Source organism: Stenotrophomonas sp. YJH_SMC_82 (genome assembly GCF_059368875.1).
In genome coordinates, this window is sequence record NZ_JCAFSE010000001.1 from 1077111 (window position 1) to 1191210 (window position 114100).

Annotated in this window: 97 protein-coding genes and 2 riboswitches (2 of these 99 only partly in view); of the genes, 57 read left to right on the forward strand and 40 right to left on the reverse strand. The window is 67.5% G+C overall.

The window, feature by feature from the left end:
* The 3 genes from mtgA to AC5P53_RS04805 all read left to right on the forward strand — a co-directional run.
* Window positions 1-507, forward strand: the 3' portion of a protein-coding gene (gene mtgA / locus AC5P53_RS04795) for a monofunctional biosynthetic peptidoglycan transglycosylase (protein WP_032957384.1). 243 nt of this gene lie to the left of the window's left edge; the window shows 507 of its 750 coding nt (coding positions 244-750); the start codon falls outside the window, past its left edge; the stop codon is at window positions 505-507.
* 64 nt (window positions 508-571) lie between these two features.
* Window positions 572-1591 carry a glycosyltransferase family 2 protein gene (locus tag AC5P53_RS04800; protein ID WP_495227147.1) on the forward strand — a complete coding sequence of 340 codons (1020 nt, stop codon included), beginning with the start codon at window positions 572-574 and terminating at the stop codon, window positions 1589-1591.
* Entirely contained in the window at window positions 1551-1982 is a 432-nt protein-coding gene (locus AC5P53_RS04805) for a CBS domain-containing protein (protein ID WP_134809186.1), read from the forward strand. Before AC5P53_RS04800 ends, AC5P53_RS04805 begins: the two co-directional genes overlap by 41 nt.
* A 483-nt stretch (window positions 1983-2465) precedes the next feature.
* Here AC5P53_RS04805 and AC5P53_RS04810 read toward each other — a convergent pair whose 3' ends face one another.
* The 4 genes from AC5P53_RS04810 to AC5P53_RS04825 form a co-directional block, all read right to left on the reverse strand.
* Window positions 2466-4439, reverse strand: a complete 1974-nt coding sequence (locus AC5P53_RS04810; RefSeq protein WP_075077174.1) for an AsmA family protein — start codon at window positions 4437-4439, stop codon at window positions 2466-2468.
* An 82-nt stretch (window positions 4440-4521) separates the two neighbouring features.
* Complete coding sequence (gene trhA, locus AC5P53_RS04815) at window positions 4522-5160, reverse strand: PAQR family membrane homeostasis protein TrhA (protein WP_049404938.1); 639 nt, start codon at window positions 5158-5160, stop codon at window positions 4522-4524.
* Between the two features lie 160 nt (window positions 5161-5320).
* Complete coding sequence (locus tag AC5P53_RS04820) at window positions 5321-6925, reverse strand: peptide chain release factor 3 (RefSeq protein ID WP_014648065.1); 1605 nt, start codon at window positions 6923-6925, stop codon at window positions 5321-5323.
* A gap of 66 nt (window positions 6926-6991) precedes the next feature.
* On the reverse strand, window positions 6992-7876 hold the full coding sequence (locus tag AC5P53_RS04825) for a M23 family metallopeptidase (protein ID WP_046432023.1): 885 nt from the start codon (window positions 7874-7876) through the stop codon (window positions 6992-6994).
* A gap of 148 nt (window positions 7877-8024) precedes the next feature.
* Window positions 8025-8143: riboswitch (SAM riboswitch) on the forward strand.
* Window positions 8144-8220: 77 nt separating this feature from the next.
* Here AC5P53_RS04825 and metX point away from each other — a divergent pair.
* From metX to AC5P53_RS04840, 3 genes are read left to right on the forward strand one after another with little or no spacing between them, the layout of a single operon-like run.
* On the forward strand, window positions 8221-9252 hold the full coding sequence (gene metX, locus AC5P53_RS04830; RefSeq protein ID WP_014648063.1) for a homoserine O-succinyltransferase MetX: 1032 nt from the start codon (window positions 8221-8223) through the stop codon (window positions 9250-9252).
* The gene (locus AC5P53_RS04835) at window positions 9249-10484 is read left to right on the forward strand and encodes an O-succinylhomoserine (thiol)-lyase (RefSeq protein ID WP_046432019.1); all 1236 of its coding nucleotides are present in this window, start codon (window positions 9249-9251) and stop codon (window positions 10482-10484) included. The genes metX and AC5P53_RS04835 overlap by 4 nt, the downstream gene beginning before the upstream one ends.
* Window positions 10481-11548, forward strand: coding sequence for a homoserine dehydrogenase family protein (locus tag AC5P53_RS04840; RefSeq protein WP_241887035.1), 1068 nt, complete (start codon window positions 10481-10483; stop codon window positions 11546-11548). The genes AC5P53_RS04835 and AC5P53_RS04840 overlap by 4 nt, the downstream gene beginning before the upstream one ends.
* A gap of 110 nt (window positions 11549-11658) precedes the next feature.
* Here AC5P53_RS04840 and AC5P53_RS04845 read toward each other — a convergent pair whose 3' ends face one another.
* Both AC5P53_RS04845 and AC5P53_RS04850 read right to left on the reverse strand, forming a co-directional pair.
* Window positions 11659-12654, reverse strand: a complete 996-nt coding sequence (locus AC5P53_RS04845; RefSeq protein ID WP_241887034.1) for an alpha/beta fold hydrolase — start codon at window positions 12652-12654, stop codon at window positions 11659-11661.
* Window positions 12655-12857: 203 nt separating this feature from the next.
* On the reverse strand, window positions 12858-14240 hold the full coding sequence (locus AC5P53_RS04850) for an L-serine ammonia-lyase (protein ID WP_006464040.1): 1383 nt from the start codon (window positions 14238-14240) through the stop codon (window positions 12858-12860).
* A 99-nt stretch (window positions 14241-14339) separates the two neighbouring features.
* Here AC5P53_RS04850 and AC5P53_RS04855 point away from each other — a divergent pair, with 99 nt between their 5' ends.
* Window positions 14340-14570 (forward strand): glutaredoxin family protein, encoded by a 231-nt coding sequence (locus AC5P53_RS04855; RefSeq protein WP_049441297.1) that lies wholly within the window; start codon window positions 14340-14342, stop codon window positions 14568-14570.
* A gap of 118 nt (window positions 14571-14688) precedes the next feature.
* Here the strand turns inward: AC5P53_RS04855 and AC5P53_RS04860 are convergent, their stop codons facing one another.
* The 3 genes from AC5P53_RS04860 to AC5P53_RS04870 are packed head-to-tail and all read right to left on the reverse strand — an operon-like array spanning window position 14689 to window position 16478.
* Window positions 14689-15261 carry a YceI family protein gene (locus AC5P53_RS04860; protein ID WP_111206429.1) on the reverse strand — a complete coding sequence of 191 codons (573 nt, stop codon included), beginning with the start codon at window positions 15259-15261 and terminating at the stop codon, window positions 14689-14691.
* A 3-nt stretch (window positions 15262-15264) separates the two neighbouring features.
* Window positions 15265-15837, reverse strand: a complete 573-nt coding sequence (locus AC5P53_RS04865; protein ID WP_049441295.1) for a cytochrome b/b6 domain-containing protein — start codon at window positions 15835-15837, stop codon at window positions 15265-15267.
* Entirely contained in the window at window positions 15834-16478 is a 645-nt protein-coding gene (locus AC5P53_RS04870) for a YceI family protein (RefSeq protein ID WP_126411266.1), read from the reverse strand. The genes AC5P53_RS04865 and AC5P53_RS04870 overlap by 4 nt, the downstream gene beginning before the upstream one ends.
* Before the next feature lie 164 nt (window positions 16479-16642).
* Between AC5P53_RS04870 and AC5P53_RS04875 the strand changes: the two genes are divergently transcribed.
* Window positions 16643-20185: a sensor histidine kinase gene (locus AC5P53_RS04875; protein ID WP_142235288.1), complete on the forward strand. Its 3543-nt coding sequence runs from the start codon at window positions 16643-16645 to the stop codon at window positions 20183-20185.
* A gap of 96 nt (window positions 20186-20281) precedes the next feature.
* On the forward strand, window positions 20282-23809 hold the full coding sequence (locus AC5P53_RS04880) for a hybrid sensor histidine kinase/response regulator (protein WP_046432011.1): 3528 nt from the start codon (window positions 20282-20284) through the stop codon (window positions 23807-23809).
* A gap of 514 nt (window positions 23810-24323) precedes the next feature.
* On the opposite strand, the gene mdtD is transcribed toward AC5P53_RS04880, so the two are convergent.
* The 5 genes from mdtD to AC5P53_RS04905 all read right to left on the reverse strand — a co-directional run bounded on the left by mdtD (window position 24324) and on the right by AC5P53_RS04905 (window position 28876).
* Complete coding sequence (mdtD, locus tag AC5P53_RS04885; RefSeq protein ID WP_014648053.1) at window positions 24324-25733, reverse strand: multidrug transporter subunit MdtD; 1410 nt, start codon at window positions 25731-25733, stop codon at window positions 24324-24326.
* 92 nt (window positions 25734-25825) lie between these two features.
* On the reverse strand, window positions 25826-26908 hold the full coding sequence (hemE, locus tag AC5P53_RS04890; protein ID WP_142235289.1) for a uroporphyrinogen decarboxylase: 1083 nt from the start codon (window positions 26906-26908) through the stop codon (window positions 25826-25828).
* A 25-nt stretch (window positions 26909-26933) separates the two neighbouring features.
* Window positions 26934-27173, reverse strand: a complete 240-nt coding sequence (locus tag AC5P53_RS04895) for a WGR domain-containing protein (protein WP_014648051.1) — start codon at window positions 27171-27173, stop codon at window positions 26934-26936.
* Between the two features lie 51 nt (window positions 27174-27224).
* The gene (aroB, locus tag AC5P53_RS04900) at window positions 27225-28337 is read right to left on the reverse strand and encodes a 3-dehydroquinate synthase (protein ID WP_241887033.1); all 1113 of its coding nucleotides are present in this window, start codon (window positions 28335-28337) and stop codon (window positions 27225-27227) included.
* Window positions 28334-28876: a shikimate kinase gene (locus tag AC5P53_RS04905; RefSeq protein WP_049468779.1), complete on the reverse strand. Its 543-nt coding sequence runs from the start codon at window positions 28874-28876 to the stop codon at window positions 28334-28336. Before AC5P53_RS04905 ends, aroB begins: the two co-directional genes overlap by 4 nt.
* Window positions 28877-28974: 98 nt before the next feature.
* On the opposite strand from AC5P53_RS04905, the gene AC5P53_RS04910 reads away from it, so the two are divergent.
* On the forward strand, window positions 28975-29178 hold the full coding sequence (locus AC5P53_RS04910; RefSeq protein ID WP_005410663.1) for a dodecin family protein: 204 nt from the start codon (window positions 28975-28977) through the stop codon (window positions 29176-29178).
* Window positions 29179-29184: 6 nt separating this feature from the next.
* On the opposite strand, the gene AC5P53_RS04915 is transcribed toward AC5P53_RS04910, so the two are convergent.
* Window positions 29185-30012 carry a kinase gene (locus tag AC5P53_RS04915; protein ID WP_241887032.1) on the reverse strand — a complete coding sequence of 276 codons (828 nt, stop codon included), beginning with the start codon at window positions 30010-30012 and terminating at the stop codon, window positions 29185-29187.
* 40 nt (window positions 30013-30052) lie between these two features.
* Here AC5P53_RS04915 and pdxH point away from each other — a divergent pair, with 40 nt between their 5' ends.
* Both pdxH and AC5P53_RS04925 read left to right on the forward strand, forming a co-directional pair.
* A complete protein-coding gene (gene pdxH, locus AC5P53_RS04920; protein ID WP_241887031.1) occupies window positions 30053-30652 on the forward strand; it encodes a pyridoxamine 5'-phosphate oxidase in 600 nt (199 codons plus the stop codon).
* A 187-nt stretch (window positions 30653-30839) separates the two neighbouring features.
* The gene (locus tag AC5P53_RS04925; protein WP_241887030.1) at window positions 30840-31292 is read left to right on the forward strand and encodes a DoxX family protein; all 453 of its coding nucleotides are present in this window, start codon (window positions 30840-30842) and stop codon (window positions 31290-31292) included.
* Window positions 31293-31366: 74 nt separating this feature from the next.
* On the opposite strand, the gene prpR is transcribed toward AC5P53_RS04925, so the two are convergent.
* Window positions 31367-32950 carry a propionate catabolism operon regulatory protein PrpR gene (gene prpR, locus AC5P53_RS04930; protein ID WP_049441273.1) on the reverse strand — a complete coding sequence of 528 codons (1584 nt, stop codon included), beginning with the start codon at window positions 32948-32950 and terminating at the stop codon, window positions 31367-31369.
* A gap of 153 nt (window positions 32951-33103) precedes the next feature.
* On the opposite strand from prpR, the gene prpB reads away from it, so the two are divergent.
* From prpB to pbpC, 9 genes are all read left to right on the forward strand, one after another.
* Window positions 33104-33997, forward strand: coding sequence for a methylisocitrate lyase (gene prpB, locus AC5P53_RS04935; protein ID WP_005418360.1), 894 nt, complete (start codon window positions 33104-33106; stop codon window positions 33995-33997).
* Between the two features lie 35 nt (window positions 33998-34032).
* Complete coding sequence (gene prpC, locus AC5P53_RS04940) at window positions 34033-35190, forward strand: bifunctional 2-methylcitrate synthase/citrate synthase (RefSeq protein WP_005418357.1); 1158 nt, start codon at window positions 34033-34035, stop codon at window positions 35188-35190.
* Window positions 35191-35287: 97 nt separating this feature from the next.
* Window positions 35288-37906, forward strand: coding sequence for a Fe/S-dependent 2-methylisocitrate dehydratase AcnD (acnD, locus tag AC5P53_RS04945; protein ID WP_197606497.1), 2619 nt, complete (start codon window positions 35288-35290; stop codon window positions 37904-37906).
* Between the two features lie 100 nt (window positions 37907-38006).
* Window positions 38007-38264: a type II toxin-antitoxin system ParD family antitoxin gene (locus AC5P53_RS04950; RefSeq protein ID WP_032957090.1), complete on the forward strand. Its 258-nt coding sequence runs from the start codon at window positions 38007-38009 to the stop codon at window positions 38262-38264.
* The gene (locus AC5P53_RS04955) at window positions 38251-38577 is read left to right on the forward strand and encodes a type II toxin-antitoxin system RelE/ParE family toxin (RefSeq protein ID WP_241887029.1); all 327 of its coding nucleotides are present in this window, start codon (window positions 38251-38253) and stop codon (window positions 38575-38577) included. Before AC5P53_RS04950 ends, AC5P53_RS04955 begins: the two co-directional genes overlap by 14 nt.
* Window positions 38578-38600: 23 nt before the next feature.
* Window positions 38601-39779 carry a 2-methylaconitate cis-trans isomerase PrpF gene (prpF, locus tag AC5P53_RS04960; protein WP_046431995.1) on the forward strand — a complete coding sequence of 393 codons (1179 nt, stop codon included), beginning with the start codon at window positions 38601-38603 and terminating at the stop codon, window positions 39777-39779.
* Window positions 39780-39925: 146 nt separating this feature from the next.
* Window positions 39926-41386 carry a bifunctional 2-methylcitrate dehydratase/aconitate hydratase gene (locus AC5P53_RS04965; protein WP_227864497.1) on the forward strand — a complete coding sequence of 487 codons (1461 nt, stop codon included), beginning with the start codon at window positions 39926-39928 and terminating at the stop codon, window positions 41384-41386.
* Window positions 41387-41613: 227 nt separating this feature from the next.
* Window positions 41614-46521 (forward strand): alpha-2-macroglobulin family protein, encoded by a 4908-nt coding sequence (locus AC5P53_RS04970; protein WP_241887028.1) that lies wholly within the window; start codon window positions 41614-41616, stop codon window positions 46519-46521.
* Between the two features lie 49 nt (window positions 46522-46570).
* Entirely contained in the window at window positions 46571-48952 is a 2382-nt protein-coding gene (pbpC, locus tag AC5P53_RS04975; RefSeq protein ID WP_111206446.1) for a penicillin-binding protein 1C, read from the forward strand.
* A 116-nt stretch (window positions 48953-49068) separates the two neighbouring features.
* On the opposite strand, the gene AC5P53_RS04980 is transcribed toward pbpC, so the two are convergent.
* Both AC5P53_RS04980 and AC5P53_RS04985 read right to left on the reverse strand, forming a co-directional pair.
* Window positions 49069-49644, reverse strand: coding sequence for a ferritin-like domain-containing protein (locus AC5P53_RS04980; RefSeq protein ID WP_495227151.1), 576 nt, complete (start codon window positions 49642-49644; stop codon window positions 49069-49071).
* 29 nt (window positions 49645-49673) lie between these two features.
* Entirely contained in the window at window positions 49674-50156 is a 483-nt protein-coding gene (locus tag AC5P53_RS04985) for a peroxiredoxin (protein WP_014648035.1), read from the reverse strand.
* 261 nt (window positions 50157-50417) lie between these two features.
* Between AC5P53_RS04985 and AC5P53_RS04990 the strand changes: the two genes are divergently transcribed.
* A complete protein-coding gene (locus AC5P53_RS04990; protein WP_012511838.1) occupies window positions 50418-51305 on the forward strand; it encodes a DnaJ C-terminal domain-containing protein in 888 nt (295 codons plus the stop codon).
* A 98-nt stretch (window positions 51306-51403) separates the two neighbouring features.
* On the opposite strand, the gene pilH is transcribed toward AC5P53_RS04990, so the two are convergent.
* Together pilH and AC5P53_RS05000 are read right to left on the reverse strand one after the other, a co-directional pair.
* Window positions 51404-51775: a twitching motility response regulator PilH gene (gene pilH / locus AC5P53_RS04995; RefSeq protein ID WP_495227152.1), complete on the reverse strand. Its 372-nt coding sequence runs from the start codon at window positions 51773-51775 to the stop codon at window positions 51404-51406.
* 88 nt (window positions 51776-51863) lie between these two features.
* Window positions 51864-52859: a YhdH/YhfP family quinone oxidoreductase gene (locus AC5P53_RS05000; protein ID WP_053495211.1), complete on the reverse strand. Its 996-nt coding sequence runs from the start codon at window positions 52857-52859 to the stop codon at window positions 51864-51866.
* A gap of 153 nt (window positions 52860-53012) precedes the next feature.
* Between AC5P53_RS05000 and hflK the strand changes: the two genes are divergently transcribed.
* From hflK to AC5P53_RS05025, 5 genes are all read left to right on the forward strand, one after another.
* The gene (hflK, locus tag AC5P53_RS05005) at window positions 53013-54146 is read left to right on the forward strand and encodes an FtsH protease activity modulator HflK (RefSeq protein ID WP_005418335.1); all 1134 of its coding nucleotides are present in this window, start codon (window positions 53013-53015) and stop codon (window positions 54144-54146) included.
* The gene (hflC, locus tag AC5P53_RS05010; RefSeq protein WP_014648031.1) at window positions 54143-55006 is read left to right on the forward strand and encodes a protease modulator HflC; all 864 of its coding nucleotides are present in this window, start codon (window positions 54143-54145) and stop codon (window positions 55004-55006) included. The genes hflK and hflC overlap by 4 nt, the downstream gene beginning before the upstream one ends.
* 66 nt (window positions 55007-55072) lie before the next feature.
* A complete protein-coding gene (locus AC5P53_RS05015) occupies window positions 55073-55258 on the forward strand; it encodes a DUF2065 domain-containing protein (protein ID WP_005414170.1) in 186 nt (61 codons plus the stop codon).
* A 511-nt stretch (window positions 55259-55769) separates the two neighbouring features.
* Complete coding sequence (locus AC5P53_RS05020) at window positions 55770-57062, forward strand: adenylosuccinate synthase (protein WP_014648029.1); 1293 nt, start codon at window positions 55770-55772, stop codon at window positions 57060-57062.
* 116 nt (window positions 57063-57178) lie between these two features.
* Window positions 57179-57841: a hypothetical protein gene (locus tag AC5P53_RS05025; protein ID WP_241887771.1), complete on the forward strand. Its 663-nt coding sequence runs from the start codon at window positions 57179-57181 to the stop codon at window positions 57839-57841.
* On the opposite strand, the gene AC5P53_RS05030 is transcribed toward AC5P53_RS05025, so the two are convergent.
* The gene (locus AC5P53_RS05030; RefSeq protein WP_111206450.1) at window positions 57771-58448 is read right to left on the reverse strand and encodes a M23 family metallopeptidase; all 678 of its coding nucleotides are present in this window, start codon (window positions 58446-58448) and stop codon (window positions 57771-57773) included. The two genes, AC5P53_RS05025 and AC5P53_RS05030, sit on opposite strands and share 71 nt — an antisense overlap.
* 4 nt (window positions 58449-58452) lie before the next feature.
* Window positions 58453-59415, reverse strand: a complete 963-nt coding sequence (locus AC5P53_RS05035; protein WP_241887770.1) for a L,D-transpeptidase family protein — start codon at window positions 59413-59415, stop codon at window positions 58453-58455.
* A 233-nt stretch (window positions 59416-59648) separates the two neighbouring features.
* Between AC5P53_RS05035 and AC5P53_RS05040 the strand changes: the two genes are divergently transcribed.
* Window positions 59649-61772, forward strand: a complete 2124-nt coding sequence (locus tag AC5P53_RS05040; RefSeq protein WP_046431981.1) for a methyl-accepting chemotaxis protein — start codon at window positions 59649-59651, stop codon at window positions 61770-61772.
* Between the two features lie 86 nt (window positions 61773-61858).
* Here the strand turns inward: AC5P53_RS05040 and AC5P53_RS05045 are convergent, their stop codons facing one another.
* A complete protein-coding gene (locus tag AC5P53_RS05045) occupies window positions 61859-62146 on the reverse strand; it encodes a hypothetical protein (protein ID WP_032960023.1) in 288 nt (95 codons plus the stop codon).
* A 133-nt stretch (window positions 62147-62279) separates the two neighbouring features.
* On the opposite strand from AC5P53_RS05045, the gene AC5P53_RS05050 reads away from it, so the two are divergent.
* A complete protein-coding gene (locus AC5P53_RS05050) occupies window positions 62280-62981 on the forward strand; it encodes a serine aminopeptidase domain-containing protein (protein ID WP_241887769.1) in 702 nt (233 codons plus the stop codon).
* Between the two features lie 8 nt (window positions 62982-62989).
* Here the strand turns inward: AC5P53_RS05050 and AC5P53_RS05055 are convergent, their stop codons facing one another.
* Both AC5P53_RS05055 and AC5P53_RS05060 read right to left on the reverse strand, forming a co-directional pair.
* Complete coding sequence (locus AC5P53_RS05055) at window positions 62990-63478, reverse strand: hypothetical protein (protein WP_014648023.1); 489 nt, start codon at window positions 63476-63478, stop codon at window positions 62990-62992.
* A 22-nt stretch (window positions 63479-63500) separates the two neighbouring features.
* The gene (locus AC5P53_RS05060; RefSeq protein WP_241887768.1) at window positions 63501-65591 is read right to left on the reverse strand and encodes a catalase; all 2091 of its coding nucleotides are present in this window, start codon (window positions 65589-65591) and stop codon (window positions 63501-63503) included.
* Between the two features lie 114 nt (window positions 65592-65705).
* Between AC5P53_RS05060 and AC5P53_RS05065 the strand changes: the two genes are divergently transcribed.
* The 3 genes from AC5P53_RS05065 (at window position 65706) to AC5P53_RS05075 (ending at window position 68427) form a co-directional block, all read left to right on the forward strand.
* Window positions 65706-66428 carry an AraC family transcriptional regulator gene (locus AC5P53_RS05065; RefSeq protein ID WP_014038112.1) on the forward strand — a complete coding sequence of 241 codons (723 nt, stop codon included), beginning with the start codon at window positions 65706-65708 and terminating at the stop codon, window positions 66426-66428.
* Window positions 66429-66510: 82 nt separating this feature from the next.
* Window positions 66511-67878 (forward strand): amino acid permease, encoded by a 1368-nt coding sequence (locus tag AC5P53_RS05070; RefSeq protein ID WP_014648020.1) that lies wholly within the window; start codon window positions 66511-66513, stop codon window positions 67876-67878.
* Between the two features lie 138 nt (window positions 67879-68016).
* Window positions 68017-68427 carry a VOC family protein gene (locus AC5P53_RS05075; RefSeq protein ID WP_005418291.1) on the forward strand — a complete coding sequence of 137 codons (411 nt, stop codon included), beginning with the start codon at window positions 68017-68019 and terminating at the stop codon, window positions 68425-68427.
* Window positions 68428-68518: 91 nt separating this feature from the next.
* Here the strand turns inward: AC5P53_RS05075 and gcvP are convergent, their stop codons facing one another.
* Window positions 68519-71386: an aminomethyl-transferring glycine dehydrogenase gene (gene gcvP, locus AC5P53_RS05080; protein WP_241887767.1), complete on the reverse strand. Its 2868-nt coding sequence runs from the start codon at window positions 71384-71386 to the stop codon at window positions 68519-68521.
* A gap of 62 nt (window positions 71387-71448) precedes the next feature.
* Window positions 71449-71551, reverse strand: a riboswitch (glycine riboswitch).
* A 299-nt stretch (window positions 71552-71850) separates the two neighbouring features.
* Here gcvP and AC5P53_RS05085 point away from each other — a divergent pair.
* The 3 genes from AC5P53_RS05085 to AC5P53_RS05095 all read left to right on the forward strand — a co-directional run bounded on the left by AC5P53_RS05085 (window position 71851) and on the right by AC5P53_RS05095 (window position 74587).
* Window positions 71851-73077 (forward strand): multidrug effflux MFS transporter, encoded by a 1227-nt coding sequence (locus AC5P53_RS05085; protein ID WP_032960036.1) that lies wholly within the window; start codon window positions 71851-71853, stop codon window positions 73075-73077.
* A 140-nt stretch (window positions 73078-73217) separates the two neighbouring features.
* Window positions 73218-74111, forward strand: a complete 894-nt coding sequence (locus tag AC5P53_RS05090; RefSeq protein ID WP_241887766.1) for a siderophore-interacting protein — start codon at window positions 73218-73220, stop codon at window positions 74109-74111.
* Window positions 74112-74194: 83 nt separating this feature from the next.
* The gene (locus AC5P53_RS05095) at window positions 74195-74587 is read left to right on the forward strand and encodes a hypothetical protein (RefSeq protein WP_241887765.1); all 393 of its coding nucleotides are present in this window, start codon (window positions 74195-74197) and stop codon (window positions 74585-74587) included.
* 119 nt (window positions 74588-74706) lie between these two features.
* On the opposite strand, the gene AC5P53_RS05100 is transcribed toward AC5P53_RS05095, so the two are convergent.
* From AC5P53_RS05100 to AC5P53_RS05115, 4 genes are all read right to left on the reverse strand, one after another.
* Window positions 74707-76671 carry a M2 family metallopeptidase gene (locus AC5P53_RS05100; protein WP_241887764.1) on the reverse strand — a complete coding sequence of 655 codons (1965 nt, stop codon included), beginning with the start codon at window positions 76669-76671 and terminating at the stop codon, window positions 74707-74709.
* Between the two features lie 591 nt (window positions 76672-77262).
* Window positions 77263-78912, reverse strand: coding sequence for a phosphoethanolamine transferase (locus AC5P53_RS05105; protein WP_014648014.1), 1650 nt, complete (start codon window positions 78910-78912; stop codon window positions 77263-77265).
* On the reverse strand, window positions 78909-79676 hold the full coding sequence (locus tag AC5P53_RS05110; protein WP_041863683.1) for a phosphatase PAP2 family protein: 768 nt from the start codon (window positions 79674-79676) through the stop codon (window positions 78909-78911). The genes AC5P53_RS05105 and AC5P53_RS05110 overlap by 4 nt, the downstream gene beginning before the upstream one ends.
* A gap of 111 nt (window positions 79677-79787) precedes the next feature.
* The gene (locus AC5P53_RS05115; RefSeq protein WP_241887763.1) at window positions 79788-81491 is read right to left on the reverse strand and encodes an ArnT family glycosyltransferase; all 1704 of its coding nucleotides are present in this window, start codon (window positions 81489-81491) and stop codon (window positions 79788-79790) included.
* A gap of 131 nt (window positions 81492-81622) precedes the next feature.
* Here AC5P53_RS05115 and AC5P53_RS05120 point away from each other — a divergent pair, with 131 nt between their 5' ends.
* Together AC5P53_RS05120 and AC5P53_RS05125 are read left to right on the forward strand one after the other, a co-directional pair.
* Window positions 81623-82336: a response regulator transcription factor gene (locus AC5P53_RS05120; protein WP_014648011.1), complete on the forward strand. Its 714-nt coding sequence runs from the start codon at window positions 81623-81625 to the stop codon at window positions 82334-82336.
* Window positions 82323-83609 carry a sensor histidine kinase gene (locus AC5P53_RS05125; RefSeq protein WP_014648010.1) on the forward strand — a complete coding sequence of 429 codons (1287 nt, stop codon included), beginning with the start codon at window positions 82323-82325 and terminating at the stop codon, window positions 83607-83609. The genes AC5P53_RS05120 and AC5P53_RS05125 overlap by 14 nt, the downstream gene beginning before the upstream one ends.
* 86 nt (window positions 83610-83695) lie before the next feature.
* Here the strand turns inward: AC5P53_RS05125 and AC5P53_RS05130 are convergent, their stop codons facing one another.
* The gene (locus tag AC5P53_RS05130; protein ID WP_014648009.1) at window positions 83696-84085 is read right to left on the reverse strand and encodes a VOC family protein; all 390 of its coding nucleotides are present in this window, start codon (window positions 84083-84085) and stop codon (window positions 83696-83698) included.
* A 158-nt stretch (window positions 84086-84243) separates the two neighbouring features.
* Between AC5P53_RS05130 and AC5P53_RS05135 the strand changes: the two genes are divergently transcribed.
* Window positions 84244-85494: a DUF819 family protein gene (locus AC5P53_RS05135; protein WP_053496043.1), complete on the forward strand. Its 1251-nt coding sequence runs from the start codon at window positions 84244-84246 to the stop codon at window positions 85492-85494.
* Window positions 85495-85611: 117 nt separating this feature from the next.
* Here AC5P53_RS05135 and AC5P53_RS05140 read toward each other — a convergent pair whose 3' ends face one another.
* Both AC5P53_RS05140 and AC5P53_RS05145 read right to left on the reverse strand, forming a co-directional pair.
* The gene (locus AC5P53_RS05140) at window positions 85612-85836 is read right to left on the reverse strand and encodes a YbdD/YjiX family protein (RefSeq protein ID WP_032958992.1); all 225 of its coding nucleotides are present in this window, start codon (window positions 85834-85836) and stop codon (window positions 85612-85614) included.
* The gene (locus AC5P53_RS05145) at window positions 85836-87917 is read right to left on the reverse strand and encodes a carbon starvation CstA family protein (RefSeq protein WP_014648006.1); all 2082 of its coding nucleotides are present in this window, start codon (window positions 87915-87917) and stop codon (window positions 85836-85838) included. The genes AC5P53_RS05140 and AC5P53_RS05145 overlap by 1 nt, the downstream gene beginning before the upstream one ends.
* A 215-nt stretch (window positions 87918-88132) precedes the next feature.
* On the opposite strand from AC5P53_RS05145, the gene AC5P53_RS05150 reads away from it, so the two are divergent.
* The gene (locus AC5P53_RS05150) at window positions 88133-88984 is read left to right on the forward strand and encodes a pirin family protein (protein WP_241887762.1); all 852 of its coding nucleotides are present in this window, start codon (window positions 88133-88135) and stop codon (window positions 88982-88984) included.
* A 128-nt stretch (window positions 88985-89112) separates the two neighbouring features.
* On the opposite strand, the gene AC5P53_RS05155 is transcribed toward AC5P53_RS05150, so the two are convergent.
* The 4 genes from AC5P53_RS05155 to AC5P53_RS05170 form a co-directional block, all read right to left on the reverse strand.
* The gene (locus AC5P53_RS05155; protein ID WP_014648004.1) at window positions 89113-89571 is read right to left on the reverse strand and encodes a hypothetical protein; all 459 of its coding nucleotides are present in this window, start codon (window positions 89569-89571) and stop codon (window positions 89113-89115) included.
* 197 nt (window positions 89572-89768) lie between these two features.
* Window positions 89769-90488, reverse strand: coding sequence for an aquaporin Z (gene aqpZ, locus AC5P53_RS05160; RefSeq protein ID WP_053496518.1), 720 nt, complete (start codon window positions 90486-90488; stop codon window positions 89769-89771).
* A gap of 121 nt (window positions 90489-90609) precedes the next feature.
* Entirely contained in the window at window positions 90610-91473 is an 864-nt protein-coding gene (locus AC5P53_RS05165) for a pirin family protein (RefSeq protein WP_005410608.1), read from the reverse strand.
* Window positions 91474-92074: 601 nt separating this feature from the next.
* Window positions 92075-94138 carry a 3-hydroxyacyl-CoA dehydrogenase NAD-binding domain-containing protein gene (locus tag AC5P53_RS05170; protein ID WP_069116210.1) on the reverse strand — a complete coding sequence of 688 codons (2064 nt, stop codon included), beginning with the start codon at window positions 94136-94138 and terminating at the stop codon, window positions 92075-92077.
* Between the two features lie 235 nt (window positions 94139-94373).
* Between AC5P53_RS05170 and rpoE the strand changes: the two genes are divergently transcribed.
* The 9 genes from rpoE (at window position 94374) to recO (ending at window position 103034) form a co-directional block, all read left to right on the forward strand.
* The gene (rpoE, locus tag AC5P53_RS05175) at window positions 94374-94994 is read left to right on the forward strand and encodes an RNA polymerase sigma factor RpoE (protein ID WP_014038091.1); all 621 of its coding nucleotides are present in this window, start codon (window positions 94374-94376) and stop codon (window positions 94992-94994) included.
* Window positions 94991-95866, forward strand: a complete 876-nt coding sequence (locus AC5P53_RS05180; RefSeq protein ID WP_049441924.1) for a sigma-E factor negative regulatory protein — start codon at window positions 94991-94993, stop codon at window positions 95864-95866. Before rpoE ends, AC5P53_RS05180 begins: the two co-directional genes overlap by 4 nt.
* Before the next feature lie 74 nt (window positions 95867-95940).
* Entirely contained in the window at window positions 95941-97473 is a 1533-nt protein-coding gene (locus tag AC5P53_RS05185; protein ID WP_049420101.1) for a DegQ family serine endoprotease, read from the forward strand.
* A 180-nt stretch (window positions 97474-97653) separates the two neighbouring features.
* Entirely contained in the window at window positions 97654-99447 is a 1794-nt protein-coding gene (gene lepA, locus AC5P53_RS05190; RefSeq protein ID WP_032958997.1) for a translation elongation factor 4, read from the forward strand.
* A 55-nt stretch (window positions 99448-99502) separates the two neighbouring features.
* Window positions 99503-100297: a signal peptidase I gene (lepB, locus tag AC5P53_RS05195; protein ID WP_014038087.1), complete on the forward strand. Its 795-nt coding sequence runs from the start codon at window positions 99503-99505 to the stop codon at window positions 100295-100297.
* A 52-nt stretch (window positions 100298-100349) separates the two neighbouring features.
* Complete coding sequence (locus AC5P53_RS05200) at window positions 100350-100733, forward strand: DUF4845 domain-containing protein (protein ID WP_014647998.1); 384 nt, start codon at window positions 100350-100352, stop codon at window positions 100731-100733.
* Window positions 100723-101403, forward strand: coding sequence for a ribonuclease III (gene rnc / locus AC5P53_RS05205; RefSeq protein WP_032958999.1), 681 nt, complete (start codon window positions 100723-100725; stop codon window positions 101401-101403). Before AC5P53_RS05200 ends, rnc begins: the two co-directional genes overlap by 11 nt.
* A complete protein-coding gene (gene era, locus AC5P53_RS05210; RefSeq protein ID WP_005410599.1) occupies window positions 101400-102296 on the forward strand; it encodes a GTPase Era in 897 nt (298 codons plus the stop codon). Before rnc ends, era begins: the two co-directional genes overlap by 4 nt.
* Before the next feature lie 18 nt (window positions 102297-102314).
* A complete protein-coding gene (recO, locus tag AC5P53_RS05215; RefSeq protein WP_241887761.1) occupies window positions 102315-103034 on the forward strand; it encodes a DNA repair protein RecO in 720 nt (239 codons plus the stop codon).
* Between the two features lie 534 nt (window positions 103035-103568).
* On the opposite strand, the gene AC5P53_RS05220 is transcribed toward recO, so the two are convergent.
* Window positions 103569-104297: a response regulator gene (locus tag AC5P53_RS05220; RefSeq protein WP_014647994.1), complete on the reverse strand. Its 729-nt coding sequence runs from the start codon at window positions 104295-104297 to the stop codon at window positions 103569-103571.
* Between the two features lie 127 nt (window positions 104298-104424).
* Between AC5P53_RS05220 and rlmD the strand changes: the two genes are divergently transcribed.
* From rlmD to AC5P53_RS05265, 9 genes are all read left to right on the forward strand, one after another.
* The gene (rlmD, locus tag AC5P53_RS05225; protein ID WP_032959001.1) at window positions 104425-105759 is read left to right on the forward strand and encodes a 23S rRNA (uracil(1939)-C(5))-methyltransferase RlmD; all 1335 of its coding nucleotides are present in this window, start codon (window positions 104425-104427) and stop codon (window positions 105757-105759) included.
* Window positions 105760-105793: 34 nt separating this feature from the next.
* Complete coding sequence (locus AC5P53_RS05230; RefSeq protein ID WP_100450446.1) at window positions 105794-106279, forward strand: CYTH domain-containing protein; 486 nt, start codon at window positions 105794-105796, stop codon at window positions 106277-106279.
* A 115-nt stretch (window positions 106280-106394) separates the two neighbouring features.
* A complete protein-coding gene (locus AC5P53_RS05235; RefSeq protein ID WP_180834814.1) occupies window positions 106395-107090 on the forward strand; it encodes a DsbA family oxidoreductase in 696 nt (231 codons plus the stop codon).
* Between the two features lie 159 nt (window positions 107091-107249).
* Window positions 107250-108257, forward strand: a complete 1008-nt coding sequence (gene nagZ / locus AC5P53_RS05240; protein ID WP_014647990.1) for a beta-N-acetylhexosaminidase — start codon at window positions 107250-107252, stop codon at window positions 108255-108257.
* Entirely contained in the window at window positions 108257-108811 is a 555-nt protein-coding gene (locus tag AC5P53_RS05245) for a hypoxanthine-guanine phosphoribosyltransferase (protein ID WP_014038078.1), read from the forward strand. Before nagZ ends, AC5P53_RS05245 begins: the two co-directional genes overlap by 1 nt.
* Window positions 108812-108893: 82 nt before the next feature.
* Entirely contained in the window at window positions 108894-109640 is a 747-nt protein-coding gene (locus AC5P53_RS05250; RefSeq protein WP_006461208.1) for an S-methyl-5'-thioinosine phosphorylase, read from the forward strand.
* Between the two features lie 88 nt (window positions 109641-109728).
* A complete protein-coding gene (locus AC5P53_RS05255; RefSeq protein WP_005410590.1) occupies window positions 109729-109935 on the forward strand; it encodes a cold-shock protein in 207 nt (68 codons plus the stop codon).
* 125 nt (window positions 109936-110060) lie between these two features.
* The gene (locus tag AC5P53_RS05260; protein ID WP_014647989.1) at window positions 110061-111329 is read left to right on the forward strand and encodes an FAD-dependent oxidoreductase; all 1269 of its coding nucleotides are present in this window, start codon (window positions 110061-110063) and stop codon (window positions 111327-111329) included.
* Between the two features lie 180 nt (window positions 111330-111509).
* A complete protein-coding gene (locus AC5P53_RS05265) occupies window positions 111510-111779 on the forward strand; it encodes a hypothetical protein (RefSeq protein WP_014647988.1) in 270 nt (89 codons plus the stop codon).
* 1 nt (window position 111780) lies between these two features.
* On the opposite strand, the gene pdeM is transcribed toward AC5P53_RS05265, so the two are convergent.
* Both pdeM and AC5P53_RS05275 read right to left on the reverse strand, forming a co-directional pair.
* The gene (gene pdeM, locus AC5P53_RS05270; protein ID WP_014647987.1) at window positions 111781-112422 is read right to left on the reverse strand and encodes a ligase-associated DNA damage response endonuclease PdeM; all 642 of its coding nucleotides are present in this window, start codon (window positions 112420-112422) and stop codon (window positions 111781-111783) included.
* Window positions 112412-114100: the 3' portion of a ligase-associated DNA damage response DEXH box helicase gene (locus tag AC5P53_RS05275; RefSeq protein ID WP_075077045.1), read on the reverse strand. 771 nt of this gene lie beyond the right edge of the window; only the last 1689 of its 2460 coding nucleotides appear in the window; its start codon lies beyond the right edge, outside the window; its stop codon occupies window positions 112412-112414. The genes pdeM and AC5P53_RS05275 overlap by 11 nt, the downstream gene beginning before the upstream one ends.

Genomic DNA, 114100 nt, shown 5'->3' on the forward strand with positions numbered 1-114100 from the left:
CAGATGGCACCGAGCCTGCCGATCTCGCTGGTGGCGGCCGAGGACCAGCGCTTCCCCGACCACAATGGCTTCGATCTGCAGGCCATCGAAAAGGCCCGCGACCATAACGCCAGGGGAGGGCGCCTGCGTGGCGCCAGCACGATCAGCCAGCAGGTGGCCAAGAACCTGTTCCTGTGGCAGGGCCGCAGCTGGATCCGCAAGGGCCTGGAAGTCTGGTACACGGTGCTGATCGAGGCGCTGTGGCCGAAGGAGCGCATCCTGGAGATGTACGCCAACATCGCCGAGTTCGGTGATGGTGTGTACGGTGCGCAGGCGGCAGCCCAGAAATACTGGGGCAAGGACGCGGCCCGGTTGAGCCCGGCCGAGAGTGCGCGACTGGCGGCGGTACTGCCGGCACCGCGACGCTACAACGCGGCCGCACCGGGGCCGTATGTGCAGCGGCGCGCCGCATGGATCCAGCGCCAGGCGCGCCAGCTGGGAGGCGCGTCATACTTGTCGGAGGACTGAGGCAGGCGTGGCGTGAGCGGCGGGCGACGGGTCGTGCGCCTGGCCGGCAATGTACAATCCGGGCATGACCCGCGAACGGCTCACTTTTGTCATCGCCGCCTACAACGAGGCCCTGGCATTACCGCTGCTGCATCCACGGCTGTGCGCGGTGCTGGACGGCATGCCCGACATCGACGGCCACATCCTCTATGTGGATGACGGCAGTCATGACCGCACATGGGAGGTGATCGCGGGGTTGGCCCAGGCTGATGCGCGCGTCTCGGCGCTGAAGCTGTCGCGCAACTTCGGCAAGGAGGCGGCGCTGACCGCAGGCCTGGATCTGGTGCACGAGGGGGCAGCGATGATCCTCGATGCCGACGGCCAGGACCCGCCGGAGCTGGTGCCGCAATTCGTCGCGCGCTGGCGCGAGGGCCATGACAACATCTACGGCACGCGCATGGCCCGCGATGGCGAGTCCTGGATCAAGCGCGCCACGGCAGCGATGTTCTACCGGGTGATGGGTCGCCTGTCGCGTACGCCGATTCCGGCCGATACCGGAGATTTCCGCCTGCTGTCCCCGCGCGCGCTGAGCGCCCTGCGCGGGATGCGTGAGCGCCACCGTTTCATGAAGGGGCTTTTCAGCTGGGTAGGCTTCAAGCGGATTGCCGTGCCCTATCACCGCCACGCGCGCGTGGCCGGCACCAGCAAATTCAGCCTGTGGCGGCTGTGGAATTTCGCCCTCGAAGGCATCACCGGCTTCTCGACTGTGCCGCTGCGGGCTGCCACCTACCTGGGACTGGCAACCGCCGCAGTCGCGTTCGTGTTCGGCCTGTGGGTGATCGTGAAGGCGGCGCTGTATGGCGACCGGGTGGCGGGTTGGCCGACGATGATGGCGGTGATCCTGTTCCTGGGGGGAGTGCAGTTGATCGCGCTGGGGCTGGTGGGAGAGTACCTGGGGCGGCTGTACGAAGAGTCCAAGCAGCGGCCGTTGTACCTGGTTGACGCGTGGCTAGCATCCGCCGTGGCAGACTCGGCCCTGCAACCCACCCTCGGAGGGCAGGCAGATGACGACGGTACGGCAACTGTTGGATGGCAAGTCTCCTGAAGTACATGCGGTCGCGCCGGACGCGGCGGTGATCGATGCGATCCGGTTGATGGCGGAAAAGAGCATCGGTGCGGTACTGGTGATGGACGGGCCGCGGCTGGTCGGGATCCTGTCCGAGCGTGACTACGCGCGCAAGATCGTGCTGCGTGATCGTTCATCGCGCGATACCGCGGTGGCGGAGATCATGACGGCGCAGGTGGTGACGGTGTCGCCCGGTGAGCAGGTGGAGCATTGCCTGCAACTGGTGACCGACTACCGCATCCGCCATCTGCCGGTGGTGGAGGGCGCGCAGGTGCTGGGGGTGATCTCCATCGGTGACCTCGTGAAGTCGGTGATTGATGCGCAGCGGCGCGAGCTGGACCAGCTGCAGCAGTACATCGTGGCGGGGTGAGGTGTTCACCGGCGGGCCTGCGGCCCGCCGGCCCGCCAACAGCAAGTGCAGAAGCAGAAGCGGCGCCTTCCTGATACGTCGGAGAGGCGGAGGGCATGGGCGTGCAGGACACGCCGCAAGTACGTCCCTGTAGGCTCGATGGCGCCATCCATGGCGCCAACGGTCCTGCACGCCCATGCCCTCCGCCTCTGGAAACATTTCCGCGAGCGCGGTGCGTACATGCGCGGTGCCTCGCCTTTGGTAGCCGCCAACCTTGGTTGGCAACAGCTTTTGACTTTGCTTTTTTTTTTGACTTTGAATTTCCGCTCTCGTTCCGCGCGCGCAGGAAACTGTCAGGAGGGGGACGGGTGACGCAGGCAGGACCGTTGGCGCCATGGATGGCGCCATCGAGCCTACAGGGACGTACTTGCGGCGTGTCCTGCCTGCGTCACCCGTCCCCCTCAAGCCACCATCAATGCAGGCGCCGCGAACAACGCTGTAACCCTACTTCGCATACTGCCCCCCGCAGTCGGCATCCTTGCCCGGCCCCAGTTCGATGGTTGCCAGCAATGCCGCCGGCGGGGCGATGCTGCCCAGTGCCAAGGCCACCGCGCCGCGGATGCCCAGCGCCTTGAAGTCCGGGCGGAACGACGGGTCCTTGAAAGTGCCGGCGATGTGCAGTGGCGAGCGTAGCACCAGGATGCTCTTGTCCTTCGGGCGTGGCTTCAACAGCAGGTCCAGGCTCTCGTCGCGCAGGCTGACCGTGCCTTCGCCGATGAGGATCGTGTCGGTGGTATCCACCGCCAGCGCCTGGCTGGTCATCAGGCCGTCGCGCACGCCGAAGTCGGCGAAGGCGCAACGCAGGGGAATCTGCTTGTCGCCGGTCACCAGGAATTTCAGCGACTCGGTGATGTCCAGGCCGGCCAGTTCCATCACCAGGTTGCCGACATGGCCACGGCCCATTGCCAGGCCGACCTTGCCGCTGCTGCTGCCGAGCATCGCGGCGATCGAATTGCCGCGGCCACTCAGGTCCACCTCGCCGCCGATGCCACCCTTGGCCTGTTCGGCCAGCTTGGCGTCGGGGAACAACTGGCCAAGCTGCACGCCGCGCACACTGGCCTTCAGCGCGGTACTGATCTGCGGCTGGCGCGCGTCCATGCGGATCGTGCTGCGGATGTCGCCGCCGGCGACGCCGAAGTTCAGTGGGTCCAGCCGCAGCACACCGTCGTCCAGCAACAGGTGTGCATCCATGTCGTCCAATGGCAATGACGGCGCGTTGATGCGGTGGGCTTTCCAACGCACGTCGGCATCCATCGCACGCAGCTTGCCGAGGTTGTAGGGCGTGTCCGGCAACACACGCGCACGCGCGGCGACCCGTGCGGCCTCGGCCTTCTGCTCTGCATTGGCGGTTTCGCCGCCGCCGGTCTTCGGTGGCGCACCGACGAAGCCGGCCAGGTCATCGAAGTCCAGGCGTCTGGATTCCAGCGTGGCGGTCAGTCGCGGGCGCGCGCCTCCCACTTCGAACTGCAGGTTGCCTCCGAGGTCGCTGTCGCCGACCTTGCCGGTGAACTGCTCGTAACGCCAGAGGTCGTGGTCACGCTTGAGCCGACCATTCAACGCGTAGGGCGGGGACGGCGGAATGGCGATGCCGAGCAAGGGGTAGAGGTCGGCCAGGTCCTGGCCGCTGAGCGCGAACTGCAGGTCGAACACGCGCAGCTGGAAGGGATTGGTCAATGTGCCGCTGGCGACGGCGTGGGTGGCGCCAGCGCGACCGTCGAGGTGGATGCGGAACGGGTGGCCGCTGTCGGTCAGCTCCAGCGGTGATTCAGTACCACCGCGCAGGGTGAACGGATTGCCCTGCCAGCGTCCCTTGCCCTGCACCAGCAGCGGTGGCGCCGCGTCGGCCTGTTTCGGCTGGCCGCTGCGCACGTCCACGCGGATATCGGTGCGGCCGAGCGCATCGAGGAACTGCAGGCGACCGTCATCGACGCGCAGCCGTTTGAGCTGGGGGCTGGTCCCGCCGGCGCTGTCACCGAGGAAATCCCAGTTGCCCGGTTCGCCTTTGCGCGGGGCGGTTTCCAGCAGCACGTCCGGCCGGGTCAGGCGCACTTCGGGCAGCTGCACGCTGCCGCGCAGCAGGGGCCAGACCCGCACGTCGATCTCGACGCGGTCGGCACTGGCCATATCGGGTTGTTTCGCCCAGCTGGCATTGGCGAAGGTGACCGCATCGGCGCGGATCGTGCTGGTGCGGCCGAGGTCGACATCAAGGTTCCCGATGTGCAGCACGCGGCCGGTGCGTGCCTGCACCGCGCGCTCCACCGGCCCCTTGAACCAGTTCCAGTCCCACAACGCGATCAGTACCAGGATCGCCGCCAGCAGGAAGATCAGGATCGTGAGCCAGCGCCGGCCTCGTGGGCCGGGGCGGCGGAGGCGCCAGCGGGGCGTGCGCTTTGCGGCAGGGGAGGCGGCAGCATTCACGCTGCCATGGTTGCCCCCTCTTCGTGGACAGGGCGCGAAGCGACCATGTGCATGGTGTGCACGCGCTGCCGTCGAGCGGCCGTTACAGCACCTGCATGGTGACCGCGACGAAGTGGCAGACGCTGCCGCCGATCACGAACAGGTGCCAGATGGCATGCGAGTACGGGATCGATTCACGGTGGTAGAAATAGGTCCCCAGCGTGTACGACAGGCCGCCGGCGAACAGCCAGGTGAGGGTGCCGCCATCGATCGAGGCCCACATCGGCTTGATCGCCACGACCACCAGCCAGCCCATGGCAATGTAGATCACCGTTGAGAGCACCTTGAAGCGGCCGGTGTAGAACAGCTTGAACACCACGCCGCCCAGCGCCAGCGCCCAGATCGCGGTGAACAGGCCCCAGCCCCACGGACCGCGCAGGCCGATCAGGGTGAACGGGGTATAGGTGCCCGCGATCAGCACATAGATCGCGCAATGGTCGAACACCTTCAACCGGCCCTTGGCGGCCGGATGCTGGATGGCGTGGTACAGCGTGGAGGCGGTGTACAGCAGCAACAGCGCGATACCGAATACGATCGCGCTGGCCAGCTGCCAGCCGTCGCCGTAGATCGCCGCCAGGGTGATCAACACCGCGCTGGCGGCCAGGGCGAATACCGCGCCCAGGCCATGGGTCAGGGCGCTGGCGATTTCTTCACGGATCGAAGCAATGGACGTCGTGGACATGGCGTAGGCATTGTTCGCGGGGAGGGGGACCCGCACCCCCCTATCATCGCCGCGATGGGCGATGCGTGCACGCCTGTCACCGTATGGTGGGTGAATGCCTGCCTTGCGTTGGCTGGGGTCAGAGCCCTTTCCTGCCGGAAAGGGATCCGACCCCGTGGCATCAGCCTGCCGAAACGGTATGCGCCGCTTCGCGGGTGGCCGAGAAGCGCACGTCCGGCGAGCGTTCCTGGGCCAGCTGCAGGTTGACCCGGGTCGGCGCCAGATAGACCAGGTGCCCGGCGGCATCCAGCGCCAGGTTCAGCGCGTTCTTCTCGCGGAACTCTTCCAGCTTCTTCTCGTTGCTGCAGTGGACCCAGCGCGCAGTGGTCACGCTCACCGGCTCGAAGGTGGCTTCCACGCCGTACTCGTCCTTCAGGCGGTAGGCGGCCACGTCGAACTGCAGCACGCCGACGGCACCCAGGATCAGGTCGTTGCTGGTGAGCGGGCGGAAGAACTGGGTCGCGCCTTCCTCGGACAGCTGGGCCAGGCCCTTCTGCAGCTGCTTGAGCTTGAGCGGATCGCGCAGGCGGGCGCGGCGGAACAGTTCCGGGGCGAAGTTGGGGATCCCGGTGAAGGTGACCGCTTCGCCTTCGGTGAAGGTATCGCCGATGGAGATGGTGCCGTGGTTGTGGATGCCGATCACATCGCCCGGCCACGCCTCGGCGGCGATCTCACGGTCGCTGGCCATGAAGGTCAGCGCGTTGGCCAGCTTCATTTCCTTGCCGGTACGCACGTGGAAGGTCTTCATGCCGGCGCTGAAGCGGCCCGAGCAGACCCGCATGAAGGCCACGCGGTCGCGGTGCTGCGGGTCCATGTTGGCCTGGATCTTGAACACGAAGCCGGTCAGCTTGTTTTCTTCCGGGGCGATCTCGCGGCCGGTGGTGGAGCGCGCCTGCGGTGCGGGTGCGTGTTCGACGAAGAAGTCCAGCAGCGGCTGCACGCCGAAGTTGTTGACGCCCGAGCCGAAGAACACCGGCGTCTGCTTGCCCTCGCGGTAGGCCTGCAGGTCGAACGGGTGGCTGGCGCCCTGCACCAGTTCCAGCTCGTCGCGCAGGTCGGCCAGCATCTGTGCACCGATCTTCTCGGCCAGGCCGGGAGCATCGATGGACGGGAAAATGGTCGAGTCCTGGCGGGTGAAGTTGCGGCCCGGTTCGTACAGGTGCACTTCGCCGGTCAGCAGGTGGACCACGCCCTTCAGGCGCTGGCCCATGCCGATCGGCCAGGTGACCGGCGCGCACTGGATGCCGAGCACGGTTTCCACTTCATCCAGCAGCTCGATCGGGTCCTTGCCCTCGCGGTCGAGCTTGTTGATGAAGGTCATGATCGGGGTGTCGCGCAGGCGGCACACTTCCATCAGCTTGATGGTGCGCTCTTCCACGCCCTTGGCCACGTCGATCACCATCAGCGCCGAGTCCACCGCGGTCAGCACGCGGTAGGTGTCTTCGCCGAAGTCGGCGTGGCCGGGGGTGTCGAGCAGGTTGACGATCTTGCCTTCATACGGGAACTGCATCACCGAGGAGGTGACGGAGATGCCGCGCTCCTTTTCCAGCGCCATCCAGTCGGAGGTGGCGTGGCGGGCAGCCTTGCGGCCCTTGACCGAACCGGCCATCTGGATCGCGCCCCCGAACAGCAGCAGCTTTTCGGTCAGCGTGGTCTTGCCGGCGTCAGGGTGGGAAATGATGGCGAAGGTGCGGCGACGCGACGCTTCGTTGGCGACTTCGGACATGGCAGTGGCGCCCGCCCGGGGCGCTTTTCAAAGAGATAAGCGCCCGATTATACCGGCCGGGGGCGGTCAGCGCCCGGTACCGCCTTCGGCCTCGCCCTGGCGGGCGAACTGCAGCTGGCCCTGCTCGGCGAAGATGCGCACCGGCACCGAGCGCAGGCCCATGCCGCGATTGACCTGCACCACGAAGTGCAGGTGCGGGGCACTGCTATAGCCGCTGTTGCCAGACAGGCCGATCGGCTGTCCGGCCCCTATCGCCTGGCCACGACGCACGCGCATGCCGCCGGCCTGCAGGTGGCCGTACAGCGCCATGCTGCCGTCGCTGTGCAGCACGCGGATGAAGTTGGCGCGGGCACCATCGCGTTCGCGGTCCTGGCCGTTGCCACGGAAGCCATCCTGGATCTGCATCACCGTACCCTCGCGCGCGGCCAGCACCAGGGTGCCCTCCGGCAGTGCGAAGTCGACCGCGTCGCGGTTCTCCTCGTCGTCATGGCTGAATCGTCCCTGCGGCGCCTGGTCCACGCGCAGGCGCGCCGCATCGAATGGCAGGCGGTAGGCGACATCTTCGGCCTGTGCGGCCGGGTTGCCCGGCACCGACTGCAGGCGCAGATCCAGCATGCGGCCATCGATCGGGGCGGGCAGGTGGCCGACTACCAGGCTGCTGTCGCCCTGGATCAGCGACTCGACCGGGAGGCCTTCGACCGGGTGCCCGGGGGCGGCGCGCAGCTGGATCTGCAGCGGCCCTGCCAGCCCGTTGTCGATCCGGGCCTGCCATTGCGTACCGACCGGCTGCAGGCGCAATTGGGCCATGGGGGCGGCGCCCTCGGCACTGCCTGCGCGGGTGGCCGGGGCGGAAGGGGGAGCCAGTCCCCAGCCCTGGCGCCAGTCGCCGGCGTGTGCGGTCGCGCTCGCCAGCAGAGGCAGCAGCAGGCAGGACAGGGGCAGGCGCGACATCGGCGTTTCCAGCGGAATGGACCGCCCGGACTGTACCCGATCCTGAACAGGGCGACCGGGACGGCCTTCGCATAGCTGTCCCAAGAATATTCATCGCTTTATCCGCATGAAGGGATTGACAGTGCCGGAAAGGGCTGGCATGGTGGCCCCACCATCGAGACCGGCAGAGGGACAGGCCCTTTGAAGCCGGGGCAGCCCGCAGGCGCGCAAGCGCCTGCGTAGGTGCCAAATCCTGCGGGGACCGTGGCGTCCACCGAAAGATGGTTCGAACCATGCACCACACGTGCATCTCGAACGCGGGCCCCGCGAAGGCTCGATGGCCGATTCCCCAACCGGATCCCGCCATGAGCTTCGCCGCCAGTACCGCCATTCGCCCCGAACCCTTTGTCCCCGTCAGCGTGCCGGTCGAAGACCGCGTGCATGCCGAGCGCGGTGAGTTCGCCGCGGTGCTGTCGATGCGCCACGCCGGCCCCAGCCCGGTGCGCCTGCGCTATGAGTGGGTCGGTCCGGCCAATGCACCGGTGGTGGTGCTGGCCGGCGGCATTTCCGCCCATCGCCACGTGGCGTCCAACACGCAGTTCCGCGAGAAGGGCTGGGCCGAAGACCTGGTGGGCAGCGGCCGCGCGCTGGATCCGCAGCAGCTGCGCGTGCTGGCCTTCGACTTCATCGGCGCCGACGGTGCACTTGATGTGCCGATCGATACCGCCGACCAGGCCGATGCCTTGGCGCTGCTGCTGGACCATCTCGGCATCCGCACGCTGAAGGCCTTCGTTGGCTATTCGTATGGCGCGCTGGTCGGCCAGCAGTTCGCGATCCGTCATCGTGCCCGCGTGCGTCAGCTGGTGCTGGCCAGCGGTGCGCACCGACCGCATCCGTATGCCGCCGCCTGGCGCGCATTGCAGCGCCGCGCGGTCGCGCTGGGCCAGCTGCAGTGCGGCGAAGACCACGGCCTGGCCCTGGCCCGGCAGTTCGCCATGCTCAGCTACCGCACCCCGGAAGAGTTCGGCGAGCGCTTTGATGCTGCGCCGGAGGTCATCAATGGCCGCGTGCGCGTGGCTGCCGAAGACTATCTCGACGCGGCCGGTGCGCAGTACGTCGCGCGCACGCCAGTGACCGCTTACCTGCGCCTGTCCGAATCAATCGACCTGCACCGCGTCGATCCCACCGCGATCCTGCCGCCGACCGTGGTGGTGGCCGTGGAGGGCGACCGCCTGGTGCCGCTGGCCGACCTGGTCGGCCTGGTCGAAGGGCTGGGCCCGCGCGGCAGCCTGCGCGTGCTGCGCTCGCCCTACGGCCACGATGCCTTCCTCAAAGAAACCGATCGCATCGATGCGATCCTCGCCACCGCCTTCCGCACTTCTGGAGAGTCCGCATGAGCCTGCACGCCAACGAGCCGTCCTGTAGTCGTACCACTGCCGCCGTCCGTGCCGGCATCGATCGGGACACCGCGCATGGCGCGGTCACGCCGCCGATCGTGCTGTCGTCGAACTTCAGTTTTGAAGGCTTCGGCAACAAGCGCCAGTACGATTACACGCGCAGTGGCAACCCGACCCGCGACCTGCTGGGTGAAGCGCTGGCCGAACTGGAAGGCGGCGCCGGCGGCGTCATCACCGCGACCGGCATGGGCGCGATCAACCTGGTGCTGAACGCGCTGCTGCAGCCGGGCGACACCCTGGTGGTGCCGCACGATGCCTACGGCGGCAGCTGGCGGCTGTTCAACGCGTTGGCAAAGAAGGGGCACTTCGAACTGGTCACCGCCGACCTGACCGATCCGCGAGCGCTGGCGCAGGCGCTGGCCACGCAGCCAAAGCTGGTGCTGGTGGAAACCCCGTCCAACCCGCTGCTGCGCATCACCGACCTGCGCTTCGTCATTGATGCCGCGCACAAGGCCGGTGCCCTCGTGGTGGTCGACAACACCTTCCTGTCACCGGCGCTGCAGCAGCCGCTGTCGTTTGGTGCGGACCTGGTGCTGCATTCCACCACCAAGTACATCAATGGCCACAGCGATGTGGTGGGTGGGGCGGTGGTCGCGCGCGATCCGGCGCTGCACGAGCAGCTGGTGTGGTGGGGCAACGCGCTGGGCCTGACCGGTTCGCCGTTCGATGCCTTCCTGACCCTGCGCGGCCTGCGCACGCTGGATGCGCGCCTGCGCGTGCACCAGGAAAACACGGCGTCGATCGTTGCCCTGCTGGACCAGCATCCGGCGGTCGGCGCGGTGTACTACCCGGGCCTGGCCGATCACCCGGGCCACGCCATCGCCGCGCGCCAGCAGAATGGCTTCGGCGCGATGCTGTCATTCGAACTGGCGCACTGCGCCGGTGATGATCCGCATGCGGCGGTGCGTGCATTTGTGGACGGGCTACGCTGTTTCACCCTGGCCGAATCGCTGGGCGGCGTCGAAAGCCTGATCGCACATCCGGCCACGATGACTCATGCGGCGATGACCGCCGAAGCGCGTGCAGCCGCCGGCATCAGCGAAGGGCTGCTGCGCCTGTCGGTCGGCATCGAGGCCGAGCGTGACCTGCTGGCCGATCTCGGCGCCGCGCTGCAGCGCGCCGAAGCGGTGATCGATGCGGCCGCCCGCCGCAAACAGGTGGTGGACGCATGAGCGCACTCGCCGCTGACATTCCTGCGCTGGGGGCGGGACGCCTGGCGCTGCTCGGTACGGGCACGGTCGGTTCGGCCTTCGTACAGCGCTACCAGGCGCTGCAGGCACGCGGGTTGGAACTGCCCAGCGTGCAATGGCTGGCCAACTCGCGCACCGCGCTGGAGATCGATCGCGACCTGGCGCTGCCCTTGGAACTGGCACGTCGAGCCCCTCGCGATGGCCACAGTTCGCCACCATGGGCGAGCGCCGAAGGGCTGGAGCGTGGCGACGTGGTGGTCGATGCCACGGCCAGTGAAGACGTGGCCGCCCGTCACGTGCAATGGCTGGCGCGCGGCGTGCATGTGGTGACCGCCAACAAGCTGGGCCGGGGCGCGCAGCTCGCCCGCGCGCAGGCCATTGCCGAAAGCTGTGCCGACAGTGGCGCGCGTTATGGCGACAGTGCCACCGTTGGTGCCGGGCTGCCGCTGTTGAGCAGCCTGCGCGCGCTGGTGGCCGGTGGCGATCACATCCATGCCATCGAGGGCGTGCTGTCCGGCTCGCTGGCGTGGCTGTTCCATCGCTATGACGGCCAGTCGCCGTTCTCGGCGGCGGTGCGCGAGGCGCTGGCGGCCGGTTATACCGAGCCAGACCCGCGTCTGGACCTGTCCGGCGAGGACGTGCGCCGCAAGCTGCTGATCCTGGCGCGCAGCAGCGGGCTGGCGCTGGATACGTCGCAGGTACAGGTGGATTCACTGGTGCCTGAAGCGCTGGCAGCGTTGCCGCTGGAGGATGCCGTGGCTGCCTTGGAGCAGCTGGATGCGCCGCTGCAGGCGCGTTGGCAGCAGGCACGTGACAACGGCCGCGTGCTGCGTTTCGTTGGCCGTGTTGACAGCGAAGGTGCGCAGGTGGGCCTGCGCGAACTGCCGGCCGATCATCCGCTGGCGCAGGGTGCCGGCACCGACAACCGCGTGGCCATCCACAGCGATCGCTACCGCCACCAACCCTTGTTGATCCAGGGACCGGGTGCCGGCGCGGAAGTCACTGCGGCTGCGTTGCTGGATGACGTGCTGCGGATCGTGGGTTGATCGCATTGTTCCTGTAGCGCCGAGCCCACGCTCGGCTGCTCCTGACAGAACCCCGGTCCTGCCGCATGAGCCGAGCGTGGGCTCGGCTCTACAGAGGGCACGCCTGCCGGTCAGCGGGACTTCAGGGCCTTCAACAACGCGCTGTTGAACTGCTTGGGGTCCTGCACCTGCGGCGAATGGCCCAGTTCGGCGAACTCGACCAGCGTCGCGCCGGGAATCGCTGCGGCCGCTGCTTTGCCCAGCACCGGATAATTGCCCAGCGTCGCCTTCACCGCAGGCGGCGCCAGGTCGCGCCCGATCGCGGTGCGGTCCTTCTGGCCGATGAACAGCGTGGTCGGCACCTGCACGTGCTTCAGTTCGTAGACCACCGGCTGGTTGAACACCATGTCCGAGGCCAGCGCCTGGCTCCATGCAACGGCCTGCTTGCCCGGGCCTTCGTACATGCCCGACTGCATCCGCGCCCACGGTTCGTAGGCCGGTTTCCATTTGCCGTCGTAGTACACCTCCAGCTGGTAGCGGCGGATGCTGTCATAGCTGATGTTCATTTCGCCGGCGTACCACGCGTCGACGCTGCGCCAGGGGACGCCCAGCGCCTTCCAGTCCTCCAGCCCGATCGGATTGACCAGCGACAGGCTGCGCAGGTCCTGCGGGAACATCAGCGCGTAGCGCACCGCCAGCATGCCGCCCATCGAATGACCGACCAGGTGCACCGGGACGTCACCCAGTTGCAGCTGTAGCAGCAGGGCATGGGTGTTGGCGGCCAGCTGCGCGAACGAATACTGGTAACGCTCGGGCTTGCTGGATTTGCAGAAGCCCACCTGGTCCGGGGCGATCACCCGATAGCCGGCGGCGACCAGTGGCTTGATCGATTCCTTCCAGGTGGCGGCACAGAAGTTCTTGCCGTGCAGCAGCACCACCACGCCGATGGGTGCCTTCTTCGGCGCGATGTCCAGGTAGGCCATCTCCAGCGGCTGCCGCTGCGATTCCAGCGCGAAGGTCTTCACCGGATAGCCGTAGTCGAAACCCTCCAGCCGAGGCCCGTAGGTGGGGGCGGCCAGGGCGGCCAGCGGAAGGCAGGCAAGCAGGGCGGCAGCGATCACGCGCATGGGGCAATCCGGGGTGGGGAAGCCCCGAGCCTAACCGGAACGCGGTGACGGTGTCGCCCGTTCGGGCAAGGGTGACCGGGTAGAGTCGACTGTTGGTCGACTGCTCTTCCCTCAGGCCGCGGAAATCCCGCGCTGCGCGCGATGGTCGACTGACAGTCGACTCTACCTGTGGCCCGTCGCCATCGCGCCGGAGCCGGTCGCCCTCAGCACTCGATGACGTTCACCGCCAGGCCACCGCGGCTGGTTTCCTTGTACTTGTCCTGCATGTCGCGGCCGGTATCGCGCATGGTCTTGATGACCTTGTCCAGCGACACCTTGTGCTTGCCGTCGCCACGCATCGCCATGCGCGAGGCATTGATCGCCTTCACCGCGCCCATTGCATTGCGCTCGATGCAGGGAATCTGCACCAGGCCGCCGATCGGGTCGCAGGTCAGGCCCAGGTTGTGTTCCATGCCGATTTCCGCGGCGTTCTCGATCTGGCTCGGGTTGCCCCCCAGCGCCGCGACCAGGCCACCGGCCGCCATCGAGCAGGCCACGCCCACTTCGCCCTGGCAGCCCACTTCGGCACCGGAAATCGAAGCGTTTTCCTTGTACAGGATGCCGATCGCCGCCGAGGTCAGCAGGAAATCGAACACGCGCTGTTCGTTGGCGCCGGGGCAGAAGCGGTCGAAGTAATGCAGCACCGCCGGCAGTACGCCGGCCGCACCGTTGGTCGGTGCGGTCACCACGCGGCCACCGGCAGCGTTCTCTTCGTTCACTGCCAGTGCGTACAGGTTGACCCAGTCCAGCGTCGTCAGCGGATCGCGCATCGCCGCTTCCGGCTTCGACGACAGCTCGCGGTACAGCGCCGGTGCACGACGGCCGACCTTCAGGCCACCCGGCAGCACGCCCTCCTCGCGGATGCCGCGGGTGACGCACGACTGCATCGCGCTCCAGATCTCGCGCAGCTGGGCGCGGATCTCGTCTTCGCTGCGCCAGCACTTTTCGTTCTCGAACATCAGCTGGGCGATGCTCAGGCCGCTGCGTGCGGTCTGTGCCAGCAGCTCGTCGCCGCTCTTGAACGGGTAGGGCAGCGGGGTTTCATCGGGCACGATGCGGTCATCGGCTGCGTCGTCCTGGTTGACCACGAAGCCACCACCGACCGAGTAGTAATCGCGGGTGGCGATCACTTCGTCGTCGGCGTTGTACGCGGTGAAGCGCATGCCGTTGGTGTGGTAGGGCAGCTTCTGGCGCTTGTTCATGCCGAGATCGCGCTTCTCGTCGAAGGCGATCTCGTGCTGGCCCATCAGCTGGATGCGCTTGCTGCTGCGGATGCGCTCCAGGGTGGCCGGAATGATGTCCGGGTCGATCAGGTTAGGCCGTTGGCCTTCCAGGCCCAGCAGGATCGCCTTGTCGGTGCCATGGCCGCGGCCGGTCAAGGCCAGCGAGCCGTAGACATCGGCGCGGATGCGCGCGACCTCGTGCAGGCGACCCGGGTCGAGCAGCCAGCGATGGATGAATCGCTCGGCGGCCTTCATCGGTCCGACGGTGTGCGAGGAGCTCGGGCCAATGCCGATCTTGAAAACGTCGAACGTGCTGACAGCCATGGATGCCAAACTGCGGGTACCGGACAAGCGGCTATTCTAGCGGCTTGCCGGGCCATCCGATGGCTGCGGCGCAGCATTTCCGCCACGGGAGCCTGACTGGTGCTGACCCTGATCCAGCGTGACGATTGCCACCTGTGCGACCTGGCCCTGGCCGAGCTGGCCAAGGCGCGGGCGCCGGAGTTCGAATCGGTGTTCCTGGATGACCAGCCGGCGCTGGAAGCGCGCTATGGCACGCGCGTGCCGGTGCTGCGCGACGAGCGCGGCGAGCGCGAGCTGGACTGGCCGTTCGATGCGGCCACGGTGCAGGCCTGGTTGGCCGTCGATCGGTAGTGCCGGCCGCTGGCCGGCAACCCCTCTGTTCCCGGTGATGCCGGCCAGCAGCCGGCACTACCGGATGCGTTGCGATGCCCGGTGATGCCGGCCGCGGGCACGGCATCACCGGATGGTCTTATTTCGCGTCAAACTTCACGATCGTGCTGATCGCGGTGTCGTCCGGAATGGTCTTGGTATCGGCCCAGTCACCGCCGCCGACGCCGAAGTCCAGGCGCTTGACCGTGGCCTTGCCGGTCAGCACCGGCTGGGTGCCCGGCTTCCAGGTGAAGGTCAGGGTGACCGGCTTGCTGACGCCGCGCAGTTCCAGGGTGCCATCGGCGGCGAACTGGTCGTTGCCCACGGCGCGGAAGCCCTTGGCGGTGTAACGCGCGGTGGCGAACTTGCCGACATTGAAGAAGTCGGCGCCCTGCAGGGTCGAGTCACGGTCGCTGTTGCCGCTCCTGGCGCCTGCCAGCGGAATCACCACATCCAGCGAACCGGCGGCCGGGTTGGCCGGGTCGAAGCTGAGCCTGGTGGCGAAGCCCGGGAAGCTGCCGGTGAACACTTCGCCGTCGTACTTGCTGGCGAACACCAGGATCGAGCCGGCACCGGGGGCCTGCGCATACTCCGCAGCGAGCGCCGGGGCGGTGGCCAGCATGCCGGCCAGGGCGGCAGCCACGGCGGCCGGAGTGGTCAGTTTCAGGTTCATCGGTCAGTCCTTCTGAGGGGAGGCGAGCCAGCCGCGCGGCAACATGCGGGACAGCGTTGCATCGCGCTGGAACAGGTGGTGGTAGAAGGCAGCGCCGGCATGGGCCAGCACTACCGCGATCAACAGCCAGAAGCCGTATTCGTGGAGGGCATGGGACACCGCGACGACCTGCGGGTCGGGGCCGCTCAGCTTGGGCACGTCGACCAGGCCGAACCAACGGAACGGGCGCAGGCCACTGGCCGAATCGTACAGCCAGCCCGACAGCGGAATGGCAAACATCAGCACGTACAGCAGCACGTGGGTGGCACTGGCGATGCGTTCCTGCCAGCTGGGCACGCCCGGCACCTGCTTCGGCGCACCGGCATACAGGCGCCAGCCGAGACGGAACAGCACCAGCGCCAGCACGGTGATGCCGATCGACTTGTGCGCGGTGTAGACCCAGAAGTACTTGGGCGTCTTGGGCAGTTCGCCCATGGTCAGGCCGACCACGCCCAGGGCGAGGATCAGCAGTGCGATCAACCAGTGCAGGAGCTGGCTGACACTTCCCCACGCGGCGGGGGTGTTCTTGGCGGTCATGAAGGGTCCTTGGGGGCCGTCGTGTGGTCGGAGTGTGGAACGGGAGCGGGAGTTCCCGGGGCGTCGCTGCGGTCGAGGGTGGCTTCGGCCTCGATCCGCACCTGTACCGCATCACCGATGACCCCCGGCCAGGCGGTGATGCCGAACGCGCGCCGGCTCAGCGTCGTGCTGGCGGAAAACCCGGCGGTGCGTCGGAATGGAGGGAGCGGGTAGCGCTTGAGCGCGTTGAGGGTCACGTCCAGGGTGACTTCCTGGCTGACCCCGCGCAGGGTCAGCGTGCCGATCACATGCGCACGCTTGGCGTCGATCGGTTCGACCCGGCTGGAGACGAAGCGTGCGCTGGGGAATCGCTCGCCATCGAGCAGGCTGCGGGCCAGCGTGGCCTGGTTCCACTTGGCGTCGCCAAGGTCCAGACGCGACACCGGAATGTCCACTTCCAGGGTGGCGTCGCGCCAGTTGTCGGGATCGAACAGCACGCGGCCCTCGCTGCCGGACACGGTGCCCATGGCCTGCGAGTAGCCCGCGTGATCGATGGAGAACAGCACCCGCGTGTGCACCGGATCGAGGCGATAGGTGTCGGTGGCCGCCCAGGCAGGGGCGGTGGCGAGCAGCATCGGCAGCAGGGCCAGGCAGGGACGCATCGATGGCGGGCTCCGGAAGGTGACGCTGTGATCATACGCACAGCCCCCTGCCAACGTTGCGTGCATGGCTGCAACAGTTCGTGGTGGGGCCGCCGCTGGAAACAGCCTGTTGCAGCCATGAACCCGGCCCTGTGTGACAATCGGCCCAGGACAGGGGGTTCAGGATGACGAGCGGCTGGCGCCGGTGGTGCCGTGGCATCGCAGGTATGGGACTGCTGCTGATGGCTTTGGCCACGGCGGCTGCGACCCTGGACATGGCAGAAACACCGCGCCTGCGCCGCTTCGGTGCCGCCGAAGGCTTGCCGTCACGCATGGTGGTGGCGCTGGCCGAGGATCGCCAGGGCCACATCTGGGCCGCCACCGATGGTGGACTCGCCCGTTATGACGGCAACAGCCTGCGGGTCTGGGAGCACGATCCGGAACAGCCGGGCTCGCTGCCCGGCAACGAGATCGAGACCCTGCTGATCGATCCGCTGGACCGGGTCTGGGTGGGCATCAACGGCAAGGGCGTGGCCCGCCTGGATGCCGACCGCGAGCGCTTCCGGACCTTCGACACGGTCAATTCCACCTGCCAGGGGCAGTTCTGGGCGCTGGCCTATGTCGACAACGCCTTGTGGATCGGGACCAACAACCATGGCGTCTGCCGGCTTGGCGAGGACGGCAGCGTGCGCCTCTACACCCATGACCCGGCGCAGCCGGGGGGCCTGCCCAGCAACAGCATCTTCACCAGCCTGGTCGATGCGCAGGGCCGCCTGTGGCTGGGCACCGAAGCGGGCGTGGCGCGTTGGAACGGCAGCGGATTCGAGCCGGTGGCCGCGCGGGAACTGGGCACGCTGAGCGTGCTCCGGTTGAGCCGGGATGCGGAGGGTTCGATCTGGGTCGGCAGCCAGAACGATGGCCTGTACCGCATCGATGGGCAGGACCGGGTCAGTCGTCCGCGATGGGCCGACAGCGCCCAGCTGCGCTCGGCCCTGGTCCTGGCCGATCGCCAGGGGGGCTACTGGGCTGGCACCTCCGATGGCCTGTTGCGGGGGGATGCGGCGGCGCTGCGCCGGCTGGAGGGCGACCGCGGCAGCGGCTTCCTGACCGCGCACAGCGGTGTGCTCGATCTGCTGCAGGACCACGAGGGCGGATTGTGGGTGGCGCTGCTGACCCAGGGCCTGGCCTATCTGCCACCGGACTGGCGGCGCTTCTCGATCTGGAACCAGCTCGACGGCAAGCCGCTGGACAGCCAGTACCTGTTGAGCGCGGCCAGCGATGGGAAGAACTACTACGTCGGCTCGGCGCGAGGGGTGTACCAGCTCGATGCGCAGGGCACCCTGCGCCTGCTGGCCAGCGACCGGCAGCTCGGCAGCGGCGTGGTGTGGTCGGTGCTGCCGCGCCCGGATGGGCGCCTGTGGCTGGGACGCGGCGGCCGCATCACCGTCTACGATCCGGCTACCGGCGCGCTGCGCGATCTGCGGATCGATGGCAGTGCCGACCTGCGCCAGCGCATCGACCTGATGCGGCAGGCGCCTGATGGCACGGTGTGGGTGTCGGTGATGGGCCTGGACCTGCAGCAGCGCGATGCAGAGGGCCGGCTGCTGCACCGCTATCCGCTGGAGCATTTCCGCGGGACCGCCGATGCGCCGATCGAGCAGATCCGCTTCGACGCCCATGGCCGGCCCTGGGTGATGGGTGACATGGGCATCTGGCGCGAGCAGGCTGGACGCTTCGAGGCAGTACCGGGCGTTTCGCGCGGGCCCATCTACGACCTGGTGTGGATCGATCCGCAACAGTTGTGGCTGGCGCGCCAAGGCGCGTTCGAGCGCTACCAGTGGGATGGCATGAGCCTGCGCCTGATCCAGCGCATCGATGGCAGTGCAGGCGTGCCGCCGGTCACCATGGGCGGGCTGGCGCTGGCCGGCAACGGCCAGCTGTGGGCGACGACGCCGCGCGGCCTGCTGCGTTGGGACCCGAAAACGCGGCGCCTGCAGCAGTTCAACGAGCGCGATGGACTGTCCGATGCGGAGTTCACCGGCCGGCCACCGGCAGTGAATGCAGATGGTCGCGTGCTGGCCGTCACCCAGACCGGGTTGGTTGCCTTCGATGTGAATGCCGACGACACGGTGCTGCCTTCTTCATCGCTGGTGATCGCCGAAGTGCGCGTACGCCGCGACGACGCGCGCGGCTGGCAACCGTTGCCGCTCACCGGCACCCTGTTGCTGGGACCGGATGACCGCGATCTGCAGATCGATGCGCGGCTGCTGTCCTATGCCAGCCCGCAGGGCAACCGTTACCGCTTCCGCGTGCAGGGCTATGACCAGGACTGGGTGGAGCAGGGGGGCGATGGCCAGCGCACCCTGTCGCGGCTGCCGACCGGCAGCTACGTCATCGAGGTGCAGGCAGCGACCGCCCGGGGCGCGTGGACGCCTTCGCAGCAGTTGCAGGTGAAGGTGCTGCCGCCGTGGTGGCGCAGCGGCATGGCGATCTTCGGCTACATCCTGCTGGGGTCGCTGCTGCTGGTGGTCCTGGTCTGGTCGGTCCGCGCGCGGCTGCGCCGTCGCCAGCAATGGCAGCTGACGGTGCACAAGCAGCAGCTGGCCGAGCAGGCCTCGCAGGCCAAGAGCCGTTTCCTGGCCACGCTGGGCCACGAAGTACGCACGCCGATGACCGGCGTGCTGGGCATGAGCGAACTGCTGCTGGCGACTCCGCTGGATCCGGTGCAGCGTGGCTACGCGGGGTCGATCCAGCAGGCCGGCAGCCATCTGCTGCGGCTGGTCAACGATGCGCTGGACCTGGCCCGCATCGAAGCCGGGCGGCTTGAGCTGGATCTGCGTCCGTTCGACCTGGAGGAACTGCTTGACCAGGTGCAGGGCCTGATGCAGCCGATGGCGCAGCAGCGCCAGCTGGAATTCCGGCGCGGTGAAAACCCGGCAGGGCCGGTCAGTGTCAGTGGAGACGAGATGCGCGTGCGCCAGATCCTGCTGAACCTGCTCGGCAACGCCATCAAGTTCACCGAGCGCGGCCACGTCGGCCTGGCCGTGCGCCTGGAAGAGAAGGGCGGCCTGTGTTTCGAAGTGCATGACAGTGGCCCGGGCATCAATGCCGAGCAGCAGCAGCGCCTGTTCCATCGTTTTGAACAGGCCGACGGTCCGCGCACCGCGTCGCGCTACGGCGGCAGTGGCCTGGGACTGGCGATCTGCCAGGAACTGGCGGTGGCGATGGGGGGGCGTATCGAAGTGGACAGCCAGCCTGGCAAGGGTGCGCGGTTCCGCGTGCGCCTGCCCCTGCCCTGGACGCGCCAGGCCGCCGGCACCGCGGGCGAGGTGGCGGCCCTGCCGGAACTGCCGCCGCTGCGCATCCTGCTGGTCGAGGACGACGCCACGGTGGCCGAGGTCATCGCCGGCCTGCTGCGGGTGCGCGGGCATGAGGTGGTCCACGTGCTGCATGGCCTGGGCGCGCTGTCGGAGATCGCCACCGATGGTTTCGACGTCGGCCTGCTCGATCTCGATCTGCCCGCGCTGGACGGTACGGCCATCGCCCGCCAGCTGCGCACCATGGGCTATGAACTGCCGCTGGTGGCAGTGACCGCCCGTTCCGATGCCTACGCCGAAACCCAGGTGCTGGCCGCCGGCTTCGATGGCTTCCTGCGCAAGCCGGTGACCGGCGACCTGCTGGTGGCGGCCATCGCCCAGGCGCGTGCGAAACGGCAGGCAACTGCGTGACTGTGCCGGCGCCGGGCGTGAACGGCGCGACTTTCGGTTTACCATGCCGACGCCCGCAGCGCGGGAATCATCAGGACCAGCGTGAGGAGGCAATCGGTGGTGTATCTGCGGGCGGCGATGCTGCTGCTGGTCCTCCTGTGCGGCGCGTTGCCCGCTGCGGCACAGCCGGTGCCTCCGAGCCCGCGGCAGGTGACGGTGTTCGATGGCCTGCCGTCCAATACCGTCAACCGCATGGCCGAGGACCGGTACGGCTACCTGTGGATCGCCACCAACGATGGCCTGGCCCGCTATGACGGCCGCACTTACCGCGTGTGGCGTTCCGAGGATGGACTGCGTGACAACCGCATCTGGACGGTGCTGGTCGATGCCCGCAACCAGTTGTGGATAGGCACCGAGAACGCTGGCCTGGTGCGCATGTCGGCCGACCGCCGGCAGCTGCACTTCTACGACCGCAGCAGCCAGCCGTTGATGGGCACCAACACGGTCTGGAGCCTGGCCAGCACGCCTGATGGCTCGATCTGGTTCGGTACCCACGAAGGCGGCCTGTACCGCCTGGACAGCCAGGACCGCCTGCAGCGCTTCCTGCCCGAGCCGAACAATCCGCGCAGCCTGCCTTCGTCGTCGGTGCCCTACCTGGCCACGCTGGCCGATGGCAGCCTGTGGATCGGCACCAAGCATGGCGTGGCACGCTGGACCGGGACCGACTTCGAGCGTGTCGGTACGGACATCATTCCCAGCCTGCTGATCAACGGGTTGACCGCCGAGCCCGATGGCAGCCTGTGGATCAGCACGATGGCCGGGGCCACCGTGCGCCGCCCGGATGGCCGCTTCGAGGCACCACCGTGGAAGCTGCCGCCAGGCGAGCAGGTGCTGGGCATGATGCTGCGCGACGAGCAGGGCGGGCATTGGCTGGATACGCGCACCGGGCTGGGACGTGCGGTCGACGGCCAGTACCAGACCGTGCCGCTGTACAGCGCGATCGCACGCGGTCCGGTGCGGCCGAACTGGACCGGTGCCTATGAGGACCGCGAAGGTGGCATCTGGCTGGCCAGCACCAATGCCGGGTTGTGGCACCTGCTGCCACGCTGGTGGCAGTTCTCGGTGCTGTCGCGGCTGGAGGACGACCCCAGCTCGCTGCGCAATGCGCTCGTGCTGGGCACCAGCCCGTCCAGCAATGGCGGTGTCTGGACCGTGGGCAGCCATGGCGCGCTGGACCGCTTCGATCCGAAGACCGGCAGGATCGAGCAGCACCGCACCTGGGTCAACGGCATGCACTGGCTGACCTCGGTGCGCGAGGACCGGCGTGGCCAGGTCTGGATCGGATCGACCGATGCACTGGTGCGCTACGACCCGCAACGGCGCGAACTGCGTCGTTGGGGCCGTGATGCCGGTACCGATGCGGCGATGGAAGGGGTCATCGAAGCGATGATGACCTGCGACGGCGACAGCCTCTGGTTGATGCTTCCCGCGGGCCTGCAGCAACGTGATCTCGACGGACGCCTGCGGCGCCAGCTGGACAATGGCCAGCGCGGCCTGCAGCAGGGCCAGCTCAACCTCGATGTGGAATGCGGTCCGCAGGACCATATCTGGCTGGCCAGCAGCCGTGGCCTGCTGCAGTGGCTGCCGGAAAGCGAACGCTTCCAGCCGGTGCCGGGTGCGCCGGCAACGGCCATCCATGCGTTGCATGTGGGCCGTGACGGCCAGGTCTGGTTGTCCGAGGACGGGCGCCTGTCGCGATACCGCTGGAGCCAGGGGCGGCTGGAACGGCAGGCGGTGGTCGGTGCCGAACAGGGCTATCCGGCGATCTCCGCCTCTGGCCTGGTGGTGGATGCGCAGGGCGTGGCCTGGGCGACCAGCGCACGCGGCCTGGTACGTGTCAGTGCCGATGGGCAGAGCGTGCGCCTGTACGGCGTGCACGACGGCCTGCCAAGCCAGGAATTCCGCGAGCACACCTTGATCGCAGCGGCCGATGGCCACCTGGTGGCCGGAACGGCAGCGGGCGCGGTGGTGTTCGACCCGGAGCAGGTACGGCCTTCGGTACGTCGCGCGCCACTGGTGATCGAGCGGGTGGAAGTGCGCCGCAACGAACAGGTGCTGGACATGACCCACGATGCGCCGTTGCAGATCGCCGATGGCGATCGCGACCTGCGCATCGTCGCGCGATTGCTGTCCTTCGCCGACTCGGCGTCCAATACCTACCGTTACCGCCTGGCCGGCTACGACCCGGATTGGGTTGAAGTCGGTCCGGCGGGCGAGCGCCTGTTCTCGCGCCTGGCGCCGGGCAGCTACCGGCTGGAGGTGCAGGCACGCTCGGCCGACCATGTGTGGTCGCGGGTGCAGAGCCTGGAGTTCCGCGTGCAGCCGCCGTGGTGGCGCAGCCTGTCCGGCCTGCTGGTACTGGCGTCGGTCGGGTTGCTGCTGACCAGCTGGTTCGCCTGGTTGTACCGACGCCGCCTGCAGCGGCGCCACGCCTACCAGCTGGCGCTGCACAAGCAGGAACTGGCCGAGCAGGCCTCGGCGGCCAAGACCCGCTTCCTGGCCAACCTTGGCCATGAGATCCGTACGCCGATGACCGGCGTGCTGGGCATGAGCGAGCTGCTGCTGGCTTCGCCACTGGACCCGCAGCAGCGCGGCTACACGCAGTCGATCCGGCATGCGGGCGAGCACCTGCTGCATCTGGTCAACGATGCGCTGGACCTGGCGCGGATCGAGTCCGGGCGCCTGGAGCTGCAGTCCCAGTCGTTTGCGTTGAATGGCCTGCTGCAGGATCTGGCGGCGCTGATGGGCCCGCTGGCTGCACAGAAGGGCCTGCGCTTCGTCCTGGACAACCAGCTGCCGCCGGGCCTGCAGGCGACCGGTGATGCCATGCGCGTGCGGCAGATCCTGCTGAACCTGCTGTCGAACGCAGTGAAATTCACCAGCCGCGGCACCATCACCCTGCATGCACGTTGCGATGGCGAGCTGCGCGCGCTGCATTTCGAGGTACGTGATACCGGCCCGGGCATCAGCCAGGAACAGCAGCAGCGCCTGTTCCGACGCTTCGAGCAGGCCGATGGTGCACGTACGGCAGCGCAGTACGGTGGCAGCGGCCTGGGCCTGGCGATCTGCCGCGAGCTGGCACAAGCGATGCAGGGGCGGATCCAGGTGGAGAGCCAGCTGGGCCGGGGCACCTGCTTCGGCGTCACCCTGCCGTTGCCACTGGTGGTGGACGGTGACGCCGAGGTGTCCGCCGAGGGGCATCGCGACGATGCGGCGAACATGCCACCGCTGCGGGTGCTGCTGGTCGAGGACGATGCCACCGTGGCCGATGTGGTGCGGGGGTTGTTGAGCGCACGCGGCCACGAGGTGGTGCATGCCGGCCATGCGCTGGCGGCGCTGCGCGAGATCAGTGCCGGCGATTTCGACGTCGGCCTGCTGGATCTGGACCTGCCCGGCCTGAGCGGCTTCGAACTGGCCCAGCACCTGCGTAACCAGGGCTACATGCTGCCGCTGCTGGCGGTGACCGCGCGGACTGATCCGGACCTTCAGCAGCAGGTGGAAGCGGCCGGCATCGGCGGCTTCCTGCGCAAGCCGGTGACCGGTGAACTGCTGGTGGAAGCGATCGCCAGGGCGATGGGCAGGTAGGGTTTATTGCAGGGCTTGCAGTCCTGCACCTGCAGAATCAACGTCAACGTCAACGTCAAAAGCCCGCCTTCGACAGTTTTCCGCGATCTGTCGGAGCTCGGGGTCGGATCCCGTTTCTGCGCAACGGGCTCTGACCCCAATCTGGAATTCGATATCTGACAGATGTGTCGACCAAGGTCGACACCTACCAACAACCGCGCGTTCCAACAGTCGCCGTTACCCACAGCCGCGTGAACCTGTCAGAGGTGGGGCGGTGTGGGCTTGCAGGACCGTTGGCGCCATGGATGGCGCCATCGAGCCCCCATGGGTGAGGGCGCTTTGCTTGCGAAGCACTGCTTCGCAAGCGCCCGAACGCGCAGCCGCCGGCGGCTGGGCCGGACCGCGGAGCGGGATTTACGGCGTGTCCTGCAAGCCCGCACCGCCCTGCCAACCCACGGAATGCTCGCTGTTGCTGTTGCCGGCCAGCGGCCGGCACTACCGCAGGTGCAGGGCCGCAGGCCCTGCCGAACCACCTTCACTCCGCGACGTGCTCGACCTGCCGCGGTTCGGGCTTGGTGTCGGGCAGCTGCCAGAAGATCATCGTCGAGGTCAGCGTGATCGCGCCCACGCACAGGAACGTGGCATGCAGCGCGGCGGTGGCGCTGTTGCTGTCCAGGTGGTTGCCGAACGCGGCCAGCAGGCTGCCGGCCGCAGCAGCACCGAAGCCGGCGGCCAGCATCATCACCATCGACAGCAGGCTGTTGCCGGAACTGGCGAACTCACGGTCCAGATCGCGCAGGGTCACGGTGTTCATCACGGTGAACTGCAGCGAATTGACCGCGCCGAAGAACGCCAGCTGCAGCAGGCGCCAGGCCAGGTGCTGGCCGGGTGTCATCAGGATGAAGCTGGCCATCGCCAGGCCGACCAGCACGGTGTTGACCATCAGCACGCGGCGGTAACCGAAGCGCTCGACCAGCCTCACCGCCAGCTGCTTGGAGACCATGCCGGCGGCCGCTACCGGCACCATCATCAGGCCGGCATGCATCGGGCCCAGGCCGAGGCCGACCTGCAGCAGCAGCGGGATCAGCATCGGCATCGCGCTGCTGCCGATGCGCGAGAACAGGTTGCCGAGAATGCCGATGCGGTAGCTGGGCACGCGGAACAGGGCCAGCGAGAACAACGGTGCGGTCGAGTTGGCGGCGTGCAGCCAGTAGCCCACCAGCGCGGCCAGGCCAGCCACGGTCATCAGCATCACCAGTGCGTGTGGCGTACCCAGGCCGGAGATGCCGTCCAGTGCCAGCGACAGCACCACCATCGCGAAGGCCAGCATGACGTAGCCGCGCAGGTCGAAGCGGGTGCGGTGGCTGGCGTAATGGTCGGGCATGATCTTCATCGCGGCGATGAAACCGATCACGCCGATCGGCAGGTTGATCAGGAACACCCAGTGCCATGAGGCGATCTCGACCAGCCAGCCGCCCAGCGTGGGGCCGATCAGCGGGCCGACCAGCGCGGGGATGGCGATGAAGCTCATCGCGCGCAGGAAATCCTCGCGGGGCACCGAGCGCATCACCGCCAGCCGGCCGACCGGCAGCAGCATCGCACCGCCGATGCCCTGCAGCACGCGCGCACCGACCAGCTGGTGCAGGTGCTGGGCCAGCGCGCAGGCCAGCGAGCCGAGGGTGAACAGGATGATCGCCACCAGGAAGGTGCGCCGGGTGCCATAGCGGTCGGCGATCCAGCCCGAGGCGGGAATGAAGGTGGCCACCGCCAGCGCATAGCTGAACACCACCGACTGCATCTGCAGCGGGCTCTCGCCCAGGCTGGCCGCCATCGCCGGCAACGCCGTGTTGACGATGGTCGAGTCCAGCATCTGCATGAAGATCGCCAGGGACACCAGCCACAGCAGGGGACGCTGGCGGTTGTAGGTCGATGGCGATGTGGACATGGGGTGCGGCCGGTGCAGCGTGGGGGCCGCCATGATCGCGCACTGCGGGTCACGGCGCGATCAAGGTCGCGCCGTACCTGCCTGCGGAATGCTCAGCGTTGGCTGTGCGCGTGCACTGCGTCGACCAGCACCTGTACATGCGCCGGGTCCATGTCCGGCGACATGCCATGGCCGAGGTTGAACACATGGCCCTCGCGCGAGCCGCCGTTGCCGGCGGCATAGGTGTCGAGCACGCGCGCGGCGGCCGCGGCGATCGCATCCGGCGAAGCGTACAGCGTGGTCGGGTCGAGGTTGCCCTGCAGGGCGACGCGGCCACCGGTGCGGCGCATCGCCTCGTCCAGGTCCAGCGTCCAGTCCAGGCCGAGTGCATCGGCGCCGGTCTGCGACAGCGCTTCCAGGTGCAGGCCGGTGCCCTTGCCGAACAGGATCAGCGGCGTGCGCTCGCTGCCTTCGCCGCGCTCCAGCCCCTCGGCAATGCGCTGCAGGTAGCGCAGCGAGAACTCGCGGTACATCGACGGCGACAGCACGCCACCCCAGGTGTCGAACACCTGCAGCGCCTGCGCACCGGCGGCGCGCTGCGCGCCGAGGTAGGCGATCACGGCGTCGGTGGTGACCTCCAGCAGGCGGTGCAGGGCCTGCGGATGGTTCAGTGCCATGGCCTTGATGCGCGCAAAGTCCTTGCTGCCACCGCCTTCCACCATGTAGCAGGCCAGTGTCCACGGGCTGCCGGAGAAGCCGATCAGCGGTACCTGGCCGTCCAGCTCGCGGCGGATCAGCCGTACCGCATCCATCACGTAGCCCAGGTCCTGTTCCATGTCCGGCACCGCCAGCCGGGCGACGGCGGCTTCGTCACGCACCGGGTGCCGGAACTTCGGGCCTTCGCCTTCGACGAAGTACAGCTCCAGGCCCATCGCGTCGGGAATGGTGAGGATGTCCGAGAACAGGATGGCCGCGTCCAGCGGGAACCGGCGCAGCGGCTGCAGGGTGACTTCGCAGGCAATCTCCGGGGTCTTGGCCATGGCCAGGAAGCTGCCGGCCTTGGCCCGGGTCGCGCGGTATTCCGGCAGGTAGCGGCCGGCCTGGCGCATCAGCCAGACGGGGGTGCAGTCCACCGGTTCGCGGCGCAGGGCGCGCAGCAGGCGATCGTTGCGGAGAGGGCTGGTCACGATGGGCATTCCTTGGACGGGAGGAGCAGCGGCGTCAGTCGCCGTGCGAAAGGATCTGGAAGCCGCGATGCAGTTCGGCATCACGGGCCTTCTCGAAGGCGTGGCGGGCGTCGTCGGCCTGCAGGAACAGCTCGCGCCGCAGCTGCGAGCGGCTGCCGACACGGCCGCTCTCGCGCAGCAGCTCCCAGCCGCCGAACAGGTCCGGCAGCAGGCTCAGGCGCAGGAAGCGCGGTGCCTGCGCACCGGCGTCGGGATGTTGCAGGTAAACGTGCATGGCGCCGATTGTAGCGGGGCCAGGGTGACCCCGGCCGCAACGCGGCCGGCACTACCGGACCGACAGCACCTTCAGCACCGCCGCCTCATCCACGTCCGGCACCACTTCGGCGCGGCCCATCCCGCGCCACAACACCAGGCGCAGGCGGCCGGCCACGTTCTTCTTGTCCAGGCGCATGCGGCCGAGCAGGGCCTGCGGCTCCAGCCCGCCCGGGATCGCCACCGGCAGGCCGAGGCGTTCCAGCAGGGCCTGCAGGCGCGCGCGGTCGGCATCGTCGGCCAGGCCCAGGTCGGTGGACAGCTTCGCCGCCAGCACCATGCCCACCGCCACCGCCTCGCCGTGGTTCAGCGCATCGCGGCCCGGGGCCGAATAGCCCTGTTCGGTCTCGATGGCGTGGCCGAAGGTGTGGCCGAGGTTGAGCAGGGCACGCTCGCCCTTTTCGAACGGGTCGCGCTCGACAATGGCGGCCTTGTGCCGGCAGCTGCGCGCGATGGCCTCGGCCAGCACCGCATCCTCGCCGGCCAGCAGCGCATCGGCATGCTGCTGCAGCCACTCGAAGAACACGGCATCACCCAGCGCGCCGTACTTCACCACTTCGGCCAGGCCGGCACGCAGCTCGCGTGGCGGCAGGGTGGCCAGCACGCGGGTATCGGCGATGACCGCACGCGGCGGATGGAAGGCACCGACCAGGTTCTTGCCGGCCGGAATGTCGACTGCGGTCTTGCCGCCCACCGACGAATCGACCATTGCCAGCAGGGTGGTCGGCAGCTGCACGCAGTCCACGCCGCGCATCCAGCAGGCGGCAGCGAAACCGGCGAGATCACCGACCACGCCGCCGCCGAGGGCGAAGACGCAGGCGTCGCGGGTGGCGCCGAGCGCGGCCAGCGCTTCGATCGCGCGGCCGAACTCGGCCAGCGTCTTGGAGGCTTCGCCCGCGGCCAGCACGTGCTCGCCGATGACCAGGTCGGGGCGAGCGGCCAGCAGCGTCTGCTTCACCGGCGCCAGATAGCGCGGGGCGACTTCACTGTCGCTGAGCAGCAGCACATGGCGGCCGCGCACATGCGCGGCCAGCGCGGCGCCGTCGGCCAGCGCGCCTGCGCCGATGGTGATGGAGTAGGGCCGGTCGCCGCCAACGGCGACCTGCAGCAGGGCGGGAGAAGTCATGCGTTCAGGTCCTGGCGCTGCCATTGCGTGGCCAGCTTGACCACCAGCTGGGCGGTCGCGTCGGCAGCGGTGTACGGGTCGGTATCGAGGGTGAGGTCGGCCAGTTCGCGGTACAGCGGGTCGCGGTGCGCGGCCAGATCGTGCAGCACCTGCTCGCGGTCCGGGCGCTGCAGCAGCGGCCGGCCCTTGTCGCGGGCCAGGCGTTCCAGCTGCGCGGCCACGCTGACCCGCAGGTAGACCACGAAGCCACGCTGGGCGATCAGTGCACGGTTGTCCGGATCCAGCACCGCGCCACCGCCGGTGGAGACCAGCTGGCCGCGGCCTTCCAGCACGCGGGCCAGGGCCTGGCGTTCATGGTGGCGGAAACCGGCTTCGCCGGCATGCTCGAAAATGGTCGGGATGCCGGCGCCGGCAGCCTCGACGATGGCCTGGTCGACATCGACGAAGTCCAGCGTGAAGCGCTCGGCCAGGCGGCGGCCGATGCAGGTTTTGCCGGCGCCCATCGGGCCGATCAGGATCAGGTTCGGAGCAGGATTCATGCCCTCTGATGCTAACACCTCCGTGCCCTGGCCTTTACGTTCTTCACGTCAGGGTGGGCATTCCTGCGGGGGTTCCCGCGCCAACCGGAGCACAGGTCATGACGGTCGCCAAGGTCATCGAGATCACCGCCTCCTCGCCGAAGAGCGTGGAGGATGCGGTGCGCAGCGGACTGAAGAAGGTTTCCGAGACGGTCAAGGGCATCCAGGGCGCCTGGGTGAACGAGACCAAGGTGGTCACCAACGGCAGCGGCGAGATCACCGAATGGCGGGTCAACCTGCGGGTGACCTTCCTGGTGGAATAGCCGCGCTCAGCGCACGGCCTGCACCTGCCGCTGGCCGTCCAGGACCACGACGTGGTCGGCGAGCGTGGGAAGCGTGCGCAGTGCCTGCCGGCTGACCCGCTCGTAGTACTGCACGAAACGCTCCAGCTGCGGCCGGCTCATGCCGTGCCGGCCCGGCTGCGCGGCCTGCAGGTTCTGCTCCTGCTGCCAGCGCCAGCGCGGTACCACCGCGAAATCCGGCGGTTGCAGGAACCACAGGCGGTCGCAACGCTGCCACAGCGCGGGGTAGTCGCGGGCCAGCGCCTGGTTGCACCAGCGGCGCCAGCGGCCGTCGCTGTCGGCTTCGCGTTCCAGCGCGTTCAACGGGGCATCCAGCGCTGCGTCATCCTGCGCGGGCGTACCGAGGAACCATCCCTCGAACACCAGCAGGTCCAGTGGCGTGTCCAAGTGCGGCCATTGCACCTCGGCCAAGCGTTCATCGGCCAGCTTGTCAAAGCGCGGCATCGCCAGGGGGCGGCGCGCTGCTACGGCGTCCAGCACGCTGTGCGCCAGCGTCAGGTCATGGGTACCGGGTGGGCCGCGGGTCATCAGCAGCGGATGCACCTGGCGCGCCAGGCGCTGGCGCTGCGCACGGGTCAGGTAGACATCGTCGATCGACAGGCTGGCCGCGCACAGGCCGCGAGCCCGGGCGCGTGCGACCACCTGTGCGGCCAGCGTCGATTTGCCGCTCCCCTGCAGGCCGCTGATCGCCAATACTGGAACCGCTGCACCGCTGGACAGTGCATCGTCCAGCGCCTGTTCGGCCAATGTTTCGGGGAATCCTTTCACCTGGGGCATATACGCAGCAGCGGCCATGCAGCCACAATAGCCCAAACCGTGTGAGAACAACGCCATCATGAGCGACCTGTACGCCGAAGCCCTGTCCACGTTTGCCCGCCTGTTCGAGGAGGCCAAACAGAGCCGCGAGGTCGAGCCCAACGCGATGACCGTGGCGACTGCAGATGCGCAGGGACGCCCGTCGGCGCGCACCGTGCTGCTGAAGGCCTTCGACGAGCGCGGCTTCGTCTTCTACACGCACCTGGACAGCCACAAGGGCCGTGAGCTGCGGTCCAATCCGCAGGCCGCGCTGCTGTTCCTGTGGCGCAGCCTGCGCGAGGCCGGCATCCAGGTGCGCATCGAGGGTCGTGTCGAGCAGGTCGCCGACGCCGAGGCCGACGCCTATTTCGCCAGCCGCCCGCGCATGAGCCAGATCGGCGCCTGGGCCTCGCAGCAGTCGAAGACGCTGGCAACCCGCGAGGAGTTCGACGCGCGCGTGGCCGAGGTCGAAGCGCGCTTCGAAGGCAAGGACGTGCCGCGCCCGGAAGGCTGGAGCGGCCTGCGCGTGGTGCCTGACCGCATCGAGTTCTGGTTTGGCGCGCAGTTCCGCCTGCACGAGCGCTGGTGCTATGAAGCCGGCGCCGAAGGGCGCTGGAGCAAGCGCCTGCTGTACCCGTAAGGCGGGGGGGGGCCGGGGCTGCTGTAGAGCCGAGCCCATGCTCGGCTGATGTTCTCGCAGGAGCAGCCGAGCATGGGCTCGGCTCTACAGAAACCTGCGTTTGTCGCGAACGGACTGGTCCGCTTCATGCACGAGCAGGTCGGCGACGGGCACACTCGCTGCGATGCCCTCGATCTGCGGAGTTGCCATGCCCTCCTGGCGTTACCTGTTTGCCGTGCCGCCACCACGCCGCGGCGTGGAAGCGTTGTTGTTGCTGCTCGCCCGCATCGTCGCCGGTGTGATGTTCTGTGTTTCCGGCTGGAACAAGGTGTTCACCGATGCCGGGCGCGAGCGCATGGTGCATACGCTGGTCGATGCCGGTATCCCATTCCCGGTGTTCAGTGCGCCGGTACTCGGTGCGATCGAGTGGATTGCGGGTGGTCTGCTGGTGCTGGGCCTTTTGAGCCGCCCCTCAGCCCTGCTGCTGGCGGCGATCTGCGTAGTGGCTGCGCTGACCGATGGCATCGCGCGCATTCCTGCAGGGCTTGGCGTGCTGGATTGGCTGAGCTGGTTCTTCTACCTGAGCGAAGTGCCGCTGGGCGTACTGCTGCTGTGGATTGCCGCAGTGGGTAGTGGACGGTTCGCCATCGAAGCGCGCTGACGACAGGCACCCTGTAGAGCCGAGCCCATGCTCGGCTGCTTACGCGGGAACATCAGCCGGGCATGGGCTCGGCTTTACAGGTCCTCCGCGCGCAGCCAGCGCCACAGCGTGGTGCGTGACACGCCCAGCGCCTGCGCCATGCCCTCGCGATCATGCCGGTGTTCCCGCAACAGTGCTTCCAGCTTGGCCCGCGGTGGGCGCCTGCCGTTGCTTTCCAGCGGCAACGCCGCGACACCTTCATGCACCAGCTCGGGTGCCAGCTGCAGCAGCCGCGCCGTATCGATCAGCCCTTCACCGGGCTGCCAGTGGATGCGCAGGCGATCGACCAGATTGCGCAGCTCGCGCACGTTTCCCGGCCACTCGGCCGCGCACAGCACCGCCAGCGCCGCCTCATCCAATGGCGCGTCGATGCCACGCAGCTGGCGGAAGAAATGCTGCGCCAGCAACGGGATGTCACCGCGTCGGGCGCGCAGCGAGGGCAGGGCAATCCGCAGCGCGGCCAGGCGGTAATACAGGTCGCGGCGGAAGCTGCCGGTCGCCGCGCGCTGCTCCAGCGACTGCAGGGTGGCGGCGACCACGCGCAGGTCCACCGGCGTCGGTTCGGTGGCACCCACGCGCAGCACTTCACGTTCCTCCAGCACCCGCAGCAGGCGGGTCTGCAGCGGCAGCGGCAGTTCGCCGATTTCGTCCAGGAACAGGGTGCCGCCATCTGCAGCTTCCACCAGGCCAACGCGGCCGCCACGCCGTGCGCCGGTGAAGGCGCCATCGCTGTAGCCGAACAGCTCCGCTTCCAGCAGCGATTCGCTGATCGCGCCGCAGTTCAGCGCGACGAAGCGGCCACGGCGCCCGCTTGCGGCGTGCAGCTGGCGCGCCACCAGTTCCTTGCCGGTGCCGGTTTCGCCGCTGACCAGCACGGTGCTGTCATGTGGGGCATACAGCGCGATCTGCGCGCGCACCTGCGCCATCGCGTCGCTGTCGCCGAGCAGTTCATGCGCATCGGCACGCGCTGCCGGGCGCCGGCGCGGTGCAGCGCGGTTGCTGCCGGAACGTGCCAGGGTCTGGGTCAGTTCCAGCGCATGTTCGAACGCCTGCCGCACCGAGTCGGCCGAATACAGCAGCACCCCGGGCAGGCCGGCCTGCTCGGCATGGTCGATGGCCATGCCGGTGCCGACGATCACCTCGATGCCGTTGGCGCGCAGGTCGGCGATGCAGTCGCGGGCGTCCTCGCGGGTGACGAAGCGGCGATGCTCGATATCCAGGCCGAAGCTCTGCTGGAAGTTGCTGAACACCGGTACGTCGCTGGCGTGGGTGACCAGGCCGATGCGGCTGGCGATACGCCGTGCCCGGGCCAGCGCTTCCATCAGGTCGAAGCCGTTGGCCTGGATCGGCACCAGCGGCAGCTCCAGCCGGCCGCGCAGCCAGGCCGCGTTGGAGCCGCCGGCGATGACCACGTCGCAGTGCTCGCGACGCAGGCGTTGGCCGATCACCTCCACCGCTTCCTCGAAGCCGAGGTTGATCTGTTCGATACGCGCGCGGCGGTCGAACTCGGGGATCACGTCGCCGAGCAGGCCGGTCAGCCGCGAGACGCTGACCGTCCAGATCACCGGACGGCCCGGGTCGGCATCGGCATGGCGCAGGGGGGAGCGGGGCAGATACATGGCAGCCGTTTCGGGGAGGATGTTTCATGATACATCCGTTTCAATGTTTCATATGTTCCACTGTTGCATGCCGGTCATTCCCGTGAAATCAACCGCTTGCAGCTTGGCATGGTGCTTGCGCTTCCTTTCCCGTACTTCAACCTGGATTGCCGCATGACCGCTTCTGCCCCTTTCTCCGCCGGTGCCCGCTTCCGTGAGGCGCTGGCTGCCGAATCGCCGCTGCAGGTGATCGGTGCGATCAACGCCAACCACGCCCTGCTGGCCAAGCGCGCCGGCTTCCGTGCCATTTACCTGTCCGGCGGCGGCGTTGCCGCAGGCTCGCTGGGCCTGCCGGACCTGGGCATCAACACCCTGGAAGACGTGCTGGTGGACGTGCGCCGCATCACCGATGTCTGCGACCTGCCCTTGATGGTCGACATCGACACCGGCTTCGGCCCGAGCGCGTTCAACATCGCGCGCACCGTGAAGTCGCTGATCAAGGCCGGCGCGGCCGCCTGCCACATCGAAGACCAGGTCGGCGCCAAGCGCTGCGGCCATCGTCCGGGCAAGGAGATCGTCTCGCAGGGTGAAATGGTCGACCGTGTGAAGGCCGCTGCCGATGCCAAGACCGATCCGGACTTCTTCCTGATCGCGCGCACCGACGCCATCCAGGTGGACGGCGTGGACAAGGCGATCGAGCGCGCCATCGCCTGTGTCGAGGCCGGTGCCGACGGCATCTTCGCCGAGGCCGCCTACGATCTGGATACCTACCGCCGCTTCGTCGACGCGGTGAAGGTGCCGGTGCTGGCCAACATCACCGAATTCGGCGCCACCCCGCTGTTCAGCCGCGATGAACTGGCCTCGGCCGGCGTCGCCATCCAGCTGTTCCCGCTGTCGGCGTTCCGTGCCGCCAACAAGGCCGCCGAGAACGTCTACCAGGCGGTGCGCCGCGATGGCCACCAGCGCAACGTGGTGGAAACCATGCAGACCCGCGAGGAACTCTACGACCGCATCGGCTATCACGCCTTCGAGCAGCAGCTCGATGCGCTGTTCGCTGCCAAGAAATAAGCAGTACCCTGCACCATCAAGTTTCGGAGGGAAACATGAACGATACGACCGCAACCCCGACCTTCAAGCCGAAGAAGTCCGTCGCCTTGTCCGGCACCGCGGCCGGCAACACCGCGCTGTGCAGCGTGGGCCGCAGCGGCAACGACCTGCACTACCGCGGCTATGACATCCTGGACCTGGCCAACACCAGCGAGTTCGAGGAAATCGCCTACCTGCTGGTGCACGGCAAGCTGCCGACCCGCGCCGAGCTGGTTTCGTACAAGGCCAAGCTGAAGTCGCTGCGTGGGATCCCCGCCGCGGTGAAGGCCGCGCTGGAAGAGCTGCCGCCGTCGGCGCACCCGATGGACGTGATGCGCACCGGCGTGTCCGTGCTCGGCTGCGTGGCACCGGAGAAGGACGACCACAACCACCCGGGCGCGCGCGACATCGCCGACAAGCTGATGGCCTGCCTCGGTTCGATGCTGCTGTACTGGTACCACTGGAGCCACAACGGCCGCGCCATCGATGTGGAAACCGACGATGATTCGATCGGCGGCCACTTCCTGCACCTGCTGCATGGCGAAAAGCCGCAGGATTCGTGGGTGAAGGCGATGCACACCTCGCTGATCCTGTACGCCGAGCACGAGTTCAACGCCTCGACCTTCACCTGCCGTGTCATCGCCGGTACCGGCAGCGACATGTACAGCGCGATCTGCGGTGGCATCGGTGCGCTGCGTGGCCCGAAGCATGGCGGCGCCAACGAAGTGGCGTTCGAAGTGCAGAAGCGCTACGACAACCCGGATGAGGCCGAGGAGGACATCAAGGCGCGCGTCGAGCGCAAGGAAGTGGTGATCGGTTTCGGCCACCCGGTCTATACCGTCTCCGATCCGCGCAACAAGGTGATCAAGGACGTGGCCCGCGAGCTGTCCGAGGAACAGTCGAGCATGAAGATGTACGACATCGCCGAGCGCCTGGAGTCGGTGATGTGGGACATCAAGAAGATGTTCCCGAACCTGGACTGGTTCAGTGCGGTCAGCTACCACATGATGGGCGTGCCGACCGCGATGTTCACCCCGCTGTTCGTGATCGCGCGCACCGCCGGCTGGAGCGCGCACATCATCGAGCAGCGCATCGACGGCAAGATCATCCGCCCGAGCGCCAATTACATCGGTCCGGAAGACCGCGACTTCGTCGCCATCGACAAGCGCGTCTGATCCCCCTGCTGTACCCATCCGGCCGGCCGCATGCCGGCCGGGTGCTTTCGCCGCCGCACCGCCGGCACCCGGCCCGCCCCAAGCACTCCGCCAGCCCATGAATACCGATTACCGCAAGAACCTCCCCGGCAGCGCGCTGGACTATTTCGACGCGCGCGCCGCTGTCGATGCGATCCAGCCCGGCGCCTATGCCACCCTGCCGTACACCTCGCGCGTGCTGGCCGAGAACCTGGTGCGCCGCTGCGATCCGGCCACGCTCGGCGATTCGCTGAAGCAGCTGATCGAGCGCCGTCGCGACCTCGACTTCCCGTGGTTCCCGGCACGCGTGGTGTGCCACGACATCCTCGGCCAGACCGCGCTGGTGGACCTGGCCGGCCTGCGTGATGCGATCGCCGACAAGGGCGGCGACCCGGCCAAGGTCAATCCGGTGGTGCCGGTGCAGTTGATCGTCGATCACTCGCTGGCGGTGGAATGCGGTGGCTACGATCCGCAGGCGTTCGAGAAGAACCGCGCCATCGAGGATCGCCGCAACGAAGACCGTTTCCACTTCATCGACTGGACCAAGCAGGCGTTCCAGAACGTGGACGTGATTCCGCCGGGCAACGGCATCATGCACCAGATCAACCTGGAGAAGATGTCGCCGGTGATCTACGTGCAGGACGGCGTAGCCTTCCCGGATACCTGCGTGGGCACCGACAGCCACACCCCGCACGTGGACGCGCTGGGCGTGATCGCGATTGGTGTTGGCGGCCTGGAAGCGGAGAACGTGATGCTGGGCCGCGCGTCGTGGATGCGCCTGCCGGATATCATCGGCGTCGAGCTGACCGGCAGGCCGCAGCCGGGCATCACCGCCACCGACGTGGTGCTGGCACTGACCGAGTTCCTGCGCAAGGAACGCGTGGTGGGTGCGTATCTTGAATTCTTCGGCGAGGGGGCGTCGGCACTGACCATCGGTGACCGCGCCACCATCTCCAACATGTGCCCCGAATACGGCGCCACCGCTGCGATGTTCTATATCGACGGGCAGACCATCGATTACCTGCGCCTGACCGGCCGCGAGGAATCGCAGGTGGCGCTGGTGGAGAACTATGCGCGCACCACCGGCCTGTGGGCCGATGACCTGGCCACCGCGCAGTACGAGCGCGTGCTGCGCTTCGACTTGTCCAGCGTGGTGCGCAACATGGCTGGCCCGTCCAACCCGCACAAGCGCGTGGCCACCGCCGAGCTGGCCGAGCGCGGCATCGCCGACGAAGCCAAGCTGGCAGCGGGCAGGGCCGAGCAGGCGCAGGGCCTGATGCCCGACGGCGCGGTGATCATCGCCGCCATCACCAGCTGCACCAACACCTCCAACCCGCGCAACGTGATCGCTGCCGCACTGCTGGCGCGCAAGGCCAACGAACGTGGCCTGCTGCGCAAGCCGTGGGTAAAGTCGTCGCTGGCGCCGGGCTCGAAGGCGGTGCAGCTTTACCTGGAAGAATCCGGCCTGCTGCCGGACCTGGAAAAGCTCGGCTTCGGCATCGTCGCCTTCGCCTGCACCACCTGCAACGGCATGAGCGGCGCGCTGGATCCGGCCATCCAGCAGGAAATCATCGATCGCGACCTGTACGCCACGGCCGTGCTGTCGGGCAACCGCAACTTCGATGGCCGCATCCACCCGTATGCGAAGCAGGCCTTCCTGGCGTCGCCGCCGCTGGTGATCGCCTATGCCATCGCCGGCACCGTGCGCTTCGACATCGAGAAGGACGTGCTGGGCGTGGATGCCGATGGCAACGAGGTGCGCCTGAAGGACATCTGGCCGAGCGATGCCGAGATCGACGCGGTGGTGAAGGCCTCGGTGAAGCCCGAGCAGTTCCGCCGCGTCTACAACCCGATGTTCAACGTGCGCGTGGAGCATGGCGCGGCGGTCAGCCCGCTGTACGACTGGCGCCCGCAGAGCACCTACATCCGCCGTCCGCCGTACTGGGAGGGCGCACTGGCCGGTGAGCGCACACTGTCGGGCATGCGTGCGCTGGCGGTGCTGCCGGACAACATCACCACCGACCACCTGTCGCCGTCCAACGCGATCCTGGCGTCCAGTGCCGCCGGCGAATACCTGGCGAAGATGGGCCTGCCGGAAGAGGACTTCAATTCCTACGCCACCCACCGCGGTGACCACCTGACCGCACAGCGCGCCACCTTCGCCAACCCGAAGCTGTTCAATGAAATGGTGCGCAACGACGATGGCAGCGTGAAGCAGGGTTCGCTGGCGCGCGTGGAGCCGGAAGGCAAGGTGATGCGCATGTGGGAAGCGATCGAGACCTACATGGACCGCAAGCAGCCGCTGATCATCATCGCCGGTGCCGACTATGGCCAGGGCAGCTCGCGTGACTGGGCCGCCAAGGGCGTGCGCCTGGCCGGTGTGGAAGCGATCGTGGCCGAAGGCTTCGAACGTATCCACCGCACCAACCTGATCGGCATGGGCGTGCTGCCGCTGGAGTTCAAGCCGGGCACCACCCGCCTGACCCTGGGCATCGACGGTACCGAGACCTTCGACGTGATCGGCGAGCGCACCCCGCGCGCCGACCTGACCCTGGTCATCCACCGCCGCGACGGCCAGGATGTGATCGTGCCAGTGACCTGCCGCCTGGACAGCGACGAGGAAGTGGCGATCTACGAAGCCGGTGGCGTGCTGCAGCGCTTCGCCCAGGACTTCCTGGAAGGGGCCAAGGTGGCGTGATACCGGCCTGAATGCCTGCCCCCGGAGGCCGGGGGCGGGCTTGTCCGACACCCGGGCAGGGCGCACACTGACTTGGCAAAAACTGCCAATGGAGAGTCTCATGGCCACCATGAACATTTCGCTGACCGACCCGCTCAAGCAGTTCGTGGACGAGGAAGTGCGTGAAGGCGGCTACTCCAGTACGTCGGACTACGTGCGTGACCTGATCCGCCAGCGCCAGCGCAGCAAGGCCGAAGAGCTGCTCAAGCAGTTGATAGCCGAGGGGCTGGCTTCTGGTCCAGGCGTCGCGGTGACGGCCGACACATTCGAGCGCATGCGTCGCGAACTGACCGAAAGGATGGAGCGTGAAGGCGATTGAATGGCGGCCAAGGGCCGAAGCCGACGCAGCCGATGCCGCGCTGTGGTCTGCACGGCAGGGTGGGCTGGCACTGGGTCGCCGCTTTCTCGCCGAGTTGGAGGCCACGCTTCAACGCATCGCGGTGTTTCCAGGCTCGGGTTCCATTCGGCACGCCGACCTCGCAGCACAGCTGCCGGTGCCGTTGCGGTTCATGCTGGTTCCGGGCTTCGAACGCTACCTCGTCTATTACCTCGATCTACCGGACCGCGTGGACATCATGCGTGTGTGGTGCGTTGATCGTGGTCTTGACGCACTGATGCAAGACATTTCCTGAAATTCAAACGCGTGGATTCGACGATGACCTTCCTCCCGCAACTTCGTATTCCCGCCACCTACATGCGCGGCGGCACCAGCAAGGGCGTGTTCTTCCGCCTGCAGGACCTGCCCGAAGCCGCTCAGGTGCCGGGCGCCGCACGCGATGCGCTGCTGATGCGCGTGATCGGCTCGCCCGATCCGTATGGCAAGCAGACCGACGGCATGGGCGGTGCCACCTCCAGCACCAGCAAGTGCGTGATCATCTCCACCGCCTCGGTGCCGGACCACGATGTGGACTACCTGTACGGCCAGGTCTCGATCGACACCGCCTTCGTCGATTGGAGCGGCAACTGCGGCAACCTCAGTACGGCAGTGGGTCCGTTCGCGATCGCCAATGGGCTGATCGATCCGGCCCGGGTGCCGCGCGATGGCCTGTGCACCGTGCGCATCTGGCAGGCCAACATCGGCAAGACCATCATCGCCCACGTGCCGATGCGCGATGGCGAAGTGCAGGAGATCGGCGATTTCGAGCTGGATGGCGTGACCTTCCCGGCCGCCGAGATCCAGCTGGAGTTCATCGATCCGTCCGATGACGGCGATGCGGGCGCGATGTTCCCGACCGGCAACCTGGTCGACACCTTGGACGTGCCGGGCGTCGGCAGTTTTGAGGTGACCATGATCACCGCCGGCATTCCGACCATCTTCCTCAATGCGGCCGACCTGGGCTACACCGGCACCGAACTGCAGCCTGCGATCAACGAGGACAAGGGGGCGCTGGAGCGCTTCGAGAAGATCCGCGCCTACGGCGCCTTGCGCATGGGTCTGATCAGGAACCTGGAAGATGCGGCCACCCGCCAGCACACGCCGAAGGTGGCCTTTGTGGCGCCGGCACGGGACTACGTGTCCTCCAGCGGCAAGGCCATTCCGGCCTCGGCCATCGACCTGCACGCGCGGGCGTTGTCGATGGGCAAGCTGCACCACGCGATGATGGGCACCGCCGCCGTGGCGATCGGCACTGCGGCGGCGATTCCGGGCACGCTGGTCAATCGCGCGGCCGGTGGTGGTGAACGCGAAGCGGTGACCTTCGGCCACCCTTCCGGCACGCTGCGCGTGGGTGCGCAGGCCGGCCTTGTTGACGGCCAGTGGACAGTGACCAAGGCCATCATGAGCCGCAGCGCCCGCGTATTGATGGAAGGCAAGGTGCGGGTGCCGGCCGAATAACCAGCCGGTCGGCGCTGGCATCACATGCTTCGGTAGATGCCAACCTTGGTTGGCATGGCATTGGCACCGCCCGGGCAACGTCCAGCGCCAACCAAGGTTGGCGACTACCGGGAGGCGCGGCCTGAGCTCTGAAGAGGAGATCGACGATGTCTGACAGCCACACCCCATCCAACGAGCGTGCAGCGTGGGATGCGCTGCTGGTGGACATCGTCGATTACGTACGCGACGCGCGCATCGACTCCCCCCTGGCCTTCCAGACCGCGCACTACTGCCTGCTCGACACGCTGGGCTGCGGGCTGGAAGCGCTGTCCTTCCCGGCCTGCAGCAAGCTGCTCGGTCCGCTGGTGCCGGGTATCAGCGTGGTCAACGGGGCGCGCGTGCCGGGTACGCACTACGTGCTGGACCCGGTGCAGGCCGCCTTCAACCTGGGCGCGATGGTGCGCTGGCTGGATTTCAACGATACCTGGCTGGCCGCCGAGTGGGGCCACCCGTCGGACAACCTGGGCGGCATCCTGTCTGTCTGCGATTGGCTGGGGCGCAACGCGCAGGCCCTGCATCGCCCAGCGCCGACCCTGCATGACGTGCTGCTGGCGATGATCAAGGCACACGAGATCCAGGGCGTGCTGGCCCTGCAGAATTCCTTCAACCGGGTCGGGCTGGACCACGTGGTGCTGGTCAAGGTGGCCACCACCGCGGTGGTCGCGCAGTTGCTCGGCCTGGATCGCGAACGCATGCTCAATGCACTGTCGCTGGCCTGGGTCGATGGCCAGGCGCTGCGCACCTACCGGCACGCGCCCAACACCGGCTCGCGCAAGAGCTGGGCGGCCGGCGATGCGACCAGCCGTGGCGTGCGCCTGGCGCTGATGGCGGCCAGTGGCGAGATGGGCTATCCCAGTGTGTTGAGCGCGCCGACCTGGGGTTTTGAAGCGGTATCGATGCAGGGCAAGGCGCTGACGCTGGAGCGACCGCTGGGCAGCTACGTGATGGAAAACGTGCTGTTCAAGATCAGCTACCCGGCCGAGTTCCATGGCCAGACCGCGGTGGAGGCGGCGATCACGCTGCATCAGCAGCTGCGTGCGGTGGGGCGGCGGGTCGAGGACATCGCGCACATCGCCATCCGCACCCAGGAAGCCTGCATCCGCATCATCGACAAGCAGGGGCCGCTGCACAACCCAGCCGACCGCGACCACTGCGTGCAGTACATGGTCGCCATCGCGCTGCTGCATGGGCGGCTGGTGGCCCAGGACTACGAGGACGACGTTGCTGCCGACCCGCGCATCGACGCACTGCGCGCGAAGATGGCCTGTCATGAGGATCCGCAGCTCAGCGCCGACTACCTGGACCCGGACAAGCGCAGCATCGCCAACGGCCTGAGCGTGCGCTTCAGCGACGGCACCGAGCTGCCCGAGGTACTGGTGGAATACCCGCTGGGCCACGCGCGCCGACGCGAGGAGGGCATCCCGTTGCTGATGGACAAGTTCCGCCGGCACCTGGCCCATCGCTTCCCGACCACCCAGCAGCAGCGCATCCTGGCCGCATCGCTGGATCCGGTGGCGCTGGCGGCGATGCCGGTGACCGACTATGTGGACCTGTACCTGCCGGGGTAGGGGACGCTTCACCGGATCTGACACCGCGCCTGCTTGCCGGGCACGTGGCTCGACCCGCTTGGGTAGGTGCCAACCTTGGTTGGCACGGCCGACGCCAACCAAGGTTGGCGGCTACCGAGACTGCCGGCCAGCGGCCGGCACTACCCGCACCGCGGCAATTGCCGGATTTGCGTCAACACCTTGACGTGGCCTGCCTATAATGGCCGCCTCGATCAAGGAGTGACGACATGAGCGGTCCGGCACGGCGGAAGCGGTGGGGATGGGCGGCGGCCGTACTGGCAGGAGGCCTGTTGCTGGGGCTGGCCGGCTGCCGCAATGACAGCGGGCAGCTGCCCAAGGCCAGTGGTGAAGCCATCACCACCAAGGCCGAGCAGGTGAAGGAATTCACCCTGCTGCGTGCGTACCCGGACCAGAAGAATGACGGCCTGTCGCTGGCGCTGGAGTTCTCGCGCCCGCTGGTCGGCACGCAGGATTTCGACAAACTGGTTCGCTTCGAAGAGAAGGTCGGCACCGAGGACAGCAGCTGGACCCTGTCCGATGACGGCCTGACCCTGCGTTACCCGTTCGTTGAGGCCGGCAAGGAGTTCAGCCTGGTGGTCTCGCCGGACCTGCTGGCCGCCGACGGCAGCCGGCTGGGCAAGGAACTGAAGCAGAAGGTGTTCAGCGGCGAGCTGAAGCCGGTGGTCGGTTTCGCCTCGCAGGGCAGCGTGCTGCCGGCCAAGGACAGCCGCGGCTTGCCGGTGGTCTCGGTGAACGTGCCGGAGGTCGACGTCGAGTTCCTGCGCGTGCGCGAGAAGGACCTGCCGACCTTCTTCAGCCAGTACCAGCGCGGCGGCCGCCGTGGCAGCTGGGAGCTCAGCAGCGACTACGAGCGCAGCCCGATCAACAAGCTGGCCGAGCCGGTCTACGTCAACCGCTTCATCCTGGGGGGCAAACAGAACGAGCGGGTGCTGACCTACCTGCCGACCCAGGACATCAAGGAACTGCAGGAGCCGGGCCTGTACTTCGCCCTGCTCAAGCGCACCGGTGACTACGAGGGCGAGTTCGATACCGCGTTCTTCTCGGTCAGCGACATCGGCCTGCATACCCGTGCCTACAAGGACAAGCTGTTCGTGCACACCGCCGGCCTCAAGGACGGTGCGCCGCTGAAGGGCATCGACCTGCGCGTGCTCGACGCCAAGGGTGAGGTGGTGCTGAAGGGCAGCACCGACGGCAACGGCAATGCGCTGCTGAACTACACCCTGGATGCCACCCACGTGCTGGTCGCCAGCAGTGGCAAGGACACCAGCTTCCTGCCGTTCAACCAGCCGGCGCTGGACCTGAGTGAGTTCGCCGTGGCCGGTCGTGACAACGCCTGGTTCGACGTCTACGCCTGGTCCGGCCGCGACCTGTACCGCCCGGGCGAGACCGTGCGCCTGTCCGCGCTGCTGCGCGACAACGACGGCAAGCCGGTCAAGGCACAACCGGTGTTCCTGCGCCTGAAGCAGCCCGACGGCAAGACCTTCCGCGAGACCCGCCTGCAGCCGGGCGACCAGGGCTACATCAACTTCGAGCAGGTGATCCCCGCCGAGGCGCCGACCGGGCGCTGGCAGGTCGAGTTCCGCACCGACCCGGCCAGCAAGGAAGCGATCCAGGGCATGACCCTGCGCATCGAGGAGTTCCTGCCCGAGCGCATGAAGCTGGACCTGGACAGCGCGCAGAAGACGCTGAAGCCGGGCGAGGACCTGCGCCTGCAGGCCAACGGCGCCTATCTGTACGGCGCGCCGGCCGATGGCAACCGCTTCACTGCGCGCATGGCGGTGGCTGCCGAGCAGAAGCCGGTGGAGGGCCTGCCGGGCTATTTCTTCGGTGACCCGACCCTGCAGCTGCCGCGCGAGGCCAAGGACGTGATCGATACCACGCTGCCGGCCAATGGCCAGCTGCGTGAGGATGTGGCGTTGCCGGAAGAGGCGGCCAAGGCCAAGGCACCGATCGCCGTGGTGTTGTCCGGCAGCCTGTATGAAACCGGTGGCCGCACGGTCACCCGTACCCTGAAACGGGTGATGTGGCCGGCCAACGCGCTGGTCGGCGTGCGGCCGCTGTTCAACCCCGACGATGGTGCTGATTCCAACGGCAACGCACGCTTCGAACTGATGCGCGTGGATGCCGCCGGCACACCGCAGCCAGCCAAGGGCCTGAAGATCACCCTGGTGCGGGAACTGCGCGACTACCATTGGACCTTCAACGACAACCGCTGGGATTACGATTTCACCCGCCGTTTCGAGAACAAGGAAACCCGCACCGTCGATGCCGGTAGCAGTGCGGTTGCCTTCGATTTCCCGGTGGAGTGGGGCGAGTACCGGGTGGACGTGTTCGATCCGTCCACCGGACTGACCAGCCGCTACCCGTTCCGTGCGGGCTGGAGCTGGGGCGATGACAACCGTGGCCTGGATGCACGCCCGGACAAGGTCAAGCTGGGCCTGGACAAGACCGGCTACAAGGCCGGTGACACCCTGGAAGTGACGGTGACCCCGCCGCACGCCGGCAAGGGCATCCTGATGGTCGAGACCGACCGCATGCTGTATGTGCAGGACATCGAGGCCAAGCCGGGCTCGACCTTCAAGATCCCGGTCACCGCCGACTGGGAACGCCACGACGTCTACATCACCGCGCTGGTGTTCCGCGGCGGCAGTGCGCCGAGCAAGATCACCCCGGCCCGCGCCGTGGGCGTGGTGCATGTGCCGATGGACCGCAAGGGCCGAACCGTGGCCGTTGGCCTGGTCGCGCCCAAGCAGATGCGGCCGGAACAGGACCTGCCGGTAACGGTCAGCGCACCGCAGCTGGCCGGCAGGGCCGCGCACGTGACCGTCTCGGCGGTGGACGTGGGCATCCTCAACATCACCCGTTTCCCGGTGCCCGACGCCGGCGCGCACTTCTTCGCCCAGCGTCGCCTCGGTATCGATGCCTATGACATCTACAGCCGGGTGATCGAGAGCTTCGATGGTGGCAGCGGCAAGCTGAAGTTCGGCGGCGACATGGCGCTGCAGGCACTGCCGCAGGCCAAGCGCCCGACCGCGCGCGTGCAGACCGTGGACCTGTTCTCCGGCCCGGTGCAGCTCGATGCCAAGGGCAATGCCCGCATCCGCCTGAAGGTGCCGGACTTCAACGGCACCCTGCGCGTGTCCGCGCTGGTCTACAGCGATGACCAGTACGGCAAGCGTGACGTGGAAACCATCGTGCGCGCCCCGATCCTGGCCGAAGCCAGCATGCCGCGCGTGCTGGCCCCGGGCGACCGCAGCACCGTGACCCTGGACGTGCAGAACTTCACCGGCAAGCCGGGGCAGTTCAACGTCAAGGTGGAAAGCGAGGGTCCGCTGAACCTGGGTGAGGGCAGCCGCAGCGTGCAGTTGAATGCCGATGCCAAGACCACGCTGAGCTTCCCGTTGTCGGCTCGCGAGGGCCACAGCGTGGCCAAGGTGCGGGTGCGGGTGGACGGCAACGGCTTCAAGGCTGATCGCCGCTACGACCTGCCGGTGCGTGCGGCGTGGCCGCAGGTGCTGCGTTCGCAGGTGCGCACACTCGATCCGCTGGCCGCGGTCAGCCTCGACAACAGCCTGACCGATGGCCTGATGGCCGAGTCGGTGAATGCCCGCCTGCTGGTCAGCCCGCTGCCGCCGATCCCGTTCGCCAGTGCACTGCAGGGCGCGCTGAACTACCCGTATGGCTGTGCCGAGCAGACCACCAGCAAGGGTTACGCCGCGCTGATCCTGGACCAGGCGACGTCGTCGATGCTCGGTGCCGACGGCCTGGATGCCAAGACCCGTAGAGAGCGCATGGAAGGTGCGTTCGGTCGCCTGGCGTCGATGCAGGTGGCCAATGGCAACTTCTCGATGTGGGGTGACGACGGCTACGTCAATCCGTGGCTGACCCCGTACATCACCGAGTTCCTGCTTGATGCCAAGGACGCCGGCTTCGCCGTGCCCGACAACGTGCTGCAGAAGGCGCTCAACCGGCTCAGCGAGGATCTGCTGTCCGGCGGCAATCAGTTCTATGGCCAGGAGGATCGCGAGAAGCTGAAGTTCGCCAACCAGGCGTATTCGGGTTACGTGCTGGCCCGGGTCAACCGTGCACCGCTGGGTACCCTGCGCACGCTGTACGACAACGAGCGCAGCAAGGCGGTCGGTGGCCTGTCGCTGGTCCACCTGGGCGTGGCGCTGTCGCTGCAGGGTGATGCCAAGCGTGGCCAGGCCGCGCTGGCGGCGGCCTTCGCCAAGTCCAGCAGTGAACGTCCGTCGTACTTCGGCGACTACGGCAGTGCGATCCGTGATGACGCGCTGATGATCGCGCTGACCCACGAGAACAAGCTGGCCAAGCCCGCCTGGGATGCGCGTGCGGTGGATCTTGGCCGTGGCCTGGATGCGCGCCGCAATGCCGGCTGGATGTGGCTGAGCACGCAGGAACAGGTGGCGATTGCCCGCCTCGGCAAGGCCCTGGCCGCCAACCAGAAGGCGCTGGTGGCCGGTGAGCTGGTGATCGGTGGCAGCACCGAAGCCATCGGCGAGCGCAAGCTGTTCGGCCGCAACTTCAGCGCCAGTGAGCTGGCCAGCGGCGTGCGCTTCACCCCGCAGGGGCAGCCGCCGATGTTCGCCAGCATTGATGTGGCCGGCATCCCGCGCAGCGCACCGGCACCGGACAACAGTGTGCTGGGCGTCGAGCGCAGTTACTACGGCACCGATGGCAAGCCGTGGTCGCCGCGCCCGCTGAAGGAAGGCGAAGCGCTGATCGTGCGCGTCACGGTGACTGCCGACACCACGATGCCCGATGCGCTGCTGACCGACCTGCTGCCGGCGGGCCTGGAGATCGAGAACTTCAACCTGGGCGATGCCAAGCAGTGGGCCGACGTGGTGGTCGATGGCATCACCATCAGCGACCGTGGTGAGGCCGCCGACACCAAGCACGAGGAGTTCCGCGATGACCGCTATGTGGCCGCGCTGAAGCTCTCGCGTGGCAGCAAGGCCAACGTGTTCTACCTGGTACGCGCGGTGACGCCGGGAACCTACTCGGTGCCGCCGCCGCTGGTGGAGGACATGTACCGGCCGCAGCTGCGTGGGGTGGGCCGCAGCAACCCGACCACGATCACGGTGGTACAGCCGTGACCGCGCGGACGGGCCGCGACGGCGCGGCCCGTCCTGCTGGCAACCTGCAATGAACAACACGATGTCGATCCGGCTGGCGGCCCTGCGCCGCCGGCTGCAGCCGCTGTGGCCCTGGCTGCGCTGGGGTACGGCCGCCACGCTGGCGCTGCTGCTGGTGCTGGATTTCGCCTTCCCGCCACCGCTGCCGAAGCAGCGTGATACCAGCACCCTGGTGGTGGCTGCCGACGGCACGCCGCTGCGTGCATTCGCCGACGCCGAGGGTGTGTGGCGCTACCCGGCTTCGATCAACAGCGTCTCGCCGCTGTACCTGCAGGCGTTGCTGACCTACGAAGACCGCTGGTTCTGGCGGCATCCGGGCATCAACCCGCTGGCGATCCTGCGTGCCAGCGGCCAGCTGCTGCGTGGCGGCCGCATCGTTTCCGGTGGCTCGACCCTGACCATGCAGGTCGCCCGCATCCTCGATCCGCATACGCGCACGCCGTGGGGCAAGCTCAAGCAGATGCTGCGCGCGGTGCAGCTGGAAGTGCACCTGAGCAAGCAGCAGATCCTGGCCCTGTATCTGGAGCGCGCGCCCTACGGCGGCACCATCGAGGGGGTGGAAGCGGCCAGCTGGGCCTACCTGGGCAAGCCGGCGGCGCAGCTGTCGCATGCCGAGGCCGCGTTGCTGGCGGTGCTGCCGCAGGCGCCGAGCCGGCTGCGCCCGGACCGTCATCCGGAAGCGGCGCAGAAGGCGCGCGACAAGGTGCTGTCCCGCATGAACGAGCTGGGCGTGTGGACGGCGGACGAAGTGGAAGACGCGCGCATCGAGAACGTGGTGGCGCGCTCGCTGCGCCCGCCGCTGCACGCCGCGCTGCTGGCGCAGCGCCTGCACTCGGCGCATCCGGGCCAGGCACGCATCCAGAGCAGCATCGACATCGGCCTGCAGCGAACGCTGGAAGAACGCGTGGCCAGCTATTTCTCGACGCTGCCGGAACGCACCTCGGCCGCCCTGCTGGTAGTCGACAACCAGACCCTGCAGGCGCGTGCCTATGTCGGCACGCTGGCGTTCGGTGACCGGCAGCGGCTGGGCCACGTGGACATGGTGCAGGCCTGGCGGTCGCCGGGCTCCACGCTCAAACCGTTCCTGTATGCCATGGCGCTGGACGATGGCCTGATCCATTCGGAAAGCCTGCTGGTCGATGCGCCGCAGAGTTTCGGCAGCTACCGCCCCGGCAACTTCGACATGGCTTTCAATGGGCCGATTGGTGCCTCCAGCGCGCTGCGGCTGTCACTCAACGTGCCCTCGGTGGACCTGCTGCAGCGGGTCGGTCCGGCGCGCTTCGCCGCACGCCTGTCGCACTCCGGCATCCAGCTGCGCTTCCCGCCGGGCAGTACACCCAATCTGTCGCTGATCCTGGGCGGCACCGGCGCACGGCTGGAAGACCTGGTCGGCGCGTTCGCCGCGCTCAACCGCAACGGCATCGCCGGGCGCGTGCGCTACACCGATGACGAACCGATGATCGAGCGTCGCCTGGCCTCGCCGGGCGCCAGCTGGATCGTGCGCGAGATGCTGGAATCGAATCCGCGGCCGGGGTATAGCGTCGGGACGTTCGATGTTGGTGGCCGCCCGCGCGTGGCGTGGAAGACCGGCACCAGTTACGGGTACCGCGATGCGTGGGCGATCGGCAGCACCCGCCACTACACCGTGGGCGTGTGGGTGGGTCGGCCGGACGGTACCCCGTTGCCGGGCCAGTACGGCGCGGTGACCGCGCTGCCGCTGATGTTCGAGGTGGTGGACAGCCTGCCTCGCCAGCGCGGTGATTCAGCTGCTGCACCGATGCCGGCCAGTGTCAGCCAGGAGGACGTCTGCTGGCCCACCGGCGAACGTGCCGAGGGCCTGCCAGCGGCGCTGTGCCAGCGGCGGATGTCGGCCTATCTGCTGGACGGTGCGGCACCGCCGACCTTCCCCGAGCGCGAGGCGCGGCGCTGGCAGCCGGGGCGGCAGCGTTACCTGGCCGACGCGCGGACCGGTCTGCGTGTATCCGCTGATTGCCGTTTGCCGCATCAGGAAGTCGCGCGGGAGATCGCGCGTTGGCCGGCGTTGTTGTCGCCGTGGCTGCCGAAGGCCACGCGCGAGGCTTCGCAGCTGCCGGCGCTGTCGCCGGACTGCCGCGACGACGGGCGTGAGGCCAGCGTCGCGCTGCACGTGGACGGGCTCAATGACGGCGCCACGCTGGCGCGCGCGCCGAATTCCGAACACGGCGTGCGCCTGCAGCTGCGCGCGCTGGGCAGCGAGCAGGCGGTGGACTGGTTGCTGGATGGACGCTGGATTGCACAGACCCACGGCGCGCAGCTGATGCAGCGCGAGTTCGCCGATCCGGGCGCACACACCCTGACCGCGCTGGCAGCCGACGGCGCGTGGACGCAGGTGCGGTTCAACGTCCTGCGATAGGTGCTGGGAATGGCCCGTCGACCCGACGCATCCGTGCTCTGGTAGGTGCCAACCTTGGTTGGCACGCGATGAATGCGCCCACCAAGGTGGGCATCTACCGAGCGTTTGCGGGGCCGCTATTCCCCGATCCACCCGTCCAGCAGGTCGGCGAATTCGTCGGCGTGTTCTTCCTCCTGCGTCAGGATCTCTTCAAGGATGCGCTTGGTGGTGGTATCGCGGTCGCCGATGAAGTTGATCATCTCGCGGTAGCTGTCGATGGCGATCCGTTCAGCCACCAGGTTCTCGCGCACCATGTCGCGCAGGTCGCTGCCTTCCTTGTATTCGGCATGCGAGCGCGTGGTCAGCGTATCCGGGTTCAGGTCCGGCTCGCCGCCAAGCTGGACGATGCGCTCGGCCAGCTTGCCGGCGTGCGCCTGTTCCTGCTGCGCATGCTCGAGGAACTCGGCCTTGACCGCGTCGGCCAGCATGCCCTTGGCCATGAAATAGTGCCGGTAGTAGCGCAGCACGCACACGTACTCGGTGGCGAGGGCATCGTTGAGCAGCTTGATCACCACCTTGCGGTCGGCGCTGTAGCTGTCGGTGATCGCGCCGTCTTCGATGTTGTGCCGGGCACGCTCGCGCAGGGTCTGACGGTCACTGATGCCGGGAATCCCGGCGGCGGGCTTGCTGGCTTTGGCTGGCTTGCTGGACATTGCTGGCCGTTTCCTTCTGCGGTGGGGAATCAGGTAGGCAGGTGCTCCAGCACGTACTCGGCGGAAGACACCTCGAACTGGCCCGGCTGCTCGATCCAGGCCGCACGCACCACGCCATCGACCACGTACAGCGCGAAGCGGCGCGAGCGCATGCCCATGCCCGAGGCGCTGGCATCCAGCTCCAGGCCGAGCGCGCGGGTCAGCTCGGCATTGCCGTCGGACAGCATCAGCAGGCCGTCGGGCACCTTCTGGTCGGCGGCCCAGGCTTTCATCACGAACGGGTCGTTGACCGCCACGCAGTAGACATCGATGCCGCGCTGGCGGAAGGCCTCGAATTTTTCGACGTAGCCGGGCAGGTGGCGGGCCGAGCAGGTGGGCGTGAACGCGCCGGGCACCGCAAACAGCACGACCTTGCGGGCGTCGAACAGCGAATGCGTATCAAGCGTTTCGATGCCCTCGCGGATGCGCTTGAGGGTCACTTCCGGAATGCGGTCGCCGACATGGATGGTCATGGGGAACTCCTTGCTGGGGCAGGCTAGTGGGCCGGATGGGACAGGGGCGTCAAGACATTGGAAAACCCGTGTGCAGGCCCCATCTTCAGGCGTTGCGGCGGGGGCTTCCAGCCACAGCCTGGGGCATCGGGATGGCAGCGGCATTGCGCAGGATCAGTCGGCCTCACCGGGGCCGCACGAGGGGCGGCGTAGCATCGCCGGCGCGTAGAATGAACCCGGGGCGGCGCCACCGGCGCGGCCGAAGCAGATCGAGGTAGCTGGATGGAATTCAAGGATTACTACGCCACCCTGGGGGTGGAACCGAGCGCGGGCGAGGCGGAGATCAAGACCGCCTACCGCCGGTTGGCACGCAAGTACCACCCGGACGTCAGCAAGGAGGCCGGGGCCGAAGACAAGTTCAAGGCGGTCAACGAGGCCTACGAGGCGCTGCGCGATCCGGAAAAGCGCGCAGCCTACGACCAGCTGCGCGCGCAGGGCTATCGCCCGGGCGAGGAGTTCAACGTGCCGCCGAACTACGGCGGCGCCGGCGGTTTCAATTTCGAGGAAGTATTCGGCGGTGGTGGCCCCAACGGCGGCTTCAGCGACTTCTTCGAAAGCCTGTTCGCGCGCCAGCGTGGCGGTGCCGGTCCGGGCCCGGGCTTCAGCAGCCAGGGCCACGCACCCAACCGCGACACCCGCGCCAAGCTGTCGGTCCCGCTGGAAGCGGCCTACAGCGGCGACAGCCTGCGCATCACCGTCAACGGCAAGCAGCTGGACGTGCGCGTGCCCAAGGGCATCCGTCCGGGCCAGGTGATCCGCCTGGCAGGGCAGGGCAACCATGGCGGCAACCTGCTGCTGGAAGTGGAGTACGCCGCGCATCCGCAGTTCGAGGTCGACGGCCGCAACATCCTCTATACGTTGCCGGTCACGCCCTGGCAGGCCGCGTTGGGTACCAGCATCAGCGTGCCGACCCTGGGCGGTGCGGTGGAGCTGAAGATCCCCGCCGACTCCGATGCCGGCCGCAAACTGCGCCTGCGTGGCCGCGGCCTGCCGGGCAGCCCGGACGGCGACCAGATCGTTGAAATCGAGATCGTGGCCCCGGCCGCGACCGACGAGGCGCAGAAGAAGGCCTACCGCAATCTGGCCAAGGCCTTCGGCGAGTCGATCTGAGCACGCCTTGCGGTCGTGCCGGCCGCTGGCCGGCAATTTCATGACCTGGGACGGTGACGCGTGGTTGCCGGCCAGCGGCCGGCACGACCACGCGCGTCTCAGCCCTGGCCGGCGAACACCCGCTCCAGCACCTCGGACAGCTCGTCTTCCGAGAACGGCTTGGTGATGTAGGCCTTGGCGCCCTGGCGCATGCCCCACATGCGATCGGTGTCCTGGTCCTTGGTGGTCACCAGGATCACCGGGATATGCCGGGTCGCCTCGTCGCGGACGAGGGTACGGGTGGCCTGGAAGCCGTTGAGATTGGGCATCACCACGTCCATCAGGACCAGGTCGGGCAGCTCGGCCCTGGCGGTTTCGACCCCGGCGGCGCCATCGGTGGCGGTCAGGATCTGGTGCCCGAGCTTCTCGACGATGCGCTGTATCCCCAACAGCTGCGACGGTGAGTCGTCGACGATCAGAATGCGTGCCATGTTGTTCCCCATGTAATGCCCGCAGTGTAGTGCGGGCTCATTACCGGCGGGAGGGGGGCACCTGCCGTCCGTCGCCTGCCTGCGACGTTCAGTCGATCCGCACCACCGTGCGGCCCAGCGATCCACCCGCCAGCATCCGCTCGAACACTGCCCGGAGGCCATCAAGGCCGACCTCGGCGGTGCAGATGCGGTCCAGGTGCTGCGGCTTCCACTCACCGCCCAGGCGCGACCACACCTCTTCGCGCAGCCGGCGCGGCGCATTGGCCGAAGACACGCCGAGCAGCGACACACCGCGCAGGATGAAGGGCATCACCGTCATGTCCAGCGTCGGGCTGGCCGCCAGGCCGGCACTGACCACGCTGCCGTAGGGCACGGTCTGCGCCAGCAGGCTGGCGAGCATGGCGCCGCCGGCATTGTCCAGGCCCCCGCCGAAGCGCGCCGACTGCAGCGGGCCGGTGTCGGCCAGCGCCTCGCGCGGCAGCACCTCGCTGGCACCGATGTCGCGCAGGAAGTCGGTCTGGTCCGGCTTGCCACTGACCGCGTGCACGGTGTAGCCGGCACGGCTGAAGATCGACAGCGCCAGCGCACCGACGCCGCCGCTGGCGCCGGTGACCGCCAGCGGGCCGAGCTCCGGGGTCTGGCGGTTGTCCTGCATGCGCAGCAGCGCCAGCGCCGCCGTGAAGCCGGCGGTGCCCAGCACCATCGCCTCGCGCGGGCTCAGCCCGGCCGGCTGTGCAATCACCGCACGCGACTCCAGCCGCACATACTGGCTGTAGCCGCCGTCACGGGTCTCGCTGAGGCCGCAGCCGGTGGCCAGCACCGCGTCGCCTTCACGCCAGGCCGGGTCGGTGCTGGCGACCACGGTGCCGGCCACGTCGATGCCGCCGACCAGCGGGAAGCGGCGCAGGATCTTCCCCTTGCCGGTGCCGGCCAGGGCATCCTTGTAGTTGACCGAGGACCAGTGGGCGCGGATCAGTACCTGCCCGGGGTTGAGGTCGTCGACACCGAGCCGGGTCAGGCCGCTGCGATAGCCGGCGTCGTCGTTTTCGATGCGGAAGGCGGTGAACGGGGTGGTGGGGGCCATCGGCGTTGCCTGACTTCGAGGAAAACGCCACCTTACCCCGTCGTCGCCCTTTCGATCCTGCCGATCCGCCCCATCTTGTATGATCGGTAATGGTTTCACGGCTGGCGCCGCGGGAAGGGCCCGCGCCGCAGCCCACATCTTGATGGAGCGTGCATGGCCTGGAATACACCCGGCGGCAACAAGGGCGGACAAGGCCCCGAGGACAATCGACGCGGGCCGTTCGGGTCGCGCGGCGGTGGCAATGGTGGTGGCTGGGGCGGACTGCCCGGGCCGCTGAAGGACCTGTTCGACGGCGGCATCGTGCGTTGGGTGGTGGCGGCCGTGGTGCTGCTGGTGCTGTTCTCCAGCTTCCAGCTGATCGGTGAACAGCAGCGTGGCGTGGTCCTGCGCTTCGGTCAGTTCTCGCGCATCCTGCAGCCCGGCCCGAACTTCAAGCTGCCGTGGCCGATCGAGTCGGTCACCAAGGTCAACGCCACCGAGATCAAGACTTTCTCGATCCAGGTGCCGGTCCTGACCCGTGACGAGAACATCGTCAACGTCTCGCTGAACGTCCAGTACCGCATCGACGATCCGCAGCAGTACCTGTTCGGCACGGTCGATGCCAACCAGGTGCTGGAGCAGTCGGCGCAGAGCGCGGTGCGCGAGGAAGTCGGCCGCGCCGACCTCAATGCCGTGCTGAACAACCGTGGCCCGCTGGCCGTGGCCGCCGAGGAGCGCCTGCAGGCGCTGCTGAAGGCGTTCAAGACCGGCCTGACCGTGACCGGCCTGACCCTGCAGGACGCCCGTCCGCCGGAGGAAGTGAAGCCGGCCTTCGACGAGGTCAATGGTGCCCAGCAGGTCAAGGAACGCCTGATCAACGAAGCCCAGGCCTACGCCGCCAAGGTCGTGCCGGAAGCCCGAGGCCAGGCCTCGCGCGCCCGTACCACCGCCGAAGGCTACAAGCAGGCGGTGGTGTCCAAGGCCGAGGGTGACGCGCAGCGCTTCAGCCTGTTGCAGGCCCAGTACAAGGACGCGCCGGAAGTGACCCGCAAGCGCCTGTGGCTGGAGACCGTGCAGCAGGTGCTGAGCGAGAACCGCAAGGTGATCGGCGGCGATGGCCGCCAGCTGATCTACGTGCCGATGACCGGCGACACCCGTCCCACCACGTCGGCCCCGGCCGCAGTGGCAAACCCGGACGTGGTCATGCCGTCGCTGCCGGGCGCAGCGGTGGAAGCTTCCCGTGATCCGGGCCGGCCGGTGGGCCGCCCGACCGGGCGACCGAGCGGCCGTGAGGAGGGCAGCCGATGAAGAGTCCTATCTGGATCGCCGTGATCGTGGCGGTGGTGCTGGGCCTGCTCGGCTCGGTGTATGTGGTCCGTGAGGACCAGACCGCCATGGTGCTGAACCTGGGCAAGGTGGTGCGGTCGGACATCAAGCCAGGCCTGCACTTCAAGGTGCCGGTGGTGGAAACGGTGAAGGTCTTCGACCGCCGCTTCCAGGTGCTCGACACCGCGCCGGCGCGCTACTTCACCGCCGAGCAGAAGGACGTCAGCGTCGACTTCTTCGCCATCGGCTACATCTCCAACGTGGGTGACTACTTCCGTGCCACCGGCGGCGACCCGCGCGTGGCCAACGCCCGCCTGGCGCCGATCATCACCGATTCGCTGCGCAACCAGATCAACTCGCGCACCCTGCAGCAGCTGGTGTCCGGCGACCGCAGTGAGCTGATCGCCGAGCAGTTGAAGGGAATCAACGAGGCCGTGGCCGGCCTTGGCATGCAGATGATCGACCTGCGCATCAAGCAGGTGGACCTGCCCACCGACAGCCAGGTGATCAACGACGTGTACGAGCGCATGCGCGCCCAGCGCAAGCAGGAAGCCGCCAAGCTGCGCGCGGAAGGCGAGGAACAGTCGCTGACCATCCGCGCCCAGGCCGACCGTGACAGCACCGTGCTGATCGCCGAGGCCGAGCGCGATGCACAGCGCCTGCGCGGTGAAGGTGATGCGGAAGCCACCCGCATCTACGGCAAGGCCGGTTCGGCTGACCCATCGTTCTACGCGTTCTACCGTAGCCTGGAGGCGTACCGCGGCTCCATGACCGACGGCAACGGCGTGATCGTGCTCGACAAGAACGACCCGTTCCTGCAGTACCTGAAGAACGACCGCTGAGGTCGCAGGGCATTACCCCACGGGGCCCGGCCAACTGCCGGGCCCCGTGCTTTTTCCGGAGTTCCGATGAAAGATCTGTTCGCCGCCGTCTGCCTGGTCGCGGTGCTGGAAGGCCTGTTCCTGTTCGTCGCGCCGTTCGCCTGGAAGCGCATGGCCGAACGCCTGCTGGACCTGCCCAGCCCGGCCCTGCGCAGCTTCGGCGGACTGGTGCTGCTGGCCGGCCTGAGCCTGTTGTGGTGGGTGCGGCACTAGACGCCCCGGCGCGGCCGCCTGCGACTACGTGCGTGGCCTGGCCTTGGTAGCTGCCAACCTTGGTTGGCATTGCCGGCCAGCGGCCGGCACGACCGGGCGGGGCAGCTGACCGACCTGCACCTGCGTGGCCAGGCTCTGGTAGATGCCAACCCTGGTTGGCATTGCCGGCCAGCGGCCGGCACGACCGGGCGGGGCGGCTGACCGGCCTGCACCTGCGTGGCCAGGCTCTGGTAGCTGCCAACCTTGGTTGGCATTGCCGGCCAGCGGCCGGCACGACCGGGCGGGGCGGCTGACCGGCCGGTGAAGCCGTCCGTCGGAAAGGTGGCAGCGGACCCCGGAAACCCGGATAATGCACAAAAGCCGGACGGGCCTCCCCGTTCGGCTTTTTCCGTGTCTGGGCCCTCCATCGCCGGCCGCTCCCCGTTTGGAGCCGCCCTCCAGGTGCTGGCCAGCCCCGCCACGGTTTACCCGTCCGCGGCCCCGATGGCCGCAACAAACCGAGGAGCCCGTCATGGGTCAGTCTGTCGTAGTGTTGGGTGCCCAGTGGGGCGATGAAGGCAAGGGCAAGATCGTCGATCTGCTCACTGAGGAAATCGGCGCCGTCGTGCGCTTCCAGGGCGGCCACAATGCCGGCCACACCCTGGTCATCAACGGTAAGAAGACCGTCCTGCACCTGATCCCATCGGGCATCCTGCGTGACGATGCGCTGTGCCTGATCGGCAACGGCGTGGTGATCTCGCCGGCCGCGCTGCAGAAGGAAATCGCCGAACTGGAAGCCTCCGGCGTGGAAGTGCGTTCGCGCCTGAAGATCTCCCCGGCCGCGCCGCTGATCATGCCGTACCACATCGCCCTGGACCAGGCGCGCGAGCGCGCAGCCGGTGGCAAGGCGATCGGCACCACCGGCCGCGGCATCGGCCCGGCCTACGAAGACAAGGTGGCGCGTCGCGGCATCCGCATCGCCGACCTGCATTACCCGAAGCAGCTGGAAGAACTGCTGCGCACCGCGCTGGATTACCACAACTTCGTGCTGACCAAGTACCTGAACACCGATGCGGTCGACTTCCAGAAGACCTTCGACGAAGCGCTGGCCTTCGGCGAATACGTGCAGCCGATGAAGTCCGACGTGGCCGGCATCCTGCACGACCTGCGCAAGCAGGGTAAGCGCGTGCTGTTCGAAGGTGCGCAGGGTGCGCTGCTGGACATCGACCACGGCACCTACCCGTACGTCACCAGCTCCAACACCACCGTCGGTGGTGCGCTGGCCGGTTCCGGCGTCGGCGCTGATTCGATCGACTACGTGCTGGGCATCGCCAAGGCCTACGCCACCCGCGTCGGCGGTGGCCCGTTCCCGACCGAGCTGGACGACGAAGTCGGCCAGGGCATTCGTGACCGCGGCGCCGAGTACGGTGCGTCGACCGGCCGTCCGCGTCGTTGTGGCTGGATGGACATCGTCGCGCTGAAGCGCGCCGTGGCCATCAACGGCATCAGCGGCCTGTGCATCACCAAGCTGGACGTGCTCGATGGCATGGAAAAGCTGAAGGTCTGCATCGCCTACGAATACAACGGCAAGCGCACCGAGTACGCGCCGCTGGACGCGCAGGGCTGGGAAGAATGCACCCCGGTGTACCTGGAGTTCCCGGGCTGGAGCGAGAACACCCACGGCATCACCCAGTGGGACGACCTCCCGCCGGCCGCACGCGCCTACCTGCGTTCGCTGGAAGAGCTGGCCGGCTGCCCGATCAGCATCGTCTCCACCGGCCCGGACCGCGACCACACCATGGTCCTGCAGGATCCGTTCGCCTGAGGTGGCGCCGGGCCATGCCCGGCGTTGGTGACAGGAAAAGCCCCGCGCACGCGGGGCTTTTTCGTTACTGTGTGGCCAGGCCAGCGGGGAAGCGACGCGATGACCAGGATGTCAGCGTGAAAGGCGGGACGGTAGTGCGGGTCACCCTGTGGGTGTCGTGGAGCCTGTGGTGCATGGCCGGCCTGGTACTTGTGCTGGGTGCAGCCGCCAATGCCCTGGCTTCGCGCACGCAGACGGTGCCGCTGGTGCTGCGCCCTGGCGCAACCGCCCAGATCACCGTCTACCGCCTCATCGATGACCAGCTTCGGCTGCGCCTGCGCTATGCCGCGGACGGTACAGAGGCTGACCCTGAAGTGCTGCTGCGCATCGAGACTCCCACCGAACATGGAGACTTCCGCGCAGGGGAGCGTTGGGGAGTGGCCGGGCAGGGCATCGACCGCGCGCTGGTATCGGTTGAGTCCAGCGGCCTCATGGCCTCCTACTTTGGTTACGGTCGCGGCGACGCATTGCCACGCGGCCGCTCATGGCTGCGGGTAACCGTGCTGGAGGTGGATCCGGCGCTGGCGGGACGCACTGCAGACATCGAGCTGCAGCCGCCGCTGGGTCTGCTGAAGCTGACCGACCTGGACTACCTCTGGCTGTGGCCGTTCTTTTTCTGGAAGATGGCGGCGCTGTTCCTGCTGATTCCGTGGGCTGCGTTGACTGTCTTCACTGTGGCGTTGCGGCGCCAGCAGCGCCGGGCATCGGTGCCGCCGACTTCAGCAAGGGATAGGGATTGATCGACTCTCCCTTCCACCACTGCTTCTCCGGCCCCAACACATGCACTTCGAAGTGCAGGTGCGGGGCCTCGGCGCTGGCATTGCCGGTGCTGCCGACGTAGCCGATCACATCCCCGCGCTTGATCGCCTGTTTCTCGGCCAGGCCATCGGCATAGCGCTGCAGGTGCGCGTAGTAGTAGCACCAGCGTCCGCTGGGCTCGAACTGGTAGATCGTCAGCCCGCCGCGTTCGCTGTCGAACAGTTTTTCCACTGTGCCATCAGCCACCGCGAGTACGGGAGTACCTGCATCGGCCATGATGTCGATGGCATCGTGTACGCGGCCTTCGCTGCGTGCATCGGTGAAGGTATCGCGCAGCTGCGAGGCCAGGATGCCCTGCACCGGCAGCAGCAGGCCGGACGGTGCATCCGCAGCCTGCGCGGCCGGCGGCGCGGTGGTGGCGGGTGGGGCCGTTGCGCGTGGCGCTGGTTCGACCACCGGCGCGGCGGACACCGCCGATGGCGCTGCCGGCAGCGAGGCGGCTACCGGCTCACTCCCATCGCGACGCAGCCACCAACCTGCCCCCAGTCCCAGCAGTACGCCCAATACGATCAGCTGCGAAAGACGCATGGGCTTACTCCTGCATCACCACGGGCACCGAAGTATCCACTGCGTCGGCCACACGCACCGCATCCCAGTTGGTCATGCGTACGCAGCCATGCGATTCGGTCTTGCCCACGTGGCTGGGTTCGGGTGTGCCATGCAGGCCGTAGTGCGGCTTGGACAGGTCGATCCAGACCCGGCCGACCGGATTGTTCGGGCCCGGCGGCAGCGTCGCCTTCTTTTCGCCCTTGCGCGCATCCCAGAACAACTTCGGGTTGTAGTGGAACGGCGGGTCGCGATACACGCCCAGGATCTTCCATTCGCCGATCGGCAACGGGTCGTGCTGGCTGCCCGACGACACCGGCACCTGCGCGATCAGCTTGCCCTGCGCATCCAGCAACTGCAGGGTGGAGTCGGATTTGTCGACCACGATCTTCGCCGCCTTCGGCAATGCCGCTGGTGCGATGTTGGGCACTTGGATGCGGCTGCCAGCCTTGGTCAGATCCACGCCGGGATTGAGCACCTTCAGCAACTCCGGCGAGGCGTGGAAGCGCTCGCCCAAGGCTTCTTCCACACTGCTGAAACCCAGCGATTTCAGTTTGGCCTGTGCGGCAGGTCCTTTCGGTATGGGCTGGAACGGGCCGGCGACATCCTCGGCAGTCAGCGTGTAGCTGGCCAGCGGCCCCACCGTATCAGCCTGCAGGGCCTTCCAGGTGGCGTCGTCCAGCTCACCCGTCACGGTCAGCCCATGCGCGGCCTGGAAGCCCGCCACCGCGCGTCGCTGGTTGCTGCCCACTCCGCCATCGATCTGGCCAGGCGAGAAATTCGCGCGATCCAGCAGCACTTGGGCATGCAGTGCGGAGCGCACTGCGGTGTCCGGGTCGGCCTTCTCGGCAATGGGGGCGGGCAGGTTGGGCGGCGGCACCTGCGCGAAGGCCGGCGACGCCAGCAGCGAGAGTGCGAGCAGGGTGGATCGGGACACAGATGAGGGCATTGGGATCTCCAGCAGGTACGCCGCCACCTTGCCCGCAGACAGCGCCGAGCCGCCGTGAAAGGGATCTGATGCCCGCATGAGCAGGCATGTCATTGCGGCCGATTGCCAGCGGCAGGTGCCGCTGGGACGGGGACTCACCAAGGTGAACCGTGGCCGAAGCCACCGATGGAGGGCGATCAAGATTGCCTGCCGTGCCGCCGATAAGGCCACATCCCCCCGTATTGGATATCCCCATGAACTACTTGAGGAACGTCAGGGTTGCCTGGCGTCTTGGGCTGGGCTTTGGCCTGTTGCTGCTGCTGGTCGCCGCCGTGGTGGCCACCGGCGCCACTGCCAGTGTCGTGCAGAAGCGCGCGATGCAGCAGGTGGTCGACGTCAGCGTGGCCAAGGTGCGCCTGCTGTCGCAGATGCTCGATGCCAACAACCAGATGATGGTCGTGCGCCGCGAAATGCTGATCCGTCAGGGCGAAGACCGCGGCAGCGACGAGAAGCGCATCGCCGACCTGGTCAAGCGCTATGAGGCCAGCTGGACCGCCTACCAGGCGCTGCCCAGCGATGCCCAGGGCAAGACCATCGCGGAAACCATCGCGGCCAAGCGTGCCGTTGCGCGCCCGCTCAACAAGCAGACCAGCGAACTGATGGAGCAGGGCGATTATCCCGGCGCCGTGGCGCTGACCCTGGGCGCGGTGCAGGAAGCGGCCAACGGCTGGAACAAGGCGCTGTCCGATGGCGTGGACTTCGAGGAGAAGGAAAGCCGTGAAGCTGCCGCCGAAGCGATCCGCCTGGGCGAACGCAGCCTGCTGCAGCTGCTGGTGCTGGGCGGCGTCGCGCTGCTTGCCGGCATCGGCGCCTCGGTGATGATCGGCCGCAGCCTGACCGGCCCGCTGGCGCGCGCGGTGAACCTGGCCGAGCGGCTGTCCAAGGGCCAGCTGGACCAGGAGTTCCGCCTCGGTGGCCGGGATGAGCTGACCCAGCTGGGCGAGGCCATGGCCAGCGTGCGGCAGAGCGTGCAGGCGGCGATCGGCGCGCAGCTGCAGATGGCTGAGCAGCACGAAGCGGGTGCGATCCGCTATCGCATGGACGACAGTGCCTTCCCCGGTGATTTCGGCCGCATGGTGCAGGCCACCAACAGCCTGGTCGAATCGCACGTGCAGGTGGAGCTGCTGATGGCCGAAGTGATGCAGCGTTACGCGATCGGCGACCTCAGCCGTGACCTGCCGGACTACCCGGGCGAGAAGGGCACGCTGACCCGCACTCTGGCCGCGGTAAAGCAGAGCCTGATGGCGATCAACGCGCAGATCGATGAACTGGCCCGTGCCGCTCGCGCCGGCGACTTCAGCATGCGTGGCGATGCTGCTGCGTTCCAGTACCAGTTCAAGGCAATGGTCGAACACCTCAACGGCATGATGGCCAGTTCGCAGGCCAGCATTGCCGATGTTTCCGACGTGCTGCGCGCGATCTCGCACGGTGACCTGACCGCACGCATGGACGGTGAGTACGACGGCGTGTTCGCACGCATGCGCGACGACGCCAATACCACCACCGCGCAGCTGACGGGCATTGTGCGGGGCATCCAGGTGGCTGCCGACAGCATCAACAACGCGGCCCAGGAACTGGCCGCCGGCAACAACGACCTGTCGCGCCGCACGGAGCAGCAGGCGGCCAACCTGGAGGAAGCTGCCGCGTCGATGGAGGAGCTGACCTCCACCGTGCGCCAGAACGCCGAGCTGGCGCGTCAGGCCGACAGCGAAGCGCATGCCGCCGGTGCCGCCGTACGCGAGACCGAGCAGGCGATGGCGCAGATGGCCTCGGTGATGGGTGAGATCGATCAGTCCTCGGCACGCATCTCGGAAATCTCCACCGTTATCGACGGCATCGCGTTCCAGACCAACATCCTGGCGCTGAACGCTGCGGTGGAAGCCGCGCGCGCGGGCGAGCAGGGCCGTGGTTTTGCCGTGGTCGCCAGCGAAGTACGCACGCTCGCGCAGCGCGCCGGCGTCGCGGCCAAGGAAATCAAGGAGCTGATCGAAGACGCCGCTGCCAAGGTGAAGAGTGGCCTGGCGGTGACCGTTGAATCGGAAGCGGCGATCGCACGCGTCGCCCAGGCCAGTTCGCGCACCACCCAGCTGATGAGCGACATCGCAGCGGCCAGCAAGGAACAGGCCGCCGGCATCGAGCAGGTCAACCAGGTGGTGGTGCAGATGGACCAGGTGACGCAGCAGAACGCGGCCCTGGTGGAAGAAGCCACTGCGGCGAGCCGCGCGCTGGAAGAACAGGCGCATGCGCTGACCACGTCGGTAGCGGTATTCAAGGTGGAAGGCGCAGTGGCTTCGGCCGTGCCGCGCCGTGCAGCCTGAGCAGGCTGCTGACCCCGTGACAGGAATACGGCCGCCTTGGGCGGCCGTATTTGCATTGCCCGCTCAGGCAGCAGGGAGGATCGCCCTCATTGCTCCAGGACGCTGCCGAGCATGGCCCCAAGCACGTACAGCACGCCAAGCGTGGGAGGAATCACCAGAAGGTAGACGGTGATCCAGGTCATTCCGGAAAGCCAGCGTCCCACGCCGATGACGTTGAGTGCTGCGGTCTGCAGCATCACCGGCAGTTGCATGAGGATGTAGGCGCTCTTGGGGTCGCTGTTGGACCGGGCATCGAGCACCAGCCAGGTGGTCAGCGCGAGATAGAGCGCGCATAGGGCAATGCCGGTCCAGCTGAGCCAGCGTGGCTTGCGCATGCCGCCTTCCTCGTCTGTCCGGGGCCATCAGGGTAGCGCCGCGAGCAGCGGCGTGCACTTCCCTGGGTCGAGCCGATAAGCGAAGCTGCGCGGCAGCGAGTCGTGCGAAGGGACCTGAGAGGTGAGCAATGTGATGAACGCCGTGATGCTCCCGATCGTGATGCTGCCCGGGCTGGATGGCAGCGGCCTGCTGTCGACATGCTTCGTGGAAGCGATGCAGGACCAGGGGGCTACCGTGCAGGTGCTGCCGCTGCCCATGCACGGGCCACAGGACTACGTCACATTGGCGTCGATCCTGCGCGCGCAGCTTCCCATCTCTCCCTTTGTGCTGCTGGCTGAATCGTTTGCCGGGCCGCTGGCTATCGAACTGGCGGTGGCTTCACCGCCGGGATTGCGCGGATTGATACTGAGTACGACCTTCGCGCGGCGACCGGTGCCGCTGCCAGCGGCGAGCGCACGCTTGCTTGCCCCTGCATGGCCACCGCCGCCGCTGGCGTTGCTGGCCCGGCTTCTGCTGGGGCATTGGCGGACACGCATGAACCTTCGCGAGCTGCGGCATGCGATCGCTGCGGTACCGACCGCGATCCTGCGGCAGCGCGCTGCGGCGACACTGCAGATCGATGTCCGCGCGCAGTTGCCGAAGCTCATACTGCCGACGTTATGCCTGCATGCACGACAGGACCACCTGTTGTGGCCGCCCAGCGTGGCCGAGCTGCAGGTCTTGTTGCCCGATGCCCGGCACGTATCGCTGGAAGGGCCGCATCTACTGCTGCAGGCCCGTGCCGAGGCAGCCGCAGCCGAAGTTGCCGCATGGATGAGGGCGCTCCCCTCCTGATCGAAGACTCAGCCGCGTGCACGCGTGCGCGCGGCTTTCTTCGCCGCCGCCTTGCGCACGGTCTTCTTCGCGGCCCGCGTCTTGGCTGCCTTCTTCGCGGCGGCGCTCCGCGCGGCGGCCGTACCCGCCTTCTTTACCGCTGCCTTCTTCGCCGTCTTCTTTGCGGCCTTCTTTGTCGCGGTCTTGCGAGCCGGTGCCTTCTTCGCCACCGCCTTCTTCGCAGGTGCCTTCTTCGCCGCCGTCCTCTTGGTTGCGGCCTTCTTTGTGGCCGATTTCCTGGCAGGCGCCTTCTTGGCAGCCTTCTTGCTGGTCGCCTTCTTCGCGCCCTTGCGGGCACTGCCGGCGCGCTTGCCGCCGCCGTCCTGCTTGTTCACGGTGGCCCAGGCAATGCGCTCGGCGGTGCCTTCACTCGCGCCGCGATCACGTTCGCTTTCCTCGATGTGCTCGGCCTGGCGCTTCTGCTTTTCGGTGTATGCGGATTTGTCACCACGGGGCATGACGATTCTCCTGTCGTTGTGGTCAGGCCAGCAGGCGCAGCTTGGGCTCGCGCGCCCACTGGCGGGTGGCGGCCGCCGCCAGGAATGCCTTGGCGTCTTCTGCTTCGACGATGCCGGGGTCGTTGCCGACGCGCGCCGCCTTCAGCAGCACCTGGCCGCCCGCGTCGCTGGCGATGGCCTTCAGGTGTGCCCACGCCTGGCTGACGAATTCGACGGCTGCACTCTCTTTCGACAGGGCCTTCGCGGCTTCAAGGCTGAGCACCACGGCTACTGCATCGAACACGGCTGACGGGGTGCCCGCCAGCTGCCCATCTGCCGCCTGCAATGCGCCATCGCTCAGCGTGGCGCCTCCCACTTTTGGCGCGACCAGCTTCACGTCTGCACCTGCCTTCCGGACGGCCTTGCTCAGGCTGGCAATCACGCGCGCGTCGGAGCCTTCGTCGAACAGGATGCCGATGCAGCGACCCTGCAGGGTGGGCTTGTTACGCCCGATCACGCGCACCTCGGGAGCGGGCGGCATGTCCCGCACCGGCGTGGCGGTTGGGGCCGGGTCGGGCAGCGCAGGCAGGGCCAGGCCATCGGCCACGCGCTGCGCCAGCGCGTCATCGATGTTGCGCAGGTGGCTGACGGTGCGCACCCGCACCTTCAGCGTTTCCACCTTGGACAGCTCGAACACCAGCGCCGATGCCAGGTGCGCCTGCTCCGGCTTTTTCAGGCTGCGGAAGAACATCCGGGCCTGGCTGTAGTGGTCGGCGAAACTCTCCGCGCGGGTGCGGCCCTTGCGGCCATCGTCGGCGCTGGCATGGCTGCGGAATCCGGCAGGCGTCTCGCGCGGGGTGTCGTCCTGCAGCGAGCTGGGATCGTAGGCGACGCGGCCCTTGGGCACCTGCATCTGCATGTGGCCGTCGCGCTGATGATTGGCAAACGGGCACTTCGGTGCATTCACCGGGATCTGGTGGAAGTTCGGGCCGCCCAGGCGCAGCAGCTGGGTGTCCAGGTAGGAGAACAGGCGGCCCTGCAGCAGCGGGTCGTTGCTGAAGTCGATGCCGGGCGGCACGTTGGCCGGGCAGAACGCCACCTGCTCGGTCTCTGCGAAGAAGTTGTCGGGCCAGCGGTCCAGTACCATGCGCCCGATCACCTGCAACGGCACCAGCGATTCGGGAATGATCTTGGTTGGATCCAGGTGGTCGAACGGGAATGCGTCGGCGTCTTCTTCGGTGAACAGCTGCACCGCCAGCTCCCATTCGGGAAAGTCGCCGCGCTGGATGGCCTCGAACAGGTCGCGGCGATGGAAGTCATTGTCGGCCGATTGCAGTTTCAACGCTTCGTCCCAGACCGTGGACTGAATGCCCAGCTTGGGCCGCCAGTGGAACTTGACGAACGTCGACTCGCCGGCCTCGTTCAGCAGGCGGAAGCTGTGCACACCGAAGCCTTCGATCATCCGCAGCGAACGCGGGATGGCGCGGTCGCTCATCGCCCACATGATCATGTGCATCGATTCGGGCATCAGCGAAATGAAGTCCCAGAACGTGTCATGGGCCGACGCGGCCTGCGGGAAGGCGCGGTCCGGCTCCATCTTCACTGCGTGCACCAGATCCGGAAACTTCATCGCGTCCTGGATGAAGAACACCGGGATGTTGTTGCCGACCAGATCCCAGTTGCCCTCCTTGGTGTAGAACTTGACCGCAAAGCCGCGCACGTCGCGCGGGGTATCCACCGAGCCTGCGCCACCGGCCACGGTCGAGAAGCGGGTGAATACCGGCGTCTTCACGCCGACCTCGGTCAGGATGCGCGCGCGGGTATGGGCTGCCAGTGATCGGGTCAGCTCGAAGTAGCCGTGTGCTGCGCTGCCACGTGCGTGCACGATGCGCTCGGGAATGCGTTCGTGATCGAAGTGGGTGATCTTCTCGCGCAGGATGAAGTCCTCCAGCAGCGTGGGCCCCCGAGGTCCCTGCCGCAGGGAGTTCTGGTTGTCCGCCACCGGAATGCCCTGGTCGGTGGTCATTGCCGGATGGCTGCCCCCGGCCTGCTGGTGCAGTTCATCGCCATCGCCCCGGCGGTGGCTTTCGGCAGGGACGGTTGCGCGCTTGCCGGTCGGCTTGCTGGCGGCCATGGACGTTGGCTCCGGATCATCAAAAGGAACCACGACACTGGAACCAGCCCCGTTAAACCACGGTCCGGCAAAGGTGAACGTACGGGCAAAAGCAGGCTCGGGTATGCTTGCCGCATGCGAGTCGAGCCCGCCGACATCGAAGCCCTGTTCGACGCCATCCCGGATGTGCTGTTCTTCATCAAGGACCGCCAGGGGCGTTACACCCACGTCAACCAGACCATGCTGCGGCGGCTGGGTCTGCGCGCGCGCAAGGACGTGATCGGGCGTACGGCGGCCGAAATCTACCCGACCGGCCTCAGTGCGGACTACGTTGACCAGGACGCCCGTGTGCTGTCCGGTGAGGTGATCGAGAACCTGATGGAGCTGCACCTTTTCGCCAACCGCGAACCGGGCTGGTGCCTGACCTGCAAGCGCCCGCTGGTGGTCGACGGGGCCATCGAGGGCCTGATCGGCATTTCCCGCGACCTTGGCCAGAAGGACAGCCTCGGCACCCAGTACGAGCAGCTGCGGCTGGCGCTGGCCCACCTCAACGCGCACTACGCCGAGAACGTGCGCATGCAGACCCTGCTGGACATCACCGGCTTTTCGCTGTCCAAGCTGGAGCGCAGCTTCCGCAAGGTGTTCCAGATGACCCCGCAGCAGGTGCTGACCCGGCTGCGGATCCAGATGGCCATGCATCTGCTGCATGGCGACGACAGCATCGCCTGCATCGGCCAGGCCTGCGGTTTCAGCGACCAGAGTGCCTTCACCCGCAAGTTCAAGGCTGAAACCGGTTTCTCGCCGCGTGCCTATCGTGCCCGTATCGGTGGGAACGTCGGCGAGCCGGCGCTGGCCTGAGCGGCCTGCTGCGCTGTGCCTATCCCCGTGGGCACGGGACAGGGTAAGGTGTCGCCCCTGTAGCCCGCCGCCAGCCCCGCCGATGCCCAACTCGATTCCGACCGCTTCGCCGTCCCGCCTCGGACATTCGCTCAAGCCCCGCCAGCTGATCATGATGGGCCTGGGCAGCGCCATCGGCGCCGGGCTGTTCCTCGGCTCGGGCGTGGGTGTGCAGGCGGCCGGTCCGGCGGTCCTGGTGTCGTATCTGGTCGCCGGAGCGCTGGTGATCATCGTGATGAACGCGCTGGGCGAGATGGCGGCGGCCAAACCGACCAGCGGCGCGTTCTCGGTGTATGCAGCCGACGCCATGGGCGCTACCGCCGGTGCCACCGTGGGCTGGCTGTGGTGGGTGCAGCTGGTGATCGTGATCGCCGCCGAAGCAGTGGGTGCGGCCGGGCTGCTGGCCACGGTCTGGCCGGCGATACCGGTACCGATGGCGGCGTTGGCGTTCATGCTGTTCTTCACCGCGATCAACCTGCTCGGAGTGAAGAACTTCGGCGAGTTCGAATTCTGGTTCGCCATCCTCAAAGTCGCGGCGATCCTGGCGTTCATCGCCATTGGCGTGGCGCTGCTGATGGGATGGCTGCCGCAGGTGACCTCCCCGGGCCTGAGCAACTTCACCGAACACGGTGGTTTTGCGCCGAAGGGCCTGGCCGGGATCGGCGCGGCGCTGCTGGTGGTGGTGTTCGCCTTCGGCGGCACCGAGATCGTGGCCGTGGCGGCGGCCGAAACCGAAGACCCCGAGCGCAGCATTGCCCGTGCCATCCGCACCGTGGCCTGGCGCATCCTGGTGTTCTACATCGGCTCGCTGAGCGTGATCATCGCCGTGGTGCCGTGGACCAGCGAGGCGCTGAAGTCGCCGTTCGCCGCCGTGCTGGACATCGCCCGCATCCCGGGCGCTGGTACCGCCATCACGCTGATCGCCGTGATCGCGCTGCTGTCGGCGCTCAATGCCAACCTCTACGGCGCCTCGCGCATGATGTATTCGCTGGCGCAGCGTCGCGAAGCGCCGGCCGTGCTTGGCTGGACCGACCCGCGCCAGGTGCCGGTGATCGCCGTGCTGGCCAGCGTGCTGTTCGGCTTTGCCGCCACGGTGATGGAACTGCTGTTCCCGGACCGGGTGCTGCCGGTGCTGCTGAACATCGTCGGTTCCACCTGCCTGCTGGTGTGGACGCTGTCGCTGGTCTCGCAGCTGGTGCTGCGTCGTCGCGCGGATCGTCTGGGTACCCGACTGCCGTTCCGCATGGCCGGTTTCCCGTGGCTGACCTGCTGTGCACTGGCGATCCTTGCGCTGATCTTCGGCCTGCTGCTGAGTGAGTCGCACACCCGCCTGCAGTTCCTGTCGATGGTGGCGTTGACCGCCACGATCGCCGCCAGCAGTGCCATCGCGCGGCGCATGCGCCAGGCGTGATTCTGTAGAGCCGACCCTGCGGTCGGCTGCTGTTTGCGCGATCGCCAGCCGAGCATGGGCTCGGCTCTACAACAGGCACACACTCCGCGTGGCACTGTGCAGGCAGGCCGTCATCGGCCCGTCGACCAGGAGTACCGCATGCTGCGCAGCCGTCCCTTCCTGATGTTCACCGGCCAGGCCGAGGCCGCGCTGGCCCTGTACGCCGAAGCCTTTGCCGATTTCCGGCTGCTGGCCCTGCAACGCCATCCCGAGGGGGCCGGCGCCGGCGTGCCGGGGCAGGTCCGCCAGGCCATCTTCCTGCTCGGTGGCACCCACTACCTGTGCTTCGACAGCCTGGACGTGCACGATTTCACCTTCTCGCCGTCGATCTCGCTGTTCGTCGAGTGTTCCGGTGCCGAGCAGTTCGAGCGCGCGGCACGCGTGCTGGGTGAGGGCGGCCATTGGTTGATGCCGGTGGGCGACTATGACTTCAGCAATCGCTACGGCTGGGTGCAGGACCGCTTTGGCGTGTCGTGGCAGTTGAGCCTGGGGCAGATGCCGGACCCGTGATCGGATGCTTGTGGGTGTGGGCCTTGGTCCACACGCCGCATGAAAACGGCCCGCTTGCGCGGGCCATTTTCTTTACCGATGCAGTGAGGAATCACGCCTCGACTTCATCATCCTTGTAGGCATCGACCGGGATGCAGGCGCACATCACGTTCTTGTCGCCGTACACGTTGTCGACACGCGCCACCGGCGGCCAGTATTTGCTCTGCTTCAGGCTGGCCAGCGGGAAGGCGGCCAGTTCACGCGGGTAGGCGTGGGTCCACTCGCTGGCGGTCACTGCGGTGGCAGTGTGCGGCGCGTTCTTCAGCGGGTTGTCCTCGCGGTCCAGGCGGCCGTCTTCGATCGCGGTGATCTCCTCGCGGATCTGGATCATCGCGTTGATGAAGCGATCCAGTTCGTGCAGCGATTCGCTCTCGGTCGGCTCCACCATCAGCGTGCCGGCCACCGGGAAGCTCAGGGTCGGGGCATGGAAGCCGAAGTCGATCAGGCGCTTGGCCACGTCCTCGGCACCGATGCCGCTGGTCTTCTCCAGCGGGCGCACGTCCAGGATGCACTCGTGCGCCACCAGGCCGTTGCGGCCGGTGTACAGGGTCTTGAAGTGCGGGGCCAGGCGCTTGGCGATGTAGTTGGCGTTGAGCTGCGCGACCTGGGTGGCCTTGCGCAGGCCGTCGCGGCCCATCATCGCGATGTACATCCAGCTGATCGGCAGGATCGAGGCGCTGCCGAAGCTGGCCGCGCTGACCATGCCGACCGGGCCGTTGTCACCCAGCTTGCCCGGCAGGAACGGGGCCAGGTGCTCCTTGACCGCGCACGGGCCGACGCCCGGGCCGCCACCGCCGTGCGGGATGCAGAAGGTCTTGTGCAGATTCAGGTGCGAAACGTCCGACCCCCACTTGCCCGGCTTGGCCACGCCGACCAGGGCATTCATGTTGGCACCGTCGGTGTACACCTGGCCGCCGTGCTTGTGGATGATCTCGCAGATCTCCACCACCTCTTCCTCGAACACGCCGTGCGTGGACGGGTAGGTCATCATGATCGCGGCCAGGCGGTCGCTGTACTTCTCGGCGTTGAGGCGGATGTCCTCGACGTCGACGTTGCCGTTGGCATCGGTCTTGGTCACCACCACCTTCATGCCGCACATCTGCGCCGAGGCCGGGTTGGTGCCGTGCGCCGAATCCGGGATCAGGCAGATGTCGCGGTGGCCTTCGCCGCGCGAGCGGTGGTAGGCGCGGATCGCCAGCAGGCCGGCGTACTCGCCCTGCGCGCCGGAGTTCGGCTGCAGGCTGACCGCGTCATAGCCGGTGCATTCGACCAGCATCGCTTCCAGCGTGTCGATGAGTTCCTTGTAGCCCAGCGCCTGGTCGGCCGGCACCAGCGGGTGGATCTGCGAGAACTCCGGCCAGGTCACCGGGATCATCTCGGCGGTGGCGTTGAGCTTCATGGTGCACGAGCCCAGCGGGATCATCGTGCGGTCCATCGCCAGGTCCTTGTCGGCCAGCGAGCGCAGGTAGCGCAGCAGTTCGTGCTCGCTGTGGTGGGTGTTGAACACCGGATGGGTCAGGAACGCGGACTGGCGCAGCAGGCCGGCCGGCAGTGCGTCGGCGGTGCTGGCATCCAGCGCATCGATGTCGGCCTGCGCGCCGAACACGGCGGCCAGCGCGACCACGTCGCCGCGGGTGGCGGTCTCGTCCAGGCTGATGCCGACCGAGTCGCTGTCGATCGCGCGCAGGTTGTAACCGGCGGCGCGTGCCTTGGCGTGGATCTCATCGGCATGCACGCCGGTGATGTGCAGCGTATCGAAGAAGTCGCCACCGACCTGCACGCCGGCCTCGCGCAGCGCGGCGGCCAGGATCGAGGCCAGGCGGTGGGTACGCCGGGCGATGCGGGTCAGGCCTTCCGGGCCGTGGTACACGGCATACATCGAGGCCATCACCGCCAGCAGCACCTGTGCGGTACAGATGTTGGAGGTGGCCTTCTCGCGGCGGATGTGCTGCTCGCGGGTCTGCAGGGTCAGGCGGTAGGCCGGGTTGGCCTGGGCATCGACCGAGACGCCGATCAGGCGGCCCGGCATCGAGCGCTTGTAGGCGTCGCGGCAGGCCATGAATGCGGCGTGCGGGCCGCCGAAGCCGAACGGTACGCCGAAACGCTGGCTGTTGCCGACCACGATGTCCGCACCCCATTCGCCCGGGGCGGCCAGCAGGGTCAGCGCCAGCAGGTCGGTGGCCACGGCCACCAGGCCGCCGCGCGCGTGCACGGCCTCGACCAGCGCCTTGTAGTCGCCGATCTGGCCGAAGGTGTCCGGGTACTGCAGCAGCAGGCCGAAGGCTTCTGCTTCCAGTGCCTCGGCCGGGGTGCCGACGCGCAGCACGATGCCCATGGGCTCGGCGCGGGTACGCAGCAGTTCCAGGGTCTGCGGGTGCACGGCGTCGTGCACGAAGAAGGTGTCCGACTTCGACTTGGCCGAACGCTTGGCCAGGGTCATCGCTTCAGCTGCGGCGGTGGCTTCGTCCAGCAGCGAGGCGTTGGCGATTTCCATGCCGGTGAGGTCGGCGCACAGGGTCTGGAAGTTGATCAGCGCTTCCATGCGGCCCTGCGAGATCTCGGCCTGGTACGGGGTGTAGGCGGTGTACCAGGCCGGGTTTTCCAGGATGTTGCGCAGGATCACGTTCGGCGTGTGGGTACCGTAGTAGCCCTGGCCGATGAAGCTGCGCAGCACGGTGTTCTTGTCGGCGATCGCACGGATCTTCGCCAGTGCCTGCACTTCGGTCATCGATTCCGGCAGTGCCAGCGGCGCCGGCGACTTGATCTTGGCCGGTACGATGGCATCGGTCATCGCATCCAGCGACGCGTGGCCGACGACGTCGAGCATCTGCGCGATCTCGGCATCGTTGGGGCCGATGTGGCGCTCGACGAACGCATTGTGGTGCTCGAGCTCACGCAGGGAAGGGGTGTTCTGGGACATGGCGAAGGATCCGTCAGGAAAGGGCACACGCACGGGCACAAGCCGCCGGTCGGCGGTCTGCGGGGCGCCCCTCTGTCCTTTTGCCTGAGAGTTTGGAAGCGCGGAAAACCGCGGCTTCGTGCCCCTTCGGCGCCGGATCGAACCGGTCTCTCCAGAGTTGTGTTACGGGTGGTATCGGGCCTGAGCGATTACGGGCGTTGCGCCTTCGGCAGCGGTGTTCCGCTTCTCCCACCGTGTTGCCCGCCGATTATAGCCCGTTGCGGGCGCGCCAGCCGCCTGCGGGCCCGGCCGCGGCGCCTGAATGGCCGATGGCCCGCCCGTGCGTTTTGTGCACTGCTGCATGGCATCAGGCGCAATCCCCACCTATGATGGGCGGATACCCGAATTCATCTGGCGCCGTCCCTGCTGCAGGGGACTGGCGCCCGCCGTGCGTGCCGCGCATGGCCCTGCCGGACGCCTTCTCCATGACCGCCGCTGTTGCTCCTTCCACCCGCCGCATGGCCCTGCTGCTCGCCGGCCTGGCCATGTTCGGTCCGTTCTCGATCGACACCATCTTCCCCGCGTTCCCGCAGCTGGCCCAGCGCCTGGCGGTGGACGAGGTGGCGGTGCAGCAGACCATCAGCGTGTACCTGCTGTTCTACGGCCTGATGAGCCTGGCACACGGCCCGCTGTCCGATGCCTGGGGCCGCAAGCGGGTGATCCTCGGCGGCCTGGTGGTGTTCGTGGGCGCCTCGGTCGGCTGTGCGCTGTCCACCGATCTGACCACGCTGCTGGGGTTCCGCGCCCTGCAGGGCCTGTCCGCAGGCGTCGGCATGATCGTCGGCCGCGCGGTGATCCGCGACCTGTACCACGGTCACGACGCGCAGCGGCTGATGAGCCAGGTGTCGATGCTGTTCGGCATCGCCCCGGCGATCGCGCCGATCATCGGTGGCTGGATCCTGCTCAGCGGTGCTGGCTGGCCGCTGATCTTCTGGTTCCTGGTGGTGTTCGCACTGGTTCTGCTGGCGGCCACCGCCCGCTACCTGCCGGAGACCCATCCGCTCGAAGCGCGCGTTCCGTTGTCGCCGCGGGTGCTGATGCGTGATTACGTGCGCATCGGTTTCAATCCGCGCTTCCTGCGCCTGGCGCTGGCCGGCAGCATCGGTTTCGGTGGCATCTTCCTGTACATCTCCTCGGCACCGGTGTTCGTGATGCAGCACCTGCACCTGGGCGAGGGCGGTTTCGCCTGGCTGTTCATCCCCACCATCGGCGGCATGACCACCGGCTCGTTCCTGTCCGGGCGCATGGCCGGGCACACCACGCCCACCCGCCAGGTATCCATTGGTTTCGGCCTGTGCGCGCTGTCGGTGCTGCTGAACGTCGGCTACGTGGCGCTGGCGCCGCAGTTCGTGCTGCCGTGGGCGGTGCTGCCGATCTTCCTGGGTGGCATGGGCATGGCGCTGATCTTCCCGATCCTGGCGCTGGCGGTGCTGGACATGTACCCGCACCAGCGCGGCCTGGCCTCGTCGCTGCAGGCCTTCGTGCAGCTGATGATCAGCACCGTGGTGGCCGGCGTGGTGTCGCCGCTGCTCAGCGCCAGCCCGCTGCACCTGGCGTTGGGCCAGGCTGGGTTCTTCGGCGCCGGCTTCGTGTTCTGGTACTGGGAACACCGGCGCGAACGCGCGGCGCAGGCAGCCTGCACGGGTCACTGAGCAGCGCGCAGGGGTAGGGCAGGCTACGACGCCCGCAACGCTTGCGACGGGAAACCGCCGGACTAGGCTGGGCACTCCAGCCAGCCGGTGCACAGGTGCACGACAGCCAGCCGATCCACTGTCGTTGCATGAGGTTCCCCATGGCTGCGCAGCAGACCTACCGCCTGTTCGAGGTGGCGCTGAAGGAGCGCCGCGTTCTTTCCCCTTCCCTGGACCGCATGGTGTTCACCGGTGCCGAAGTGGCGCGGATGACGACCGGAGGGCCCGACCAGCGCATCAAGGTGTTCTTCCCCTTGCCCGGCCAGGAGGTGCCGCAGGTCCCCAGCGGCGAGGACTGGTACCCACGCTATCGGGCCCTGCCGGACGATCAGCGCCCGCCGATGCGCACCTACACCCTCCGCCAGCTGCGTGCAGAGCAGGGCGAGGTCGATGTTGATTTCGTGCTGCATGGCGAGACCGGGCCGGCCTCGCGATGGGCCATCCATGCACGGCCGGGCGACCGCGTGGTGCTGCTGGCCCCGGATGCCGACTGCGCCGACAGCAGCGAGGGCTGGGAATGGAAGCCGCCGGCCGGCGTTGGCCAGGTGCTGCTGGTGGCTGACGAGACCGCGCTGCCGGCAGTGGCCGGCATTCTTGAGGAACTGGCGGCCAGGGTGGATCCGCCACGTACGCTGGCCCTGCTGGAAGTGGCGCAGGCCGGTGATGCGGTTCGCCTGAAGGCGCCGGCCACGGCCGAGCTGGTCTGGTTGCCGCGCGGGCGGGCGGCGTACGGGGCGCCCCTGTTGCAGGCGGTGCAGGCGCGCCTGGCCGCCTCGAGCGTGGTCGCTGGCGAAGAACTGGAAGAGATCGACGTTGACGCGCAGATTCTCTGGGAACAGGCCGATGCCAGCGTGGCCGGGCCGCTGTATGCCTGGGTGGCAGGCGAGGCGGGAGCGGTGATGGCGATCCGTCGCCATCTGGTCCGCGAGTGCGGGCTGGACCGCCGCACGATCACCTTCATGGGTTACTGGCGGCACGGCAAGGTGCTGGACTGACCTTGCTGGATCGAGCGCGCGTGAAGCGGTGCTGCGCGTGGGGTGCGCTATCCTTGCGCCCCCTTTCGCAGCGGTACCGCACCATGTCCACCAGCTCCAAGACCCGCCGCGACCAGCGCCGTCGCCAGGAAAAGCAGGCCGCCAACAAGGCCGCTGCCCAGGCCTCGCCGGTGGAGCCACATGCGGAACTGCGCGACGCGCAGCGCACCCTGCTGGCCGGTGTCGTGCGCCGCGATGGCGAATGGGTGCTGGGCATGGACGGCCGTATCGCCGGCCACAGTGACTCCGCCGCGCAGGTACTGGCGCTGATCATGCAGGCCGGTGAACTGCACGAGCGCAACGGCACGCCGGTGCGCCTGATGTACTCCGATGCGCTGCGCGGCGCCGCACAGGCCGAAGCGAAGGAAAAGGGCCAGACCTTCGAGGAGTTCAAGGCGGACCTGGCCGCGGCGATGGCGGCGAAGAAGGACAGCTGACAGGCATTCCGGTAGAGCCGGCCGCTGGCCGGCTGCCCGCGGGGTCTTCATCGCGTAGTTGCCGGCCAGCGGCCGGCACTACCAGGAAGGGGCGGATCCTTGCGGACCCGCCCCTTTTTTCATTTTGCCGCCGGGGCCGCGTTGGCCTGCCAGCCGCACATCTGGCCTTCGTTCTGCTGCTTCAGCCACTCGTTGACCGGCGTGAAGTACTCGATCATCGGGCCGGCATCGAGCTTGTCGGTGCCGGTCAGCTCCTTCAGCGTGGCCTGCCACGGCTGGCTGGCACCCTTGCTCAGCATCGCCCAGTATTTCTGGCCGGCTTCCTTGTTGCCGTAGAAGGTGCACTCATGCAGCGGGCCCTTGTAGCCGGCCGCGTCGCACAGGCCCTTGTAGAACTGGAACTGCAGGATGCGCGCCAGGAAGTAGCGGGTGTACGGGGTGTTGCCTGGCACGTGGTACTTCGCGCCCGGATCGAAGAACTCCTCGCCACGGGTACTGGCAGGCGCCACGCCCTGGTACTTGGCCTTCAGGTCCCACCATGCCTTGTTGTAGTTGTCGGCGGTGATCGAACCATCGAACACACCCCAGCGCCAGCGGTCGATCATCAGCCCGAACGGCAGGAACGACACGCCCGACAGCGCCATGCGCATCTGGTTGTTGATGACCGCTTCGCGGCTTTCGGTCGGCGTATCGACCAGGCCGATCGAGCTGAGGTACTTGGGGGTCATCGCCAGCACGATGGTGTCGCCGATCGCTTCATGGAACCCATCGTTGGCACCGCCCTGGAACAGCGGCGGCAGCGGGTTGTAGGCCAGGTCGTAATAGATGTGGCCCAGCTCGTGGTAGATGGTGGTGAAGTTCTCTTCGTTCGGCTTGATGCACATCTTGGTGCGCACGTCGCCTTCCATGTTCATGTCCCAGGCGCTGGCGTGGCAGACCACGTCGCGGTCGTCGGGCTTGATGAACTGGGTGCGTTCCCAGTACGACTGCGGCAGCGACGGCATGCCCAGCGACACGTAGAAGTCCTGCGCGCGTTCGGTCATCTGCTTGGCGGTGCGCAGTTCGGCCTCGCGCTGCGCCTTGTACTGTGCGGCCACGTTGGCGTCCTTGCCGGCCTTGGCCAGCGCCGCGCTCAGGTTGGTCTGGTACTGCTTCTCCAGCGCCGCGGTGATGTCCAGGCTGCCGGCGCCCGGGTACGGTTCCAGCTGGTCCCACAGGTTCGACCAGTCCTGCTGCCACATGTTGCCCAGCAGGTGCGCGGCGATCAGGCCGTTGCCCACTTCGGCCTTGTCCTTGCCGTAGGTCTTGTCCAGCTTGCCGCGTGCGTAGCAGTGCAGCTGCTCGTACATCGGCTTGACCTGTTCCCACAGGCGGTCGGTTTCCGGGCCGATCTGCTCCGGCGGCATGTCATAGCCGCTGCGCCACATCTGGCCGGCATCGGTGAAGCCCATGCCCTTGGCGCCTTCGTTCACCAGGCCGACGAACTTCTGGTAGTCGCCGCGCATGTTCTTGGTGGTGCTGTGCCAGCCCTGCCAGGCGTCGAGCTGCTTGTCATAGTCGCGGCTGCGTGCCAGCACCTGCTCCAGCTCGCCCAGCTGGCGGCAGGAGCTCGGATCGTTGGCATCGGTGCAGTACTTGCCGGCGCCATAGCTGCCTTCCATGCGGGTGGCGATCTGGGTCAGCTCGGCCAGCTTGGCCGGGTCGCGCGGTGCCGGCATCGACGACATCAGCTTCAGCAGGTGGATCGCGCGCTTGCTGTCCTCGCTCATCGGCTTGCCGTCGAACTTCGCAGCCTGTTCGATCCAGCTGTTGAGCTGCGTCAGCGAGCGCTCGTTGGCCTTGGCCGCGATGCGTTCCGAATCACTGTTGATGTAGGTGGAGGACAGCCACTGCGCCGAGGTCATCTCCGGGTAGGCGGCCTTGAACTCGGCATTGATGCGGGCCACGAACTGGTCGGCGGTTTCGCCGGCCGGGGCGTTGCTGCTGGTGGTATCGGTGCCTGGGGCAGCTTCCTTCTTGCAGGCGGCCAGGGCCAGCGTGGCGGCGGCGATTGCCGAGGCCAGCAGGAGATGACGGTGTTTCAAGGGCGGTCCTTGGGTGGTGAACGACGGCCGAAGGCTAGTGGGCAGCCGCTGCCTCCGCAAGTGGCGGAAGTCGGCCGGGCGGCGCCCGGCACCCGCAGAGGCCTTCAAGCAACGGCAAAGCCGAAGCAACAGCAACAGCGGACTATCCGTGGTTTGGCGGGGCGGTGTCGGAGTGCGGGGACGCCGCAAGTACGTCCGTGTAGGCTTGGCAGCCGCATCCATGCGGCTGACACCCCGCACTCCGACACCGCCCCACCTCTGACAGATTCCGTGTGCTGTCGGTAGGTGTCGACCTTGGTCGACACATCTGTCAGATATCGACAATCAAAATGGGGTCGGATCCGTTTTCCTACGGAAAACGGATCCGACCCCATCGGCATGTCCAACAGATCGCGGAAAACTGTCGAAGGCGGGGTGGGTCTGGTGGCGGGAGTGTCCGCGGCATGGATGTCGCGGCCAAGCCCCCAAGGATGGGTTTACGGCGTCTCCCGCCACCGGACCCACTCCACCATCCCACGGAATGCACGCTGTTGCTGTTGCTTCGGCCGTTGCCCCTGCAGGTGCAGGGCTGCAAGCCCTGCCGAACACTCCTCAACTCTCGCAGTTGGCGAACACGTCGCGGTCGCGTTCGTACAGCGAGGTCTTCACCTGCATCAGGCCCAGCACCGACGGGAACAGGTTGTCATGGTCGGTATACGCCGCCGAACGCTTGCGCACGCACTGCAGGTCCAGCCCACGGCTGCTGGCGAAGCCTGGCGAGAACCACATCGTCATCGGTACCCGGGTCTGCTCGGCCGGGGCGATGGCGTAGGGCACGCCGTGCAGGAACAGGCCCTTCTCGCCCAGCGACTCGCCGTGGTCGGACAGGTAGATCATCGCCGTGTCGTAATCCTGCATGCCCTGCAGCGTGCCGATGGTCTTTGTCAGGAAGTGATCGGTGTACAGCACGGCATTGTCGTAGCTGTTGGTGATCTCTTCGCGCGAGCAACGGCCAATGTCACGGGTATCGCAGGTCGGGGTGAAACGGCGGAATGCGGGCGGATAGCGCTCGAAGTAGGCCGGACCGTGGTTGCCCAGCTGGTGCAGCACCACCACCCGGTCGCCGGGCCTGGCGCGTACCTGGGTGGCCAGGTCCTGCAGCAGGATCTCGTCCATGCAGCGGCCATCGGCGCACAGGCCCGGCGTGGTGGCATCGGACAGCGACTGGAAGTCCAGGCCTTCGCACACGCCCTTGCAGCCGGACTGGTTGTCACGCCACAACGGTGCGATGCCGGCACGGTTCAATACGTGCAGCAGCGACTGGTGCGCGCGGATCTTCTTCTCGTCGTAGTCATGGCGGCCCCACGGCGAGAACAGGCACGGCAACGAAACCTCGGTGCTGGTGCCGCACGAATGCATGTCCGGGAAATTGATCACGCTGGCCTGCGCCAGTTCCGGGGTGGTGTTGCGGCCACCGTTGAGCCCCCAGTTCTGCGCACGCACGGTCTCGCCCATGACGATCACCAGCAGGCGCGGCTTGCTGGCCGGCGCGCGCGGGGTGGCCTTGGCATCGGTGCCGATCGGCAGCTTCGGGGCGCGCTGCACCGGATTGTCGCCACGCAATGCACGCGGCATGCCCAACAGGACATTGGCCGGTGTCGCGAGATAGCGCACTTCACGCTGGTTGCGCATCAGTGCCGAGACATCCTGGAACGAGATCAACGCGCCGCCGACAGCCGTCACTGCCGCCACCACCAGGAAGCCGACGCGCCAGAGCAGGCTGCGGCCCCAGCTGCGGCGGCGCAGCTGCACGCGCCACAGCACCACCATCGGCAGCACTGCCAGCAGCAGTACCGGCCACAGCAGCGATACCGTCATCAGCTCGCGGCTTTCCTTGGGGTCGGTCGCCAGCACGTTGCGCAGCATGTCCGCATCCAGGTAGATGTGGTAGCGGCTCATGTAGTGTGCGGCGAATGCGGTCACCAGCAGCAGCAGGCTGATCACCACTTTGGCGTTCCAGCGCCAGACCAGGATGCCCAGCAGCACGCCGTGCGCACCCAGCAGCAACAGCAGCAGCGACAGCGCGTAGCGCAGGCTGCCCGGATGGCTGGCCATCGCGCTGTGCCAGAACAGGCCGTTGCCGGCCACCGCGAAGAACAGGCTGGTGAAGGCGATCAGTGCTTCGGTGGACAGCTGTGGCCGCCAGTGGCGAAGACCCGCCAGTGCGGAAGGGCGGGCGGGGCGTTGGACCGATGCACTCATGCGTTTGCCTCCTGGCGGTTGGGACGGTCCAGCTGACGGCGGATCAGGATGCCTTTGACGATCAGGTACAGGCCGAGTGACAGCAGCCAACATATCAACGCGGTGGCAACATCATGCGAAAGGAAATGCGCGCCGCGCAGCTGCTGGCTGATGCCGAACACCAGGCCGGTGCCGAGGCCGATCCACAAGCCTGCCCAGCGCCATGACGGGCGCCACAGCAGGGCGAAATAGTACAGGCACAGCCACGCATAGCCTGCGCTGGCGTGGCCGGCAGGGAAGCAGGCCTGTGCGGCCATGCCGGCCGGGCGCTGCGTGAAAAGCCCGATATAGGGCTGATGGCCACCGTAGCGCAGCAGGTCCCAGGGACATTCCATCGGCACCAGGGTCTTCAGCAGGGAGATCACGCCCGTACCCAGCGCCATGGCAATTACGACATAAAGCAGCGCCCATCGCAGGGTGCGATCGCCCCCCTTGCGCCAGTGGTGCACGCACAACAGGATCGCGACCAGCGCCGCCGACGTGCTCAGCCACTTGCCGGCCTTGTGCACCACCGTGCGGGTGACCCAGGCGTCCTGCAACGCCCAGTGGCCACCTTCGAGGCGGAACAGGTGATCGGCCACCCATTGATCACCGCCGAAACCCATCAGCAGCGTAAACACGGGCAGACCGATTGCGACAGGCAGCCAGAAGTGAGTTACGGCGAATCTTGACGCCAGTGGTGATGTCGCAAGCGGCGCTGCCGCATCAATGGGACGAACGGGCATGCTGGGAAGGGGCGGTTCGGGAATCCGCGTTCATGCTCGTCACCTCGATGTCGGAGAAGGGTCGGACGCCCGTTCGCGCCGGGTTAATGAGTCCCCGGCGCGCGTCACCGTTCAGTCTTCTTCGGCGGTCGATCCGGTGCGCTCGGCGTGGCACTTCGGGTCCCAGGCCGTACCGGGAAGCAGTTGCCAACGATTCCTGTTGGCAATGCCGATGTCGATCACCTTGGCCGGGTCCACGCAGGGGCTCATCGCATCGTCCAGCACCAGCACCCAGCGCTTGCCCGGCGCCTCGGCCAGCCACGGGCCGGCGTCATGCCATTGTTCGGCCCACGGGCGCTTGAAGCCGAACTCGCGCACCGGCCGATCTGCCTGCAGCAGGTTCTGTTCGCGCCAGGCGACCAGTGCCAGCTCCGCGTCCGGGCCGATCCGCGCGCCCACCCGGCGCATCACCGCCGACGCTGATGCGTACGGATCCAGCGCCGGGATCAGCACCAGGCCGTAGAGCATCCAAAGCATGCCGTGGGTCAGCAACACCAGCGTTGCGGCACGTCGCACCCGCAGCCACACGATCAACGTGGCCAGGGCAATGGCAAAGGTCAGCAGGCCATCTCCCAGCACCGGCAGCAGCGAATCGGGCATCGCCCGTCGTTCCAGCTGTGCCAGGGCCCACGGATGTTCGGTCATCAGCATCACGCCGAGCACACCGGTGGCCAGCATCAGCACCACGGTGTAGCCGAACAGGTAGCGCCGCACGCAAAGCCGTCGCAGCAGGCCAGGCAACAGCGGGGCCACCGCCAGCGCCATCGCCGGCAGCATTGGCAGCACATAGACCTCGCGCTTGCCGGGGCTGGCACTGAAGAACACCAGCACCAGCAGCGCCCAGCCCAACAGCAGCCATTGCCGGCAGTCACCACGGCGGATGCGGCGCCACCAGGGTTTGAACAGCATCGGCAGCAACAGGCTGCCCGGCAGCCACAAGGTCAGGATCACCTGCAGGTAGTACCAGACCGGCTGGCGGTGGTGCCAGGCGTTGGCGTAGCGGGTGCCGGTCTGCTTGAACAGCAGTTCGTGGGCGTAGGACTGCAGGGACGCGCTGGGCTCATGCAGCAATGCCCAGCCCAGCGGGGCAAGCCACACCGCCACGCCCAGCAGGAAGGCCGGGATCAGCCACAGCAGCGTTGCCGGGTGCGGACCGTCCACGCTGCGCCCGCGGCGGCGCTGGTACAGCCACCAGCCGAACCACGGCAGCACCATCAGCAGCGGCAGGAACCCCACGCCCTTGGTCACCGTGCCGAGGCCAGCGGCGAAACCGGCCAGCCACAGCGCGGGCAGGTTGCGGCGCTCGCACAGGTGGCGCATCAATCCCCACAGGGCCACCGTGGTCATGCCGACCAGCACCATGTCGATCTGCGCGCGCTTGGCCATCAGGCCGAACTGCAGGGTGCAGAACAGCGCCGCGAGGGAGTACAGGGAATGCCGCGGCGACCACAGCCGCCGTGCCAGGTCCGACACCAGCCACAGGCTGAGCAGGGCGCCCAGCAGCGACGGCAGCAGGAACGACCATTGCCAGCTGCCGACCACCTCGTAAGCGGCCGCCTGCAGCCACATGAAGACCGGCGGCTTCTCCGCGTACAGCTCCACGCCCCGGTGCGGCAGCAGCCATTCTCCACTTTCGACCATGGTACGGGCCGCCAGCACGAAGCGCGGCTCGTCCGGCGGCTGCGGCTGGCGCAGGCCGATACCGGCGGCCAACGCGGCGATGATCAGCAGCCACAACAGGGGCAGGCGCCAACGGCGGGGCAGGGCTACGGGCACGGCAGGCTCCGGGAGCAAAACCGCCACTCTGACGTGGCTGGGGTAGGAAAGGCGTCGGAGCGGGCGCAGGGCGACCGCATTCCGACATGGTCGGCGCTACCATGGTACGAACTTCCGTGGATCTTTCGTGCATGCGTCTGTTGGTGATCGAGGACAACCGCCAGCTGGTGGCCAACCTGTTCGACTATTTCGAGTCGCGCGGGCACGTGCTCGACGTGGCCCCGGATGGCATCACCGGCCTGCACCTGGCAGGCAGCCACCCCTACGATGCGGTGATCCTGGACTGGATGCTGCCGCGCATGGAGGGGCCGGAGGTGCTGCGTCGCCTGCGCGCCGAGCACGCGTCGGAGGTGCCGGTGATCATGCTGACCGCGCGCGACGAGCTGCCGGACAAGATCGCCGGCTTCCGCGCCGGTGCCGACGACTACCTGACCAAGCCGTTCGCCCTGCCCGAGCTGGAAGTGCGGCTGGAGGCGCTGCTGCTGCGCGCGCAGGGCCGCAATCCGCGCAAGCGCCTGCAGGTGGGCGACCTGGTGCTGGACCTGGCGACCCTGGAAGCCCAGCGTGGTGGCCAGGTGCTGCACCTGTACCCGGCCTGCCGCAAGCTGCTGGAAGTGCTGATGCGCGCCAGCCCCGGTGCGGTCACCCGCCAGCAGCTGGAGTTCGCCCTGTGGGGTGACGAGCCACCGGATGGCGATCTGCTGCGCTCGCATGTCTACGAGCTGCGCCGCAGCGTCGACGGCCCGTTTGCCGACAAGCTGATCCATACGCTGCCGCGGGTGGGCTATCGGTTGGCGCTGATGGACGCTGCCGACGCAGGCAGGAATGCTGATGAGGGCGCGTAAGCCGGGGCCGCTGTACCGGCGGGTGGTGTGGTGGTTGCTCGGGTACCTGGCGCTGCTGTCGATTGCAGTGTTCAGTGTCGGCAACTACGTGCACGAACACGCCGAGCACGCCGCGTGGCGCGCGCTGCTCAATTCCGAACTGGACAGCATCGTCGAGCATGTCGAGCACGAACCTCACTATCGCTGGCAGGACTCGGACACGCTGAGCCTGTACCGCTTTGACGCAGTCAATCTGCCAGAGAGCCTGCGCTCCCTGCATCCTGGGTTGCATGACGGAGTGATGGTCAAGGGCCGCGAGACGGCGGTGATGGTCCGTGAAACGCAGTCGATGGGACGGGTGGCGCTGGCGCTGGACATCTCCGATTTCCATGACCTGGAACAGTTCGCCACGCGCTGGGTGATGCTGGCCGGGGTGATCATGATCTTCGTCACCGTGCTGATGGCGTCGTTCGGCATGGAGCGGATGGTGCGTCCGTTGAGCCTGCTGGCACAGCACATTGCCGGGCTGCGGCCGGGCGTGCAGGGCCAGCGTATCGAAGTCGATCCGCGCGGCAGCGCTGAGCTGCATACCATCGCCGGTGCGTTGAACGACTATCTGGACCGCAACGAGCAGTTCGTCGAGCGCGAGCGGGTCTTCATCAGCACCGCCAGCCACGAACTGCGCACACCGATCGCGGTGATGACCGGTGCTGCCGAGCTCGCGCTGGAGCAACCGGGCCTGCCCGAGCGCGCCCGCCAGCAGATGCAGCGGGTGTTGCGCACAGCGCAGAGCGTGGAGCAGCTGATCGAGCTGCTGCTGGTGCTGGCGCGTGATCCGGCACGCCTGGCCGCGCGTGCCGAGCGCATCGCCCTGGACCAGCTGCTGCCGGAGATCGTCGACGACCATCGCCACCTGCTCGGTGACAAGGACCTGAGCATCGGCATCCAGGCGGCGCCGGTGGATATCGTTGCGCCGATGGCAGTGGTGCAGGCGGCGATCGGCAACCTGCTGCGCAATGCCATCGAGAACAGCGGCCGCGGCCATATCGAGCTGCAGCTGAGTGCGTCGGCGGTGCTGACGCTGCAGGACCCAGGGCATGGCATGAGCCCGGAGGAGATTGCCGCCATCCACGCGCGCATGGCCCGTGGCGGACGCGCCGATCGTGGCGGCGGCATCGGCCTGGACCTGATCGCGCGGTTGTGCGAGCACCTGGGCTGGACCCTGCAGCTGCAGCCCTGCGAGCCGCGCGGAACGCGTGTCACGCTCGATTTCAGTGCCTCGCGCCCGGCCTGATCCGGCCGTCCTGGTAGATGCCAACCTTGGTTGGCATGCGGCCCGTCGACCAAGGTCGACGCCTACCCACGCAATGGCTGTTCGCATTACCGCCCGTTCGGCCGCGCCACGTGCTGGTCGATCAGGATCACGTTGCCGTCGGGATCGGCCAGCTGCAGGTAGCCGGTCCCCTGGCCATCGGGGTCAGTGCGGACTGCCAGTTCGATGCCCTTGGCATCCAGTTCCGCCTGCAGTTCACGCACATCCTGGAAGTGGGGCAGCTCCTGCCTGTGCTGGTCCCAGCCGGGGTTGAAGGTCAGCAGGTTGCCCTCGAACATGCCCTGGAACAGCCCGATGACCGTGCCGTTGCTGCGCATTACCAGCCAGTTCTGCGTGGGATCGCCACCGGTGACCGAGAACCCGAGGGCTTCGTGGAACGCGCGGGAGGCGGCCAGGTCCTTCACGGACAGGCTGACAGAGAACGCACCAAGCTGCATGGGCCTGCTCCACAACGGTGATGCCGCAATCGTCGTCAATGCAGGGGAAGGCGACAAGCAGCGCAGCATGACCAGGCGTGAAGACAATGTTAATCTCGACCTGCGCCGCTTCATGCGGCGCTTTTTTTTCTCCGCTCTTTCGATCGACAGAGGATCCCATGCCGACCGAACCCGCTACCGCCCTGATCAGCAACGACATCGTTGGACTGGGCCTGATTGCCGCCACCCTGGCCCTGATCTTCTGGGCCGCCAGTGGTCCGACCCCGTTGTTGAAGAAGATCTTCGCCTGGGTGCCGGCACTGCTGCTGTGCTACTTCATCCCCGCCATCTACAACACCGCCGGTGTCATCGATGGCCACAACACCTCGCTGTACAACCCGGTCGCGCGCGACGTGCTGCTGCCCGCTGCGCTGGTCCTGCTGACACTGTCGATCGACCTGAAAGGCGTCATCAAGCTCGGCCCAAAGCTGCTGATCGTGTTCTGCGCCGGTACCGCCGGCATCATGCTCGGCGCCATCGTCTCGTTCCAGCTGATGAAGCTGATCCATCCGGAAACGGTGGCCGGTGATACCTGGGCCGGCATGGCCGCGCTGGCCGGCAGCTGGATCGGTGGCGGCGCCAACATGGTGGCCATGCGCGAGGTGTTCGGCACCGATGCCACCACCTTTGGCCAGTTCGCGGTGGTCGACGTGGCCTGCGCCAGCCTGTGGATGGCGATCCTGCTGTTTTTGGCCAACCGCGCGCAGCAGATCGATACCCGCAACGGTGCCGACACCCGCGCCATCGACGAGATGAAGGCACGCATCAGCGCCTACGAGGCACAGAACGCGCGCATTCCCAGCATGACCGACCTGATGGTGATCGTTGGCGTGGCATTGGGTGGCGTCGGCCTGGCCCATGCCATCGCCGCGCCGTTGTCGGGCTGGTTCAAGGCCAATGTCAGCTGGGCCAGCCAGTTCAGCCTCGACAGCCAGTTCGTCTGGGTGATCCTGCTGTCCACGGCGATGGGCCTGGGCCTGAGCTTCACCCGTGCGCGCCGGCTGGAAGCCGCAGGCGCTTCGCGGCTGGGCACGGTGTTCCTGTACTTCCTGATCGCCTGCATCGGCATGCAGATGAACCTGCTGTCGCTGCTGGATCGGCCGTGGCTGTTCCTGCTTGGCGCGATCTGGATGGCCACGCACGTGCTGGTGCTGTGGGGGGTAGCCAAGCTGCTGCGCGCGCCGCTGTTCTTCTTCGCGATCGGTTCGCAGGGCAACATCGGCGCGGCCGCCTCGGCCCCCGTGGTGGCCGCAGCCTTCCATCCGACGCTGGCGCCGGTGGGCGTGCTGCTGGGTACGGTGGGCTATGCCACCGGCACCGGGCTGGCGTATGTCACCGGCCTGATCCTGAAGTGGATGGCCGGCGCCTGAGTCCTGGCCGGACGATCCTGTTGCGGGTTCGCGGCGTGCGCCGCGAACCCGCTCTGCCCGTGTAGAGCCGAGCCCGCGCTCGGCTTTCTTTTGCCCGCTGAAAGGCAGGCCTGGCCCTCAGCAGCAGCGCCCGCCGTTGCGCCCGCCGTAACGCGCTTCCTGGCGCTCGCGGAAGAACGTCTTGTAGTCCATCGGCTCCTGGTCCGGGTGCTTATCCAGCATGTGCCGGACGTAGTTGTCGTAGTCAGGAATGCCACAGCACAGTCGTGCGGTCTGCACCAGGCGCCGCCAGATGCGGCGGTGCGCCTGGTACTGGCCGGCGGGAACCAGTTGCGTGCTCATCACAGATCCACCATTTCATGCGGCTTCAGCGCCACGTACGGGGTCTCGCGGTCGCTGCGCTGCGGGTTGCGGCGTGCCGCCAGGATGGTCTTGATCGAATACACCAGCACCGCGCCGACCACCAGCAGGAACAGCGCGGTCAGGCCGGTGTTGACGTAGGCGTTGACCACGATCTGCTTCATCTGCGCCACCGACTTGGCCGGTGCAGTGATCGTATCGCTGGCGAGCGCGGCCTGGAACTTGTGTGCCTGCGCCAGGAAACCCTGCGCCGGGTTGCTGTCGAAGATCTTGATGAAGCCGGCGTAGGTGGTGCAGATCAGCAGCCACACCGCCGGTACCGCAGTGACCCACGCATAGCGGTCACGCTTCATCTTGAACAGCACCACCGTGCCCAGCATCAGCGCGATGCCAGCCAGCATCTGGTTGGAGATGCCGAACAGCGGCCACAGCGTCTGGATGCCGCCGAACGGATCGACCACGCCGGTGTAGAGCAGGTAGCCCCACAGCGCCACGCAGCCGGCGGTACCGATGATGTTGGCGGTCCACGACTCGGTCTTCTTCAGGGCCGGCACGAAGTTGCCCAGCAGGTCCTGCAGCATGAAGCGCCCGGCGCGGGTACCGGCGTCCACCGCGGTCAGGATGAACAAGGCTTCGAACAGGATCGCGAAGTGGTACCAGAACGCCATCATCGCGTCGCTGCCACTGGGGATCGCTTCGTGCAGGATCTGCGCGATGCCTACCGCCAGCGTCGGTGCACCACCGGCGCGGTGCAGGATGGTCGGTTCACCGATGGCGGCCGCGGTCGCGGTCAACTGCTCGGGGGTAATGGTGAAGCCCCAGGTGTTGGTGATGTAGTGCGCCGCCGAGGCTGCATCGGCACCGATCACGGCGGCCGGGCTGTTCATCGCGAAGTAGATGCCCGGATCGATGATCGAGGCCGCCACCAGCGCCATCACCGCCACGAACGATTCCATCAGCATGCCGCCGTAGCCGATGTAGCGCATGTGCGCTTCATTGGCCAGCAGCTTCGGCGTGGTGCCGGAGGAGATCAGTGCGTGGAAACCGGAGACCGCACCGCAGGCGATGGTAATGAACAGGAAGGGGAACATGCCGCCCTTCCACACCGGGCCATCACCGCTGGCGGCGAACTGGGTCAGCGCCGGCATCTTCAGTTCCGGCATCACCACCAGGATGCCGATGGCCAGCGCGATGATGGTGCCGATCTTGAGGAAGGTCGACAGGTAGTCGCGCGGGGCCAGCAGCAGCCACACCGGCAGCACCGAGGCGACGAAGCCGTAGCCGATCAGCATCCAGGTGATCTGGGTGCCGGTGAAGGTGAACGCCGGCCCCCACACCGGGTCGGCGGCGACCTTGCCGCCGTACCAGATCGCGGCCAGCAGCAGGATCAGGCCAACCACCGAAATCTCGCCGATCCTGCCGGGGCGGATGTAGCGCATGTACACGCCCATCAGGATCGCGATGGGCATCGTCGCGATCACCGTGAACATGCCCCACGGGCTTTCGGCCAGCGCCTTGACCACCACCATCGCCAGCACCGCCAGGATGATGATCATGATCAGGAACGCACCGAACAGGGCGATGGTGCCGGGTACCTGGCCCATCTCCTCGCGCACCAGGTCACCCAGCGAGCGGCCGTTGCGACGGCTGGACAGGAACAGCACCATGAAGTCCTGCACTGCGCCGGCCAGCACCACGCCCACCACCAGCCACAGCAGGCCGGGCAGGTAGCCCATCTGCGCGGCCAGCACCGGGCCGACCAGCGGGCCGGCGCCGGCAATGGCGGCGAAGTGGTGGCCGAACAGCACGTGCTTGTTGGTCGGCACGTAGTCCAGGCCATCGTTGTTGATCACCGCCGGGGTGGCCCGGGTCGGATCCAGCTGCATCACCTTGTTGGCGATGAACAGGCTGTAGAAGCGGTAGGCGACCAGGTACAGCGAGACCGCGGCCACCACGATCCACAGTGCGTTGATGTGCTCGCCGCGGCGCAGGGCGACGGTGCCCAGACAGAATGCGCCGAGCAGGGCGAGTGCCGCCCAGCCCAGTTTGGAAAACCCTTTCATGAGGTGCTCTCTCCCGGAAAGACAGTCAAAGAGTCCTGCTTGCCCACGACAGGGTCAATTGGCACAGGACGAATCGGCGGTAGTACTTTGGTCGTACGACGGTGGCGCTGACGTGCAGCCAACATCAGGGATGGAACAATTGGTTGCGGTGCCATCCATTGGCGTACGGCCATGTGGCGTCCATCTTCAGGGGCATCCATCCCACAGGAGTCGCCATGAGCCTTCCCGAACCGGTCCGCGTGCTGCGCACCATCCGTGGCATGCCCACCTCCGACGGTGCCGGCGTGCGCCTGACCCGCGTCATCGGCGGCCCGACGCTGCCGGACCTGGACCCGTTCCTGCTGCTCGATGAATTCGGCACCGACCGGGCCGAGGACTACATCGCCGGCTTCCCGGAACACCCGCACCGCGGTTTCGAGACCGTCACCTACATGCTCGACGGACGCATGCGGCATCGCGACAACCATGGCAACGAAGGCCTGTTGACCCCGGGCAGCGTGCAGTGGATGACCGCTGGCCGCGGCCTGGTGCACTCGGAGATGCCCGAGCAGGAAAGCGGGCAGATGCGTGGATTCCAGCTGTGGGTGAACCTGCCGGCGAAGGAGAAGATGACCGAGCCGAAGTACCAGGAGTTCGCGCCCGAGCGCATTCCCGTGGTGCAGCCGGCAGCCGGCGTGGAAGTGAAGGTGATCGCCGGCTCGGTCGACGGCACCCGCGGCCCGATCGTGCAGCCGGCCACCGAGCCGCTGTATCTCGACATCACGTTGGCGCCCGACCGGGCCTGGACTTACACGCTGCCGGAAGGCCACAACGCCTTTGCCTATGTATTTGAAGGCGGACTGACGGTGGGTGAACAGGACGCCGGCCGTGATGTTGCGCGCCAGGAGCTGGCGGTGCTGGGCGGCGGCGAACAGCTGCATGTTTCGGCTGGCAGCGAAGGCGCGCGGCTGATCCTGGTGGCCGGCCGTCCGTTGCGCGAGCCGGTGATGCGGCACGGCCCGTTCGTGATGAACACGCGGCAGGAACTGATGCAGGCCTTCGTCGATTTCCAGGAAGGCAGGTTCTGAGGTAGTGCCGGCCGCCGGCCGGCACCTGCTTTTGATCAGGACCGAAGGGTTTGCCGGCCGGCGGCCGGCACTGCCTGCCGATCGAGGTGCATTGCGGGGATGCTGCCAGGCAGTCATCCCCGTCACCTTCAGCGCCCGGCGGCCACGGCCGAAGGGGTCAGGCTCATGCCCTGCGCCAGCTGCTGCAGTGAGCTCAGCTCCTGCGCGCTGTCCGGATACAGCGCAATCTGCGCGTAACGCCCTTTGTCGATCTTGACCACGCTGATGCGCCGTTCGGCGTAACCCGGCGGTTGCTGGCCGCCCAGGTCGGGCTGGTACCAGTACAGCGATTCACCGCCGAAGCTGCCTTTTTCCTGGCGCAGCGAGCGGCTCAGCGGAATGGCGGGGTCACGCGCGCTGAGCATCAGGCTCAGTACTTCGCGGCCATCAGGGGTGCTGGCGCGGCAGACCAGGAAATCGGCCTGCACCTGCTGCTGCCACTGCAGGCCACTGCTGGCTGGCAGCGAAGGACATTCGGACGGCGCCTGCGCGGCGGCCTGGGCCGCAGCGAACAGCAGGCTCGACAAGATGACAGGCACGAACTTCATGCATCCCCCAAGGTGATGAGTTGTTTGGCTCCGCCAGCAGGGGCGGCGGCCGTGGCATCCCATCCCCGGATGCCGCCCCATCCGGCATGTGCACGGACGGTCAACTCAACCTTAACGGAACGTGAGCAATCGCACAATTCGCGGTTGCAGAAGTAACCATTGCGGCCGAGGGTCGGCCGCAATGGGAGTCGCGAGGATCAGCGGTCGCTGCCGATCCACTTGTAGATCAGGCCGCCGATCGCGCCGCCCAGCAGGGGAGCGACCCAGAACAGCCACAGCTGGCTGACTGCGCCGCTGCCGGCAAAGAAGGCCACGGCGGTGGAGCGGGCCGGGTTCACCGAGGTGTTGGTGACCGGAATGCTGATCAGGTGGATCAGGGTCAGCGACAGGCCGATCGCCAGCGGGGCGAAACCGGCCGGTGCCTTGCCGTGGGTGGAACCCATGATCACGATCAGGAACACCGCCGTCAGCACCACTTCGCACAGGAAGGCGGCTGCCACGCTGTAGCCGCCGGGCGACAGCGCGCCATAGCCATTGCTGGCGAACGCACCCGCCTGGCTGCCATCGATGGCGAAGCCACTGGCGCCGGAGGCGATCTGCAGAAGGATGAAGCCGGCCAGCAGGCCGCCGGCAACCTGGGCGATGATGTAGGGCACCAGATCCCTGGTCGGGAAACGACCACCGGCCCACAGCCCGACGCTGACTGCCGGGTTGAAGTGCGCGCCGGAGATATGGCCGAACGCATAGGCGCCGGTCACCACGGTCAGGCCGAAGGCCAGCGCCACGCCGAGGAAACCGATACCCAGCGGATTGCCGTCGCCACCGAACTTGGCGGCCAGCACCGCACTGCCACAGCCACCCAGAACCAGCCAGAACGTGCCGAGGAACTCGGCGGACAAGCGTTTACCCATGCTCATGTGTTGCACTCCTTTGACGATCTAAAGTGTGATTTATGTCACATTTCAGTGATCAGCGGGTGACTGTAGCGTCAACGCCGGGTGCAGGGATACACCTTCAGATGTGTGCAACACGCGATGTTCAGTACTGCGGAAGTGGGATGAATTCCTTGTCGTCGCCCGGAATGGTGCCGAAGCGGCCGGCTTCCCAGTCGTGCTTGGCCTGCTCGATGCGCTCCTTCGAGCTCGACACGAAGTTCCACCACAGGTGGCGCGGGCCATCCAGCGGCTCGCCACCGAACAGCATCGCCTTCACCGGCGTCTTCGCGCGCAGGCGGCCTCGTGCACCGGCTTCGGGGATCACCAGGTGCTGCGCGGGAATATCCACGCCATCCAGCTGCGCGTCGCCCTCGAGGATGTACAACGCGCGCTCTCGGTGGCCGTCGTCGATATCGATTTCCGCATCGGGGTCGAGATCGATTGCCACGTTGAGGGTGTCGGCGAACACCTTCACCGGCGATTCCTCGCCGTACGCACGGCCGGCGATCACCCGCAGCCACGCGCCGTTGCGACGCTGCTCGGGCAGGGTGGCAGCGGCATGGTGGTAGAACGCCGGCTCGATTTCCTCGTGCGACTTCGGCAGCGCGACCCAGGTCTGCATGCCGTGGATCGGGTTGTCGTGATCGCGGTCCGGCTGCGGCGTGCGCTCGGAATGGGCGATACCGCGGCCGGCGGTCATCCAGTTGACGTCACCGGGACGGATCACCTGATCCGAACCCAGCGTGTCGCGGTGGCCGATCGCGCCCGACCACAGGTAGGTGACGGTGGCCAGGCCGATATGCGGATGCGGGCGCACGTCGATGGCGGTGCCGGGGTGCATGAGTGCCGGGCCCATCTGGTCGACGAACACGAACGAGCCGATGCTGCGCGCCTGCAGGGTGGGGACGGCGCGACGGACTTCCAGGCCGCCGATGTCGTGCACGCGCGGGGCGATGATGGTGGTCATGCGGGCGTTCTCGCTGGCAGGGATCAGGTGATGAGCATCGCATGCAGCTGTGACGGGCACATGCCCCGTATGGGTAACAGGGTGTTCCAGCCAACGGCGCAGCCCCTCGTGGCTGTGGGGGGCGCTGAAGGCGGAAGCAAGATCAAAAGCCGCGCTTGGCCGGGCGGGTGGGTTGCGCAGGACACGCCGTAAACCCGTCCATGGGGGCTCGATGGCGCCATCCATGGCGCCAACGGTCCTGCGCAACCCACCCGCCCGACCTCTGACAGTTTCCGTGTGCGTCCAGCCACGGAGAAGAAAAAAGAAAATCAAAATCAAACGCCGGTCGCTTCGCTCCTGGTGTCGACCAAGGTCGACACCTACCAGCCATCGCAGTTCAGCAACCGTCACCGGGAAACTGTCTGGGTGGGGCGGTGTGGGCTTGCAGGACCGTTGGCGCCATGGATGGCGCCATCGAGCCCCCATGGATGGGTTTACGGCGTGTCCTGCAAGCCCACACCGCCCCGCCCGCCTAACAGAAAAGCCAGAGCCGGCTGTTGCTCCGGCTCTGGCTTCGGCGGTTGCCTCTGCGGGTGCCGGGCCGCAGGCCCGGCCGATGAACTCAGACCACCGGTTCGCGCAGGACGGGGTTGTCCCAGCCGGGGCGCGGCGCGAAACGGTCGCCATGGCGCTGCTGCAGCGCCTTCAACCGCTCGACGATCGCATCGGCACCGACCGCACGGATGTGCTGGATCGGACCGCCGCGGAACGGTGCGAAACCGGTGCCGAAGATCACGCCGGCATCCAGCAGGTCCGCGTCGGCCACCACGCCCTCGTGCAGGCAGGCCACCGCCTCGTTCAACAGCGGCAGGATCAGGCGGTCCTCCAGATCGGCCGGGGCCTGGTAGTCGCTGGCCACGTCCGGCTTCTTCGGCTTGCCGTTCTCCCAGGTGTAGATGCCCTGGCCATCCTTCTTGCCGCGCTTGTCCGGTTCCACCGTCTGCAGTGCGGCCGGGATCTGCAGGCCCAGGAACGGCGCCAGTTCGCGGCCGACGCCGGCGGCCACGTCCAGGCCCACGGTATCGATCAGTTCGATCGGGCCCATCGGCATGCCGAACTTCACCGCGGCCTTGTCGATCACCGGGCCCGGAATGCCCTCGGCATACGCGGTGGCCGCTTCCAGCATGTACGGGAACAGCACGCGGTTGACCAGGAAGCCCGGGCTGCCGGCCACCGGCACCGGGAACTTGCCCAGCGCCTTGCAGAACGCGGCCAGGCGACGCTCGGTCTCCGGCGCCATGCCGTCGTGATGGATGATCTCCACCAACGGCATCTGCGCTACCGGGTTGAAGTAGTGCAGGCCCGCGAACTGCGCCGGGCGCTGGATGTGGTCGCGCAGTTCCACCAGCGGAATCGACGAGGTGTTGGTGGTCAGCAGGGCGTCCTGCTTCATCTTCGGCTCAAGCGTCTGGTACAGCGCACGCTTGGCTTCGGGGTTCTCGATGATTGCCTCGATCACCAGGTCGGCCTCGGCCACGCCGTTGCCTTCCAGGTCGGCACGCAGGCGCGCGGCCACGGCCGGGCGCTTGCTCTCGTCGCGCACCTTCTTGGCGAACAGCGCCTGCGCGCGTTCCATGGCCGGGTCGATGAAGCGCTGCTCGCGGTCCTGCAGGGTCACTTCGAAGCCCTTGTAGGCGGCCCACGCGGCGATGTCGCCGCCCATCACGCCGGCGCCGACCACGTGCACGTGGCGGATGCCGGAATCACCGCCACCGAGGCCCTTCAGGCGTTCGGTGAGGAAGAAGATACGGATCAGGTTGCGCGCGGTCGGAGTACTGGCCAGCTTCACCACGGCACGCCGCTCGGCGTCCAGGCGGGCCTGGATCGGCTTGCCGCCACTGCGCTGCCAGGTGCTGATCAGTGCGTACGGCGCCGGGTACTGGTCCTTCTTCGCCTTGCGGGCGACCTGCTTGACCATCTGCGGTGCCAGCAGCGTGCGTGCCAGCCAGGTGTTGGTGGCCCAGGCCGTGGCGCGCTGCTTGAACGGGCGGGTGGTGCCGGACAGCGCCAGTGCAACGGCCGTGTCGAGCACCACCGCCGGTGCCACCACCTTGTCGACCAGGCCGATGCCACGCGCGGCCGAGGCCGACAGGGTGCGGCCGGTCAGCATCATGTCCATCGCTGCCGGGGCGCCCACCAGGTGCGGCAGGCGGGCGCTGCCACCCCACCCCGGGAAGATGCCCAGCTGGGTTTCCGGCAGGCCGATGCGGGTGCTGCTGTCATTGGAGGCCACGCGATAGCGGCAGGCCAGGGCAAGCTCGGTGCCACCGCCGAGGCAGTGGCCGTGGATGGCCGCTACGGTCGGGCAGGGCAGCTCGGCCAGCTTCTGGTAGGTGGCCTGGCCACGCCGGATCGCGTCGTTGACGGTGCCGCGACGGTCGAATTCCTGGAACTCCTTCAGGTCGGCACCGGCAATGAAGCCGGCCTTCTTCAGCGACTGGATGACTACGCCCTTGGGCGGGTCCAGGGCAATGCGCTCAAGCAGGTCGCCCAGTTCCAGCAGCACGTCCTGCGACATCGCATTGACGCTGCTGTCCTGGCGATCCAGGGAGAGAACCACCACGCCGTCGTCGCGGATCTCGGGGTGCCAGTGGCTGAAGCGGAGACCATCGAAGCCTGAGAGCATGGACGTTCCATCCGGTTGTGTATGGAGAAGCGGCTATGATCCAGAGGTTGTTTCCCCCGCGTCAAATCCCAATAGCAGGGGAGTGGCGCCCCCGGATCCATGGCCGTGGATCGGGACGCTAACCGAATGGTGGCTAAAAGCTGGTGCGGCGCCAGGTGATCGGCGACTGAACTTTTCCCGGGATTGGCAGTCTCATTGCCCGACGTCGGTTGGGCTGACAGGAGTGCGGCCCCTCATGGCCGATGTTGATACACCTCAGGAGCTGGATCTGGAGCTGGTCCGGCGCGTGCAGCACGGCGAGAGTGCCGCGTTCGATGTCCTGGTGCGCAAGTACCAGCATCGGGTCGTGGCCCTGGTCGGTCGCTACATCGCCGACTGGAGCGAATGTCAGGACGTCGCCCAGGACACTTTCATCCGTGCCTACCGCGCGATCGGGAGTTTCCGTGGCGATGCCCAGTTCTCAACCTGGTTGCATCGAATCGCCGTGAATACCGCCAAAAACTACCTGGCTTCACACAATCGTCGTCCGCCGACCGATGACATCGACATCGGTGACGCCGAGCAGTTCGACAGCGGTACCCGCCTGCGGGACACCGACACGCCCGAGCGCGAGTTGATGCGCCAGGAGCTGGAACAGACGGTCATGAAGGCCGTCAACGCGCTGCCGGAGGAACTCCGGTCGGCGATCACCCTGCGCGAGGTGGAAGGCCTGAGCTACGAGGATATCGCGCAGAAGATGGGGTGCCCGATCGGCACCGTGCGTTCCCGGATCTTCCGGGCGCGCGAGGCGATCGACACCGAACTCCGGCCGCTGTTGGACATCGGCAGCGCCACCCGTGAGAAGAGCCGCGTATGACCAGTAATCCGTTCAACGAATCGCAGAACCATCAATCGCCCGCCGGGCAGCGCCTGGACCAGCGCCATCGCGAGCAGCTGTCGGCCCTGGTCGATGGCGAGCTGGGTGCCGATGAAGCGCGCTTCCTGCTGCGCCGGATGGAACACGACCCCGAACTGGCCGGCTGCCAGGAGCGCTGGCAGCTGCTGGGCGACGTGATGCGCGGGCAGGCCCCGGCGTTGGCACCGGCCGGCTTCAGTGCCGCCGTTGCGGCCGCCATTGCGGCAGAGCCGACGCCGCAGGCCGAGCCGCGTCGCCAGGTGCGTCGCAGTGGCTGGCGCGCCTGGGGCGGCGGTGCTGCGCTGGCCGCATCTGTGGCCGCGGTCGCCCTGTTCATCGGCGGCGAGAAATTGAAGGAGGCGACGCCGGGTGAACCGCAGGCGCCGCAGGTGATCGCCAGCCAGGCGGAACTGGCACCGGCCGCGCCGACCCCAGTCACCGAGGCTTCGGTGGACACGGCCGCAGTGGCCGTGGCTGCTGCGCCGGCCGTAGCGATGGCCGCGGCGGGCCGCCGCCAGGACGCCCGCCGTGCCAGCGCTACGCGCAGCCAGCAGGCCGCGCGTGCCGCCCAGCGCGACGACACTTCGCAGCGCGCCATCGCCGCCGTGCAGGCACCGTTGACCCCGACCGTGCCGGCCAACGCCAACCGCAACCTGCCGTTCGGCGAGGTCAGCGGGCTGCAGGCCCGGCCATGGCCGCGCTCCAGCCTGGCGCCCGCCGCTGGCGGCGCGCTCAATGCCAGCTTCCCGGCCCACGCCGGTAGTGCCGCGTTCTATCCGTTCGAGCCGCGCCTGCAGGATGACCTGCCGGTGCCGCCGCGCCCGCGCGACTGAGCCGGGCGCCTTCACGCCCCGCCGTCGGCGGGGCCCGTATTCCTCTTTCCACCCGACCCGGAGGTTGCCGTCCGATGACTCCCCGACTCCGCACGCAGGCCATTGGCCTGCTGGCCCTGACCCTTCCCCTGGTGGCCTGCGCGCAGGCGCCGGCGCCCGTCGCGCAGACCCAGCCCGTGCCAGCCGCGGCCGCGCGGGCACCGGCGCAGCCGCTGGTCAGTGGCCTGCCCGACTTCACCAACCTGGTCGAACAGGTCGGCCCGGGCGTGGTCAACGTCGATACCACCATCGTCCGCAACAACCGCCAGGCCGCGCGCGGCCCGATGGGCGACGATGACATGCCGGAGTTCTTCCGCCGCTTCTTTGGTCCCGACTTCCCGATGCCGGGGCAGGGGCCGGGTGGGCCAGACGGTGGCCCCAGCATCAAGGGCCGTGGCATGGGCTCGGGCTTCATCATCTCGCCCGATGGCTATGTGCTGACCAATTACCACGTGGTGGCCGACGCCAGTGACGTGAAGGTCAAGCTGGGCGACAGCCGTGAGTTCACCGCCAAGGTGGTGGGCAGCGACCAGCAGTACGACGTCGCCCTGCTGAAGATCGACGGGAAGAACCTGCCAACCGTGCGCGTGGGTGACTCCAACAGCCTGAAGCCGGGGCAGTGGGTTGTCGCGATCGGCTCGCCGTTCGGCCTCGACCATTCTGTCACCGCCGGCGTGGTCAGCGCCGTCGGCCGCAGTACGGGCGGCCCCGACCAGCGCTATGTGCCGTTCATCCAGACCGACGTGGCGATCAACCAGGGCAATTCCGGTGGCCCTCTTCTGAACACCCGCGGCGAAGTGGTCGGCATCAACTCGCAGATCTTCTCCGCGTCCGGCGGCTACATGGGCATCAGCTTCGCGATCCCGATCGACCTTGCGATGAGCGCGGTGGAGCAGATCAAGAAGAGCGGCAAGGTCACCCGCGGCCAGCTCGGCGCGGTCGTGGAGCCGATCGATTCGCTGAAGGCGCAGGGCCTGGGCCTGCCGGACAGCCGTGGCGCCCTGGTCAACCAGATCGTGGCCGGCAGTGCGGCCGCCAAGGCCGGCGTGCAGGTGGGCGACGTCATCCGCTCGGTCAACGGCAGCCCGGTCAACAGCTGGTCCGACCTGCCGCCGCTGATCGGTGCGATGGCGCCGGGCAGCAAGGTGAACCTGGTGGTGTACCGCGACGGCAAGCCGCATGACCTCAGTGCCACGTTGACCGCCCTGAGTGAAGACGGGCAGGCCAGTGCCCGCGGGCCGTCGGCCGGCGGTGCCGAGGCGGCGCCGCAGACCGGGGCCAATGCCCTGCTGGGGCTGGACGTGAGCGACCTGAGCGCGGCTCAGCGCAAGCAGTTCGGGCTCAACGGCAACGAAGGCGTGCGCATCACCGGGGTCAAGGGCCAGGCGGCGCGTGATGCTGGCCTGTCGCCGGGCATGGTGATCCTGCAGGTCGGCCGCGTCGCGGTCGGCAGTGTGGATGCCCTGAACCGGGCGCTGTCCAGCTTCAAGAAGGACGACGTGGTCATGCTGCTGGTCCGCACGGCCAACGGCAACAGCGCCTTCGTGGCGGTCAAGGCCGGCCAGTAGGGCCTGCCGGGGCCGCTCCGGCGGCCCCTGGGCCTCCCCCGAAGCCCCGCCCCGGCGGGGCTTCGGTCGTTCCGGGCCGGTGCCCGGCAGCCGGTTTTCGCGGCCGGGCGCTGGGCGTGCGATAATCGACCGTTACCCTGACGACGCCGCGCGCCGCCGCCACCTATGTCTTCTGATTCGATGCGGAACATCCGCAACTTTTCCATCATCGCCCATGTCGACCACGGCAAGTCCACGCTGGCCGACCGCATCATCCAGCTCTGCGGTGGCCTGCAGGCCCGCGAGATGGAAGCGCAGGTGCTCGATTCCAATCCGATCGAGCGCGAGCGTGGCATCACGATCAAGGCGCAGTCGGTGTCACTGCCGTACCTGGCCAAGGACGGGCAGACCTACCACCTGAATTTCATCGACACCCCCGGCCACGTCGACTTCTCCTATGAAGTCAGCCGCTCGCTGGCCGCCTGCGAAGGCGCGCTGCTGGTGGTCGATGCGGCGCAGGGCGTGGAAGCCCAGTCGGTGGCCAACTGCTACACCGCCGTGGAGCAGGGCCTGGAAGTGGTGCCGGTGATCAACAAGATCGACCTGCCCACCGCCGACATCGAGCGCGCCAAGGCCGAGATCGAGGCCGTGATCGGCATCGATGCCTCCGACGCCGTGCCGGTCAGTGCCAAGACCGGCCTCAACGTGCAGGACGTGCTGGAAGCGATCGTGCACCGCATTCCGCCGCCGGCGCCGCGCGACACCGACAAGCTGCAGGCGCTGATCATCGACTCGTGGTTCGACAACTACCTCGGCGTGGTGTCGCTGGTGCGCGTGATGCAGGGCGAGATCAAGGCCGGTGACAAGCTGCAGGTGATGTCGACCGGCCGCAACCACCAGGTCGACAACGTCGGCGTGTTCACGCCGAAGCGCAAGGTGCTGCCGGCGCTGCGTGCCGGTGAAGTGGGCTGGGTCACCGCCAGCATCAAGGACGTGCATGGTGCGCCGGTCGGCGACACCCTCACCCTGGCCGGCGACCCGGCGCCGAAGCCGCTGCCGGGCTTCCAGGAAATGCAGCCGCGCGTGTTCGCCGGCCTGTTCCCGGTCGATGCCGAAGACTACCCGGACCTGCGCGAAGCGCTGGACAAGCTGCGCCTGAACGATGCCGCGCTGCGTTTCGAGCCGGAAAGCTCCGAGGCGATGGGCTTCGGCTTCCGCTGCGGCTTCCTGGGCATGCTGCACATGGAAATCGTGCAGGAGCGCCTGGAGCGCGAATACAACCTGGACCTGATCAGCACCGCGCCGACGGTGGTGTATGAGGTCCTGAAGACCGATGGCTCGATCATCAACATGGACAACCCGGCCAAGCTGCCGGCGGTGAACCAGGTCGAGGAAATCCGCGAACCGATCATCCGCGCCAACGTGCTCACCCCCGAGGAGTACATCGGCAACATCATCAAGCTGTGCGAAGAAAAGCGCGGCAGCCAGATCGGCATCAACTACCTGGGCAGCCAGGTGCAGATCAGCTACGAGCTGCCGATGGCCGAGGTGGTGCTGGACTTCTTCGACAAGCTGAAGTCGGTCAGCCGCGGCTACGCCTCGCTCGATTACCACTTCGTGCGCTTCGACGCAGGCCCGTTCGTGCGCGTGGACGTGCTGATCAACGGTGACAAGGTCGATGCGCTGTCGTTGATCGTGCACCGCAGCCACGCTGACCGACGTGGCCGCGAGCTGTGCGAGAAGATGAAGGACCTGATCCCGCGCCAGATGTTCGACGTGGCCATCCAGGCCGCCGTCGGCTCGCAGATCATCGCCCGCACCACGGTCAAGGCCATGCGCAAGAACGTGCTGGCCAAGTGCTATGGTGGCGACGTTTCGCGCAAGAAGAAGCTTCTGGAAAAGCAGAAGGAAGGCAAGAAGCGCATGAAGCAGGTCGGACGCGTGGAGATTCCGCAGGAAGCGTTCCTGGCCGTCCTGCAGATGGACAACAAGTAAGGCCCGCACCGGCCCTGCGGGGCCGGTCGTCTGGTGACGTTGCAAAGGACCCTGAATGAAACTGTTTGAGATCCTCCTGGTCGTGCTGACCCTGGCCTCGGGCCTGATCCTGCTCGCGGACAAGCTGTACCTCGCCAAGCGTCGCGCCCAGCGCGCGGGCCTGCTCGACTCCGAGCCGGTGCTGGTGGATTACTCGCGTGCGTTCTTCCCGGTGCTGGCGATCGTGCTGATCGTGCGCAGTTTCATCGCCGAGCCGTACAAGATCCCGTCCAGCTCGATGATGCCGAACCTGCTGATCGGCGACTTCATCCTGGTCAACAAGTTCTCCTACGGCCTGCGCCTGCCGATCAGCAACACCAAGATCGTGCCGTTTGGCGAGCCGTCGCGCGGCGACGTGGTGGTGTTCCACTTCCCCGGCCACAGCGACAACGATCCGGCCAAGGGTGAGAACTTCATCAAGCGCGTCATCGGCGTGCCGGGCGACACCGTGGTCTTCGAAGGCGACGGCGTGATCCTCAACGGCGAACCGCTGAAGTACGACAACAAGGGCATCTATGCAGGCCACAAGGGCCAGGGCGAGGGTGCCAACCTGCTGGTCGAACACCTGCCGGGTCGTACCCACACCGTGCTGGAGACCGACTATCCGCGTGGCCAGGGCCAGTGGACCGTGCCGGCCGGCAAGTACCTGGTGATGGGCGACAACCGTGACAACAGCGACGATGGCCGTTTCTGGGGCCTGCTGCCGGAAGAAAACCTGCGCGGCAAGGCCTTCCTGATCTGGCTGAACTGCCAGGGCTGGTTCTGCAAGGATGGCTTCGAGCCGTCGCGGATCGGCTCGAGCATCAACTGATCGGGCATCAACCGAGTATTTTCACATCCAACGCGTATCTGGGGAGAACGCAATGAAGACGATGAACACGCAGCGTGGCATGACCCTGACCTCGTTCCTGGCGGTCCTGATCGTGGTCGGTTTCTTCCTTTACATCGGCATGAAGCTGTTCCCGATGTACCAGGAGTATTACGCGGTGCGCTCGGCGATGAAGAGCCTGGCCAACGAGCCGGGTGTGGGCAGCATGGAACCGGCCCGGATCCAGGATCTGTTCTTCAAGCGGCTGTACATCAACTACTCGGAAAACGTGAAGCCGGCCAACGTGAAGTTCGACCGCCGCGACAATGGCTGGACCCTCAAGGTCAACTACGAAGTGCGCCGTCCGCTGGTCGGCAACCTGGACGTGGTTGGCAAATTCGATTCATCCCAGGACCTGACCCGAAGCGGTGCCGAATAAACCTTTCCAACGTGGTGACCTGATCGGTCATCCCTTCCGCGACCCGGCGCTGCTGAAGCAGGCGCTGACGCATCGCAGTGCCGGTGCGCCACACAACGAGCGCCTGGAGTTCCTGGGCGACAGCATCGTCAACATGATGGCGGCCGAGGCGTTGTACCAGCGCTGGCCCAAGGCTGACGAAGGCGCGATGACCCGTGCCCGCGCCGAGCTGGTGCGTGAAGGCGCGCTGGCGGTGATCGGGCGCACCCTGGAACTGGGCGATCGACTGATCCTGGGTCCGGGCGAAATGAAGTCCGGCGGCCACCGTCGTGATTCGATCCTGGCCGACGCGGTGGAAGCCGTGGTGGCTGCGATCTACCTGGATGCCGGCTTCGAGGCCTGCCGGGCGGTGGTACTGCCCTGGTTCAGCGCTTCGATCGAGGCACTGCCGGCCTCCGGCCGGCCCGAGAAGGACCCCAAGACCCGCCTGCAGGAATGGCTGCAGGCCCGACAGAAGGCGTTGCCGCAGTATGAACTGGTGTCAGAATCCGGTGACGACCACGCCAAGCACTTCCGGGTACGCTGCAACGTAGCCGACCCGGCCGCCAGCACCGAGGGCGAAGGCGCCTCGCGGCGGCTTGCCGAACAACAGGCGGCTGCGGCCGTCCTAGCACAACTGGATTCCAAGTGAGCGAACAAACTCCCCATCATTGCGGCAGCGTGGCCGTCATCGGCCGCCCGAACGTGGGCAAGTCGACCCTGACCAATGCCCTGGTCGGCGCCAAGGTCAGCATCGTCTCCAACCGTCCGCAGACCACGCGCCATCGCCTGCTGGGCATCGCCACCTATCCGGAAGGCCAGCTGGTGCTGGTCGACACCCCCGGCCTGCACAAGGTGCAGAAGCGGGCGATGAACCGGGTGATGAACCGCGCCGCGCGTGGCTCGCTGGAAGGCGTCGATGCCGGCCTGCTGGTGATCGAAGCCGGTCGCTGGGATGAAGAGGACAGCCTGGCGTTCAACGTGCTGCGCGACGCCGGCATCCCGGTGGTGCTGGTGGTCAACAAGATCGATCGCCTGAAGGAAAAGGGCGCGCTGCTGCCGTTCCTGCAGCAGGTGACCGAAGGTCGTGATTTCGCCGCCGTGCACCCGATCTCGGCGCAGAAGCGCAACGGCCTGGAAGCGCTGGTGCGCGACGTGCTGAAGCTGCTGCCGGAAGCCCCGCCGATGTTCGGCGAGGACGAGATCACCGATCGCAGCCAGCGTTTCCTGGCCGGTGAACTGGTGCGCGAGCAGTTGATGCGCCAGCTCGGCGAGGAACTGCCGTACGCAACCACCGTCGAGATCGAGCGCTTCACCGAGGATGGCAACCTGCTGCGCATCGGTGCGGTGATCTGGGTCGAGCGCGAGGGGCAGAAGGCCATCGTGATCGGCAAGGGCGGCGCCCGCCTGAAGGAGATCGGCGCCAAGTCCCGCCTGCAGATGGAGCGTCTGTTCGGGGCCAAGGTGTTCCTGGAAACCTGGGTGCGCGTGCGTGAAGGCTGGTCCGACGACGAGGCCGCGCTGAAGGCCTTCGGCTACGAATAAGCCGCGACGGTCGCTTCGATGATGATCGAGGACGACGCCGGCTTCGTGCTGCACGCACGGGCCTACCGCGAGACCAGCCTGCTGGTCGAAGTGTTGAGCGCGCAGCATGGCCGTATCGGCCTGCTGGCGCGTGGCGTGTCCACCGCCAAGGGCCAGGTGCTGCGCGCCGCCCTGCAGCCGTTGCAGTGGATCCGCTTCAGTGCCCAGCAGCGGGGTGAACTGGCCCAGCTGCGGGGTGCCGAGGCGCTGGATGCCGCGCCACGCCTGGTCGGCCAGGCGATGTTGGCCGGCTTCTACCTGAGTGAACTGACCCTGCGCCTGGCCCCGCGCCAGGACCCGCTGCCGGAGCTGTACCTTGCCTACGGTGAGGCACGCGCGCGGCTGGCGGTCGGTGCCGGCCTGGCCTGGACCCTGCGCCGTTTCGAGCGCGAACTGCTGTCCGCGCTGGGCCTGGGTTTCGAGCTGGACAGTGCCAGTGATGGCCAGCCGATCGACCCGGCGGCGCGCTACGAGCTGGACCCGCAGGAAGGGGCGCAGCGCCTGCTGAGCGAGCGTGGCGGGGAGCGCCGGGCGGCGGCCACTGGCTCGGCGCTGCTGGCCCTTGCGGCCGACGAAGAACCGGATGCCGCCGATCTGGCCAGCCTGCGCCTGCCGATGCGGCGGGTGCTGGCCCATCACCTGGGCGCGCGCGGGCTGAAGTCCTGGGAAATGCTCGAGCAGCTTGCGCCGCGCAGGTAGGTGGGGCGGCAGGGCTTGCAGCCCTGCACCTGCCGAAGCCGAAGCCGAATCAAGGTCAACGTCAACAGCAAAAGCTGGCTATCCGTGGGTAGGCGGGTGGGTCCGGTTGCGGGAGACGCCGTAAACCCGTCCCTGGGGGCTTGGCCGCGGCATCCATGCCGCGGACGCTCCCGCAACCGGACCCACCCCGCCTTCGACAGTGTTCCGCGAACTGTCGGAACGGCGTGGGGTCGGATCCGTTTTCCGCAGGAAAACGGATCCGACCCCAGATTGATTTCGATATCTGACAGAAATTCATCCACGCATGGCGTGGATCTACCCGATCGCGGAAAACTGTAAGAGGTGGGGCGGTATCGGAGGGCGGGGTGTCAGCCGCATGGATGCGGCTGCCAAGCCCCCAAGGACGGGTTTACGGCGTCCCCGCCCTCCGATACCGCACCGCCAACCCACGGAATGCATGCCGTTGCTGTTGCTGTTGCCTTGGCTTGGCTTGAAGCCTCTGCGGGTGCAGGGCGCAGCCCTGCCGAAAAACCCTCAATGCAGCAGGGCAGCTACCGCGGCGCGGAACCCGTCCTGGGCCTGCCCGGACTCGGGTGCATGATGCAGCTGGCGCACCGCCCGGCCCAACCGTGCCGCCCCCACGAAGCCACAGCTCGCCTGCAACCGGTGCAGCTGGCTGCGCAGCTGGCGCTCGTCGTGCTGGTCCACCGCCTGCTCGACCGCGTCGCGCACACCGGGCAACTCGGCCAGGAACAGCTCGCGCAGTGCGATCAGGTGGTTGCGCTGGCCATTGAGCGCGGCCAATGCCGCAGTCTCGTCCCAGTCCTGAACGGCCAGCTCGACCGCGGCCGGGGCCTGTGCCACGAAGATTCCCGCCGGGCTGTTGACCAGCGCACGGCGCACGGCCTTCAGCAGCTGGTCGCGGCCCAGCGGCTTGACCAGGGTGTCGCTGAAACCGGCTTCGCGCAGGCGGGCGTGGATGGAGGTATCGCCGTCGGCCGTATGTGCCAGCGCCGGTGTGTCGGGATGTGAGCGGCGTAGCTCACGCAGCAGTTGCGCGCCATTGCCATCCGGCAGGTTGACGTCGATCAGCCACAGATCATGCGCGCCGGGTTCGGCACTGGCCAGGGCACTGGCCAGCGAATCTGCGGTATCCACATCCGCCGGTAACGTTTCCAACGCCGCCTTGAAAAAACCGCGGCTGATGATGTCGTCCTCGACAAGCAGGAAGCGGGGCCGTGCGGCCCGCGGGGTCATCTGCATCAGGGCTGCCTCCATGTCAGCTGGCCCAATCATCAAGCACGACGGCCACGGGCGCAAGCGGGTCCAGGCCCCGTCGGTCAGGATCTGCGACAATACGCCCCCATTTTTGCCCGCAGCCTGTTGCCACGTGGCCCGATCCCGTTCCCGCACTGACCGTACCCCATTCCAGACCGAGATCCTCGACCTCAGCCATGATGGTCGCGGTGTCGCCCGCCGTGAAGGCGAGGGCGGCAAGGTCACCTTCGTCAGCGGCGCGCTGCCCGGCGAGGTGGTGATGGCTGAACAGACTGCCCGCAGCCGCCATTTCGACGAGGCGCGCACCCTGGAGGTGCTGCAGGCCTCGCCGCAGCGGGTGACCCCCAAGTGCCCCCATTTCGGCACCTGCGCCGGCTGCGTGCTGCAGCACCTGGACGAGGACCAGCAGATCGTGGCCAAGCAGCGCGTGCTGATGGACAACCTGGAGCGGATCGGCCATGTGAAGCCGGGCACCGTGCTCGCGCCGCTGGTCGGCGAGAGCTGGGGCTACCGCCGCAAGGGCCGCTTCTCGGTGCGCCGGGTCGAAAAGAAGGACAAGACCCTGGTCGGCTTCCGTGAACAGGATCCGCGCTTCGTCGCCGACCTCAGCCAGTGCCTGACCGTGATCCCCGAGATCGGCACCAAGGTCGAGGCGCTGTCCACCTTCATCGAGTCACTCGATGGCAAGCGTGACATCCCGCAGATCGAATTCATCGCCGGTGACCAGGCCGTGGTCCTGACCGTTCGCCATCTGCAGCCGCTCAGCGATGCCGACCGCGCGGCCTGGGCGGCTTTCGGCCAGCAGCATGGCTTCGTGATCTACCTGCAGTCCGGCGGCGTGGATACCGTGCAGCCGCTGGACGGGCAGGGTGTGCCGCTGTCGTTCCGTCTGGCGCCGTGGGATGTCGAGCTGGCGTTCCGCCCGCTGGACTTCATCCAGGTCAATGCCAAGCTCAACGAGAAGATGATCGCCCACGCCCTGGACCTGCTGGAACCGGGTGAGGACGAGCGTGTACTGGACCTGTTCTGCGGCCTGGGCAACTTCACCCTGCCGCTGGCGCGCCGCGTGCGCGAGGTGGTTGGCGTGGAAGGCGATGCCGGCCTGGTGGCGCGTGCGCGTGAGAACGCCGAGCGCAACGGCCTGGCCAACGCGCAGTTCTTCAGCGCCGACCTGACCCAGGACCAGCGCAGCACCCCGTGGATGCGCCAGGGCTTTGACAAGCTGCTGCTGGACCCGCCGCGCTCGGGTGCGATCGAAGTGCTGCAGCAGCTGCCGCTGAAGCAGTTCAAGCGCATTGTCTACGTCAGCTGCCACCCGGGCTCGCTGGCGCGCGATGCCGGCTATCTGGTCAACGAACAGGGCTTCACCCTGGTCAGCGCCGGTGCCATGGACATGTTCCCGCATACCGCGCACGTGGAAAGCATCGCGGTGTTCGAGAAGCGCTGACAGGTTGTCATCACCCATCGCGCATAATGGCGCGATGGGCATCGAAATCGAACGCAAATTCCTCGTCAGCAGTGATGGCTGGCGCACCGCCGCGCATCGGGTGATCCCGATGGCGCAGGGCTACATCAACGACATGGGCGCGCTCGACCGCGGCACCCAGAACGCCTCGGTGCGCGTGCGCATCGAAGGCGACCACGCCGCGCTGAACCTGAAGTCGCGCACCATCGGCCATACCCGCCAGGAGTTCGACTACCCGATCCCGGTGGAGGATGCGCGCGCCCTGTTGGCGCTGTGCGTCGGTGGCCTGATCGACAAGCGCCGCCACCTGGTCGAACACGCCGGCCTGACCTGGGAGGTGGACGAGTTCCTCGGCGACAACGCCGGCCTGGTCGTGGCCGAAGTCGAGCTGGACAGCGCCGACCAGGCGATCGAACTGCCGGACTGGGTGGGTGCCGAAGTCACCGACGACGCGCGCTACTACAACGTCGCACTGGCCAGTCACCCCTATTCACAGTGGTGAAGCCCCCAAAAAAGGGGACGGAGGGGATTAAGTCGTCTTTACCCCAGCTGTGCTGGAAACGACTTAATCCCCTCCGTCCCCTTTTTTCGAGGGAGGCGGGCCCCATGTGGTGGGGATGAGAATCGACATCTACTCCGACGTGGTCTGCCCCTGGTGCTGGATCGGCAAGCATCGCTTCCAGCAGGGTGTGCAGTTGCTCGGCGCCAATGCGCCTGAACTCGATATCCACTGGCAGCCGTTCCAGCTGGACCCGGACGCGGACACCACCCCGGTGCCGCTGCGCGAGGCCTATGTGCGCAAGTTCGGTGGCGTCGAGCGCACCGAGCAGATCCTCGGCCAGACCCAGACCACCGCGCGGGCCGAGGGCCTGCCGATGGATTTCAGCCAGGGCCAGGTGCGGGTGACCACGCTGCCGGCCCATCGGGTGTTGTGGCTGGCCGGCCAGCACGGCGTGCAGGATGCGGTCGGCGAAGCACTTTTCCGTGCCCACTTCGAGCATGGCCAGAATCTGGCCGATACTGCAGTGCTGGTGAAGGCCGGCGTGGCTGGCGGCCTGGACGGTGCTGAAATCGCGCAGATGCTGGGCTCCGACCGCGGCCTGGCCGAGGTCGAAGCCAGGCTGGCGCAGGCCCATGCACTGGGCATTTCCTCGGTGCCGACTTTCGTCATCGATGGGAAGTGGGCCATTTCCGGGGCCCAGCCGCCAGAGGCCTTCGCCAACGCCCTTCGCCAGATCGCAGCCGAACAGGGCGCCCCGGCAGCTTCGGCTGACGGCGACGAGGCCTGCGGCCCGGACGGCTGCAAGGTCTGAGCAGACCGGGGGCAGCCCCCCGCGGGAATCCGACCCCGGGGTCAGATCCCCGCAGGGGCTCTGACCCCACACTCCCCTTCGTCTGACCCCTGCGCCTGTCGGCCGGTTCTGCGACAATGCGGCACTGCGCCATGCGGGCGCGCGTTGTGGAGATCGACCATGCTGCTGATCGGCGTTGCCGGCACCGAACTGACCGCCCAGGAACGTGACTGGCTGCAGCACGACGCCGTGGCCGGGGTGGTGCTGTTCAAGCGCAACTTCGCCTCGCGCCAGCAGGTGACCGATCTGAGTGCGGCGATCCGTGCCGCCGCCCCGCGCCCGCAGCTGATCTGCGTGGACCAGGAAGGCGGCCGTGTGCAGCGTTTCCGCGAGGGCTACAGCGCGCTGCCGCCGCTGCAGGACATCGGCGCGCTGTACGCCGCCGACCCGCAGCAGGCGCTGGCCCTGGCCGAACAGCATGCCTGGCTGATGGCCAGCGAAGTACGTGCCAGCGGCCTCGACCTGAGTTTCGCGCCGGTGGTCGACCTTGGCCGCGGCAACCGCGCCATCGGCAACCGTGCCTTCAGTGAAGACCCGCAGGTGGTGGCCGCGTTCACCGCCGCCTATGTGCGCGGCATGCATGCGGTCGGCATGGCCGCCACGCTCAAGCATTTCCCCGGCCACGGCACCGTGCTGGAAGACACCCACGTCGATACCGCGATCGACCCGCGCGCGCTGGACGAACTGCGCGCCCAGGACCTGGTGCCGTTCCAGGCCGGCATCGCCGCCGGTGCCGATGCGGTGATGATGGCGCACGTGATCTATCCGCAGGTGGCGCCGGAGCCGGCCGGCTATTCCCCGCGCTGGATCCAGGACATCCTGCGTGGCGAGCTCGGCTTCCGTGGCGTGGTGTTCTCCGATGACATCGGCATGGCCGCCTCGCACAGTGCCGGTGGCGTGCCGGCACGCGTGCACGCGCACCTGGATGCCGGCTGCGACGTGGTGCTGGTCTGCCACCCGGAACTGGTCGATGAAGCCCTGCACGCGGTGCAGGGACGCTCCCTCAATACTGCTGCGCTGCTGGGCCTGCTTGGCCGCGGCGCGCTCGGCTGGGACGGCCTGCTGGCCGACGCCCGCCATGGCGACACCCAATCCCGTCTGCTTGAAACCCTTGGAAGAACCGTCTGATGCCCAACCTCACCATTTCCCAGGCCCTGGCCCAGGCTGACCTGCTGGTCGACCGCCCCACCATCGACAAGGCCATCGCCGGTATCGCCGACGCCATCGCGCGCGATTACAAGGGCGAGGTGCCGCTGTTCCTGTCCATCATGCATGGTGCGCTGCCATTCGCCGGCCAGCTGGCGCTGGAACTGGGCGCGCGCGGCCAGGACGTGCAGTTCGATTACCTGCACGCGACCCGCTACCGCGGTGAAACCACCGGCGGTGACCTGGTCTGGAAGCACAAGCCGGCCACCTCGCTGTTCGGCCGCCGCGTGCTGCTGATCGACGACATCCTCGACGAGGGCTACACCCTGCAGGGCGTCCGCACCTGGTGCCTGGAGCAGGGCGCGACCGACGTGCGCATCGCCGCGATGACCGTGAAGAAGCACGACCGCGCACTGCCGGACGTGACCGCCGACTACGCCGGCATCGAGCTGCCGGACCGCTACGTGTTCGGCTTCGGCATGGACGTCAACGAGACCCTGCGCTGCGTGCCGGCGATCTACGCAATGAAGGAGTAACGGCGCAGCTGCCTGCGGCGCGTCTTCTTCCACCGCCGGCATCCTCGGGTGCCGGCGTTCGTCTTTCCATGGAGTGCTTTGAATGCAACAGATCGCCCTGGCCGTGATCGGCGGTACCGGTGTCTACAACCTGGCCAAGCTCGACGACGTGCAGACCCACGAGGTCGACACCCGCTTTGGCCGCCCGTCCGGCCCGGTGCGCGTGGGCACGCTGCTCGGTCATCGCGTGGCGTTCCTGGCGCGGCATGGCGAGGGGCACTCACTGCCGCCGCACAAGATCAACTACCGCGCCAACCTGGCCGCGCTGCAGCAGCTGGGCGCGCAGCGCGTGCTGGCATTGAACACGGTGGGTGGCATCACCGAAGACTTCGGCCCGCGCGTGCTGGCCTGCCCGGACCAGATCATCGACTACACCTGGGGCCGCATCAGCACGATCTGTGAAGAAGAAGGCACCGACGTGGTCCACGTCGATTTCGGCCACCCCTATACGCCGATGCTGCGCAGCAAGATCCTGGCGGCAGCGAAAGTGACCGGCGTCACGGTCCATGACGGTGGCTGCTACGGCGCGACGCAGGGCCCGCGCCTGGAGACCATCGCCGAGATCGCCCGCATGCGCCGTGACGGCTGCGACCTGGTAGGCATGACCGGCATGCCGGAGGCCGCGCTGGCACGCGAGCTGGGGCTGGATTACGCCTGCCTGGCAATCATCGCCAACTGGGCCGCCGGCTGCGGTGATGGCGAGGAGATTACGATGGCCGAAGTACTGGCGAACGTGCAGGCGGCCAGCAACGGACTTCCGGAACTGGTGGGCGAATTGGCGCGGGGGTGATTGTCTTCCCCGAGCAAGCTTTGCATACTCAGCTTGTGCGCGGGTTCAGCGTACACCACCCATTCATTGCATAAGGTCTCGCATCACCATGCCGAACGGTACCGTCAAGTGGTTCAACGACGCCAAGGGATTTGGCTTCATCTCGCCGGAGGATGGCAGCGCCGACGTGTTCGCGCACTTCTCCGCCATCAACTCCAAGGGCTTCCGCAGCCTGCAGGAAGGCCAGCGTGTCACCTATGACGTGACCCAGGGCCCGAAGGGTGCCCAGGCTTCGAACATCACGCCGGCCGAGTGATCCACTCGACAGTGCGTTGAAAACCCCGCTTCGGCGGGGTTTTTTTTGCGTCGCGACGGGCATTGCGGCGCTGTGGACAGGGTTCCAGGTGGCCATCCGGATTTGCGCTCGGGCACAATGCGCCGATGAAGGAACGACTGCGCATCGCCGTGATCGGCTACGGCACCGCTGGACAGGCATTGTCCATCCTGCTCTCTCGTGATGGCCACGAGGTGGAGATCTTCGAACGCGTGCCCTCGCCGGGGCCGGTTGGCGCCGGCTTCCTGCTGCAGCCCAGCGGCCTGCAGGTGCTGTGGCAGATGGGCCTGCTTGATGCCGTGCGCGCGCATGCGGCGCCGGTGCACCGTCTGTATGGCGATACACCGTGCGAGCGCACGGTGATGGACATGCGCTATGACGGCCTGGACGCGCGCCTGCACGGCCTCGGCATGCAGCGTGGGGCGCTGTTCTCGCTGCTGGACGGGGCGCGTGCGGGTGCGGGCCAGCTGCATGCCGGCGTCACCATCGCCGCAGTGGATGCCGCACAGGGCCGCCTGCATGACAGTGAGGGCCGTATGCATGGGCCGTTCGACCTGGTGGTGGCCGCCGATGGTGCGGCTTCGACGCTGCGCGGCTCGATCGAAGGCGGCACCGGGCTGGACCGCGTGTATCCCTGGGGCGCACTGTGGTGCCTGCTGCCGGCCGAGGACTGGCCGCACCTGCAGGAGCTGCGGCAGCGCTACGTGGCCGCGCGCAAGATGATCGGGCTGCTGCCGGTCGGTACGCGGCCCGGTGATGACACGCCGCGCCTGAGCTTCTTCTGGAGCCTGCCACGCGCCGACTTCGAACGATGGCAGGCCGATGGCATGACGCCCTGGCTGGACGAGCTGCACGCGCTGTGGCCGCAGGCCAGCGCGCGCTTTGCGCATCTGCATGATGCCGGCCAGCTGGCGCGCGCGGTCTACCGTGACGCCGTGATGACGCGCTGGCATTGCGGCCGCATGGTGCTGGCCGGCGATGCCGCACATGCGATGAGCCCGCAGCTGGGGCAGGGCGTGAACATGGCGCTGCTCGATGCGCTGGCATTGCGCGATGCCGTGCGCGCACATGGCGGGGGAGGCGCTGCATTGCAGGCCTACCAGGCGCAGCGCAGGGCGCACGTTGCGGTCTACCAGCGCTGGAGCCGTTGGCTGACGCCGCTGTTCCAGTCTGATCGCGATGCCTGGGCAAAGGCACGCGACGTGCTGCTCGGGCCGATGGGGCGCCTGCCGGGTGGGCGTGGCCACATGCTGCGCGTGCTCAGCGGTACCCAGCATGGCTGGTTCGGTTCGCTTGCGCTGGATCCGGCATTTGTCGACGCGTTGGCTGCAGGGGCGCAGATGCCTGGCATCAGCGCGATCACTGCGAATGCGTGAAGCGCGCTGTCACGCGAATTAACGGTTGCCTCACCGTGTATATGCGAGAAGTAGGTTGCACGCGATTGCGCGTCGCCCGTTTTCCTTTCCGTGATTGACATCGCGCGTGGCCCGGGCGGCGCTGCCGTTGCGGCCTGTCGCGGCCCGGACGTGCCGCCTGTTGTTGAAGAGGAGGACGCCATGTGGTTCGCGGTCGAGGAGCTGGAATCGGAAATCTGCAAGCTGCGCGGACTGTTGCAGATGCTGCACGAGGACCAGCCCGACGTACTGGAGGACGTGTTCGAATTCCATGTGGGCAGCTTGATCAGTCATGCATCGCCGGAGCACCACGGACGCATCCGCGCCTGCGCACAGGAGATGCTGGCGGCAATCCAGGCCTTGCCGCGGCGACGTGAAGTTGACACGCCTGAGTTCCAGTTGATGCCGCAGCTGGACATTCGTCCGGCCTGATTCAAGCCACTGGCAGTTCCACCAGGCCGTTTTCCACGCAGGCGATCATCTGTTCGCCGCTGGCGGGAGCAGGCACGATTCCGGCGGTGAACCCGGAAAAGGCCGGCAGGACCGTCATCCGCTCGCGCAGCCAGAAGGCCGGGAAGCGCCGGCGCAATGCGGGCAGTGCGACCTGCGGATGCAGGTGGCCTGCGAGCACGTGCCACGCCGGATCTGCGCACGGTTCATGGCGCAGCAGGAACGGCGCCAGCCGCACCTCCTCGTGGATCTGCACCTGCAGCTGGGCATGCGGTAGCTGCCGGTCATGATTTCCGCGCAGGACATGCACGTCCAGTGCGGTGTTGCGTTCGCGCCAGCCGAGCCATTGCTGGTACCAGGCGGCGCGATGCGCCGGCCCATGCAGGATGTCGCCCAGGATCCACAGTTCGCGGCAGGCGTGCCTGTCCAGCAGACCCTGCAGGCGTTGCAGGTCTTCGCCGGTTCCGCCGCTGGGCAGCGCGATGCCGGCGCGGCGGAACACATCGGCCTTGCCCAGGTGCAGGTCCGCGATCAGCAGCGCCTGCCGCGCCGGCCAGTAGAGTGCGCGTGCGCCCGCCAGGGTCACCGGTTCGCCGGCAAGCAGCAGTGGTATTTCATCGGCCATGGCGACGTTCCAGCTGCTGGGCCGCGCGTTGCACGCGGGTACGCCAGTCCTCGTTGCTGAACTGCCCGCGCAGGCGTTCGGCCCACAGTGGAAAGCCCAGGGGCGTCAGCGATGCAGGGCGCTGCATCGACATGCGTCGCGCGCCGATCCGGACCAGCACCTGGCGTAGCCCCGGCAGGTCAAGGCTGTCGTGCAGCACTTCGCGTTCGGCCAGCGCCAGCAGCAGGTGCTCGGGGTCATGCTCGCGCAATACGTCGTACAGCAGGCCCGCCGAGGCCTGCAGCTGGCGCAGCGATCGCGGCATGCCCCCCGGCAGGCTGGGTACCAGCAGGCCTGCGACGCGCGCGATGCCACGGAACTGGCGCCGCGCAAGCTCGCCCAGGTTCACCGCCGCACGCAGATCGTCCAGCAGCTGATCGGTGGTGAACAACGCATGCCATTGCGCCGCGTCCAGGTCGATCGCCTGCGCCGGTGCCAGCACCAGGCCGTGATCATTCACGGCATAGCCGATGCTGTTGCGTTGCTGGCGGGTGCAGCGCAGTGCCAACAGGGCGGCCAGCGCCTCGTGCACGTGGCGTCCGGCGAAGGGATAGACGAAGAGGAACTGGCCTTCGCGGCGGCGTACGTCCTCCAGCAGCACGTGGTCCGGGCCGGGAAGCGCCGACACCTGCTGCTGAAGTGCCAGCAGCGGTGCCAGCCAGCGCGCTTCCGCACTGTCGTCGGCGCCTGACAGCACCGACTCCAGTTCGCCGCCGAGTGCCATCGACAGCGGCAGCTGGCCTCCCTGCCAGCGGGGCACGACACCTTCACCGCGCCCTCGTGCCAGCCGCACGAAGGCGGTCATGTCGCGCAGCTGCACCAGCTCCAGCAGGCGCCCGGCGAACTGGAAGCGGTCTCCGCGGCGCAGGCGGCTGGCGAACTGTTCCTCCACGGCGCCGAGGCCGGCCCCGCGCAGGAACTGCACGCGCACGCTGCCATCGCTGCTGATGGTGCCGATCGACAGCCGGTGGCGTAGTGCCTGGCGCCGGTCGTGCATCCGGTAGCGGCCATCGGCGTCCTGCACGACCTTGTGGAAGTCAGGGTACTGGGCCAGGGCCTGGCCCCCCTGCACGATGAAAGTCAGCACGGCCTGCCACTGGTCCTCGGCCAGGGATGCGAACGCATGGGTGCGCCGGACCTGCGCCAGCAGCGCATCCCCGTGGAAGCCACCGGCCAGGGCACGGCTGACCGCATGCTGGGCCAGAACGTCCAGCGACAGCATCGGCGGCCTGCGTGCTTCGACCACGCCTTCGGCCAGTGCGCGACGCACGGCTGCGTACTCGGCCAGTTCCAGCGCATGGCTCGGCACGCAGAGGATCGCGCCACTGGCACCGGGACGATGGCGCGCACGTCCGGCGCGCTGGCGCAGGCGGGCGACGCCCTTCGGGCTGCCCAGCTGCAGTACCTGTTCGACCTCGGGAAAGTCCACGCCGAGGTCGAGGCTGGAGGTGGCGACCACGCAGCGCAGCGTTCCTGCACGCAGCCCGTCCTCCACCTGCTGGCGCAGCGCCGGATCCAGCGAACCGTGGTGCAGCGCAAGCGTGTCGTGTTCCTCGGGCCAAACCGACGCCAGCGCCTGATGCCACAGTTCTGCCTGTGCACGGGTGTTGGTGAAGAGCAGGCTGCTGCGTGCCTGCAT

What these genes read in the sequence shown, in the direction of transcription:
- prpR (WP_049441273.1), bottom strand. Translation starts at nt 32,950, where the DNA reads ATGTATCTGCCCCGCTCCCCCCTGCGCCATGCCGATGCCGACCCGGGC.
- AC5P53_RS05060 (WP_241887768.1), bottom strand. Translation starts at nt 65,591, where the DNA reads ATGGCCGCCAGCAAGCCGACCGGCAAGCGCGCAACCGTCCCTGCCGAA.
- AC5P53_RS04825 (WP_046432023.1), bottom strand. Translation starts at nt 7,876, where the DNA reads ATGTCGCGCCTGCCCCTGTCCTGCCTGCTGCTGCCTCTGCTGGCGAGC.
- aroB (WP_241887033.1), bottom strand. Translation starts at nt 28,337, where the DNA reads ATGACTTCTCCCGCCCTGCTGCAGGTCGCCGTTGGCGGCGACCGGCCC.
- AC5P53_RS05110 (WP_041863683.1), bottom strand. Translation starts at nt 79,676, where the DNA reads ATGCCCGTTCGTCCCATTGATGCGGCAGCGCCGCTTGCGACATCACCA.
- AC5P53_RS05040 (WP_046431981.1), top strand. Translation starts at nt 59,649, where the DNA reads ATGAACTACTTGAGGAACGTCAGGGTTGCCTGGCGTCTTGGGCTGGGC.
- AC5P53_RS05265 (WP_014647988.1), top strand. Translation starts at nt 111,510, where the DNA reads ATGTGGTTCGCGGTCGAGGAGCTGGAATCGGAAATCTGCAAGCTGCGC.
- AC5P53_RS04990 (WP_012511838.1), top strand. Translation starts at nt 50,418, where the DNA reads ATGGAATTCAAGGATTACTACGCCACCCTGGGGGTGGAACCGAGCGCG.
- pdxH (WP_241887031.1), top strand. Translation starts at nt 30,053, where the DNA reads ATGAGCGACCTGTACGCCGAAGCCCTGTCCACGTTTGCCCGCCTGTTC.
- hemE (WP_142235289.1), bottom strand. Translation starts at nt 26,908, where the DNA reads ATGCCCATCGTGACCAGCCCTCTCCGCAACGATCGCCTGCTGCGCGCC.
- nagZ (WP_014647990.1), top strand. Translation starts at nt 107,250, where the DNA reads ATGCTGCTGATCGGCGTTGCCGGCACCGAACTGACCGCCCAGGAACGT.
- hflK (WP_005418335.1), top strand. Translation starts at nt 53,013, where the DNA reads ATGGCCTGGAATACACCCGGCGGCAACAAGGGCGGACAAGGCCCCGAG.
- lepB (WP_014038087.1), top strand. Translation starts at nt 99,503, where the DNA reads ATGAAACTGTTTGAGATCCTCCTGGTCGTGCTGACCCTGGCCTCGGGC.
- AC5P53_RS05220 (WP_014647994.1), bottom strand. Translation starts at nt 104,297, where the DNA reads ATGCAGATGACCCCGCGGGCCGCACGGCCCCGCTTCCTGCTTGTCGAG.
- AC5P53_RS05230 (WP_100450446.1), top strand. Translation starts at nt 105,794, where the DNA reads ATGGGCATCGAAATCGAACGCAAATTCCTCGTCAGCAGTGATGGCTGG.
- AC5P53_RS04905 (WP_049468779.1), bottom strand. Translation starts at nt 28,876, where the DNA reads ATGAATCCTGCTCCGAACCTGATCCTGATCGGCCCGATGGGCGCCGGC.
- AC5P53_RS04915 (WP_241887032.1), bottom strand. Translation starts at nt 30,012, where the DNA reads ATGGCCGCTGCTGCGTATATGCCCCAGGTGAAAGGATTCCCCGAAACA.
- AC5P53_RS04845 (WP_241887034.1), bottom strand. Translation starts at nt 12,654, where the DNA reads ATGCGCGTGATCGCTGCCGCCCTGCTTGCCTGCCTTCCGCTGGCCGCC.
- AC5P53_RS04875 (WP_142235288.1), top strand. Translation starts at nt 16,643, where the DNA reads ATGACGAGCGGCTGGCGCCGGTGGTGCCGTGGCATCGCAGGTATGGGA.
- AC5P53_RS05255 (WP_005410590.1), top strand. Translation starts at nt 109,729, where the DNA reads ATGCCGAACGGTACCGTCAAGTGGTTCAACGACGCCAAGGGATTTGGC.
- pbpC (WP_111206446.1), top strand. Translation starts at nt 46,571, where the DNA reads ATGAACAACACGATGTCGATCCGGCTGGCGGCCCTGCGCCGCCGGCTG.
- AC5P53_RS05155 (WP_014648004.1), bottom strand. Translation starts at nt 89,571, where the DNA reads ATGAAGTTCGTGCCTGTCATCTTGTCGAGCCTGCTGTTCGCTGCGGCC.
- AC5P53_RS04910 (WP_005410663.1), top strand. Translation starts at nt 28,975, where the DNA reads ATGACGGTCGCCAAGGTCATCGAGATCACCGCCTCCTCGCCGAAGAGC.
- AC5P53_RS04865 (WP_049441295.1), bottom strand. Translation starts at nt 15,837, where the DNA reads ATGACCGCCAAGAACACCCCCGCCGCGTGGGGAAGTGTCAGCCAGCTC.
- AC5P53_RS04860 (WP_111206429.1), bottom strand. Translation starts at nt 15,261, where the DNA reads ATGAACCTGAAACTGACCACTCCGGCCGCCGTGGCTGCCGCCCTGGCC.
- prpB (WP_005418360.1), top strand. Translation starts at nt 33,104, where the DNA reads ATGACCGCTTCTGCCCCTTTCTCCGCCGGTGCCCGCTTCCGTGAGGCG.
- AC5P53_RS05130 (WP_014648009.1), bottom strand. Translation starts at nt 84,085, where the DNA reads ATGCAGCTTGGTGCGTTCTCTGTCAGCCTGTCCGTGAAGGACCTGGCC.
- AC5P53_RS05250 (WP_006461208.1), top strand. Translation starts at nt 108,894, where the DNA reads ATGCAACAGATCGCCCTGGCCGTGATCGGCGGTACCGGTGTCTACAAC.
- AC5P53_RS05135 (WP_053496043.1), top strand. Translation starts at nt 84,244, where the DNA reads ATGCCGACCGAACCCGCTACCGCCCTGATCAGCAACGACATCGTTGGA.
- AC5P53_RS05045 (WP_032960023.1), bottom strand. Translation starts at nt 62,146, where the DNA reads ATGCGCAAGCCACGCTGGCTCAGCTGGACCGGCATTGCCCTATGCGCG.
- AC5P53_RS05170 (WP_069116210.1), bottom strand. Translation starts at nt 94,138, where the DNA reads ATGCTCTCAGGCTTCGATGGTCTCCGCTTCAGCCACTGGCACCCCGAG.
- AC5P53_RS05015 (WP_005414170.1), top strand. Translation starts at nt 55,073, where the DNA reads ATGAAAGATCTGTTCGCCGCCGTCTGCCTGGTCGCGGTGCTGGAAGGC.
- AC5P53_RS04970 (WP_241887028.1), top strand. Translation starts at nt 41,614, where the DNA reads ATGAGCGGTCCGGCACGGCGGAAGCGGTGGGGATGGGCGGCGGCCGTA.
- AC5P53_RS04965 (WP_227864497.1), top strand. Translation starts at nt 39,926, where the DNA reads ATGTCTGACAGCCACACCCCATCCAACGAGCGTGCAGCGTGGGATGCG.
- AC5P53_RS04850 (WP_006464040.1), bottom strand. Translation starts at nt 14,240, where the DNA reads ATGGCTGTCAGCACGTTCGACGTTTTCAAGATCGGCATTGGCCCGAGC.
- AC5P53_RS05075 (WP_005418291.1), top strand. Translation starts at nt 68,017, where the DNA reads ATGCTGCGCAGCCGTCCCTTCCTGATGTTCACCGGCCAGGCCGAGGCC.
- AC5P53_RS05085 (WP_032960036.1), top strand. Translation starts at nt 71,851, where the DNA reads ATGACCGCCGCTGTTGCTCCTTCCACCCGCCGCATGGCCCTGCTGCTC.
- AC5P53_RS05185 (WP_049420101.1), top strand. Translation starts at nt 95,941, where the DNA reads ATGACTCCCCGACTCCGCACGCAGGCCATTGGCCTGCTGGCCCTGACC.
- AC5P53_RS05245 (WP_014038078.1), top strand. Translation starts at nt 108,257, where the DNA reads ATGCCCAACCTCACCATTTCCCAGGCCCTGGCCCAGGCTGACCTGCTG.
- AC5P53_RS05090 (WP_241887766.1), top strand. Translation starts at nt 73,218, where the DNA reads ATGGCTGCGCAGCAGACCTACCGCCTGTTCGAGGTGGCGCTGAAGGAG.
- AC5P53_RS04895 (WP_014648051.1), bottom strand. Translation starts at nt 27,173, where the DNA reads ATGCACGTTTACCTGCAACATCCCGACGCCGGTGCGCAGGCACCGCGC.
- AC5P53_RS05065 (WP_014038112.1), top strand. Translation starts at nt 65,706, where the DNA reads ATGCGAGTCGAGCCCGCCGACATCGAAGCCCTGTTCGACGCCATCCCG.
- AC5P53_RS04870 (WP_126411266.1), bottom strand. Translation starts at nt 16,478, where the DNA reads ATGCGTCCCTGCCTGGCCCTGCTGCCGATGCTGCTCGCCACCGCCCCT.
- AC5P53_RS05055 (WP_014648023.1), bottom strand. Translation starts at nt 63,478, where the DNA reads ATGCCCCGTGGTGACAAATCCGCATACACCGAAAAGCAGAAGCGCCAG.
- AC5P53_RS05235 (WP_180834814.1), top strand. Translation starts at nt 106,395, where the DNA reads ATGAGAATCGACATCTACTCCGACGTGGTCTGCCCCTGGTGCTGGATC.
- AC5P53_RS05140 (WP_032958992.1), bottom strand. Translation starts at nt 85,836, where the DNA reads ATGAGCACGCAACTGGTTCCCGCCGGCCAGTACCAGGCGCACCGCCGC.
- AC5P53_RS05035 (WP_241887770.1), bottom strand. Translation starts at nt 59,415, where the DNA reads ATGCCCTCATCTGTGTCCCGATCCACCCTGCTCGCACTCTCGCTGCTG.
- AC5P53_RS04805 (WP_134809186.1), top strand. Translation starts at nt 1,551, where the DNA reads ATGACGACGGTACGGCAACTGTTGGATGGCAAGTCTCCTGAAGTACAT.
- AC5P53_RS05260 (WP_014647989.1), top strand. Translation starts at nt 110,061, where the DNA reads ATGAAGGAACGACTGCGCATCGCCGTGATCGGCTACGGCACCGCTGGA.
- AC5P53_RS04985 (WP_014648035.1), bottom strand. Translation starts at nt 50,156, where the DNA reads ATGACCATCCATGTCGGCGACCGCATTCCGGAAGTGACCCTCAAGCGC.
- AC5P53_RS04980 (WP_495227151.1), bottom strand. Translation starts at nt 49,644, where the DNA reads ATGTCCAGCAAGCCAGCCAAAGCCAGCAAGCCCGCCGCCGGGATTCCC.
- AC5P53_RS05030 (WP_111206450.1), bottom strand. Translation starts at nt 58,448, where the DNA reads ATGCGTCTTTCGCAGCTGATCGTATTGGGCGTACTGCTGGGACTGGGG.
- AC5P53_RS05070 (WP_014648020.1), top strand. Translation starts at nt 66,511, where the DNA reads ATGCCCAACTCGATTCCGACCGCTTCGCCGTCCCGCCTCGGACATTCG.
- AC5P53_RS05000 (WP_053495211.1), bottom strand. Translation starts at nt 52,859, where the DNA reads ATGGCCCCCACCACCCCGTTCACCGCCTTCCGCATCGAAAACGACGAC.
- hflC (WP_014648031.1), top strand. Translation starts at nt 54,143, where the DNA reads ATGAAGAGTCCTATCTGGATCGCCGTGATCGTGGCGGTGGTGCTGGGC.
- prpC (WP_005418357.1), top strand. Translation starts at nt 34,033, where the DNA reads ATGAACGATACGACCGCAACCCCGACCTTCAAGCCGAAGAAGTCCGTC.
- trhA (WP_049404938.1), bottom strand. Translation starts at nt 5,160, where the DNA reads ATGTCCACGACGTCCATTGCTTCGATCCGTGAAGAAATCGCCAGCGCC.
- AC5P53_RS05150 (WP_241887762.1), top strand. Translation starts at nt 88,133, where the DNA reads ATGAGCCTTCCCGAACCGGTCCGCGTGCTGCGCACCATCCGTGGCATG.
- aqpZ (WP_053496518.1), bottom strand. Translation starts at nt 90,488, where the DNA reads ATGAGCATGGGTAAACGCTTGTCCGCCGAGTTCCTCGGCACGTTCTGG.
- AC5P53_RS05125 (WP_014648010.1), top strand. Translation starts at nt 82,323, where the DNA reads ATGAGGGCGCGTAAGCCGGGGCCGCTGTACCGGCGGGTGGTGTGGTGG.
- metX (WP_014648063.1), top strand. Translation starts at nt 8,221, where the DNA reads ATGAGCTTCGCCGCCAGTACCGCCATTCGCCCCGAACCCTTTGTCCCC.
- AC5P53_RS05145 (WP_014648006.1), bottom strand. Translation starts at nt 87,917, where the DNA reads ATGAAAGGGTTTTCCAAACTGGGCTGGGCGGCACTCGCCCTGCTCGGC.
- pilH (WP_495227152.1), bottom strand. Translation starts at nt 51,775, where the DNA reads ATGGCACGCATTCTGATCGTCGACGACTCACCGTCGCAGCTGTTGGGG.
- prpF (WP_046431995.1), top strand. Translation starts at nt 38,601, where the DNA reads ATGACCTTCCTCCCGCAACTTCGTATTCCCGCCACCTACATGCGCGGC.
- rpoE (WP_014038091.1), top strand. Translation starts at nt 94,374, where the DNA reads ATGGCCGATGTTGATACACCTCAGGAGCTGGATCTGGAGCTGGTCCGG.
- AC5P53_RS04840 (WP_241887035.1), top strand. Translation starts at nt 10,481, where the DNA reads ATGAGCGCACTCGCCGCTGACATTCCTGCGCTGGGGGCGGGACGCCTG.
- AC5P53_RS05105 (WP_014648014.1), bottom strand. Translation starts at nt 78,912, where the DNA reads ATGAGTGCATCGGTCCAACGCCCCGCCCGCCCTTCCGCACTGGCGGGT.
- AC5P53_RS05095 (WP_241887765.1), top strand. Translation starts at nt 74,195, where the DNA reads ATGTCCACCAGCTCCAAGACCCGCCGCGACCAGCGCCGTCGCCAGGAA.
- AC5P53_RS04950 (WP_032957090.1), top strand. Translation starts at nt 38,007, where the DNA reads ATGGCCACCATGAACATTTCGCTGACCGACCCGCTCAAGCAGTTCGTG.
- AC5P53_RS05200 (WP_014647998.1), top strand. Translation starts at nt 100,350, where the DNA reads ATGAAGACGATGAACACGCAGCGTGGCATGACCCTGACCTCGTTCCTG.
- AC5P53_RS04835 (WP_046432019.1), top strand. Translation starts at nt 9,249, where the DNA reads ATGAGCCTGCACGCCAACGAGCCGTCCTGTAGTCGTACCACTGCCGCC.
- mdtD (WP_014648053.1), bottom strand. Translation starts at nt 25,733, where the DNA reads ATGTCCACATCGCCATCGACCTACAACCGCCAGCGTCCCCTGCTGTGG.
- AC5P53_RS05020 (WP_014648029.1), top strand. Translation starts at nt 55,770, where the DNA reads ATGGGTCAGTCTGTCGTAGTGTTGGGTGCCCAGTGGGGCGATGAAGGC.
- AC5P53_RS04800 (WP_495227147.1), top strand. Translation starts at nt 572, where the DNA reads ATGACCCGCGAACGGCTCACTTTTGTCATCGCCGCCTACAACGAGGCC.
- pdeM (WP_014647987.1), bottom strand. Translation starts at nt 112,422, where the DNA reads ATGGCCGATGAAATACCACTGCTGCTTGCCGGCGAACCGGTGACCCTG.
- gcvP (WP_241887767.1), bottom strand. Translation starts at nt 71,386, where the DNA reads ATGTCCCAGAACACCCCTTCCCTGCGTGAGCTCGAGCACCACAATGCG.
- AC5P53_RS04925 (WP_241887030.1), top strand. Translation starts at nt 30,840, where the DNA reads ATGCCCTCCTGGCGTTACCTGTTTGCCGTGCCGCCACCACGCCGCGGC.
- AC5P53_RS05120 (WP_014648011.1), top strand. Translation starts at nt 81,623, where the DNA reads ATGCGTCTGTTGGTGATCGAGGACAACCGCCAGCTGGTGGCCAACCTG.
- acnD (WP_197606497.1), top strand. Translation starts at nt 35,288, where the DNA reads ATGAATACCGATTACCGCAAGAACCTCCCCGGCAGCGCGCTGGACTAT.
- AC5P53_RS05050 (WP_241887769.1), top strand. Translation starts at nt 62,280, where the DNA reads ATGAACGCCGTGATGCTCCCGATCGTGATGCTGCCCGGGCTGGATGGC.
- AC5P53_RS04820 (WP_014648065.1), bottom strand. Translation starts at nt 6,925, where the DNA reads ATGTCCGAAGTCGCCAACGAAGCGTCGCGTCGCCGCACCTTCGCCATC.
- lepA (WP_032958997.1), top strand. Translation starts at nt 97,654, where the DNA reads ATGCGGAACATCCGCAACTTTTCCATCATCGCCCATGTCGACCACGGC.
- AC5P53_RS05180 (WP_049441924.1), top strand. Translation starts at nt 94,991, where the DNA reads ATGACCAGTAATCCGTTCAACGAATCGCAGAACCATCAATCGCCCGCC.
- recO (WP_241887761.1), top strand. Translation starts at nt 102,315, where the DNA reads ATGATGATCGAGGACGACGCCGGCTTCGTGCTGCACGCACGGGCCTAC.
- AC5P53_RS05165 (WP_005410608.1), bottom strand. Translation starts at nt 91,473, where the DNA reads ATGACCACCATCATCGCCCCGCGCGTGCACGACATCGGCGGCCTGGAA.